Here is a 115,343-nt window from a genome sequence, read left to right as displayed (position 1 = left end):
AAAAGAACAAATCTCAGAGTCAATCCTGAACGCTGAACACATGAAGAATGTAGCTAAAGCAGAAAATGCGATTTATATGAAGACGACGTTGAATTAAATAAGTGAATTGGGAAAATCTTAATAAGATGTGGAAAAGATAGAGAAAGAATAATAAATGAATGAAAAATATGGGTATATCCACAAAGTTATCCACTTTATTGCAAGTTTTATCCACAATTTGTGGATAAAGCTTGTTTTGTTATTGGATGTTTACTATACTTTCTTTGTGGTCAAACACGCGAATTATAGGTGATTTTACCTGTAAATGTCGAGAAGTAGGAGTTGCTTTTTCTAATGGAAACAAAATTGTGGATTGTGGATAATGTTGGTGATATTGATACCATTTATCCACAGATAGAAGATGCTGCTAAGTTATTGCGTGAAAATCAGGTCATTGCATTCCCAACGGAGACGGTATATGGACTTGGTGCAAACGCAACCTCAAACATAGCGGTAAATAAGATTTTTGAAGCAAAAGGACGTCCAAGCGATAATCCTTTGATTGTACATATTTCTGAAAAAAAACAGTTACATGACATAGTGGAAGTTATCCCCAGTGTTGTGGATAAACTAGTCGAAAAATTCTGGCCAGGACCACTAACACTAATTTTGGATAAAAAAAATCACGGACAAACCTTGTCGAATAAAGTGACTGCAGAGTTATCAACAGTGGCAGTGAGGATGCCAGACCATCCGATTGCTCTAGCGTTGATCAAGAAAAGTGGTCTGCCAATTGCTGCGCCAAGTGCGAATACATCTGGGAAACCAAGTCCGACCCTAGCAAGGCATGTTCAACATGATCTGAATGGAAAAATCGCTGGAATCATTGATGGTGGTCCAACAGGTGTTGGGTTGGAATCCACAGTTCTGGATTGCACTGGGGATATCCCAGTTATTTTACGTCCAGGTGGGGTAACGAAGGAGCAACTTGAAGAAGTTTGTGGACAAGTGGATGTGGATAAAGCGTTATTAAAAGAAGATGAAGCGCCGAAATCACCGGGGATGAAATATACACACTACGCACCGAATGCTCCCCTTTCCATTGTGAAAGGAAACAGCGAATTTATCCAAGAGCTCGTTTCTTCCCAAAGGCAGCTCGGGAGAAAAGTTGGGGTCATGACGACGAGTGAAAATCAGGACAAGTATGATGCAGATCTCATTCTCACTTGTGGAAGCTTGAGCGACCTCGAAACTGTCGCAAATCAACTGTATGATACATTAAGGAAGTTTGATGAAGCAGGTGTTGATCTGATTTATAGTGAGGCTTTCCCAGAAGACGGGATTGGACAAGCCATTATGAATCGACTTCTGAAAGCAGCTGGTCATCAGGTGATTATAGAATAAAATTAACCGATGCCCTGAGTTCTCTTTTGAGGACTTGGGGTTTTTACGTTAGCTCATAAAAGTAGACGCGATTTCTGGTTGAACCGCCAGATGTCAAGGACATGGATTTGAGATAGTTTCTTGAAATGGAGGCAGAAGTAAGATTTAACATTTTGCGTAATTGTTGATTAGTTAATGTCTTTTGATTTGTTAAAAGTAAAAGCTCGCGGATGGTTCCCAAATGTGCTTCTTTAGATTGATAGCCACAGTGTAGACAGGTCCAATTCCCACGATGATGTTCCATCGGAATTTTATTGCATTGTGGACAATGAACACCTGTCAAAAGCTCGGACTCTAATAAATGATATGATTCTAGTAAATTGAGTTCTTTTGGAGAATGATGTTTGACCAGCAGTTTTGCTATGTGTTGTAGTTCCTTTTTTGTGAATATAGGTTCTTTAAAAGTGGATTGCAAATCTTTCACTTTTTCAATGAGATAGGTGTTTTTAATGATGTTTTTGGCAACGGAAGGGTCTGCGTGGATATGGGCGGATTGGTGGGTGATCACGACGATTGGTTCAATGGGAATTTGTTTTTTTATATTATATTGCTTGAGCCACTCAACCAGTTGGTGTCTTTGGCGTTTAGCTTGCAATAGTGGATCCTGAAAGATCTCTTCATTTTGATTAGCGGTACGAATTAATTGATGATGGATATGATCAAAATGTAGTTTCCCGGAAAGGTTTTTTACCTCGGCAATGATAAAGAAAAAAGGTGTAAGAATAAGCGTGTCAATCTGAAAGTAGTATTCTTTAAACTTCAAACGAAGGTGATGAATAATGAGGTAGTCTTCTGGCAGCAAAGCAAGATAATAGTCTAAAGATTGTTCGCCTTTATAACCTGAAACATATTTTGCAAGCTGATCAGTGATTTCTTTTCTCTTCACATGTCTAATGTCGATTCGTTTCAAAAGTGCCTCCAGACACTCGATCTCTAATGGAAAGCTGCGTTCTTTAATAATCATTATTTCACTCCTTTTCTTGGTTATTATTCAAGAAGGTTTAGTGTATTTCCTTTATTTAAAAGTGACGATATTATGAATACTGTTTGGAATGTTGAGGAAGAGTTCGATGTGAGTGGCTTGATGGATAAAGCATATTGAGTAATTCAACGAAAATAGGGGGGAATCCAACGGACCGGGGCGATAATCCGACGAAAGATGAGTATGATTCAACGGAAGAGCCTTCCTGGGTGAAGCATATTAATTAATTCAACGAAAATGGGGAGGAATCCAACGGACCGGGGCGATAATCCGACGAAAGAGAAGCATGATTCAACGGAAGAGCCTTCCTGGCTGAAGCATATTAATTAATTCAACGAAAATAGGGAGGAATCCAACGAACCAGAACGCTAATCCGACGAAAGAGAAGCATGATTCAACGGAAGAGCCTTCCTGGCACGAGCATATTAATTAATTCAACGAAAATGGAGAGGAATCCAACGAATCATGGCGCTAATCCGACGAAAGAGAAGCATGATTCAACGGAAGAGCCTTCCTGGATAAAGCATATTAAGTAATTCAACGAAAATGGGGAGGAATCCAACGAACCAGGGCGATAATCCGACGAAAGATGAGTATGATTCAACGGAAGGGTCCTTCCTGGATAAAGCATATTAAGTAATTCAACGAAAATAGGGAGGAATCCAACGACCCGGGGCGATAATCCGACGAAAGATGAGTATGATTCAACGGAAGAGCCTTCCTGGCATGAGCATATCAATTAATTCAACGAAAATGGAGAGGAATCCAACGAATCATGGCGATAATCCAACGAAAGATGAGTATGATTCAACGGAAGAGTCCTTCCTGGTAGAAGCATATTAAGTAATTCAACGAAAATGGGGAGGAATCCAACGAACCAGAACGCTAATCCGACGAAAGAGAAGCATGATTCAACGGAAGAGTCCTTCATGGATAAAGCATATTAAGTAATTCAACGAAAATGGGGAGGAATCCAACGACCCGGGGCGATAATCAGACGAAAGATGAGTATGATTCAACGGAAGAGCCTTCCTGGATAAAGCATATTAAGTAATTCAACGAAAATGGGGAGGAATCCAACGACCCGGGGCGATAATCCGACGAAAGATGAGTATGATTCAACGGAAGAGCCCTTCCTGGATAAAGCATATTAAGTAATTCAACGAAAATGGAGAGGAATCCAACGAATCATGGCGATAATCCAACGAAAGATGAATATGATTCAACGGAAGAGTCCTTCCTGGTTGAAGCATATTAAGTAATTCAACGAAATTGGGAAGGGACCCGTCCGAATATTCCCAACCTAATCTGCAAATCTACTCGATTCAATGTTCCTCACACAAATTTCTTCCACATTCATTCTTCTAAATCCGAGGGCTTGTGCATATGTTGAAATAGGCAAGTCCGAGGAGGTAGAAAATGAACATCGAAGCGTATTTAGGTGAAATCATCACATTATTTATCATGGCATTTGCCCTTGGAATGGACGCTTTTTCAGTTGGGCTTGGCATGGGATTAATGCGGCTTAGACTGAAACAGATTTTTTACATAGGAATTATCATAGGTGTGTTTCACATTTGGATGCCACTGCTAGGAATGGTGATTGGTCGATTTTTATCAGACCAGTTAGGGACCATTGCGACATACCTAGGCGGAATCTTGCTGCTTATCCTTGGAATACAAATGATTGTCTCTTCGTTTAAAGACGGGGATTCAAAGGTGCTTACTCCACACGGGGCAGGTCTGTATATCTTTGCGTTGGGTGTGAGTTTGGACAGCTTTTCCGTGGGGCTTAGCTTAGGGATTTATGGGGCGCGAACCTTTGTGACGATTCTGATGTTTGGAATTGTGAGTATGTTTTTAACATGGGCTGGATTGCTGCTTGGAAAACGTGTACAAGGCTGGTTTGGATCGTATAGCGAAGCGTTAGGTGGTAGTATTTTATTTGCATTTGGCATTAAGCTTATTTTTGCATTTTAAAAAAATAACGTAAAAGCAAACGAGTATAAAATCGCTAAGGTTTTATACTCGTTTTTCATGTGAAATGTTTAAAATTTTACGAAAAATGAACAAAGTGAAGAGGAAATGAATGTTAAAATATTGGAGGGGGATTGTATACAAAGAACTAGATAAAGGATGTGGATGAGAGTGAATTATCTTCTTAATTTTATTCTAGCAGTATGTTTGACTGGATTTTCTTATTTTCTGGGTAGTCTAATATTGAAAAATGGATTGTCTCTATGGCAAGCGCTCGTTATCGGCTTTTCTGTTGTTGCACTAGGTGCTTTGACAGAAGCGGTTGGAAGTCCGATGTGGTTAATCATATTCGTACCATTCCCAGTAGGGATGATTTTGCTGTACTTATTTCTGAATGTGGCTGTACCTCAATGGTTTCTGACATATCTGCTGACACTTGCGATCTACACGGTGATACATATAGCGATGAGTTATTTCTTTAAGTTCCATTCATTAATTCCAGCTTGGAAACTGATGAATTAACCAGCAATCCCCCAAGCTAAAAATAAAAAGAAAACAAAGACAAGAACCGTTCCGTTTAATAAAACTCCAATGATTCCTGCAACCCATCTCTTTGAAACAATTGCAAAAATGACACCAAGAATAGAAAGTGAACCTAGAATTCCAACACATAATAAAAGATCCGCGTTTGGCCCTCGTAAAATAAAAAACACTAAAACACATACCAAAGCCGTCAGAATGGATAAAGTTCCAAACTTATTCATTCAACATATCCTCCTTAAAAGTGATGTTAGCCAAAGTGTATCATAACCTACAATTTCTGGAAACAAAAACCAATTCCTTCTAGTGGTCCAATGGAGAGGTCACTTTTTTTCATCTCAATGTATCTAAAATTTGTTTTATAATAAAATAATATATTCTATATAGACGTTTGTTGGAGGAGATAAAATGAATTTATTGTTTGTGTGTACAGGGAATACGTGTCGCAGTCCGATGGCGGAGGCGATTTTCAGAAGTAAAAACATACCAGGGGTAAATGTTAAATCTGCGGGGGTTTATGCCGATAACTATAGTATGGCGTCCCTGAATACGGTTCAAGTACTAGCAGAAAAGGGGATTGCGATTCATCATCAATCACAGTCTTTATCAGAAGAGTTGATGAATTGGGCATCACTTGTATTAACGATGACAGCTGGACATAAGCAGCTTGTTCTAAACAATTTCCCTGCTGCCTCTCATAAGGTGTTTACGCTTACAGAGTATGCTGGGGAAAAACAAATTGGAGATGTGATTGACCCATTCGGAGGCTCTCTTGAAATATATAAAGAAACATATCACGAGTTAACAGATTTAATAGACAAGCTCAAGGTTAAGCTAGAACGTGATATGTCATAGTTAGGGGAGAACGTCTTTGAAGAAAGTAAGGGGAAACATTGGTTTACGATGGAAATTAGTTTTACTAGTAACTGTTTTAGCTATAGTTACATATTCAACGAGTGCTTTTTTTCTGTATGTGATTAGTGAGTTTGCGAAGGATTTCGTCTCAGAAACAACCTTTGCGATTGCAACGATTGTGGCGGGGATTTTTTGGTCAGGTGTATTAGCGTTTTTTGCTGCTGGAGTCGTGACTAAGCCATTACAGAGACTTGAGGCAGCTGTGAAAAAAGCGGCAGATGGTGATATTGGTGAGGATGTTATTTTACCAAAATCAAAGGATGAGGTTCGATCATTGGCGGTTGCATTTAATCAAATGCTTGCAAGCCTACGTTTGATCGTGACAAATATTGAAGAGAATGTAACACAAACAACGAGTAAAGTGGCTGAAATGAATGATGCCTCAAAGAACGCAACAAATCAGGCAGAGCTTATTTCGCAAACGATAGAGAGTATCTCAAAGGGAGCTGACCAATCGGCGGTCGCTGTTCAAGAAACGGCGGAGTCGGTCGATCATGTGATCAAGCTTGCTGAAGAGGTGCAAAACAAGGCGAATTTCTCCGCGGACCGCTCTGTGGCGATGGTTGAGTCGCTCAAGGAAAGTCAGGGTGCCATTGATTCGCTTATTACAGGATTGACGAAGCAGGTGGACAGCAGTCATGTGTCCCTCCAAGCTGTTAAGCGATTAGATGAGAATGCACAAAGGGTGAATGACATCATCACGCTTGTTGGTGATATCGCTCAGCAAACCAATTTACTTGCATTGAATGCGGCAATCGAAGCTGCTCGTGCTGGTGAACATGGAAAAGGCTTCGCCGTTGTTGCTGATGAAGTTCGTAAATTAGCAGACGGTAGCTCGCAAGCTGTACAGGATATTTCTACATTAATTGAAGAAATTCAAACAGAAGTCAGCAATGTTGTGGTCCAGATTACTGAACAAGTAGAAGTAGGTAATAGTGAAGCGAAAAATGGAGAAATCACAAATGCTGCGATTAAAACGATGACAGACTCTGTTCACGAAGTGGCAAATTCAGTTAAGCAAATCACTGAATTAGTTGACCATCAAATGGACAGTATTAAACAAACGGCGATTCAATCTCAAGAGGTAGCAGCAATTGCTGAAGAAACCTCGGCTGGAACAGAGGAAATGGCAGCCTCCACTGAGGAACAAGTGCAAGTAATTGAACACATATACACGTTGTCAAAGGAATTTACCCACCAAGCACAAGAACTTAAGAAAACGATCGAACAATTTAGATTATAAATTTCTTCATGAAGGACTTCCTGCGTATCATACAAGTGAAAAAAGTGGTATGATAACGGTAAACATATCATTTGTAACGGGGGTCTTCTTTGATGAAAGTGGCTATTGCTTCAGATCATGGTGGATTAAATATAAGAGAAGAAATTAAAAGCTTAATGACTGAAATGGGTATTGAATTTGATGATTTTGGCTGTGAGTGCAGTTCTTCGGTTGATTACCCAGATTATGCTGTGCCAGTAGCTGAGAAAGTGGCAGCAGGCGAGTATGATCGTGGCATCCTAATTTGCGGAACAGGCATCGGGATGAGTATTGCAGCAAACAAAGTAAGAGGGATTCGCTGTGCCCTTGTTCATGATACATTTAGTGCTCAGGCAACGCGCGAGCATAACGATACAAACATACTAACGATGGGTGAGAGAGTCATCGGTCCTGGACTGGCGCGTGAAATTGCAAGAGTATGGCTAACAACTGAATTCCAAGGCGGAAGACATGCAACCCGCATCAATAAAATTAAAGAGTACGAGGATCAGAATCAATAGGCAGGTGATAAGGATGTCAGCAGAAGTAAATGAGTGGAGAGGACAGCTAAAGACGGTCCTGTCTGATTTGAAAAAACAAACGACATTAACTAGTCATGAGGTTCTGGTCATCGGGTGCAGCACAAGTGAGGTCATTGGTGAAAAAATCGGAACCGCTGGTACACTTGATGTGGCACAAATGATGTTTGACGAGCTTCTAGCTTTTCAACAAGAGTCTGGAGTAGGTCTTGCATTCCAATGCTGTGAGCATCTTAACCGTGCCCTTATTGTTGAAAAAGAAACGGCTATTGCCAAAGGGTTAGAGATGGTCACGGTTGTTCCCGTTCGTACAGCTGGTGGAGCGATGGCAACATACGCCTACAACCATTTCAAACATCCGGTCGTCGTCGAATTTATCAAAGCTGACGCTGGCATTGATATTGGCGATACCTTCATTGGTATGCATCTCAAGCACGTCGCCGTTCCAATCCGAAGTACAGTGAAACAAATCGGACAAGCGCATGTCACGATGGCTAAGACTAGACCGAAGCTGATTGGTGGAGCGCGAGCTGTTTATACGGATGAAAAAGAAAATAATCAATGTTAACAATAACAAGTTCTTCATTTTTGAAATGAAGGACTTTTTTTATGGGTATATTAGTTTAAGTTTGTTACATTGCATCAATAGAATTATATCTAGCAGTCTGAATACACGTAGACTCCCATGGGAGGCTCACCAGACACCCCATAGGACGCGGAGTGTATTCAAACTGCGGGCTTTGTAAGCGACGATTTATACGAAAACAGCATTTTTATACAAAAGATAGGCTCTGAACATGTAACATTTAGGTAAAACAATCGTTATATTCATAGATGACAGAAGTGAGAGGGAGGTCAAGGGTGGATAACGGTCAACGAAATGAGAAGCTGGATGATATCTATCGTAGGTATGCAGAAAGCTTATACTACTATCTCCTCCGTTTATCTGGGTCTCCCACTGTGGCAGAGGAATTGGTGCAGGAAACCTTTTTTCGAGCCACGGTTTCACTCCATTTTTATAAGCATGAGGAAGTAAGGCCTTGGCTCTATAAGGTGGCACGGAATACCTATTTAGATGAATGGCGTAAAAGGAAGCGCTGGAACTGGGTACCTTTTTTTGAAAAGGAAGAAATGCATAGTCCATACGGTTTGCCACTTGAAGAAGCATTGAATCGAGAGACGGAGAGAGAATTAAAAGAGTTGCTTGATATATTGCCAGAAAATTATCGTACGATTATTTATTTGAGAGAATTTGCGGACTTCTCCTACCAGGAGATTCAGGAAACGATGGAATTGACCGAATCGCAGGTCAAGGTGACGCTTCATAGAGCGAGAAAACGGCTGCAACAGCTTTCAGGTGAAAGGAGAGAGTTCAATGACTGAATGGTCGAAGGATAAGGAAAAGAAGATCTTGTGGAAGTATCGCTTTCTTTTGACTGCTAGGATTGTAAGAGTTTTATTGATTATCGGAGGACTTTATTTCATTTATTCTTTGTTCTTAACGATTGGATATAGCCAAACAGATATTGGGTCAAAGCATAAATTTAATATGAACCTTGCAATTGACTGGACGCAAGGGGGATTGTACAGTGAGTATTTATCGCATCCTGATCCTGAGATCACACCCTTTTTCACACAGCATATCTCGCTGCCACTGTATCGAACGATAGGGAAAGACAAGGAACCGGTGGCAACATTGGACATAAGTAAGCGAGTATTCACTGCTTTTTCAAGTAAGCAATTAACATATCATCGGCTAACAGAGAACCAATGGTTTCACTTCTATCTACCCGAACATCCGAAAACGGGAGAAAAGCTTTATTTTAAAAATCAGGATGACGTATGGGATCCTTTAGAAAAGGTGCATGAGGGGACGGTTGCAGATTTAGCTTTTTCAACCGATCAATACTATGATCCGGAGGAACTATTAAAGATTTTAGGAAAATACGATCTTGATGTATTGTGGATGCCTTTGTATAGTGGGGAGTTAAAAGAAATTGAAGATGTGGGATACGGACTTGCGGGTGGTTCGTATTTGTCGGTTGAAACGCTCGGTCTTTCTCGAGGCAGGGAGCTTCTTGAGGGATATCATGCCTTTTCAGAGGTTATGATTAGGGAAGACAGCATCGCTGACATTGAAAAAATAATGCTCAAAAACATGGATGAATTAATTAAGAATGAGAGTAAAACCTATATTGAACAGTTTTTAGGACTACGTTATCTTGAGGAACGACATAGCTATTTAAAGGAAAATGGTTTCCAAGTATATGGTGCAGTTGTGACTGGCCCAGTGAAGGAACTATTAAAGCTAAAAGAGGAAGAAACGTTCCGAGGAGTACAGGTTGGCGAATTTGATTACTGGAATTGGGAAAAAACCGAATAATAAACATAACTATAGTCACTATTTTTCGGATTTCAAAAATTATACCTTTCTCTTCGAAATTGAAAGTGATAAAATGAGGGAGGATTTGATTTTTATAAAAATACTAGAGTCTTGACATGTGAAGGGGGATTCCAATGAAACATTTATCGCAACAAGATCCAGCAGTGTTTGGATCAATTCAAGATGAGTTAAAGAGACAAAGAACGAAAATCGAGCTTATTGCTTCTGAGAACTTCGTAAGTGAAGCAGTAATGGAAGCTCAAGGTTCAGTTTTAACGAACAAATATGCTGAAGGTTACCCAGGTCGTCGTTATTATGGTGGCTGTGAGCATGTTGACGTAGTTGAAGATATTGCTCGTGACCGTGCAAAGGAAATCTTCGGAGCAGAATACGTGAATGTTCAACCACATTCAGGTGCACAAGCAAACATGGCCGTTTATTTCACCATCTTAGAGCAAGGCGATACAGTGTTAGGGATGAATCTATCACACGGTGGACATTTAACTCACGGTAGCCCAGTAAACTTTAGTGGAATTCAATATAATTTCGTGGAGTACGGGGTTGACGAAGAGACACATACAATTAATTACGATGACGTTCTTGAAAAAGCTCGTACACATAAACCAAAGTTAATCGTAGCAGGTGCTAGTGCATATCCACGCGAAATCGACTTCAAACGATTCCGTGAAATTGCAGATGAAGTTGGCGCATATTTAATGGTTGATATGGCTCATATTGCAGGACTTGTTGCTGCAGGTCTTCATCCAAACCCAGTACCATACGCTGATTTCGTTACAACGACCACTCATAAAACATTACGTGGACCACGTGGTGGAATGATTTTATGCAAAGAAGAATTCGGTCGTAAAATTGATAAGTCCATTTTCCCTGGCATTCAAGGTGGACCATTAATGCATGTCATTGCTGCTAAAGCTGTGGCATTTGGTGAAGCTCTTCAGGACGATTTCAAGGTATATGCAGGAAATATTATTGCTAATGCAAAGCGTCTTGCTGCAGGTCTGAAAAAAGAAGGCTTAAAGCTAGTGTCTGACGGAACAGATAACCACCTATTACTAGTTGATGTGAAGGCAATTGGCTTAACAGGAAAAGTAGCTGAGCATGTTCTTGATGAAGTTGGCATCACAGTGAATAAAAACACAATTCCATTCGATACTGAAAGCCCATTTGTAACAAGCGGAATCCGTATCGGAACAGCGGCTGTCACATCTCGTGGATTCGCACTAGAGGACATGGATGAGATTGCATCAATCATCGCATTCACTCTAAAGAATCACGAAAGCGAAGCAAGCTTAAAAGAAGCAGCAGCACGTGTTGAAGCACTTACGGCGAAATTTGTTTTATATAAAGAACTTTAAAAAAAGAGAGCTAGACATCCGATTTGGAGTCTAGCTTTTTTATATATGCTGGTTTTTCACAATTGAAGAAGCTATCTAGCAGACTGAATACACGTAGACTCCTGCGGGATGCGTGGCCAGAGTGAGACCCCACAGGAGCGAAAGCGACGAGGAGGCTCGACACCCCGCCGGACGCGGAGTGTATTCAGGCTGCGGCATTACACGCAAATAACCTTTATTTTTTCATGAAAAATCGACAATTGTTAACAAAAACACACAAATATCCACGACTTTCTCTTGAATAAGCCTCTTTACTTCTGTAAAATCTATTGAAGTGAATAAAAAAGGAGAGATGTCTCAATGGGCAAAGTATACGTATTTGATCACCCACTAATTCAGCATAAGCTTACATACATAAGAGAAAAATCAACAGGAACGAAGGAATTCAGAGAATTAGTAGATGAAGTAGCTAGCTTAATGGCGTTTGAAATTACTCGCGATCTACCACTTGAAGAAGTAGAAATTGAAACACCTGTAGTGAAAGCAAAATCTAAAGTACTATCAGGGAAGAAGATCGGAATCATCCCAATTCTTCGTGCTGGTCTAGGAATGGTTGATGGTATTTTGAAATTAATCCCAGCGGCAAAGGTTGGACACGTTGGATTATATCGTGACCCAGAAACACTTCAGCCTGTTGAATATTATGTGAAGTTACCTTCTGATGTAGAAGAGCGTGATTTCATCGTAGTTGACCCAATGCTTGCAACAGGTGGATCCGCAGTTGAGGCCATCAACTCTCTCAAAAAGCGTGGCGCAAAAAACATTAAATTCATGTGCTTAATTGCTGCCCCTGAAGGAGTAGAAGTGGTAAAGCAAGAGCATCCGGACGTGGACATCTTTATCGCGGCATTAGATGAAAAGTTAAATGACCATGGTTACATCGTGCCAGGACTTGGTGACGCTGGAGACCGTTTGTTTGGAACAAAATAATCTTGGATTGGAGAAGATAACCTGTGGGTTATCTTCTTTATTTATGTGAGGATGCAGGGAAGGGGATTCCGTTGAATTAAATGTGATTTTCGTGGGATTCATTGGCTTGTTCGTCGGATAATCGCTCTGTTTCGGCGGATTCCACTTCGATTTCGTTGAATGAATTGATATGCTACATCCAGAAAGAGCCTTTCGTTGAATTCGACTCCACTTTCGTCGGATTATCGCTCTGTTTCGTTGGTTTTCACCTTGAGTTCGTTGAATGAATTGATATTCTCCAGAAAGGCCCAGCCTTTCGTTGAATCATACTCTTCTTTCGTTGGATTATCGCTCTGTTTCGGCGGATTCCACTTCGATTTCGTTGAATGAATTGATATGCTACATCCAGAAAGAGCCTTTCGTTGAATTCGACTCCACTTTCGTCGGATTATCGCCTTGTTTCGTTGGATTCCACTTCGATTTCGTTGAATTCCACTTCGATTCCGTTGAATGAATTGATATGCTACATCCAGCAAGAGCCTTTCGTTGAATTCGACTCCACTTTCGTCGGATTATCGCTCTGTTTCGTTGGATTCCACCTTGAGTTCGTTGAATGAATTTGCTTTTATCAGAACGGCATGGTCGTTCGTTGAATCATACTCTTCTTTCGTCGGATAATCGCTCTGTTTCGGCGGAATCGACTCTGATTTGGTTGAATGCATTTATATGCTACATCCAATAAGTACCTTTCATCAAATCTCCCCCTCATATTTTCAAGCTTTCGAGACAGACTACACATCAAGGGAGGCGATTTGTTGAGACAGACACTATTCATCGCACTAAGCATGATTCTACTTATAACAAGCACACATCTACCTGCTCATGCAGATACCCCGGTATTTCCAAACCGTCCTGAATTACCTACAGAATCAATGGATGAAATCATCACGTCAGTCATTGTGACGGAGGAGAGTAATCGAGATCGAATTGAAACAATCATTAAGGACAATCCTTCCTTAACTATTACACAAGAATACAAGTATGTTTTTCATGGCTTCTCAGTCAAAGGAAAGAGGGGCGACCTTCTGAAGCTAAAAGAAGAGCAGGGCATCCTCCACAGCTCTCCAGTCGCTACATATAAGGTGTCACTCGATCAAAGTGTCCCATTTATCGGTGGCGACGCAATTAGGGGCTATTTTGACGAGGAGGACAATCGTCTTACTGGCAAAGGGATCAAGGTTGGTGTCATTGATACAGGCATCGATTATACGCACCCAGACCTGCACGATAATTATCATGGCGGCTTTGATATTGTCGATGGGGATAATGATCCGATGGAGACAAAAGGCTCTGCGCATGATCAAACGCTACATGGTACACATGTCGCTGGGATTATCGCCGCCAATGGCAAGGTGAAGGGCGTGGCACCAGAAGCCGAGGTGATTGCCTACCGTGCGCTTGGTCCAGGCGGAATCGGTACCTCTGATCAAGTGATTGCAGCGATTGACAAAGCGATTGCAGATAAGGTCGATATTATTAACCTATCGCTAGGAAACAATGTCAATGGTCCAGACTGGCCAACCAGTTTAGCCCTGAATAAGGCAACTGAAAAAGGCATCGTTGCGGTTACTTCAAGTGGGAACTCAGGCCCTGACGTGTGGACAGTCGGTTCTCCAGGAACATCGACGAAAGCTATATCCGTTGGAGCTTCTACCCCTCCGTTAAAAATTCCATCGATCACGATAGGAATGGAGGACAAGGAAATCCCAATTACCGAAATGCAGGGATCCAAACCATGGTTACTCGATAAGCAACACGAATTAGTGGTGGCTGGCAAAGGAAATAAGAGTGACTTCAAACAAAATGTTAAAGATAAAATTGTTCTGATCGAACGAGGTACGATTACATTTTCCGAAAAAGCACTGAATGCCGAAGCCGCAGGGGCAAAGGGAGTCCTGATTTATAATAATGTAAAAGGCGAGTTTGCAGGTGCACTGGATGTTCAGCCTGAAATCCCGGTTGCTTCACTCACTAAAGAAGATGGCGACTGGCTGAAAAAGCAGTTGAAAAAGAAGAACACCATGATCAAAACGACTTACAATGACGTAATGGATACCATTGCATCATTTAGCTCGAGAGGTCCTGTCACAAATACATGGGAAATCAAGCCCGACGTAGTGGCTCCTGGAGTTGGAATCAATAGTACGATTCCAAATGGCTACACCGAGTTACAGGGGACAAGTATGGCAGCTCCCCATGTTGCTGGTGCATGTGCATTAATCAAGCAGGCTCACCCTGATTGGACACCTGAGCAAATAAAAGCATCGTTAATGAATACGGCCAAGCTACTAAAGGATGAAAAAGGCGATCTCTATAAGTCCTATGAACAAGGGGCTGGAAGAATCCAAGTGATTGAAGCGATGAATGCAGAAACATTGGTGTATCCAAGTACATTGACGTTTGGATTGTTTGAGCAAAAACATCATCGTACAAAGAAGAAGCTCACAATCACGGTCGATAATCAATCGGATCAGGAGAAGCATTACTCCTTTGAATTTCCTGAGCACATAGAAGGATTCCAATGGAAGCTCCCGACTCCGTTCAAGCTGAAGCCAAACGAAAAAAGAAAGATTACCCTATCGGTGGATATCACACCAACTGTGATTGGGGCTGGACTTCATAGCGGGCATCTTTTTTTAGACGATGGAAAAAAGAAGACACATATCCCGTACATGATTGTGATCGAGGAACCAGATTATCCTCGCGTCATGGCCTTTCAATTTGGGGCAAAAGAAGACAGGACACACTATCAATACCAATTGTATCTGCCAAGAGGAGCAGAGGAATATGGGATTGCCCTTTACGATCCTGACTCGTTACGATTTATTACCTTCTTGGATTGGAAGCGCGATGTGCCAAGAGGTTTAATTGAGAAGGAGATCTCAATCGAAGAATTAGGCCTGCATGGCGTGTATAAGGCGATTGTCTTTGCGAAAAAAGCGGGGAAAGAGGACACGATCGAATCTGACATATTAATTGACGATATTGGGGCAAATTAAGTCCTAATTTGTGAACAAAAACCGCCCTTCTGTGACATTTGTCTCTCGTGGGGCGGTTAATTGTGAACATTTTGTGAACACGACCAATAGGAAAACGCTATCAAAAGCTTTTTTAATATATATATAGTAGAAACCAAAACGTTGATTTAATAGGGTTATGGATATTCAATTTGGGGTTCAAATGTTATAATTGATTTGTGATTTTTTTAACAGTAAACACATTGACATTAAATGGTGCCTATTGTATGCTTACAAAGGGTATGATGATAAGGTTTTCAAGTGTTATATCTGGCTATTTAGTGACATTTTTGAAACTTCGTTTTCTACTTGAAAAAGGAGGCATGATTTATGCGTCCTAAAGCGAAACATCCCTTTCGAGCGATGGCATTAATGTCTGCCATTACATCACAATTAGTAGGTTCAATCTTAGTCGGAATTTTCCTTGGAAGATGGTTAGACCGGGAAATTGATACCGAACCACTTTTCTTAATTATCGGCCTTCTGTTGGGACTAGCAGCTGGTGTATACGCAACAATCCACTCTGTCCAAAAATTCAACAACTCAGGAGATTAAGCCATGCAGCAACAAGATAATGGAACGATGATAAAACGACATAGGAAATACTTGTTCTATTTAATCGCTGTGTTTCTTTTAGGCTGGGGATTTACTACATATGATACAGCATTCATGGGTTTGATTGTGGGAACCATTACAAGCTTCTATAATCACTTGCTTCTGTATCGAAAAGTGAACAAGTTTGGAGATACCGTTGTGAACGGCGGCAAGATGTATTCGTTAGGAACTGTTTCAAGGATGGCTGCGGCTGGACTAGCTGTCTTCATTTCTCTGAGATACCCTGAACATGTCAATGTTTACTTTGTAATACTGGGATTAATGACATCCTATATCGTCATTTTTATAGATTTTATGATTCAATCCAAACAACAAACAAATGTATAACGGGGAAGAGAGGTGATATAGTTGGAACATCATGCTCCTACGTTTGAATGGTTAGGCCTTACGTTTAATGCGTCTAATATTCTTATGACAATTATTGCTGCTACCATAGTGTTTTTAATTGCAGTTCTATTAACTCGAAACATTTCGTTGAAGCCTACAGCTGGCCAAAACGTAATGGAATGGATTATAGACTTCGTTAAGAATATCATTGGAAGTACAATGGATTGGAAAACTGGTAGTCTTTTCCTACCACTTGGGATCACACTTCTATTGTATGTGTTCGTCTCAAACATGCTAGGATTACCATTTGCCATTATCGTTGGTGAGGAACATAGCTTATGGTGGAAATCACCTACAGCCGATCCAGTTATCACACTAACATTAGCCGCGATGGTTGTAGCATTATCCCACTATTACGGTGTTAAGCTTCACGGACCAAAGGAATATGCGAAAGGTTTCTTTAAACCAATGAGCTTTTTATTCCCATTGAAGGTGATTGAGGAATTCTCAAACACTCTAACATTAGGTCTTCGTCTTTACGGTAACATCTTCGCAGGGGAGATTTTACTTGGCTTGTTAGCAGGACTAGCTGTTAACGGATATGAAACTGGAATTCTTTCTGGAATCCTAGGAACTCTAGCTTCCGTCATCCCAATGATGATTTGGCAAGCATTTAGTATTTTCGTTGGTTCAATTCAAGCATTTATTTTCACTATGTTAACGATGGTTTATATGGCGCACAAAGTGAGTCACGACCATTAATAATAAAATTTAAACAATATCTTAAAGATAATCTTAAGGAGGAATTTTATAATGGGTGCATTAGCAGCAGCAATTGCAATTGGTTTAGCAGCACTAGGTGCAGGTTTTGGTAACGGAATGATCGTAAGTCGTACAGTTGAGGGGATTGCTCGTCAACCTGAGCTTAAAGGTCCACTTCAAACAACAATGTTCATCGGGGTTGCACTAGTTGAGGCGATTCCTATCATCGCAGTAGTAGTAGCATTCATGGTTATGGGTCAAAACTAATTTTAGTTAGAGTCTAATCTTACAGGTATTATACTTGTTCATAAGGGATAGAACGAAATAAACGGGTTCAAGTGGCGAAGTCGTCTCAATTGAGAACCTTCGCCATTGTTTTACCTGAACTATTACTTTCTATAACTATTGATTTAAAAAATTTCAATAGGTAAGTACGTCGTTATTTATCTATGTTTATATGTCTTATTTATACACTTGTTCATGTATTTTGTTGAAAGGAGTGAGCGCTTTGTTATATGACGTTAATTTATTTGCCCTTGGAGCTGGAGCAGGGATTTTAAGTAATGTTAACTTAGGTGATATTATCGTTCAGTTAGCTGTCTTCTCATTACTACTTTTCTTATTAAGAAAGTTTGCCCTTGATAAAGTAATAGCAATGATGAAACAGCGTGAAGAACATATTGCTGGGGAAATAAACTCTGCTGAAAGAAGTCATCAGGAAGCAAAGCAGTTAATTGACCAACAACAGCAATTATTAAAAGAAGCTCGTGGTGAAGCACAGGAGTTAATCGACAGTGCAAAGAAAATTGCAGAAGAGCAAAAAGCTGCAATGCTGCAAGCTGCAAAAGAAGAGTCAGACCGCTTCAAGGAATCTGCTCGTAAAGAGATTATTCAAGAGAGAGAAAAAGCCGTTACTGCATTACGCGAACAGGTTGCTTCTTTATCTGTATTAATCGCTTCGAAGGTAATTGAGAAAGAACTAAGTGAGAAGGATCAAGAGAAGCTTATCAATGAATATATTCAAGAGGTAGGAGAAGAGCGATGAGCAATGGGGTCGTGGCAAAGCGATATGCGTTAGCTCTTTTTCAATTAGCAAAAGAACAACAAACTCTTGATCAAATTGAAGCTGAACTTCGAGTTGTAAAGCAAGTATTTACAACAAACAAAGAATTAATGGTGTTTTTAACAAGCCCAAAGATTCAAGCTGATACAAAGAAAGCTGCATTGAAGGAAGCATTTGCTTCTGCTTCAAACACAGTATTAAATACATTATTCTTACTTGTGGATCGTCACCGTACAACAGTGATTACTGAAGTCGTTGATCAATTCATTGAGCAAGCAAATGAAGAGCGTGGCGTGGCTGAAGCAAAGGTCTACTCAGTACGTCCATTAACAGATACTGAAAAAGCTGGAATCTCAGCGATGTTTGCTAAAAACATTGGCAAGGCCGCTTTACGTATCGAAAACATTGTAGACAAAAGCCTTATCGGTGGCGTGAAAATCCGCATCGGTAATCGTATATATGATGGTAGTGTGAATGGAAAGTTAGAGCGCTTAGAGCGTGATCTAATGACGAAAAGATTGTAGATAGGGGTGAACTTTCATGAGCATCAATGCTGAAGAAATTAGTGCGCTGATAAAAAAGCAAATAGAAAACTATCAATCAGAAGTTAAAGTGAGCGACGTTGGTACAGTTATTAGTGTTGGTGACGGTATCGCACGTGCTCATGGTCTTGACAACGTCATGGCCGGAGAACTTTTAGAATTCTCAAATGGTGTCATGGGTATGGCTCAGAACCTTGAGGAAAGTAACGTTGGTATCGTTATCCTTGGACCTTTCACAGAAATTCGTGAAGGAGACGAGGTTCGTCGTACTGGACGTATTATGGAAGTTCCAGTAGGGGAAGCGTTAATCGGACGTGTAGTTAACCCATTAGGACAGCCTGTTGACGGCTTAGGTCCAATTGAAACATCAAGTACTCGTCCAATCGAGAGCCCAGCTCCTGGTGTAATGGATCGTAAATCTGTACATGAGCCATTACAAACAGGGATTAAAGCGATCGATGCGTTAATTCCAATCGGACGTGGTCAACGTGAGTTAATCATCGGTGACCGTCAAACTGGTAAAACATCTGTAGCAATCGATACAATCCTTAACCAAAAGAATGAGGATATGATTTGTATCTACGTTGCAATCGGACAAAAAGAATCTACGGTTCGTGGAGTTGTAGAAACTCTTCGTAAAAATGGTGCATTAGATTACACAATTGTTGTAACTGCTTCTGCATCTCAACCAGCTCCATTACAATACCTTGCACCATATGCGGGTGTTACAATGGGTGAAGAGTTCATGTACAATGGCAAGCACGTATTAGTTATCTATGATGACTTAACAAAGCAAGCTGCTGCATACCGTGAGCTTTCTCTATTACTTCGTCGTCCTCCAGGTCGTGAAGCATATCCAGGGGATGTATTCTACTTACATTCACGCTTACTAGAGCGTGCTGCTAAGTTAAGTGATGCAAAAGGTGCTGGTTCATTAACAGCATTACCATTTATTGAAACTCAAGCAGGTGACGTATCTGCTTATATTCCAACAAACGTAATTTCGATTACAGATGGACAAATCTTCTTGCAATCTGACTTATTCTTCTCAGGGGTACGTCCAGCGGTTAACGCAGGTCTTTCAGTATCTCGTGTAGGTGGATCAGCTCAAATCAATGCAATGAAGAAGGTATCTGGAACATTACGTCTTGACTTAGCTTCATACCGTGAGCTTGAGGCATTCTCTCAATTCGGTTCTGACCTTGACAAAGCAACTCAAGCGAAGTTAAACCGTGGTGCTCGTACAGTTGAAGTTCTTAAGCAAGGCTTAAACAAGCCACTTGCTGTTGAAAAGCAAGTAGCTATTCTTTTCGCGTTAACTCGTGGATTCCTAGATGATATTCCATTGGAAGACATCGGCCGTTTCGAAGAAGGTTACCTAACATTCTTAGAGCACAACCGCAAAGAAGTACTAGATCACATCCGTACAACTGGAAAACTTCCAGAAGAAGGTGCGTTCGAATCAGCAATCGCTGACTTCAAGAAAACATTTGCTGTATCTGAATAATAGTAAAACGTACGTATTTATATAAAAGTTAAAGGCTGTTTTCTCAAAGTGTGTTGTCTAATAACAGCAGTCTGAATACACGGAGACTCCCGCGGGATACGTGGCCAAAGTGAGACCCCACAGGAGCAATGCGACGAGGAGGCTCACCAGTCACCCCGCAGGACGCGGAGTGTATTCAGGCTGCGGCATTTAAAACAACAATATATACGAAATCAGTCAAAATTAAAGAGCGACGACTGATGTTACGTCGCTCTCAAATACAGATCTTTTGACAAAAAGGTGGTGAGAACCTTTGGCATCATTAAGAGATATAAAATCGAGAATAACCTCTACGAAGAAAACCAGCCAAATTACGAAGGCGATGCAAATGGTTTCAGCGTCGAAATTAAACCGTGCTGAACAAAATGCAAAAGCATTCGTTCCTTATATGGAGAAAATTCAAGAGGTAGTAGCAAGCGTAGCAACTGGTAGCACAGATGTCACACATCCAATGCTATTAAAAAGACCAATCAAGAAAACTGGATATTTAGTTATTACGTCTGACCGTGGATTAGCTGGAGCGTATAACAGTAACGTTCTTCGTGCTGTATACAACACCATCCAATCACGTCATACAAATAAGAATGAATATGCAGTCATTGCGATTGGCCGAGTAGGTCGTGATTTCTTTAACAAACGTGGAATTCCCGTTGTTTCTCAAATTACAGGCTTAGCAGATCAGCCTGCATTTACAGAAATTAAAGATATCGCAAGTAACGCAGTAAGTATGTTTGCAGATGGATTATTTGATGAGCTTTATCTCTATTACAACCATTTCGTGAGTGCGATTCAACACGAAGTAACAGAGAAGAAACTTTTACCATTAACAGATCTTTCATCTGAAGGCAAAAAGCTTACTTCATACGAGTTTGAACCATCCCAAGAAGAAATCCTTGAGGTGCTTCTTCCTCAATATGCTGAAAGTCTCATCTATGGAGCACTTTTAGATGGAAAAGCAAGTGAACATGCTGCACGTATGACAGCGATGAAGAGTGCGACTGATAACGCGAAAGAGCTTATCGATTCACTTACATTGTCTTACAACCGTGCTCGTCAAGCTGCGATTACCCAAGAGATTACTGAAATCGTTGGTGGAGCTGCAGCTCTAGAATAGATTGAATCAAAAGGTTTTTAAATGCAAGCTAGGAGGGAAAACGATGACAAAAGGACGAGTTACCCAAGTAATGGGTCCTGTTGTAGACGTAACGTTTGACAGCGGACATCTTCCTGAAATATACAATGCTCTTGTGGTCGACTACAAATCAGGTGATGTTGATATTCAACTTACACTTGAAGTAGCGATTCACCTTGGTGATAACACAGTACGTACTGTTGCGATGTCATCAACGGATGGCCTTGTACGTGGAGTGGAAGTAGTAGATACAGGAAAAGCCATCTCAGTACCAGTAGGTGATGTAACTCTTGGACGTGTATTCAACGTTCTTGGAGATAACATTGACTTAGATGAAGAAATTCCAAGTGGAGTTCGCCGTGATCCAATTCACCGCGAAGCACCAACATTTGAACAGCTTTCAACAGAAGTTGAAATCCTTGAAACAGGGATCAAAGTAGTAGACCTTCTTGCACCATATATCAAAGGTGGAAAAATCGGTCTCTTCGGTGGTGCCGGTGTAGGTAAAACAGTTTTAATCCAGGAATTAATCAATAACATCGCACAAGAGCACGGCGGTATCTCAGTATTCGCAGGTGTTGGTGAGCGTACTCGTGAAGGAAATGACCTTTACCACGAGATGACTGATTCTGGCGTTATCAAGAAAACAGCAATGGTATTCGGACAAATGAACGAGCCACCTGGAGCACGTATGCGTGTTGCGCTTACGGGTCTTACAATGGCTGAATATTTCCGTGATGAGCAAGGACAAGACGTTCTATTCTTCATCGATAACATTTTCCGTTTCACTCAAGCAGGTTCTGAAGTATCAGCCCTACTTGGACGTATGCCATCTGCGGTAGGTTACCAACCAACTCTATCTTCTGAGATGGGTAAGCTACAAGAACGTATTACATCAACTAACGTAGGATCTGTAACATCGATTCAAGCGATTTACGTTCCTGCCGATGACTATACTGACCCAGCACCAGCAACAACTTTCGCTCACTTAGATGCAACCACAAACCTTGAGCGTAAGCTTTCTGAGATGGGTATCTATCCAGCGGTGGATCCATTAGCATCGACTTCTCGTGCATTAGCACCTGAAATCGTTGGTGAGGAGCACTACACTGTAGCACGTGATGTTCAACAAACATTACAACGTTACAAAGAATTACAAGATATTATCGCTATCCTTGGTATGGATGAGTTAACAGATGAAGACAAATTAGTCGTTCAACGTGCTCGTCGTGTCCAATTCTTCTTATCTCAGAACTTCCACGTAGCTGAACAGTTCACTGGTCAAAAAGGTTCTTATGTACCTGTTGCTGAAACTGTTAAAGGCTTCAAAGAAATTCTTGAAGGTAAATACGATCACCTTCCAGAGGATGCATTCCGTCTAGTAGGTCGTATTGAAGAAGTAGTTGAAGCTGCTAAGAATATGGGTGTTGAAGTTTAATAAAGGGACATAGGAGGGTACCAAATGAAGACAGTTAAAGTAAGTGTCGTTACTCCTGATGGCCCAGTTTATGAAGCTGACGTGGAAATGGTTGTAGCCAAAGCTCAAAGTGGTGAGCTAGGGGTCTTACCAGGACACATTCCAATGGTTGCTCCCCTTCAAATTGGGGCAGTCCGTTTAAAAAATGGAACCAACACTGAGCTTGTCGCTGTTAGTGGAGGCTTTCTAGAAGTTCGTCCTGATCAAGTGACGATTCTTGCACAAACTGCTGAAACTTCTGAGCAAATCGACATTCGTCGTGCAGAAGAAGCAAGGAAACGTGCAGAACAACGCTTACAGGCGAAACAAGACGATGTCGATTTTAGACGTGCGGAGCTTTCCTTAAAGCGTGCCATCAATCGTTTAAATGTAACTAGTAATAAATATTAATAATCAGGAAGAACCTAGAGATTTTAAATCTTTAGGTTCTTTTTTTTGTAGTAGGTGAGGTGGTGCGTTGGCTGGAGGAGCGGTATAGTGTCCTGATGAGGTAGTTCCGGAGTGAATGAGGAACCTAGAAGGGCTGTCTAGTGCCCTGATGAGGTAGTTCCGGAGTGAATGAGGAACCTAGAAGGGCTGTCTAGTGTCCTGATGAGGTAGTTCCGGAGTGAATGGGGAACCTAGAAGAGCAGTCTAGTGCCCTGATGAGGTAGTTTCATAGTGGATGAGGTACCTAGCGAAGCCATCCAGTGCCCCCATCAGCTAGTCCCAAAGTGAATGAGGTCACTAGATGAGCTGCCTAGTGCCCTGATGAGGTAGTTTCATAGTGGATGAGGTACCTAAAAGAGCAGTCTAGTGCCCCCATCAGCTAGTCCCAAAGTGAATGAGGAACCTAGAAGAGCTGCCTAGTGCCCTGATGAGGTAGTTCCGGAGTGGATGAGGTACCTAGCGAAGCCATCCAGTGCCCCCATCAGCTAGTCCCAAAGTGAATGAGGTCACTAGAAGAGCAGTCTAGTGCCCTGATGATGTAGTTTCATAGTGGATGAGGTACCTAGAGAAGCCCCAGTACCCCCATCAGCTAGTCTCAAAGTAAATGAGGTCACTAGAAGAGCAGTCTAGTGCCCTGATGAGGTAGTTTCATAGTGGATGAGGTACCTAGCGAAGCCATCCAGTGCCCCCATCAGCTAGTCCCAAAGTGAATGAGGTACCTAGAGAAGCTGCCTAGTGCCCTGATGAGGTAGTCCCAGAGCGAATGAGGTCACTAGAGGATCTACCTAAAGCCCCTCATCCATCTAAAAATTGCAAAATAAAGACATCAGAACATCCAGACTAAGAAAAGACAAAAGAAGTTATTTCAAAATAAATCTCCTGTGTAAATTTATGTAAGAATTTCTAACAGACTACATCAAAAATTCAGTAAATTATGTTACGATAAAAAATGAAGTTAGCACGAAATGAACAATTCAATCGTATTGATTAAATATCTAAATATTGTGAATACTTTTCTCCTACGATATTTCTCTAGCGTTTTTCATAGACATAGAGAGAGAGCACAAGATCTTGTTTCAAAGCTAGGAGAAGTAAGCAGAAGCACCACTCTAAGAAATTATTTTTTTAATCAAACAAATTATTTTTTAGGAGGGTTTAATCGCATGGCTGTCGAAGTGATAGCCAATAGTTGGAAATCATAGATTGAATAAAAAAGTTCAAGATATCGACACGATTATTGATAGTTGATATAATGAATACGGTTACAATAATTAATCAATCTATTCTATCTATTTAGAAAGTTTTTGTTTAATGGGGGATTTTTTTTAACGTATTGGAGGGGGTTGCATGGATCAGTTTTTGAATCAGTATACCAATAATTACCTAATTGTAGTTGTGTTTTTAAGCTTGGGTATTTTACTACCAATCATTGCCTTGACTGCAGGACGTTTGCTCCGACCAAATGCTCCGAATTTCATGAAGCAAACAACCTATGAGAGTGGGATTGAACCGTTTCATGATTCACGAATTCAGTTCAATGTTCGCTATTATATTTTTGCATTAATGTTTGTCATTTTTGATGTGGAAACAGTGTTCCTTTATCCATGGGCTGTTGCTTATGAGAAACTAGGAATCTTTGCTTTAATTGAGATGCTTATTTTCGTCGTGATGCTATTAATTGGTTTGATCTATGCTTGGAAAAAGAAGGTGCTGAAATGGACGTAAAGCTTGAAAATATATCAAAAGAAGAAATGGAAGAATTGAAGAATAGTGTATTTCTAACGACTTTAGAGCAAGTGAAGGCATGGGCTAGAAGTAATTCGTTATGGCCGATGACTTTTGGATTAGCCTGTTGTGCGATAGAGATGATGGGGGTTGGATCGTCTCATTATGACCTTGATCGATTTGGATCGTTCTTTCGTACATCGCCACGTCAATCTGATGTGATGATTGTGTCTGGGACGGTAACAAAGAAGATGGCACCAGTATTAAAGCGATTGTATGACCAAATGCCAGAACCTAAATGGGTGATTGCGATGGGCTCTTGTGCTACAGCTGGAGGACCTTATGTGAAATCGTATGCGGTTGTTAAGGGTGTGGATCAAATTGTTCCAGTTGATGTGTATATCCCAGGATGTCCACCAAACCCGGCAGCGCTTATATATGGAATGAATAAATTAAAGGAAAAAATTCGCTATGAAGCTAAAACAGGAAAGAAGGTGATTTAGCGTGAGCGAAGGCAAGGATTTAGAGCAGCAGAAACGTGAAGCGGCAGAGCGTGCAAAAGAGCTTGCCAAAAAGAAGTTAGCAGAAAGACAACAGCAAGCGTCTGAATCACCGAAAGAAGAAGATGACGCAAAAGAATTAGCGAAAAAGAAGGCTGCTGCAGCCGCGAAAGCCAAAGCCGCAGCACTGGCGAAGCAAAAAGCGAAGGCCGAGGCAGAATCGCAAGCTGAGGGCGCTACAGAAACTACTGATGATGCCAAGGAATTAGCGAAAAAGAAGGCTGCCGCAGCCGCAAAAGCGAAAGCCGCAGCACTAGCAAAGCAAAAAGCGAATGAAGCCGCAAGTGAATCAAATGAGCAACCGCTCGATGATAAAGAATTGGCCAAGAAAAAAGCTGCTGCAGCCGCAAAAGCAAAGGCTGCAGCACTAGCAAAGCAAAAGGCCAAAGAAGCCGAGGATGGATCAGACTCAGATGATGATGTGGCCAAGGCGAAGGCGAAAGCAGCAGCAGCTGCGAAAGCAAAGGCCGCAGCACTAGCGAAGCAAAAAGCGAAAGCGGCCGCTGGTGATGCGTCAGACTCAGATGATGATGTGGCCAAGGCGAAAGCAAAAGCGGTCGCAGCCGCAAAAGCAAAAGCAGCAGCTGCAGCAAAGGCGAAAGCCGCAGCGCTAGGTGATGCTGGTGGAGATGTAGATAAGGAAAAAGCAAAGGCAATCGCCATCGCAAAAGCAAAAGCGGCCGCAGCAGCAAAGTTAAAAGCAGCCAAAGCTGGTGGTGCTGAAGCAGCTGAGCCAGAGGAAGAGAAAAAGCCTTCTGTCAATCAGCCGTACCTTGATAAGTATGTGAAGGTGATTAAGGATCATCTTGGTGAAGAAGTACTAGAAGATGCCTATATCAATCCACTTTCAAAGGATGTACCGACATTAGTCGCGAAAAAAGATACATATTTTAAAGTTGCTCAGTTCTTACGTTATAACGAGCAACTGGGATTTGACTATTTATCAGAGCTACACGGGACAGACTTTGAAACACATATGGAAGTCTACGTTCATTTATTTTCATATAAAAATAGACAGTCTGTTGCGTTGAAGGTGAAGATTGACCGTGATGAGCCTGTGATTGATTCCATTCAACCTCTGTGGGAGGGTGCGAATTGGCCAGAGTGTGAAGCGTTTGATTTACTAGGAATTAAATTTACAAATCATCCGGATTTAAGACGGATTTTACTCCCAGAGGAATGGGTAGGACATCCGCTACGAAAAGATTATGAACCATATGATGTGGAGGTGTAACCGATGATACGTACAGAGGAAATGCTATTAAACGTTGGTCCACAGCATCCTAGTACCCATGGCGTGTTCCGACTTGTAATAAAAATAGATGGTGAGATCATAAAAGAAGCCACACCGGTCATCGGTTATCTTCACAGAGGAACAGAAAAGCTAGCTGAAAACTTGCAGTATACGCAAATCATTCCATATACTGACCGAATGGATTATCTATCTGCGATGACGAATAATTATGTGCTTTGTCACGCGGTAGAGACGATGACTGGCATAGAGGTGCCTGATCGAGCTGAGTACCTTCGCGTGCTCGCGATGGAGCTAGGAAGGGTCGCTAGCCATCTTGTATGGTGGGGAACGTATTTATTAGACCTTGGGGCGACAAGTCCTTTCCTATATGCATTCAGAGAGCGTGAAATGATTATTAATCTATTAAATGAACTTTCTGGAGCGAGATTAACGTTCAACTACATGCGTGTAGGTGGCGTGAAGTGGGATGCGCCAGAGGGCTGGATTGAGAAGGTGCGAGATTTCGTACCGTATATGAGAGAACAACTCAAAGGATATCATGAACTGGTGACAGGAAATGAAATCTTCTTACATCGTGTAAAAGGGGTTGGAACGTACACGAAGGAGGATGCGCTTGCTTATTCATTGAGTGGTGCAAACCTAAGATGTACGGGTGTGCAATGGGATCTTAGGAAGGATGAGCCTTATTCCATCTATGATCGCTTCGATTTTGATGTACCGGTATTTACTGGTGGAGATGCATGGGCGCGCTACCAAACTCGTATTGCAGAGCTAGAGCAATCACTTCGAATCATTGAGCAAGCCGTAGAGCAATTCCCTTCTGAAGGGGCAATTATGGCAAAAGTACCAAAGATTATCAAAGCACCAAAAGGAGAAGCATTTGTACGCATTGAGTCTCCACGTGGTGAAATTGGTTGCTATATTGCTAGTGATGGAAAAAAAGAGCCTTACAGAATGAAATTCCGTAGACCTTCTTTTTACAATCTACAAATTTTACCGAAGCTATTAAAGGGTGAAAATATGGCAAACCTCATTGCCATTTTAGGAGCGATTGATATTGTTCTTGGGGAGGTTGATGGCTAATGATTAACGATCTTTTACATTCAACTCCAAGCTGGACAAACGTGGGGATCTTCTTTGGATTAGCCACTGCTTTTCTTTTCATGGTGCTGGGGTTTGTCACTTATGCAATTCTAGCAGAGCGGAAGGTAATGGGGTTCATGCAAGGACGGATTGGTCCTAACCAAGTTGGAGGTCGCTGGGGCTTGCTTCAAACAGTCGCTGACGTATTAAAGCTTCTGCTGAAGGAAGACACGATTCCAAGGGTTGCCGACAAGCCGTTATTCATACTTGCACCTGTTATCGCGTTTGCGCCGGCCTTTATGGTGCTGGCCGTTATTCCGTTTACAGATGCGTTTCATTTTGCTGATATTGGTGTCGGATTATTATATTACATTGCAATTTCTGGACTCACAACTGTTGGGATTGTAACTGGTGGTTGGGCGTCAAATAACAAATATGCGTTATTAGGTGGAATGCGTGCCGCGGCACAGATGATTTCCTACGAAATACCGCTAGTTATGTCAGTGATTGGGGTTATTTTATTCACAGGAAGTTTGAATTTAGTAGATATTGTTAATGCACAAACAGATGTCTGGTACATCTTCTTACAGCCAATCGGATTCCTTGTTTTCTTAATTGCGTCGGTTGCTGAGTTAAATCGTGTACCGTTTGACTTACCTGAAGCTGAATCTGAACTAGTTGCTGGATTCCATGTCGAATACTCCGGATTTCGCTGGGCATTCTTCATGCTTGCAGAATACGTATACTTTTTCGCAATGGCATCACTGACAACCGTCCTATTCCTAGGTGGATGGCAGCCTGTCTTCTTCCTAGACTTCATTCCAGGAGCGGTATGGTTTGCCTTGAAATTCAGTGCAGTTGTCTTCTTGCTCATCTGGTTCAGGGTTACATTCCCACGTCTCAGAGCAGACCAACTAATGGAATTCGGCTGGAAAGTCCTACTACCAGTAGCACTAGCAAACATCTTCATCACTGCAATTGTGAAGGAATTGTTCTTTAGATAAAGAGTAGCAGTAGAGTCTAGTAGGCTGAATACACGTAGACTCCCGTGGGATTAGTGGCCAAAGTGAGACGTAAGCGACGAGGAGGCTCACCGGTCACCCCAATGGACGCGGAGTGTATTCAGACTGCGGGAGATTAAAAGCAACACTCCATACAAGTAAAAAAAAAGCGAACTGCCTGTAGCGAGTGGAAGTTGCACAATATATACAAAAGTTTCCTACCAAGCAATAAAGCAGAACAAACGAGTCTCAAAAAAACAAAGGGGTGACATGAGCATGCGAGGATTAGCAAAAGGTTTGAAATATACCCTAAACAACCTAACAAAGAAAAAGGTAACCTATGATTATCCAAATGAACCACTACCACTACCTGACAGGTTCCGAGGAATTCAGAAATTCTACCCGGAAAAATGCATCGTCTGTAACCAATGTGCCAATATTTGCCCAACAGACTGCATTCAACTGACAGGAAAGAAACACCCTGACCCAACGAAAAAAGGAAAAATCATTGATACCTATGATATAAACTTTGAAATTTGTATTCTATGTGACTTATGCACAGAGGTTTGTCCAACAGAAGCCATCATCATGTCGAATAACTTTGAACTAGCTGAATACAGCCGTGACGACTTATTTAAGAACCTTGAATGGTTAGATGAGAACGATACAAACTTACGAAAGGAGAATAAAGCGTGAGTTTGAGTGGAGAATTTATAGCCTTTGTCGTACTAGCGATCATTGCCATTGGTGGCGGTATCTTCATGATTAATCTAGAAAAAGTCGTTCACATGGTTGTTGCGTTAGTCTTTACATTTGTCAGTATTGCTGGAATATATGTCATGCTGCATGCGGAATTCATTGCAGCCGTACAAATTTTGATCTACTCTGGGGCGATCACGATCATCATGCTATTTGGGATCATGCTGACACGGCACAATGATACAAGTGAGCCGAAGATTAGCTTCTTCCGGAAATTCATCGTCCTTTCTGGCATCATGGTCTTCGGATTTGCTGTCTATATAGGCATCTACAACCTAGACTTTGGTCAACAGGAAAGCACCTTAGCCCAAAATAATACAGAGCAAATCGGAATTGAGCTGTATTCAAAATATGTCATTCCATTTGAGTTAACATCAGTCGTCTTATTAGTTGCTTTAATTGGTGCGATTGTTTTAGCAAAGAAAAATGATGAAGAGGAGGCGGAGAAGGAATGAGTAGTGTTCCATTATCAGCATACCTCACCGTCGCACTAATTCTCTTTTGCATTGGGCTCTATGGTGCCTTATCAAAACGGAATACAATCATTGTCTTAATCTCGATTGAATTGATGCTAAACGCCGTCAATATCAACCTAGTTGCATTCAGCAGATTTGGTTTCAATCCGAACATAACAGGTCAAATCTTTGCCCTATTCGCCATTGCCATCGCCGCTGCAGAAGTAGCCGTCGGTATTGCCATCCTCATCTCACTGTACCGTAACCGAAGAACGGTCAACATTGATGAAATGGATACGATGAAAAATTAAATACTGTTTGATATGAAACATACCTGTTTTCTCAAAGGCTGGTTTAGACATAACTATATTGAAAATTAAATTTCTAGCAGACTGAATACATGGAGACTCCCGTGGGATGCGTGACCAAAGTGAGACCCCACAGGAGCGAAAGCGACGAGGAGGCTCACCAGTCACCCCACAGGACGCGGAGTGTATTCAGGCTGCGGCATTCAAGGTAACAGTATAGCTAGAATAAAAAAGAAGGGGAATGTGATACGATGATGGAAAATGCATGGATCATACCGCTTTTTCCGCTAATCTCTTTTATAGTCCTTCTTATTTTTGGTAAACGACTCAAGCAATACAGTGCAGTCGTAGGTCTGCTTTTCGTATTAGGCTCATTCGTTTACTCCTTGTTGGTCCTATTTCAACGATTTAGCCAACCAACATTTAAAAATGAGAGTACTTGGTTAACCATAGGGGATGTTCAATTAACAGCGGGTTTTGAAATAAATCAACTAAATGCACTCATGCTAGTGATAGTATCGCTTGTCAGTTTTCTCGTTCATTTGTATTCAATCGGATATATGCATGGAGATGAACGATTTCATGTCTTTTATGCATATCTAGGATTATTTACATTTGCCATGCTAGGTTTAGTGATTTCACCAAACCTTTTACAAACCTACATATTTTGGGAGCTTGTCGGAGTAGGATCCTTCTTATTAATTGGATTTTACTTTTTCAAGGAAGAAGCACGTGCAGCTGCTAAAAAAGCATTTATCATGACTCGTATTGGTGATGTAGGGTTACTAATCGGAATGATTCTCCTTTTTTGGCAGGTTGGAAGCTTCGAGTATGATGAAATTTTCGCTGCGGTGGAAGCAGGGGCGATTTCATATGAAATGATTACATTAACAGCAATCTTAATTTTCGTTGGGGCGATTGGAAAATCAGGTCAGTTTCCACTTCATTCATGGTTACCAGATGCGATGGAAGGTCCAACACCAGTGTCTGCCTTAATTCATGCGGCAACAATGGTAGCTGCTGGGGTTTACTTAGTGGCAGCGACATTCCCGTTATTTGCAGCAAGTGAAGCAGCGTTAATGACGGTTGCCGTTGTCGGTGGATTTACGGCGATTTTTGCAGCAAGCATTGGTCTTGTTCAAAAGGATATCAAACGAGTACTAGCCTACTCAACGGTGAGCCAGCTCGGCTATATGATGCTTGCACTCGGTTCAGCAGGCTATGTGGCGGGAGTATTCCACCTTATGACACACGCATTCTTCAAAGCATTACTGTTCTTAGCAGCAGGAAGTGTCATACATGCTGTGCACAATCAAAACATCGAGAAGATGGGTGGATTGTGGAAAAAGTTAAAAATCACTGGTCCATTGTTCTTAATTGGAACCCTTGCAATCAGTGGGGTGCCACTGTTCTCAGGATTTTTCAGTAAGGAAGAAATCTTGATTGTAACATGGGCGCATGGAAATTATGGACTGTTCTGGATTGCAGTGATTGCTGCGTTCTTCACGGCGTTCTATATGTTCCGATTGTTCTTCATGGTGTTTGGCGGGGAGTACCGAGGGGATGGCGAGAACCGTGCTCATGAATCACCAGGTGTGATGACGGTACCGATGATGATTCTCGGAATCCTAGCGATTTTCGCAGGATACGTGAATACACCTTGGTTCGGAACATTCCTAGGAGACTGGTTAACAGAAGGGACCGAGGCGCTTGGCCATGGACATATCGATGGTCCACTGTGGATTATGATTGTCGCAACACTTGTGTCTGCAGCGGGAATTCTCTTAGCTTATCTCATGTATAGTAAAAAAACGATCTCACGCGATTGGCTTTCAAGCAGAGCGCCAATTGGATATAGCATCGTCTACCGTAAATATTATATTGATGAATTCTATCAGGGAACCATTGTCTACGCAACGAAGGTCTTTAGCTTATTCTTGAAATACATTGATGTCTTCTTGGTAGGAGGAATTGCTAAAGGGATTGCGTCATTCACAAGTGGCATTGGAAGAATTGGAGCTAAGGTTCAAACAGGTCAGGTTCAAGTATACGGATCGTTTGCATTTCTTGGCTTAGCGATCTTACTTGTCATCTTTGCAATAACAGGGGGGTACTTACGATGAATGAATCCTATATTTTATCATTATTAGTGTTCTCCCCAATCATTGGTATCGTGCTTTTAGCGTTTATCCCGAAAGCACAAGAACAAACGCTTAAGCTTGTTGGATTCTTGTCAACATTGCCAGCATTAGTACTCGCTTTTGTGCTGTATAGCTATTACCGAGGCGGTACAGATCTCACTAGCTTTTCGGAAAAAATAGGCTGGTTTGGCATCCTTGGGAAGGGTCAACCATTTTCGGTCGACTATGAACTAGGAATCAATGGATTCTCATTAGTCATGGTCCTTTTAACAGCGGTTCTTTCAACCCTTGCAGCGATTGCTTCCATTCATATTAAAAAAGAGTGGAAGGGCTATTTCATCCTATTTTTGTTCCTTGAAATTGGAATGCTAGGGGTCTTTTTAGCTGAGAATTTAGTGTTGTTCTTCTTATTCTTTGAAATTACGTTAGTAACGATGTTCTTCTTAATTGGGAAATGGGGCTATTTTGAAAAAGAAAAAGCAGCCTTCCGTTTTCTTATCTATAATGGAATCGGTTCTGCGATTTTGTTAATTGTCATTATGGTGATTTTCGCAAAAACAGGCACAACCAATATCCATGCGATCACAAGTATGATGGCAAGTCCGAGCGGGGCACTGCCAACAGGTGATCTCTCGAGTGGTCTAAAATATGGCTTGTTAATTGCATTATTAATTGCCTTCGGGATTAAGCTACCGATTTTCCCATTACATACGTGGATGCTACATGTCCACGTGCAGGCACCGCCGTCCATTGTCATGCTTCACTCTGGGGTGCTACTGAAAATTGGGGCATTCGGTTTCATCCGATTTGGCGTAGGCTTCTTCCCAGAAGAGTTCAGCAACATGGCGTGGTTGATTGCATTACTTGGGGTCATCAACCTTTTATATGGGGCATTCCTTGCCTTCATTCAAACAGATTTCAAAATGGTGCTCGCTTATTCTAGTATTTCCCATATGGGGATTGTTTTAATCGGGTTAGGTTCATTAAATGAAGCGGGAATTCAAGGTGCGATTTTCCAAGTCGTCTCTCACGGCTTAATCTCGGCTCTACTCTTCTTCTTAATTGGGGTTCTGTATGAGCGAGTAGGGACATCACAAATTGATAAGCTTGGTGGCCTTGCGAAGGTGATGCCATTAACATCAGGCTTCTTACTAGCCGGAGCAATGGCATCTTTAGGATTACCAGGGATGTCAGGATTCGTCAGTGAATTTATGGCCTTTCTAGGGCTGTTTAAAACAATGCCAGTCCTTGCCGCAGTTGGGGCAATTGGGATCATTATGACGGCTGTATACCTTTTAAGAGCAGTTCTAAATGTAACCTATGGAAAAACGAGTCCAACTTATGAAAAAGTATATGATATCACTAAAATTGAATTGGTTCCTGTCTTGATTTTGCTAGGCTTGATCGTGTTAATTGGTGTCTATCCGAATGTCCTGTCAGAACCACTTCAGCTTGTGTTAGAAAATATAGTACAAGGGACTAGGGGGTGAGCGAATGGATCTCGAAACGTTACTTAGCTATGAATGGGGAGCCATGGTACCAGAGTTTATTATCCTTGGAGTAGCCACCTTACTTTCTCTATTGGATTTATTTATGGGGCAGAACAGAAGCCGAAAGCCATTAGCTTGGATTGGAATCATCGGAATCGTCCTAGCCATCATTTCGTTAGTCAGTATGATTGGAAATGATGTGACGTCGATTTTATTTGATACCTTCAGACTTGACTCGTTTGCGATTGCCTTCAAGCTCATCCTGCTTGTTGGGTCAGCGATGGTGCTATTAATTGCAATGGAGTACGAGCCAAAGGAAGGGCTAAAAGGCTACCGCGGCGAGTTTTACTACTTGTTTTTAACTGGTCTCTTAGGGGCGATGATGATGGCATCAAGTGCCGACTTGATCACCATTTTCGTCGGACTAGAGCTATTGTCGATTTCATCCTATATTTTAGCAGGATTAAGAAAGCATAATCTTAAATCAAATGAAGCAGCAATGAAATATGTCATCAATGGAAGTATTGCAACAGCGATCCTGTTGTTCGGACTGAGCTATGTGTATGGACTAACTGGCACAACGAACATCCGTGAAATCCTAGGTATGCTTAGCCATTTACAAAATGGATCAGGCGTCTACATCGTGGGAATCGCATTGTTAATGGTTCTTGTCGGCTTATCATTCAAGCTTGCAACCGCACCATTTCATATGTGGGCACCAGATGTATACGAAGGAGCACCAACACCTGTTGCGGCATTCTTAAGTGTCGTTTCAAAAACAGCTGGATTCTTAATCTTAATCAGAGTGATCATCACAATGTTCATTAATGCGCCATCAGGCGATCCAGATTCACCGAGCTTAATCTATGATATGAAGAATTACTTTGCGGTCCTGGCAGTCATCACAATGATTGTCGGTAATACGGTTGCATTAAGGCAGCGTAATGTGAAACGCTTATTGGCCTATTCAAGTATTGCGCATGCAGGTTATTTAATGGTCGCATTTGCGACATTCTCATACTTCATGTTCAGTACCGTCTGGTTCTATCTAGTTGCATATCTATTTATGAATATCGGAGTATTCGCCATTCTTCAGGTGATTTCATCGAAATCAGGCTCAAGCGATATTAGCCAATTTGCTGGACTGTACCGAAGATCTCCAGCGGTTGCAATTTCCCTGGGAATTCTCATCTTATCTTTAGCTGGGATTCCAGGAACAGCCGGATTTATTGGGAAAATGAACATCTTCTTAGGTGCCTTTATGACAGACCCTGCACATTATGTACTAGCTGGGATCATGATAGCAGCAACAGTCGTGTCATACGTATACTATTTCGGCATCTTTACGCAAATGTTCTTCAGACCAGCAGCTGACGACAGCAAAGTGAAGCTCCCACTTGGAGTCCTCATCGTTGTCATTATCAGTGTCGTTGGCACCATTGCCTTTGGAATCTTCCCAGGGCTAGCGTTCGACTTCTTAAATCAAATTGATCACTTTGGTGACTTCATTCGTTAAGAAGACGGGCAACCGCCAATCGCTTCTCAAGGGGCTGGCGAATTGGGTGGCGAATTGGGACGGTTCTCAGTTTGCCTTCCTTTCACATTTGGGAGTGGGTGAATTGGGGACGGTTCTTAGTTTGCCTCCTTTCTCATTAGGGGGAACAATTTCACTGGACTAGGATATTGGTTTGAAAAGTGAAGTGAATATGGTTAAATAAAAAGGAAGGAGTATAGTGCTCCTTCTTTTATTTTGCGCATTTAGGAGTGAATCACATGTTAGCGGGTTTTGGATATCAAGCACTAATTAGTATTATTTCACATTTGATTTTTATCATTATTACATGGTGGGCGCTACAGAGTTTGAACATCGATAAGCTCATCAAAGCAAATCATGTTATCCAAGCAAGAGTCCTTCTGATCTTTCTTACGATTGCGATTGGCTCACTCGTAAGTAACTTCTTCTTAGATTACTTATTATGGTCACAGCAACTGCCTAGTTTGTTTTAATAATAGTTTTTTGTGGTGGCACTGTTCCAAAGGACAAAACAATCTCACTTGATCTAGTGTTTTGTCCAATAGGGCGACCCAAGCGGACAAAACAAGCAAGTGAAGCTAAGGTTATGTCCAGTGGAGCGGTGCAATAGGACAAAACAGAGGAATGCAACTAGTGTATTGTCCAATGGACTCACCCCAAAGGACAAAATAAGCAAGCACAGCCAATGTAATGTCCAATGGTGGGGGGTAAACGGACAAAATAGAGCGATACAACTAGTGTTTTGTCCAATAGACCCACCCCAAAGGACAAAACAAGCAAGCACAGCCATGGTTATGTCCAGTGGTGGGGTGTAATAGGACAAAACAGAGGAATGTAACTAGTGTTTTTTCCAATAGACCCACCCAAGCGGACAAAACAAGCAAGCACAGTCAAGGTTATGTCCAGTGGAGCTGTGTAATAGGACAAACCAGAGGAATGCAACTAGTGTTTTGTCCAATGGACTCACCCCAAAGGACAAAACAAGCAAGCACAGCCAAGGTTATGTCCAATGGAGCAGAGCAATAGGACAAACCAGTGCAATACAACTGGTGTTTTGTCCAATAGGCCCACCCAAAAGGACAAAATAAGCAAGCACAGCCAATGTTATGTCCAATGGTGGGGTGTAAACGGACAAAATAGAGCGATACAACTGGTGTTTTGTCCAATAGGCCCACCCCAAAGGACAAAACAGGCAAGCGCAGCCAATGTTATGTCCAATGGTGGGGTGTAATAGGACAAACCAGAGCGATACAACTAGTGTTTTGTCCCATAGACCCACCCAAGCGGACAAAATAAGCAAGCACAGCCAAGGTAATGTCCAATGGTGGGGTGTAATAAGACAAAACAGATCAATGCAACTGGTGTTTTGTCCCATAGCACCATCCCCGGCGATATACTTCACATAAAATTTACGAAAATTGGGCGTAGGTCGACCATAAAATAGAGGGTCGGCTTTTTTGGATGTCTTTTAAGCAAGCTTTCCGCGGAGTTTGTGATGAAGAGGGTATTCAGCGAGAGTATTCGACAAAATTCGGGTGGTGACAGGCACCACTAAAACCCCTTTTTTACCAAGTATGTCACTATGGAAAACTGGTAAAAATGTAAGTAAGGAAAAGGAATAACGAACAAGGTGGAATACAAAATTAGTATGTCAGTTATTCATTTATTTACTTTGGTAATTTTAGGCTATATCAATTTTTGCTTGAATCAAGTATGATAGCATTTGTTATATGTATTTTTTCACTAAATATGTAATTCCAAAGTCAGGCTTTATCCTCATTTACACACTCCAGACATGCATATTTAGTCATAATTACATCATGGAACAGTGTTTTAAATGACTACCCACAAAAAACAAGGTGGGTAATCGAATCCCTTTTTGGTATGAGAAATGAAAGACGGCGATTTTAAAAAACTTCCAATGATACAGAAGTTGACAAAATTCTTTGAAATCCAACAAATTTCCCTTTCTTAAACTGATAAACAGTGATAAGATTGAAAGTGTTTTGTATAATCTGACGGATTTTATAGAAGGAAACAACAACTAATGGAAAACAAACATTTCATATAGAGACATTTGACTCATGAATTGCATATACTGAGCAGTGTGAAGAGAAATCTTCTTGATCACCCTTAAGAAATGAATATACAAATCGCCATTAAATGAATGATTGGGCGCCCAACCTAATCTTAGAATTGGAACACCAATCATAATGAATGAATATGAATATAGAGAAAATGGACGCGGAGGGGAATACCTTGGAAAAAATCATCGTCCGTGGCGGTCGAAAGCTAAACGGTACTGTTAAGGTTGAAGGAGCAAAAAATGCCGTTTTGCCGGTTATCGCTGCATCCTTATTAGCGAGTGAAGGAAAAAGTATTATTAATGAAGTACCCACGCTCTCCGATGTATATACGATTAATGAAGTCTTGCGTTATTTAAATGCAGAGGTGTCATTTCAGAACAATCAAATCGTAGTAGATGCATCAAGAGAGTTAAAAACAGAAGCACCTTTTGAATATGTGCGAAAAATGAGAGCTTCGGTTCTTGTTATGGGATCACTCTTAGCGAGAAATGGTCATGCTCGTATTGCATTACCAGGTGGTTGTGCCATCGGATCTCGCCCAATTGACCAACATTTAAAAGGCTTTGAAGCAATGGGAGCCAAAGTTAAGGTTGGTAATGGATACATTGACGCTGAAGTTGATGGTAGACTTCGCGGTGCAAAGGTATACTTGGATTTCCCAAGTGTAGGTGCCACTGAAAATATTATGATGGCAGCAACATTAGCTGAAGGCACTACAATCTTAGAGAATGTTGCAAAGGAACCAGAAATCGTTGACTTAGCAAACTTCCTTAATGGAATGGGAGCAAAGGTCCGTGGTGCTGGAACTGGAACGATTCGTATTGAAGGTGTAGAAAAGCTGTATGGAACACAGCATAATATTATCCCTGACCGTATTGAAGCTGGAACATTTATGGTAGCAGCAGCAATCACAGGTGGTAATGTGTTAGTAAGGGGTGCTGTTCCTGAACATCTTAGTTCTTTAATTGCGAAAATGGAAGAAATGGGTGTTAAGTTTATCGAAGAGCAAGATGGCCTACGTGTTATCGGACCTGAGAATTTAAAGCCAATTGATATTAAAACGATGCCACATCCTGGTTTCCCAACGGATATGCAATCACAAATGATGGCATTATTACTTCGTGCAAAAGGCACAAGTATGATTACTGAAACTGTGTTTGAAAACCGATTCATGCATGTGGAAGAATTCCGCCGTATGAATGGTAACATCAAAATCGAAGGTCGCTCGGTCATCATCAATGGACCAACTGAGCTTCAAGGTGCAGAGGTTTCTGCAACAGATCTTCGTGCAGCTGCAGCATTAATTCTTTCAGGACTTGTCGCTGAAGGTTACACTCGTGTAACTGAGCTTAAGCATTTAGACCGTGGATATGTTGATTTCCACCTAAAGCTAGCATCATTAGGAGCTGACATTGAAAGAGTTACTGATGTCGTTAACAAAGAAACAGCTTCTGAAGAAATTAATGTAAATATGTAATCCATCAAAGAGCTAGAGATTTCACCATGAGTGATAATCTCTGGCTTTTTTTAATTTACTCAGGTCAGTTTACCGTTTGTTAATTTACACTATTTGTTGAAAAATCATACATTAAATGTAGAGGAGGAATGGTGTATGGGGATTTTTTCTGCGTTGTTTAAATCAACATGTTCTTTTTGTAAGAAAAAGAAATCAAATTTGACGTCATATAAAGATGATCACGGTGTAAAAATAAAAGTATGCCTACAATGTAAGGAATATGCAGAACGGCGTGCTTTTAGAAGAATTTAATTGTATCGGATGAATGAAACTTGTCATAAATGCTTGTCCAACTCCATATGATTGAATATGCAAGACTCGAAAGACGAGTCACTGTGCATGAAAAAACAGATGGAGGCTCGGTGTTCATGAAATCTTCTTTTAAACCAATCGTTGTCGTATTCTCTATTTTATTCGTTGTTACCTTAATCATCCCTACAATCGTGGTCATCCCGTTTTCCGAGAAATCTGGCGGAAAACTAGCAGAAGAGCACCAAACGAATCCAAGCGAAACGCAAATAGCGTCAGAGTCAAGTGTGGAGGTAGCCGTTCATCGTTCAAGCATTGATGAAATTGAAAATATTCCACTAGAAGAGTATGTGGTTGGGGTATTGGCTTCTGAGATGCCAGCAACGTTCGAATTAGAAGCGCTAAAGGCTCAAGCAATTGCAGCTAGAACTTATATTGTCAGGTATATGCTAAGCGGAAAAACCATTGGTGTACCAGAGGGTGCAATGGTCTCAGATACCGTCAATCATCAAGTATATAAAGGGAAAGAAGAGCTGAAAGAACAATGGGGTAAGGACTATGAGAAAAACTTGGAAAAAGTCACAGATGCTGTAAATGCAACTCGAGGTCAGGTTCTTACATACGATGGAGCACCAATCGATGCTTCATTCTTCTCAACAAGTAATGGATACACTGAGAATTCGGAGGACTATTGGGAAAGTGCTCTTCCGTATTTAAAAAGTGTTGAAAGTAAGTGGGATGAACAATCAGATAAATTCCATGAAAGAAAGGTAATAAGTGTCGCAGATTTTGAGCAACGATTAGGAATCAGTCTTGGCTCTGGGAATGAAGTAGGCACGGTGAAGGAAAGAACAGAAACCAATCGAGTCAAGACTGTCGAAGTGGGAGGCAAGTGCTTTAGCGGCCGAGAGATTCGAGAGGCTTTAGATTTAAAGTCAACGGATTTCTCATGGGATCGTAAAGGGAATGAAATTGTGATTACCACCAAAGGTAATGGTCACGGTGTCGGAATGAGCCAATATGGAGCTAACGGCATGGCCAAGGAAGGTAACAACTACGAAAAGATCCTTACGTACTATTATCAAGGTGTCGATATTGCCTCAGCAGATAAATTCTTAACTCAAATTACAGCAGCTAAGGAATAATGGATGTGTGTGGAGACTGGTCTTAGGGCCGGTCTTTTTTCTTTTAGGGAATGAACGCCCGAATGAAGTTTAAGGGTGCGCACAAAGTCACTCATCTCTCCACCAACCCCAAGGATTCATCTCAAATTTCAACAAAAAAAGAAGGAATATTCTGATAAAAACAGAAATAATATATAACTCAACTCAGGAAGGAGGACAATCAGAATGACTCAATTTGAATACAAGACTATTACCCTCAAGCCTGGGAAAGGGTTATTTAATATTGAGGTAAAGCCTGAGCAAATCGATGAAACGCTCAATCAGCTTGGTGAGGAAGGTTGGAAGCTCGTATCAAGCTACTCTGTTTCAACCAATGGCTTCACATCAGGCATCTATTACACCTTCATTCGTCCAACATCCACCGACACAATCCAATCATATACACTGTATTAACAATAAAAACTGCTCTTCTTTCCGGGCTTACTCAACCCCTTGGAAGAGTAGTTTTTATTTTGTAAAAACATTTTCCAGGAAGTAATTGACATAAAAACGAAAAGGATATATAGTTAGTTGCATAAGTAACTAACCACTTAAGTAGGTGACACGATGGATTCTAATTTAAAAGAAGATAAACCGATTTTTCAGCAAATTGCAGAGAAAGTTGAATCAAGCATCCTTGATGGTTCAATCCAAGAAGGCGATCGAGTACCTTCGACCAATGAATTTGCAAAGTACTATCAAATCAACCCAGCAACCGCAGCAAAGGGAATCAATCAGTTAGTTGACCAAGAAATACTCTACAAAAAGAGAGGGATTGGCATGTTTGTAGCTGAAGGGGCGAGAACGATTATATTGAACAAGCGCAAGAACGACTTTTACAAGGACTTTATTATTCCATTGAAGAGTGAGGCTGCAAAGCTAGGAATTTCAGTGGCGGATTTATCGAAATTGATAGAGCAGGAGGAAGAACAATGAGCATTGTCATTTCGGGTGTGACCAAGAAATATGCTGGAAAAACAGCGTTAAAGGACCTCAGCCTAACGCTTGAGGACGATAAAATTTACGGATTACTTGGCAGAAATGGTGCCGGAAAAACAACCTTAATGAAGCTAGTAGCCGGTCATGAACTGCCGACAAGTGGCCACATTACAATCGACGGAAAAAATCCATTTAATAACCGCGAGATTTTACAGGACATTTGTTTTATCAGCGAAAGTAATAATTTTAAAAAACGTCTTAAGATTAAAGAAGTCCTCAAAATTGCGTCTTTATTCTACCCAAAATGGTCGAATGAAACGGCGCTTAGGTTATTAGAGGTGTTTCAGTTAGATTTAAAAATGACGACAAAGGGGCTTTCTAAAGGGATGGAGTCGGCGCTTGGGATTATAATTGGCCTTTCGAGTCGCGCGCGCTTTACGATTTTTGATGAGCCATATATTGGACTTGATGCGTCTGCGAGATATAAATTCTATGACCTGCTGCTTGAAGAATTTGAAGAAGCACCGCGAACCTTCATCTTGTCGACTCACTTAATTGATGAGGTGAGTAATTTGTTTGAGGAGGTTGTGTTAATGCGTAGCGGCGAGCTGATGCTGCATGAGCCAGCTGAAGAAATGGTGGAGCGAAGTATGATTGTTACTGGGAAACGTGACACAGTGGATGCGTATATTTCTGGAAAAAATGTCATTCATGAGTCTACGCTTGCAGGAAGTAAAACGGTCATCCTCTATGGAGAGAAGCTCGACATCCGTGAAGCGAAGTCCCAGGGGCTTGAGGCGGAACGTTGTCATATTCAGCAATTAATGGTGCACCTAACCGAAGAGCAGGAGGGGAAGCTCTATGTCTAAACAATTCAAAGGGATTCTATATTATCTTACATTAGATTATCGCTTTAGCTTCATGATGTTTTGGTCAATTTTATTAGCAAGTATCACAGTGCTACTTATTATTACCATGTCACTTAACGATACACAAATTACGTTTTCTTCTGCTTTATCCATCTATATATACAGCGGAATTTCAGGATTTTTGCTGACGAAGGAAACATTCCCGTATTGTGTGAAGCTGGGGTCAACTCGAAATAATTATATACTTGGAACAATTTTCTTCAGTGTATTTTTAGCAATCACCATGTCTTTTGTTCATATGATTGCATTGTCTATCTTTGAGTTGGTGATTTCTCTTAATAATATTGAAAACATTTCAATCTTTTTAATGGTACAAAATGAAACATTCCTTTCGACATTGCTGGAGCAGTTCCTTGTGGATAGTGTGATCTGCTTTCTTGTTCTATCATTAGGATTCCTATTGGGGACAGCTTTCTATCGATTAGGAATGATTGGTGGGCTGTCGGGTGTGGCCATTCTGGCTATTATGATCATTCTGCCACAGGTGCGTACTTGGTTATTCGATACCTTCATTCAGTCAAGTGCTGGTAGCTTTCAATTAAACTATGTGGCACTCATCCTTTTAGCACTGATTGCCATGATTCCAAATTGGCTGCTATTAAAAAAAGCACCGACAACTCCAGGTGTCACAAGATAATGATATGGATTTTCCCCTGTTCAGAGATGGATGGGGGTTATTAATTGTTACAGGAGCTGGTATTAGTATGATGCAGGGGCAGAAGGTGCGAGTCGTGCCACAAGCTGTGGAATCTTGAATAATGAGGTCGCTAGAAGATCTGAGTAGTGTCCTCAAGCTGTTGAATTTTGAACAATGAGGTCACTGGAAGATCTGAGTAGTGTCCTCAAGCTGTGGAATCTTGAACAATGAGGTCACTGGAAGATCTGAGTAGTGCCCTCAAGCTGTTGAATCTTGAACAATGAGGTCACTGGAAGATCTGAGTAGTGTCCTCAACCACCGGAATCCGCACCAATGAGGTAACTAGAAGATCTAAGTAGTGCCCTCAACCATGGAAATCCGCACCAATGAGGTAACTAGACTCCCGAAGTAGTGCCCTCAAGCTGTGGAATCTCGCCCAATGAGGTAACTAGCCGCCCTCAAGAAAGTACCCCCAATCCCCAGAATCTCTACAAAGAGGACATCAGAACAACCGAGTACTATCCCAATCACCACACACCTCAATCATCAGGATACTAGCTTGCACACCCAACATCTAATAGAAGCGAAATTACCTTAACGCCCACGCACGAATCTACATTTTTTAAAAAGAATGAATAAAATTTCTTACGTTGTTAAAAAATAATCTAAAAAAATTTTTTCCAGATGTATATAATCTCTCGAATGTGTTCAGAATGATTGCTGAGGTGATGAACATGAGAGAGGAAGAAACTAAACGTACTTCTCCAAAATCAAATGTAAAACAATTTTTCAAGAAACGTTGGGTATTCCCAGCAATCTACTTAGCAAGTGCAGCAATTATTCTAACGGCGGTTTTATGGTTCCAGGGGAACAACGACCTTGCAGATTCTGATAAATTAGGATATGACGAGTCAGACCTGATTACATCAGAAAATGGTGGCGAAAGTGTTCCTGTTAACCAAGCGACGGAGAATTTTGTAATGCCTGTACTTAATGAAGATGTAGTAGAAATTCAAAAGCAATTCTATGACGTGAATGCGTCAGCAGAAGAGCAAGAAGCAGCTCTTGTTTTCTACAATAATACGTATTCAGAAAACAAAGGGATCGACATTGTAGCAAAAGACGGTAGTGTATTTGATGTAACGGCTTCTATGGGTGGAACAGTGACTAGATCTGAAAAGGATCCAACCTTAGGAAACGTTGTTGAAATCGAGCATGCTGAAGGTGTAATCACAGTGTACCAAGCATTATCTGATGTGAAGGTGAAGCAAGGTGATACCGTTGATCGTGGTCAAGTCATTGCGAAATCTGGTAAAAATCTATTAAACACAGAAGTTGATTCATATGTTCATTTTGAAATCCGTAATAACGGTGTGGCAGTGAATCCAATTGACTTCTTTGGTAAGCCACTGACTTCTCTTGAAGAGGAAGCTCCAGCTCAAGATAAGGAAGAGCCAGCTTCAGAAGAGGCTCCTGCTCAGGAAGAAGATGAGAGTGAAGCACCAGCACCAGCTAAGGATGAAGAAGAGCCAGCTGATGAAGAAGGCGCAGAAGGTGAAGAAGAGGAAGCTCCAGCTGACGATGAGAGTGGAGAAGATGCAATTGATTCTTCTGAAGCTACCATCGGAATGGCAAAGGCTTAATCTCTAGTAAAATTGACAATTTCACACATAATGAAGAGGTGGTCCATTGTGGGCCACCTCTTTTTGTACGGTTGTTATCAACCCGAGAAGAGTCAGTCTGCTAGCTTGGCAAACTAGTTTTCGCAGATTTGTGCTCATGGTTAATCTGCTCTTCTTTTGCTAGTGGCAGTCGGATTTCGACGGTGGTTCCGACGTTTTCTTCACTTTCGAACTGGATGGTTCCTTTATGGGCTTCGATAATTCGGAAGCTGACCATTAGGCCTAAGCCGGTTCCTTTTTCCTTCAAGGTATAGAACGGTTCGCCTAGCTTTGGAATGATTTCCTTCGGGATACCGCTACCATTATCGGTAATGCGAATCGTTAAGTGAGACTCTTCCACCTGATCAAGCTCAATGCCAAGCGTGCCACCATTTGGCATGGCCTCAAATGAGTTTTTGATGAGATTAATGAGCACCTGCTTCAGCTGATTCACATCACTGTATACGCTTGTGTTTGACGTGTGAAATGCAACATGCATGTCAACATTATTCATTAAAGCCTGTGGTCCAGCAAAGACACAGACGGAGTGAATCAAGTTCTTCAAATCATAGATTTCATACTTAATCGCCTGAGGCTTGGCGACAACCATAAATTCATTTGTGATTGATTCAAGTCGATCCAATTCTCCTAACATGATATTAATATAATTTTTGTTTGCTTGATTTGAAGTTGAATCTAGTAACTGTGTAAATCCTTTTAAAGCTGTAAGCGGATTCCGAATTTCGTGTGCAAGACCTGCAGCTAATTCACCAACAAGAGCGAGCTTTTCTGATTTTTGTAGGAGTGCTTCTGTCTGCTTTAATTGGGTAACATCTAAGCTAGAGCCAATCACTTCAAGCACATATCCCTTGCGCTTAACAGGTTTTAGTGTCACAATCAGGTTTCGCTTTTGGATGATAATATCAAAGGATACTTCCTCACCATTCCATGCACGCTTGAAGAATGGCAGACCGCGCTTAATCACCTCTGGACTAAAATAATGTTCAATATCCTTCCCTACCAAATTAGTGCCATTTGGCGAGATCACCTTGAGCAAATGCCCTTCACAAAGAGTGAATATAAAACGTGATTGTATTCTTTTAAACTTAAAAATAGTTCCCTGTTGAAGCTTTGCAGTTTCCTTCAATTCCTGTTGAGCAGATCTAATTCGTTCTTCGTCTTGAACCTGTTTGGTTATATCGCGCGTAATGATGACAGTATAAATGTTCTCTCCATAATCACTAGTAACAGGAAAAACGGTGTGCTTGAGATAATGTACTTGGTTCCCCTTTTTTTGAGCAATTATTTTGGATTCGGTCATTACATTTTGACGTATCATTTGAGCAATTGTTTTTTCAATTTTTGCCATATGCTCTGGAATGACTTCAGCAAGCGTTAAACCTAGTACCAGTTCCTTTGGCTGCTTGAAAATCCTTGAAAAGGTTTCATTCACTCGCACGATTTTTTTCTCATTATTTAAGATGATGATGCTATCAGCCGTATTAATAAAGACGGATTCAAGTAGTCCCTGAGTCAATTTGAGACTAGTTTCCACCTCGGATTTTTGCTTGAAGGAAAGCTCCATCTTCGAAAAATAAAAGTATTTGAAAATATAACCATAGCCGACTGCTTTACAAATATGGGAGATAATAATTTTGAAATCTAGCATACTGCTATAGGCAATAATCATGACTTCGCTTATGAATAAGAAGCTGAAGGCCAAAACTAGATCTAATTCAGATGCTGTTTTTGTTTTGAGATATCTTTTTGTCACAATAATAATTGATAGTAAAAGAATGGAACTAATCAGGTATTCAAAGCTGTCTTTTAGAACACTTGGCTGTCCATCGCTTAAAAGTGGTAGCTGGTCTTCAAATTTAATGACGATAAATGAGAGAAGGAGTGTGTAAATTAATGTGCCTGCCATAAATAGTTTTCGACTTTGAACAGGTGAGACTCGGTCCTTAAGAATGACGAGATAAAAAAACGAAAAGGTCGCTGTAAATCGAGCAAATATCCAGAACCATGATGTCTTTGCAATGGAAGCATCAGTGATAAAATGGGGCATTCCAGGGTATGACAACGTATGGAGTAAGTCGAGAAAACCAACGGCAAAAAACACGGATGGAATCCAAAGGGAACTCATCATTTTTGTATCATTATAAGCATGCCAGCCATAGGAGCTAATCGAAAAACAAACGAAAATGCTAAATAGCTCTAGAAAAGTGTGAAAGGATAAGTGATTCACGCCTTTGTATAAGTCGTGCAATGGAATATATAATAAGTTAATTAAGTAGACTATAAACAGTGCAAGAAATAAGTTAATGACCACTTTAGAAGATTTTCTTACATTCAGTTCATCCATAGTATGTACCCTTTCTCTGTATATTCGATAGCTGCAAAATTCGATGTTTAGAGTAATCATATCGGTTTGTAATTAAATTCGACATATCTTAATCAAGTCCTTTGAGATTTTTTAAAATATTTGTTGGAGTCGGTGCCAGGCACCGGAAGTGGGATCAATTGTGTCCCGGTGGGGTGAAACTTTTTTTCTTGTGATACGTATTTGAAAGTAAAAAGGAGGCTAGAGCATGGAGGATTTGTTGTTGGTAAGTTGGGAGCTGCTTTTGCCCATTGTAATTATTCAGTTCGTATTAATGCTGATTGCGCTCGTGGACATCATTAAGGCGAAGGAAACAAAGGGTCCAAAGGTGATGTGGGTACTGATTGTGGTGTTGATTAATTTATTCGGACCCATTGCCTATTTTATTTTTGGAAGGAAGAAATAAATGGCATTTATCACAGTCGAGAAGTTAACGAAGGATTTTGGCAAGAAAACGGTCGTAAGTGAGCTATCGTTTTCGATAAAAAAAGGAAGCTGTACTGCCCTATTAGGTCCAAATGGTGCTGGTAAAACAACGACATTAAAAATGCTCGCAGGGTTACTGAAGCCTTCAAAGGGACAGATTTCATTAAACGAACAAACATCTGGAGATTTACGTGAGGATGTTGGATTTCTTCCACAGTTTCCAGTGTTCTATTCGTGGATGACAGCGGAGGAATTCTTGATCTATGTTGGGCGTCTTTCGCATCTTTCAAAAAAGGAAGCGAAGGAACGGGCTAAGGAATTAATTGAGCTTGTTGGATTAACTGATGCTAGTGATCAGCGAATCGGCGGATTTTCAGGTGGGATGAAGCAGCGCCTGGGGATTGCTCAAGCGATGGTCCATCAACCGAAGCTGTTAATCTTAGATGAACCCGTGTCAGCTCTTGATCCAGTTGGAAGACGAGATGTCATTGACATGTTATCAGAGCTGAAAAAACAGACGACAATTCTTTTTTCTACGCATGTCTTAAGTGATGCTGAAGAAGTGTGTGATGAGATTATCATTATCCGAAAAGGTGAATTAGCGCTAGATTCGTCGATTAAGGACATGAGAACGAAGTATCAGCAAGATATTCTGAAGATTCGATTGAAGGAAACAAGTCCAGAGTGGATGGCTGAATTACGTGCATATGATTTTATCGAAGAAGTGAAGGATGAAAAGGGTTCAATTACCTTATATGTGTCAGATGTGGAACGTGCGAAGGTTCAGGTGCTACGAGATTTTGTAGAAAAGAACCTCCCAGTAACCTCGTTCTCGGTAGGGCAATCTTCACTAGAAGACGTATTTATCGAGGTGGTGAAGGAATGAAGCAGTGGTTTGTCTTATTTACAAAAGAATGGGTAGAAATGACACGCAATTATAAGCTTATTTGGATTCCTCTTGTCTTTATATTGTTCGGGATCATGCAGCCTGTGACTAGTTACTTTTTGCCGGAGATTTTGAAAAGTGCCGGAGGATTACCCGAAGGAGCTGTCAGTGAATTTCCGTTACCGTCACCAGCAGAAGTGATGGCACAGACGAATGCACAAATTAGCCAAATCGGATTTCTGATTTTGGCATTGGCCTTCATGGGAATAATCACGAGTGAGAGAGCTAGTGGTGTGCAGGATTTGATCTTGGTCAAACCGGTTTCTTTAGCTAGTTATGTGACCGCAAAATGGATGAGTGTGGTTGTTCTCGGTTTCACCTCTTACGTGTTAGGGATTCTTGCAGCCTATTATTATACGGTACAGTTAATTGGGGACATTGACTTTGGGTATGTTCTTAGTGGAATGTTCACGTACGCAGTCTGGTTGATCTTAGTCATTACCTTCCTGTTGTTCTATAGTACGTTTATGAAAAGCAGTGGCATGGTCGCGTTTTTAACCTTGGGAACGACGATGCTGTTGTCGCTAGCGACTTCGCTGCTTTCAAAATGGATGATGTGGAGCCCGGCACGTCTAGTCGTACACTCGGCATCACTATTTAATAATGGGGAGGCAGAGAAGTATTACGCGTTGTCCTTCACGGTGGCAATTGTTTTGATTGGTGTACTGATAAGTGCGGGTATTGTTGTTTTTAAGCGGACACGGAATGGGTAAAGCATGGATCGCCATTGCGGTGCCAGGCACTCGTAGGAGCAGAAATGATCCCACTTTGGGTGCCAGGCACCGATTGGGGTTAGAGCTTCAGTCCGGTGCGGCTCTTGAATCGTCTGAGTAAGATATGGCTTTCGACTCGAGTGATGCCTTCTAAGCTATAGAGCTCTTCATTGATAAAGGATTCGAGCTTGGCGAAATCCTCAACAAGTACGTGCATGTGGAGCGTGCTCGGTCCGGTCATTTGATAGCAGCTCGCAACTTGCGGATTGTTGGCCAAGGCTTCAGCTACAGCAACAAGAGAAGCGGGCTCACAATCAACCTCAAAGAAGGCAGAAACACCCTTCCCAATTTTTTCAGAATTAATGACTACCGAAAATTTCTCGATCACACCGTTGTCCATCAATTGGTTGACTCTCTCCCGAATCGAAACCCTCGAAAGATTCAATTCCTTTCCAATATCAACATAGGACATTCTGCCATTTTCCGTTAACAATTGTAATATTTTCTTATCCGTTTCATCAAGCCTCATTTACTCACCACTTCACTATGTAATCATGAAACTATCTTATCCTACTATGGGAAAAACAATCAAGAGGGTTTGTGTAGGGACTCTAGACCCCGAAAGATGTGAGAAGGAGTGGTTGAGGTAAGTGGAAGAGGAGGTTAGTGTCCTGAAAGAAGTGAGAAGGAGAGGATGAGGTACCTAGAGGAGTTGGCTAGTGCCCTGAAAACAATGCAGGGTACCAGATGAAGTACCTAGATGGGCTGACTAGAGCCCTGAAAGGAGTGCAAGGTACCAAATGAGGTACCTAGATTGGCTGACTAGAGCCCTGAAAGCAGTGCAGGGTGCCAGATGAGGTATCTAGAGGAGTTGGCTAGAGCCCTGAAAGCCTCAGAAAGTGCCAGATGAGGTACCTAGATTGGCTGACTAGAGCCCTGAAAGGAGTGCAAGGTACCAAATGAGGTACCTAGATTGGCTGACTAGAGCCCTGAAAGCAGTGCAAGGTACCAGATGAGGTATCTAGATTGGCTGACTAGAGCCCTGAAAACAGTGCAGGGTGCCAGATGAGGTATCTAGAGGAGTTGGCTAGAGCCCTGAAACAGTGCAGAGTACCAGATGAGGTATCTAGATGAGCTGACAAGAGCCCTGAAAGCCTCAGAAAGTGCCAGATGAGGTACCTAGATGGGCTTACTAGTGCTCTGAAAGCCACGAAAAGTACCTGATGAGTACCCCAGTAGAATTCACTAATGCTCCACCCCTCTCAAAACGTCAACATCCAGCCACCATCTAAATAATAACAATTTTTATTATCAGTATATTTACAATATTGTGTGGAAATTGCGTGTGAGTAGAGTTATAATTTACTAGACAGATTGTGGTTACGTTTGTTAGTTGTTTTCAATCTATTGGTTTACAAATGTATAAATACATAGTGTTAAAAATACAATGTGGAGGTATGGTCGATGAAGATGGATTATTTAAATCACCCTTATTCATCGCAGAGGATGACAACTTTTGCGAAGAATGGAATGGTGGCAACGTCACAGCCATTAGCGGCACAAGCCGGATTAGATATTATGAAAAAAGGTGGTAATGCGATTGATGCGGCGATTGCTACTGCGGCGGCACTCACTGTTGTTGAGCCAACTTCAAATGGAATTGGTGGAGATGCGTTTGCGATAGTGTGGGTAAATGGTGAATTGCATGGCCTAAATTCGAGTGGTCGTTCACCGAAGAACCTGTCAATTGAAGCGGTGAAGGAACGTGGGCATGAGACGATGCCGAAATTTGGCTTGGTTCCTGTGACGGTGCCTGGGATTCCAGGGGCATGGGCAGCTCTATCTAAGCGATTCGGAAAGCTACCATTAACTGAGGTGTTAAAGCCAGCGATTGAGTATGCAGAAAAAGGTTATCCTGTTTCACCAACGCTAGGGAAGTATTGGAAGAGAGCATACAGTGCTTACAAGCAACTATGCACAGGTCCAGAATTCCAGGGCTGGTTTGATACATTTGCACCAAATAATCAGCCACCTGAAATCGGTGAAATGTGGAGCTCAGAAGGTCATGCGAGCACCCTTCGTTCGATTGCGGAAACGAATGCAGAGAGCTTTTATCGTGGTGAATTAGCGGAGAAAATTGCGGCATTTTCAAAGGAGCATAATGGGTTTATTACGGCTGAGGATTTAGCAGCATTTGAGGCTGAGTGGGTGGAGCCAATCTCAGTGAAATACCGTGGATATGATGTGTGGGAGATTCCACCAAATGGTCAAGGACTAGTTGCATTGATGGCGTTGAATACATTAAACGGCATAGAGTTAACGGAGAAAGAATCGGTTGATACATACCATAAGCAGATTGAAGCGATGAAGCTAGCGTTTGCCGATGGGAAGAAATATATTACCGATCCTAAGGACATGTCGACGTCTGTGGAACAGCTTTTATCAGAGGAATTTGCAGCACAAAGACGCAGCTTAATTGGCGAAGATGCGCTGACGCCAGAGCCAGGAACACCGCCAAGTGGTGGAACAGTGTATTTAGCGACAGCTGATGGTGACGGAAATATGGTGTCATTTATTCAAAGTAACTACATGGGCTTTGGTTCTGGAATTGTTGTTCCGGGAACAGGAATCGCGCTGCAAAACCGTGGACATGATTTTTCACTTGATCCAACACATGAAAATGCATTAAAACCTGGTAAAAAGACATATCATACGATTATCCCAGGATTTTTAACAAAGGACGGAGAAGCAGTTGGGCCGTTTGGTGTCATGGGTGGATACATGCAGCCACAGGGTCACGCGCAGGTTGTCATGAATACAGTCGATTTCCATCTGAATCCGCAAGCAGCACTTGATGCGGCAAGATGGCAGTGGATTGAAGGGAAGAAAATTCAAGTCGAGCACAGCTTCCCGCAGCATATCGCACAAAGCTTAGCACGCAAAGGTCATCAGATTGAAGTGACAGTAGATAGTGGTGGCTACGGTCGCGGCCAAATCATTTGGAGAGATCCAAAAACAGGTGTATTATCTGGTGGAACAGAGTCAAGAACCGATGGATCAATAGCATCTTGGTAAAAAGCTCATAGTGACTGAGGACGTCCTCAGGAGAAAAGGATTGATAGGTTTGAAACAAGTACAACTATTTACTGCGTTTTTTAAAGTGGGAATGTTGGGGTATGGGGGAGGTCCGTCCTCCATTCCGCTTGTCCACAAAGAGGTTGTCGAGCGTTATGAATGGATGGATAATGATGAATTTGCTGATGTGCTGGCACTTGGAAACACCTTGCCAGGTCCGATTGCGACGAAAATGGCGGGATACATCGGTTACCGTGTTGGTGGTGTGCTGGGGATGATCAACGCAATTGTTGCATCGATCGTTCCTACCATTGTGCTTATGATTATCCTCCTCACATCGCTTGCGACATTCAAAGATTTAGCATGGGTTGGTGGGATGACAAAAGCCGTCGTACCCGTTGTTGGTGTGATGCTAGCGGTACTCACATGGCAATTTATTGACAATGCTAAAAAGGGATTAGGCTGGTTAAAAACAGTGATTTTCGGTGTAGTCAGCTTAATCTTATTGCAATTTTTAAATATTCATCCCGGTGTTTTAATTGCCGTGCTTTTGATCGCGGCACTTGCGCAAAAGGATAAGAAGGAAGAACCGGAGAAGAAAGGGGGAACTGCGTGATGATTTATTGGCAGCTCTTTCTTGCGTTCTTCATTCCAGGAATCATCGGTTATGGTGGGGGTCCAGCGTCCATCCCACTTGTTGAAAATGAAGTCGTGTCAAATTACGGCTGGCTAACGGTTAGCGAATTTAGTGAGGTGCTTGCATTAGGGAACGCACTTCCAGGTCCAATCGCAACAAAAATGGCGGGGTATATAGGCTTCCAAGAGGCTGGTGTACTTGGAGCAATCGTGGCTACCTTTGCCACTGTGGCACCGTCACTTATTCTAATGATTGGCCTATTAGGCATCCTCTACAAGTTCAAGGACTCACCAAAAGTGAAGCGCATGACCAACTACATTCGCCCAACCATTGGAGTCTTACTTGGAATTATGGCTTATAACTTCTTCGCAGAATCATATGTTAGCGCTGGGTTAGTCCAGACGATCATCTTGATTGTCGCGAGCTACCTTCTGATGGAAAAATGGAAGGTGCACCCGGCCTATGTCATTGTTGGGGCATTAGTATATGGAGCGGTATTTTTAGCTTAAAATAATAGGTCAGATTCCTGTTCGGGGGATCTGACCTGAATTCTATTAAAAAATAGTTTCTAGCAGGTTGAATACACGTAGACTCCTGCGGGATTTGCAGGAAGGATGAGACCCCACAGGCACGAGGAGGCTCATCACCTGCCCCGCCGGACGCGGAGTGTATTCAGGCTGCGGGTTTCATTGACGAAAATAGCTGAAAGAAAAGAAGGTGTCAAAAATGAAAACATTATTATTAACAGGATTTGTTCCCTTTTTGGACAACCCAATCAATCCAACGGAAGTAATTGTGAAGGCATTAGATGGACAGACTCTTGGCCATTATCAAGTGGTTAGTCGCGTGCTACCCGTAGATTTCTCTGAATCAGCGGTGAAACTGGAGCAGTACATGGATGAAGTTGAACCTGATGTCGTGATTTCATTAGGGCTAGCAGCAGGTCGCACGAAAATTACACCTGAACGAATTGCGATCAATTGTCGCGATGGGGCAGCTGATAATCAAGGGGTTAAGCTTCAGGATGCACCGATTGCTGAAGACGGACCAGCGGGCTATTTTTCAACCCTTCCAATCCGTGCTTTCGTAGATGCGTTAAATGAAGCAAACTATCCAGCAACGATTTCAAACACAGCAGGAACGTACCTTTGCAACAATGTGATGTATGCGGCTTTGCGTAAAATAGAGCGCGATGGTACCAAGATTCGTGCTGGATTTGTTCATATTCCAGCGTCACATGAATTAGCGGTTCAAAATCCGAAGCTACCAAGCTGGTCAAGCCGTGATTTGGAAGAAGCGATTGCCACTATTATTAAAGTACTAGATTGATATGATCCAATAAACAGGGAGGTTTTTTTATGACATTTTCAATTGTAGGATTTGATCCAAAGACAAATGAGTTAGGAATTGCGGTTCAATCAAAGTTTCTTGGAGTGGGCGCGGTTGTGCCCTGGGCGAAAGCTGGAGTAGGGGCGGTCGCAACGCAATCCTATGCGAATACGTCATACGGACCGAACGGATTAGAGCTCATGGCTGCGGGGAAAACGGCGCAGGAAACACTGGACCAACTTGTGACTGACGATAGTGACCGTGAATTCAGACAGGTAGGAATCGTGGATGCGAACGGAAATGCAGCAACCTTCACAGGCTCAAAATGCTATGACTGGGCAGGTGGAATCACAGGTGAACACTTTGCAGCACAAGGAAATATCCTTGTTGGCGAAGAAACCGTGTTAGCGATGGGCCGCACATTTGAACAAACTGAAGGAACATTAGCCGAGCGCCTCCTAAAAGCACTAGATGCTGGACAAGAAGCTGGGGGAGACAGCAGAGGGATGCAATCAGCAGCTCTCTTAGTGGTAAAAGATCAAGGCGGATACGCTGGCTTCAACGACCGCTTCATCGATGTCCGTGTAGACGATCATCCAGACCCAATCAAAGAATTGATTCGTGTCTATGAACTACAGCAGCTCTACTTTGCACCACCAAAACAAGAAAACATCGTAGAAATCACTGGTGCGATTCAAGCCGAGCTTAGCGAACAGCTCACGCGACTAGGCTATCTTAAAGAAACGAGTGAAGAAGCCCTATACCGAGCACTAACGACCTATATTCACACGGAAAACTTCGAGGCACGTGAACTAGAACAAGGCAAGCTAGATCTTGATATTCTAACATATATGAAAAAACAAGGATAATAACTGGTGCCAGGCATCCCGAGCGGGACAAAAGCGTTCCCACTTGCGGTGCCTGGCACCCTTTCTTTTGCAAGATTTGTAGAAAGATGGGGGAATTTTTTGTACAAAGGTGATTGACGAGTTGCTGCTATCACTGCATAATGAAATAAGATTATAGAATTTTATAAAAATTCAAAACGAGCGTGGCTCATCTTTTTTTATGTTCAATTGATAACGCTTTCACTTAAACAAGCCATCCATCTAATTAGAGGAGGTCCATCGACTTTGATTCCTTTTATCATCATCTTACTCATTGCAGGCGTCTGCCTTTTTCTAGCCTTGAAAAAGAAACGCCCCATCCTCCTGTTGTTGCCATTTCTAACCATCTTTTTGTATTTTGTTGTTGAAGTGATTTTGTTTCCAGCACCACTTCTTGAGACGATCAAATTTATATTTAGTTTGAGATAGTGGGACCCAATTTTTTAAGGAGGTGAGTACTTACCTAATGAAGCTTTAATACAAAACTGTCCAATTTCCCCATTCGCCAAAATATACTGTGGAGGTGGCCTGAGTTGAAGAAAATTGAGAAGAATATTGCGGATGCTTATTTTCGCGAGCGTACTAGAAATATCATTATCTATTTAATTATCTGGTTTGTCGTGTCATTTGGAGTTGTTTTTTTTGCTGAAGGTCTAAGTGATTTTTCAATTAATGGGTTTCCATTTCATTACTTTATGGGAGCACAGGGTGCAGTCGTGATCTTTATTGTGCTGCTGTTCATTAACGCAAAGGTGAGTGACAACATCGACCGCAAATACGGGATTGACGAAAGCAAGAATGAACAAATTAGCTCTGGTAAGGTGTTAGATCATTAATACCGCAATAAATGAATGAACATTCAATCACTTTAGTAAAAGGGGGATGAATATGGACACACAATTTTTGGTCTCATTTTCTATTATTTTAGCGACGTTTGCGTTGTACATCGGGATTGCAATTTATAATAAGGCGAAAGCAACATCAGATTTCTATGTAGCTAGTCGCGGGGTCCCACCGATTTTTAACGGAATGGCGATTGGGGCAGACTGGATGAGTGCTGCTTCGTTCATCGGGATGGCCGGAACAATCATGCTCCTTGGCTATGATGGACTCGCCTATATCATGGGATGGACCGGCGGTTACCTGCTATTAACCTTCCTTTTAGCACCACAGCTTAGAAAATATGGTCGCTACACGGTCCCAGAATTCATTGGCGACCGTTATAACAGCCACACGGCTCGGGTCATCGCAGCGATTTGTACGATCATTATAAGTTTCACTTACTCAATCGGACAGCTATCAGGGTCTGGAGTGGTTATCGGTCGTTTATTTGAAATCGATGCAAAGCTTGGAACGATGATCGGGGTTGTCCTGATTGCATTCTATGCAGCATTCGGAGGTATGAAGGGGATTACATGGACACAGGTAGCGCAATATATCATTTTAATTATCGCCTATCTAATCCCAGTTATATTCATGTCGCTTCAGATCACAAATAACCCAGCTCCATGGCTTTCGTATGGAAAAATTGTCGGGGAAATGGGTGAGCTAGACCGTCAACTAGGAATCTCGGAATACTTTGCTCCATTCACCAATGGGACGAAGTGGCAGTTCATGGCATTAATGTTCACATTAATGGCGGGGACAGCTGGACTTCCACACGTAATCGTTCGTTTCTACACGGTATCAACGATGAAGGCTGCACGTTGGTCAGGTGCATGGGCGCTATTATTCATCGGATTACTATACTTATCGGCACCAGCCTATGCTGCGTTTTCTCGTTTTATTTTAATGAAAAATGTGGTTGGACAAAAGATTTCAGAGCTACCAGAATGGACCGCAACCTGGGTCAATACAGGGAAGCTTGCAGTCGCTGATGCAAACGGTGATGGAATTTTACAATGGCAGGAGCTAACGATTTCAAATGACATCGTAGTTATGGCAACTCCAGAAATTGCAAACCTTGGCGTCTTTGTCATCGGGCTAGTTGCAGCTGGAGCGATGGCAGCCGCACTTTCAACAGCTGGTGGACTCATGCTTGCGATCTCGTCTTCATTTGCGCATGACATCTACTATCGCGTGTTAAGACCAAATGCATCTGAAAAAAATCGCTTAAGTATTGCACGTTGGACGATTGCTATTGCAACTTTACTAGCTGGTTTGATTGCACTGAACCCACCAGGGGCAATCACTCAAATTGTTGCCTGGGCATTCGCACTCGCATCCGGAACCTTCTTCCCAGCACTCTTACTCGGTGTTTGGTGGAAACGTTCAAATGCCAAAGGGGTAATGGCCGGATTGTTAGTCGGACTCGGCGTCACTCTAGCATATATCTTTGCTTCAAAATACGGTGGCTTCACGATTGCCGGAATCATTGACACAGGAGCAGGTGTGTTCGGAGCAATCGCAGCGATCATCACGAATGTGATTGTATCTCTAGCAACAGCAGCACCGTCTCAAGAAATTCAAGACGAAGTCGTCGACCTTCGCTACCCAGAGCAAATGACTTACAAGGATGGGGAAGTTTGGTTGAAGGATGAGAATCTGTAGTTAGATGTGAACTGTTTGGCTGGTGCCAGGCTCCGCCCCCGGGACAGATAATGTCCCGGATTTGGTGCCTGGCACCTTTTGTGGATTTGGCACATATTTCGTTGAATGAATCAGTATGATGTAAGGAGGTGGCGGGAGACAGGCGGAAGCAGTTGGTTGAATGGTTAAGGATTTTCGTTGGATTATGGCAAATGTTCGTTGAATTTCACTTGAGTTTCGTCGGATTCTGCTCAGATTTGGTTGAATGAATGGATATGCTACAGCCAATAAGAGCCTTTCGTTGAATGAAGTCACTTTTTCGTTGGAATATGGCCTTCGTTCGTGGGATTCCGCTTTGATTTGGTTGAATGAATATGCCTTTTCCAGAAAGGCATAGCCTTTCGTTGAATCTAGCTTAATTTTCGTTGGAATATAGCCTTCGTTCGTGGGATTCCACTTCGATTTCGTTGAATGAATTAATAAGCTTCAGCCATTGAGTGCCTTCCGTTGAATGAAGTCACTTTTTCGTTGGAATATGTCCTTCGTTCGTGGGATTCCGCTTCGATTTGGTTGAATGAATCAAAATGCTACAGCCAATAAGAGCCTTTCGTTGAATTCCGTTGCTTTTTCGTCGGAATATGCCCTTCGTTCGTGGGATTCTGCTTCGATTTCGTTGAATGAATATGCCTTTTCCAGAAAGGCATAGCCTTTCGTTGAATCTAACTTAATTTTCGTCGGAAAATGCCCTACGTTCGTGGGATTCTGCTTCGATTTCGTTGAATGAATATGCCTTTTCCAGAAAGGCATAGCCTTTCGTTGAATCTAGCTTAATTTTCGTTGGAATATAGCCTTCGTTCGTGGGATTCCACTCCGATTTCGTTGAATGAATTAATAAGCTTCAGCCATTAAGAGCCTTCCGTTGAATGAAGTCACTCTTTCATCGGAATCGGATCAAACTTCGTTGAATGATGCATAACCCGGGACAAAAGTGTTCCCACTAGCGGTGCCAGGCACCCATACCAACAAACACCATCAAAAACTAGAAGGTGAACTCATTGTTAACCATGGAACAACTATACGAGAAAGTTCGAAATCATCCATTCTTCACAAATATAGAGAAGGAGACAGCTCTTGAACTCCTTCATGGCTGTATGCAACAAACTTTTCAACACAAACAAGTAATCTTTGAAGCAAACAAGCAGCGAGAGGGTTTACTCTTGCTGCTTTCTGGTGTCGCAGAGGTCTATGTCGAAGCAACAAATGGCCGGCATGAGGTGCTTGAAGTCGTTCAGGCTGGGGAATTAATTGGATTTTCAAGCCTCGCTGACTTTTTAGGTATATCAGAGTGGAAGGAGTCAGAGCAAATGGTCGAGGTTCGCGCTACAGAGGAAGTACTAGCGATCCTGATTCCATTTACCATCCTCAAGAAGCGCTGGGACGACCAAGGAATCTACGACTATCTTCTAACCCAAGTCGCTGGAAGACTGAAGGATGTGTACAACTCACTGGCTGAACAAATCAAGCAATCTCGACAATATGGGGATTCCGACACAATGGTGATCAGAGTGCAAGACATGATGTCTACACCTGTCCTCACCGCCAGCCCAAGCACCCCGATCACTGAGGTTGCTAGGATGATGGGCAACGATCGGACAAGTTCTGTTCTCATCACCCATGACTCAATCCCAAGAGGAATCATCACCGAGCGTGACCTGGTCAATCGAGTTCTGGCAAAAGGACAGCCAGCAACCATCACCGCAGAAAAAATCATGACAAGCAAGCCGATCACGATTTCGCGATTTTCCTATTATTACGATGCGCTCTCAATCCTATTACAACATGGAATCAAGCATTTGCCAGTGATGGACGGTGACAAACTGGTAGGGATAGTGACTCTTTCAGACCTTCTACGAAAAAAGAACGAAAGCATGATGAAAACCATCCAAACGATAGAAACAGCAAGGGAGACGACCTTACCGAAAATCAAACCAGCTCTCTATGATGTGCTCGGAACCTTGATTAAAGGCAATGTACCAACTTTCCATTTACTCGACATCATGACACGGCTCAATGATCGAATTGTTCACCGCTGTATTGAGCTTGCGATTGATTCAATCGGAACTCCACCACCATGTCCATTTTGCTTCTATCAAATGGGGAGCAGTGGCCGAGCGGAGCAGGTATTACTAACAGATCAAGATCATTTCCTAGTCTATGAAAACATCAAATCGAATCTCTATTTCGAACAATTATCAAACGAAATTGTCCGTCTACTTGAACTGGCTGGTTATGAAAGATGTAAGGGCAGAATGATGTCGAATTACCCAAACTGGAGAGGCGATATATCCACTTGGAAGGAAAGAATCCACAGCTGGTCGATACAAGCCACCAATGAGAATCTATTACTTACCCAAAACTTCCTTTCATATCGAAAAATATATGGTGACCAACAACTCCATCAGGATTTTGAAAAGGGACTTACAGACCAATTAAAACGTGGTAAAATTTTACTGTATCGATTAACAGAACTTGAACGTGAACATCAAGTCCCAACACTAGAACAACCTCTCAGAGCCTTATTCAACCTCCAACGAAAACAGCTTGATATGAAAAAAGAAGTCCTGTTTCCAACGCATCATTGCCTTCAGATTCTAGCATTAAAGCATGGCATTCTATCAGGTACCCCACTCGAAAGAATAGATAGATTAATAGATTCAAAGGCTCTATCGACAACTTTTGGGGAGGATCTAAAACAATCCATTGAAGAATTACTTTCAATTTATATCAAACACCGTTGGAACCAGCACAAACAGAATCAACCATTAATATCCAAGCTACAACTCATCCACCTATCAACACGTGAAAAAGAAATACTCACCTCAGCTTTAAAACGAATAAGAGAACTACAACTATTCGCTGTTTCAACCTAGAAAGGAGAGGGTCCCTATTTTTTTCAAGAAACCAAGCCCATTTGGATTAGAGCATGACATCTCTTTAAATACACGAATTGAAGATGTGCAGTTCACGGTGTTTGATACGGAAGCAACGGGGTTCAACATTGCAACGACCGATCGTTTAATTGAAATTGCAGCCGTGCAAGTGCATGGACTTGAGGTACAAGAGCATGGGAAATTTCAGACATATGTGAACCCGAACCGACAAATTTCTCGGGAAATAACCAAGTTAACAAAAATTTCAGATAATTTAGTCGAAAATGCACCAACTTCGCTTGAAGCGATTGAGGCGTTCTTTAATCATGTGAATCAACTTGAAACCGTCTGTTTAGTTGGCCACTATGTATCGTTTGATATGCTTGTATTGAAGCATGAGCTTAGACGAAATAAATTGGGATTTAAAAAACAGCAAGCAATCGATACTCTCGATTTGATTGGATTCATTGCTCCGTCCTATGACATGCGTGACCTTCACAATTACGCAAGGGCATTCAATTCGAGAATGTATGAACGACATACGGCGATGGGAGATTCCCTGACGACGGCCTACTTATTTATCGAGCTACTCCAGCTTTTTAAACAAAGAGGTTATCAAACATGGGGTGAACTATTGCAGGAAACGGACAGTCAGATTCGGACCAGTTTATTCTAAGGAGGGGAGCATATGGAGATATTTATTATCGTCATACTCATTTCATTTGTCGCTGGACTCCTGCCAATCCTTTACTACCATAGAATGAAACCGAAGTGGTTCATCCCTATGTATTTTTTCATGAGCATGGGTGGCGTTTACTTAATAAGAATTTTGACCATCCCTCCAGATACGATTTCAGGAAACGGAAACATCGCGATCCTACTTCTTCCTATTGTCCTTTTTACGTACACAGGACTTCTATATCTTGTGTGGAAAGAAGTGAATCAATTGTTAAAAACGAAGAACAACCGATTCGTCTATTTATTCATTGGCGCTGCTACCCTAATACTGATCGTTTGCATTATAGAAGAAATTCAATTCACTCAAGAATTAATCACCCAACTTGGTGGTGGCCCAGATGTTCCCGATTCGAGAATATATAGATTTGGTTGGTTCAACCAATATACGAATACAATCTACGTGAATGCGTATACTTTTTTTATCGGCTTAACGACGTGTTTAACAATTGTTGGATTAAGAAATTTGAAAAAAAAGTAAATATATTTATATGACAACCAATTGTGATTTTTTTGAAACAAAATGAATGCCGACCCTACAAGGATAAGGGTTCACGCAAGGGTGTCCGGCACGATGTTTTGTACTATTTTTGAAAAAATTCAAATAAAACCCTTGTCCCTCTTGACTTTGTTAGCATAATCCCTCAACCAAGCTAATAAAATGTTACAAACCTAACAAAGAGAGTGTTTGAGGTGAGGGATCGTATATACATCTTCGAAGATTTAGCAATGCATCCTGCAAGAGCGATTATCTAAGATACTTATCGTTGAAGCATGAGCGAGTCTCATTTCACACTTCTCACATCCATATAGGGAGGGCGAGTAGTGTGCACGATTACATCAAAGAGCGTACTATCAAGATTGGAAAGTATATCGTGGAGACAAAGAAAACAGTTCGCGTGATTGCGAAGGAGTTTGGTGTTTCCAAAAGTACTGTCCACAAAGACTTAACTGAGAGACTTCCAGAAATTAATCCCGAACTAGCAAATGAAGTGAAAGAAATTCTCGATTATCATAAATCGATCCGCCATTTACGTGGGGGAGAAGCGACGAAATTGAAATATAAAAGAGAAGATGTAGAGGAGGAAATCGTAAAGCAATAGGTCTTTCGTATGCCTTTCTTGTCTGGTCGACAAAATTCCACATTATTTTTTTACAAAAACACCTATTATTTTTAAGATTATGATACAATATATAATTAGGAAAATAATGTGCATTGGCCAGAGAGATGCAAGGAGGAAAGTAACACGATGTTAGCTAGGGATATAGGAATTGATCTAGGGACCGCAAACGTGCTGATCCATGTAAAGGGAAAAGGAATTGTATTAAATGAACCGTCTGTTGTAGCAATTGACAGAAACAATGGGAGAGTACTTGCGGTCGGGGAAGAAGCGAGACGCATGGTTGGACGTACTCCTGGGAATATTGTTGCGATTCGACCATTAAAGGATGGCGTCATTGCAGATTTTGATGTAACAGAAGCAATGCTGAAACACTTTATTAACAAGCTAAATGTAAAAGGATTTTTATCAAAACCACGTATTTTGATTTGCTGTCCAACAAACATTACGTCTGTTGAGCAAAAAGCGATTCGTGAGGCTGCTGAAAAAAGTGGTGGGAAAAAAATCTTTTTAGAGGAAGAACCAAAGGTAGCTGCCATTGGTGCAGGCATGGATATCTTTCAACCAAGTGGAAATATGGTAGTAGATATAGGCGGTGGAACGACAGATGTTGCCGTGTTATCAATGGGCGATATTGTCACCGCCTCTTCTATTAAAATGGCAGGGGACAAGTTCGATGCTGAGATCCTAAGCTACATTAAAAGAGAGTACAAGCTATTGATCGGTGAAAGAACAGCTGAAGACATCAAAATCAAGGTAGCAACTGTATTCCCAGGCGCGCGTCAAGAGGAAATTGATATCCGCGGAAGAGATATGGTCACTGGCTTGCCAAGAACAATCACGGTGCGCTCGAACGAAATTGAAAAAGCATTACGTGAATCAGTGGCTGTTATTGTACAAGCTTCAAAAAGCGTGCTAGAACGTACACCACCTGAGCTGTCAGCTGACATCATTGACCGTGGAGTGATCTTAACAGGCGGCGGCGCACTGTTACACGGTATTGATCAACTACTTGCTGATGAGCTGAAAGTACCAGTTCTCATCGCAGAAAATCCAATGGAATGTGTAGCGATTGGTACAGGAATCATGCTAGAGAACCTAGATCGTATCTCAAACAGAAAATTAATTTAGCCTACAAGGACCTTGTCATCATAAGACTGGTCCTTATTTCCTAAGAATAGCGATATTAGCAAACATTACTACTTTTGTTCGTGAGGGCTTTCAACTACAATGGTAATAGGCGAAAATCCGCGTGATGTCCAAATGGCATCACGTGGGCTCGCGGGACTTAAGTGAAGCAATTATCAATATGAAAATTAATGCGCAGGATGAACCTGGGCATATAAAATAAGAGGTGGTACCGTTGCTAAGAGGTTTTTATACTGCAGCTTCAGGTATGCTCGCACAGCAGCGACGTACCGAAATGTTAACGAATAATATTGCAAATGCAAATACACCAGGATTCAAAGCTGACCAATCCTCATTAAAAGCCTTCCCTGAACTGCTTTTACAAAGAATGGAATCGAATAATGCCTCACTAGGTAGTAAGAGAACAACCTCAACGACTATTGGTAGCATGAATTCGGGCGTATACATGCAAGAAGCGATGCCATTATTTACACAAGGTGACATTCGTGAAACCGGAAGAAGCGTGGATATGGCGATCATTAATGGACAGATGCCAGAGGGTGGCTCGATTTTCTTTACCGTTGAAAATGCGGCTGGAGACCTTCGTTATACACGTAACGGGAACTTCACCCTTGATGGGGCAGGCTACCTTACGACAAATGAAGGCTACTATGTCCTAAATGAAAACGGCAATCGAATTCAACTCCAAGGTGAACAATTTACTGTGTCTCCAAACGGAGCCATTTTGGAAAATGGTGTCGAAGTGAACACATTAGGGCTTTCTTTTTCACAAAACTCTAATAATCTAGTAAAAGAAGGAAATGGATTATTCGCAGCAACTGAAAACGGTGAAATGGCATTCATAGGCAATGATCAAAACGTCAGCTTTGAAGTCAAGCAAGGGTACCTCGAGAGATCGAACGTCGATGTAGCTCAAGCGATGACAGACATGATGACAGCCTACCGCTCATTCGAAGCGAACCAAAAAATCCTTCAAGCTTATGACCAAAGCATGGAAAAAGCCGTAAACGAAATTGGTCGTCTGCGCTAATTTATCTAGACTGTTTTCTTAAGACATAAATATATTGAAAATGAGGTATAGCAGACTGAATACACTTAAGACTCCCGTGGGATGCGTGAGTCCCCGTGTATTCAGACTGCGGCTTCAACAGCAGCAACATTTTATGCGAAAATAATCTTAATTATAGATAGTCGAATGAACAAAAGGATTCCTCAGGAGGAAAAATCGTGAATCGTTCAATGATTACTGCAACAAATACAATGACACAGCTTCAGAAGCAATTGGACAATATCGGCCATAACCTAGCCAACATCAACACAAACGGCTACAAAAAGCGCGATGTCCAATTCAGTGAGCTCTTGTTCCAACAATTCAATAACAACCAATCTCAGGCAGATGCAGTTGGTCGTCTCACACCTGCTGGAATTAGACAGGGTGTAGGAGCGAAACTTGGACAAACTAGTCTTAACCTAACACAAGGATCGATTCAACAAACCGATCGTCCACTAGACCTTGCTTTTACAAAAGAAGGGCAGTTCCTACAAGTATTAGTTGAGGACAACGGCATCCAGGTTCCAAGCCTAACAAGAGACGGTGCACTGTATCTATCACCACTGAACAATGGCACAAATCAGGTTTCACTGGTTACTTCTGAAGGGCATCCGGTGTTGGACTCTGATGGTGAGCTAATTGTGTTCTTAGATCAATTCAAGGACCTTACGATTTCTACTGATGGCAGAATCACTGTGACCGGTCAGGATGGACAAACTCAGAACTTTGAATTATCTGTTGTACAGGTGAACAAGCCCCAGCTTCTCGAAGCAAAAGGAAATAACCTGTTTGGACTGCCGAATTTCGCGGCATTAGGCCTTGAGGAAAACGAAGTGATGATGCAACTAGTTGGACAAGCACGTGCTGAAATTGGGATCACACAAGGCGCACTTGAACAATCAAATGTTGATATGGCCAGTGAAATGTCAGAACTTATGCTCACTCAAAGATCATATCAATTCAATGCAAAATCAATCTCATTAGCAGATCAAATGATGGGGCTAGTGAATGGAATACGCTAAAGGTAAGGTGAACTCAGCAGTGACAAATGAACTCGATAATTCTCAAGTAAAAACTCGCGCTGATCATCGGAAACAGCGAAAAGAAGAAGAAACAAATATTGTAGAAGAAAAACCAGTTCGAATGAAACGACTTGTTCGTCTTCGCTTGATCCCAATCTGGCTACGTCTTCTCATTATTATAGGACTAATTGTCTTAAGTGCCGTAGTTGGAGTCATCGTCGGCTACAGTGTCATCGGTAACGGAGAACCAACAGAGGCACTCGACAAATCAACATGGCAGCATATTATTGACTTAGTGGTAAAAGATAAAGAATAACTAAAGCATGGTCAGTGGCCATGTTTTTTTTATTTGTCGTGTGCAATAAGGGGAGAATTTTCGCTTATTGGAAGAAGCAGTCGCTTGAGGAGGCGGAATAAGGGAAGAAATTCCGGTTAACAGTGCAAAACAAGGCAACATATGCTTCTTTTAGCAAAATAACCGAAAAATGTTCCGTTATTTTAAGGGAAATTGGTGTATTTTTGAATTTAAGGGGAAAATATTCGGTTATTTTACAAGGAAAGAGACGCGATAAGCCAATTTATTAAGATTGAGCATGGCAAATACGCCTCTCCGTCCCCGAAAAAGTCCGATTTCACAAATAATATGTTATGGTCGCTGTTTGTACTCCTTCTGCGTCCCATCACTGAAGCGAACCTCTAACTCAAACTTTTCAAAATCCTCACCTAAATTAAAGGCGCTCATCACTTCTGAAATCACTTCATCTTCTGTGGTCAGCTGATCAAAAGTTAGGTTTTCGAATATAGGTTGCAATGTCGCAAAAGCTTCATCGCCTTTTGACTGAGTATTTGTACGCTCATCTTTGATTTCAGCTTCCATTCCATTGCGTTCATTTTCATAATCAACATCATATTCTTGATTGCCACTATACTCTACGTCTAAATCAAAATGTGTGAAATTGAAAGCCTGATCTTCCGTTTGTGTCGTGTCTTCTTGGTTCGTCGTTGTATTTTGCTCGACCGGTGCATTTTCCGGCACATCAGTTACATTTTCATCATCACCATTACAGCCCGCAAGCAAACCACAAGACAATAAGACAGCCGTGAATAAAGTACGTTTCTTCATGTTAACACTCCTCTGTATTTTTACCTCATATTCTTCTCTCTAAATATTGTTTTATGTATGTTGAAAAATATGGCCAAAATAAGAGAAGCAATCGAAAATAGTTTGCATGTGCTCAACTTTTTAGTATGCTTAAAGAAACGAGCTATAACCAGGAGGTACTTTACATAATGTTAGATATTAATCAAATCAAAGAAATCATTCCACACCGCTATCCATTTTTATTAGTAGACCGTATTCTTGAGCTTGAAGAAGGCAAACGTGCTGTAGGGATTAAAAACGTGACGGCAAACGAGGAATTCTTCAACGGACATTTCCCCGAATTCCCAGTAATGCCAGGAGTTCTTATCGTTGAAGCACTGGCTCAAGTTGGTGCTGTTGCGATGCTAATCAAGGATGAGAATCGTGGTCGCCTTGCATTCTTCGCCGGCATTGATAACTGCCGCTTTAAGAGACAAGTTGTACCTGGTGACCAATTACGTCTCGAAGTCGAAATGACTCGTGTGCGTGGTGCAATGGGTAAAGGGAAAGCAACTGCAACGGTTGACGGTGAGCTGGTATGTGAAATGGAATTAATGTTTGCCCTTGGAGATAAAAAAGAATAAGCAGATAACTGTGTTGTGAGAGCTCTTTAAATAGGGCTCTTTTTTTGTTGTTCTTTTTTGAACGGAAATGAATAAATTGTATTATAATGTACATAATGTACAATATGTACATTATATGGAAATCACTATAATGAGGAGGAAAAGGAGTGATGATGATGCAAAATTTGTTATCCGCTACTCAAGTACGTGCAGATTTTAGTCAGTTTATTGATAATGTGGTTCATGTGAAGCCACAGGCTGTGAAACGAAATCGTGATGTATTCTGGTCCATCTCGCAAAAGGTTACAACAGAATTATTGGCAGGCTACAGTATTGTGGTGGAATATGAACAAGAAGAGGACGGAAGCTTTGCGGGTTCTTTGTTACCTTTGAACGATATTGTATGTTATGGCGCTACATTTGAAGCGATGATTGAAGATGCAGCCCAGCAATTAGTTGAATATGCACAAGATTATTATCAGGATTTTTCAAGATACTATCATTCTCCTAATCGAAAAGCACATTTACCCTATGTTCTTAATGTTTTATCTCAAGAGAACCTTGATGGAGTTAAAGCATTAATACGTGGCTAGCTGGAAGGATCTGCGGAAATTTTTAGTAAACGATGGCTATGTTTTAATAAGACATGGAAGAGACGACATTTACGAGAAGACATTGCCTAATGGTGAAATTAAAAGGGTAAGGGTATCAAAGGGAACTGGTGAGATCGGAAAAGGCCTATTTTCACGAATTTTAAAGCAGCAACTGGGTGTCGATAAAGAAGAGTTTAATGAGAGGCTTGGTAAAAAGAGCAAATAATTTGAGGAAGCTTGGACAGGAAATGGTTCAAGCTTATTTTTGTATTTTAATTTTTTTCTATAAAAATGAAATTTATTCAAAATGTTGGGTAACATAAGCAAAGACCTACATAATCTCAGGTCATTATTTTAAGTAATCATAGGAAAGGAGCGATTGTCATGAACAAAAAATGGCTTATTAAGCTTTCAGGTTCACTTCTAGCAGCAGCTTTAATTACAGGCTGTGCGGCTGATGACCAAGATCCGCCACCAGAAGAAACACCTGTTGATGACGTGACACCAGAAGAAGATGTGACTGATGACACTGGAACTGGTACGGGCACTGAAGACGGAACTGGTACAGGTACAGGAACTGAAGGTGGTACTGGGACTGGTACGGGCACAGAAGGTGGTACTGGAACAGGTACAGGAACTGAAGGTGGTACTGGAACAGGTACGGAAACAGGAACTGACACTGGTACAGGAACAGGAACTGGTGAGGAAACTCCAGAAGACGAAGAAAATCAATAAGCTTGAACAAGAGAGTCCCCTCAAATTTGGGGACTTTTGTTTGTATAATGGCTGATGGGGTGGGAAATTGGATTATGGATGGGTTTCGTTGAATTATGCACAAATATCGTCGGATTATCCCCAAGTTTGGTGGGAATCCAGCTGAACTTCGTTGAATAAATCAATATGCTAACATCCATGCAGAGCGTTTCGTTGGATTATACACAAGTATCGTCGGATTATCCCCAAGTTTGGTGGGAATCCAGCTGAACTTTGTTGAATAAATCAAAATGCTCACATCCATGCAGAGTGTTTCGTTGAATTGTGCACAAGTATCGTCGGATTATCCCCAAGTTTGGTGGGAATCCAGCTGAACTTCGTTGAATAAATCAAAATGCTAACATCCATGCAGAGCGTTTCGATGAATTGTGCACAAGTATCGTCGGATTATCCCCAAGTTTGGTGGGAATCCAGCTGAACTTCGTTGAATAAATCAATATAGCTAACATCCATGAAGAGCGTTTCGTTGAATTGTGCACAAGAATCGTCGGATTATCCTCAAGTTTGGTGGGAATCCAGCTGAACTTCGTTGAATAAATCAATTTGCTAACAACCATGCAGAGCGTTTCGATGAATTATGCACAAATATCGTCGGATTATCCCCAAGTTTGGTTGGAATCCACAAGAACTTCATCGAATAAACCAATATGCTAACATCCACCAAGAACATTATCCACAAAAAAAGTAGGACCCGACTACATTACGTCGAATCCACATTCCAAAACTACTTCACAGTTTTCAATTTCTTCCGTTCTTGATGCACAAGATGGTTAAATTGCTTCAGTAATTCTTCGCCCTGTAAGCCTTGTTGCAGGAGCTGAGCGAGAATGACCTCTGAATTGACAAATTTGGTCCGTGCAATTTTTGCATCAAATAGAACGCTTAAATGTTCGCTGAGTACATTAATCGACATAATGGTCGCGACGACGAATGCAGGCTCGTTCGATTCATCGGTAATCTTCACTCGAAGTTGGAGCTCTCTATTACTTGCTTTATAAGTGGTAAAAAGGTCTGTGTAGCTTTTATCAATAAATGCTTCGATAATCCAGCGTCTGTCGTTATCCTCTCGGTTAATGATCAGACCTTCTATTAAATCTACTTCGACAATTTCTTCTTCTGAAGGTGAATCAGGCAAAACACTGAGAGACACAAGTCTAAATGTCTTCAAAAAATACCCTCCCTGTTCGTTCTATCCTTTTAAAAAAATTATATCATAACGATGAATGAGAAAAAAATCGAATCATGGAAATAGTAGAGTCTATTTAAAAAAAAGGCTGTTTTCGTATATATTGTAGCTATTGATACCGCAGCCTGAATACACTCCGCATCCTGTGGGAGCCTACTAGTCCCACGGGAGTCCCCCGTGTATTCAGTCTGCTAGAAATCTATTCTAAATAAATTCACTCAAAAAACAACAAACTTTGAGAAAACAGCCTAAAAAAATAACTCACAATGTTGAAACTAGTGCTTTTTGCATGCCCCCTATAGGACGTTTGGCTCGAATGCTGGTGAAAATTGTATTTTTACCGATGATTCTGTATGAAAATGTAAAATAATCCATTTTACTGGATAAAAGTCATTCGTTATGATATCTATGTGAATTGATACACAAACTATTGAGAAAGGAGCTTGGACTAACGTTGATAAATCAAGTGATTTTGGTAGGCAGGTTGACTAGAGATCCAGAAATTCGCTACACCCAGGACGGTCAAGCGGTCGCAAATGTTACGCTGGCTGTAAGTAGAAATTATAAGAGCCAAGCAGGGGAGATTGAAGCAGACTTTGTCAATTGTACACTGTGGCGCAAAACCGCCGAAAACACGGCGAATTTCTGCAAAAAGGGGTCGATCATTGGTGTCACTGGTAGGATCCAGACTAGGAGCTATGATAACAATGGTCGCAGAGTGTATGTAACAGATGTGTTAGCGGAATCCGTCAAATTCATGGGTGGAAAGCCACGTGAATTAGTCGAGCAGTAAGGAGGAACAAATGATAGAGCAGGAAGTGAAATTAATTGATCAACGAATTGATAGACTTGCCATTGGGATTGGCCACCATCTTGAAACGCTGCTAAATCAGATAGACGAACGGCTGACCCAGTTGGAAATGAGCCATTCAAAACACTTTATCGAGATTGATTCGCAGGTAGAAGGTAAGGTGTATCAGCATTGCGATTAGCATAGTCTTCTCTTAAATCTTCATTTGAATAAAATCACCAGGTCTCCACACAACTAATTTACTCACATTGTATTTTTATAAAAGGCTGTTTTCGCATATATTGTTGCTTTGACTACCGCAGCCTGAATACACTCCGCGTCCTGTGGGGTAACCGGTGAGCCTCCTCGTCGCTAGCCCTCCTGCGGGGTCTCACTTAGGCTACGCATCCCACGGGAGTCTCCATGTATTCAGTCTGCTAGAAATCTACTTTCAATTAATTTATCTCAAAAAACAACAAACTTTGAGAAAACAGCCTATAAAAAATAATCCCGCGATCAACTCGCTTGTGAAATCTTATCAGATTAAGCTTGTCCCCATATCATTGCCTGATTCCAGACAACCGGTCAATTTCTTTTTGTAGTGAACCCATCCACTACGTAAGAGGTTTCCATCCCCAGTCTGAGAATTGGGCGTTTTTTTGTCCTTATGTATAAAACATAGTAACTGGAAGGAAGTTGGAAGAGTTGATGGTTAAATGAGGTAAAATCTGTTAAAATTTGAAAAAGAGGGGAGAGATATTCATGAGTAAAAAGCCAGCTGGATTTGGTATCAGGGTGTTAGCGGATTTCTTAGATTTTTTTATACTTAGTTTGCCTATTGCTTTGGCTTTTTATTGGATAAAAGGGGATTATTCATATGAGTGGGCTATGGGGTGGACTTGGCAAATTATTTATACCATATACATGACAGCCTTGCCTCTACTATGGAGTGGATATATTATTGGGAAACGTATGTTTAATATAAATATTAGACGGATGGATGAAGGAAAACTAACCTTTAAGAATATGTTTTTAAGAGAATTCATAGGGAAATTCCTACTTATGTATGTAACACTAGGAATCTCAAGTATTGTAAGTGTATTTATGCTTATCTTTCGAAAAGACAAGAGAACGATTCATGATCTAATTGCTCGTACATATGTTAGTTACGGTAAATAACTTCATCAAATAAAAAATGACAGCTGTGAAAATAGCCCACAGCTGTCAACGCGGAGTACAATCATCGGAGTAACCCTCCAACTACCACACTATTTCTTCATCCTAGCCTCCACCACAGCAAACAACTTCTGCCAAGCTTCAGCTTTATCCTTATGCTTCTCATTCACAACGTCTTTCTTCTTCCGTTCCTTCTTTGTCTGAACCATTTTCGCCATGACCATCACTCCTTATCCAAACAACTCTTATCTCAATGAGAGTAAATCCTTTAAATCATGATTAGAAAGCTCGGTAATCCAGCTTTCGCTTTGGATAATTTCGTCATTGAGGGCTTGTTTCTTCTCGAGCATTTCGTCAATTTTTTCCTCAAGCGTCCCTGTACTGATGAGCTTGTGAACATGGACAAAGCGTTTCTGTCCAATTCGGTAAGCACGGTCAGTCGCTTGATTTTCAACCGCCGGATTCCACCAACGGTCATAGTGAATGACATGGTTGGCTTCGGTCAGGTTCAACCCAGTTCCACCAGCCTTCAGCGACAGAATCAGGATATTGTACTTTCGATTCTGGAAGCTTGCAATCATCTCATCACGAGTATTCTTCGCGATACTTCCGTTCAGGAACATCACCTCTTCGCCGAACTGCTTTTCCAGCACCGATTTAATCATTTCACCCATTTGAATATACTGAGTGAAGATCAGGCAGCTTTCATCCTGCTCACGAATATGAGTCACCAAATCCATCAGCTTATCCATTTTATTCGAACGAGTCTCGATCTCGCTTGGACGATCCTCCTTTAAATAGAGAGCAGGGTGATTACAAACCTGCTTCAGCTTACTAAGCATTTTCAGAATAAGACCCTTGCGCTGCATCCCAGCCAGCTGTTCGACTTGCTCAAACGTGTCCTTCACAAGCTGCTCATACATTGACGCCTGCTCTACCGTCAGCGGACAATATTCCTTTTGCTCCTGCTTATCCGGTAAATTCAGTGCCACATCTTCATCCTTTTTCGTTCTTCTTAGTAAAAATGGCCGAATCAAGCGTTGCAGCTGACCAATCTTCTCCGTATCGCGATCCTTTTCAATAGGCGCCACATAGCGTTTTTGGAACTGACCTAAGCTACCTAAATAGCCTTCGTTGGTAAAATCAAAAATCGACCACAACTCCGTTAAGCGATTTTCCATCGGTGTTCCCGTTAACGCAATATGATGTGCACCGCTTAACCTTCGAATCGCACGTGATTGCTTCGTTTGCGCGTTTTTAATATTTTGCGCCTCATCTAAGCAAATCGTACCCCAATCATAGGCAGAAATCTCCTCATAATCCAAATGAGACAGCCCGTAAGACGTCAACACAACATCCGCATCTGACACCGAAATCGGGAAATCCTCACCCTTGCCGCGATTGGCTCCATAATGAAGATGCACCTTCAACGTCGGACCGAATTTCTCAAGCTCCTTTTGCCAGTTTCCAAGCACAGACGTTGGACAAATAATGAGGGAAGGCTTCGCACCTTGCTCCTTCACAGACAGGAAATAGGCAATCATTTGAATCGTTTTTCCAAGACCCATGTCATCTGCCAAACAAGCCCCAAACCCAAAGCGGCGTAAGAAGAGAAGCCAATCGACACCTTGCTGCTGGTAAGGACGTAACTCACCGGTGAAATCAGACGGGATTGCTGCAGGTGGAATTTCCTTAATCTCAGACAGCTGCTTCACCATTTTAGACAAATGACGGTTCAACTCAATCTCCACATGGGCAAACGGATTCTGTGAACCAGCCTCATCATCTGTGTCCGCGTCCTTCGGATCAAGCAGCTCCTGCTCTAACACATCACGGAAGCTAAGCCCTTCCTTGTTTGCCTTTGATAAAATCGACTGCACCTGCTTAATGAAGGCAGGGTCAAGCTTAATCCAGCGCCCACGAATGTTGACAAGTCTACGTTTCTGATCTACGAGACTCATAAATTCATCCTCAGAGAGATCAACTCCATTAGTGGAAAAACGCCAGTCAAAATCAATCAACGCATTTAATCCGACAAACGATTGACGTTTCGTAGCCGAGGTTGATTTCACTTTCGCCTTCACCGCCAATTGTGCATCCTTGATCGCTTGCCACCAAGACGGTAACTGGATTTCAACCCCAGCTTCAAGCAATAATTCACTGTCCTCTGTTAAAAATGACCAAGCCTGGAACTCAGAGATTTCGCTTACAACACCGCCATCCTCAGCCCGTAGCCAAGGGACAAGCGTTGTCCACACCTTTTGCTCACGTTCAATCTTCTCAACATGCTTACGCCAAGCAATCGGCAGCATATCTCCATACGCATAAATAATTTGTTCCTTCTCTTTATCACGCATCATTGTTTCAATCTGCCAAGGCTCATCATCTTGATCAGGTTCAATCAGGCGCAGCACAACATTAAATGGCGACATATCCTTGATCCAACCAATTTTCTCAAGCCAATCCGTTTCATTCGCCGCAATCAGCTGATTGCCAGCATTCTTAATCAACGGAAACTCGCGAAGAAGTTCACCCCATGCCTCACTCAAGACAGGATCTTGCTCAAACCAATCCTCTAACGCCGCCGTTAACCAATCCGCTGAAAAAAGATCAAGCTCCTCATCTTCAATCGTCCATCCAAACTCACCAAGAGCCCATTGCTCATAATCGGGAACAAAGGTCATCTCTTGGACCGCCTTATATAAGATTTCCGCTGTTTCCTGATACGTCCGACAATCCTCAGAATAGTTGAACTGAGCCAACGTATTGTTCGATTGATTCCCAAAGAATTCAAGCGCCTGCCATGGTGTTAAGTAGAACGCTTGGCGATAATACAACTGCTTCATCTCCACAAATGAGCCATAAAAGGATGATTTATGATGTGAGAAGAGAAGGGGACGTAGCTTCTTCTGGTCGATCTCGTCACCAGTCTCACTTTCTCCCCAAAGATAGCAGCCATTCATTTCATCCCACTGACATTCAATCGTGATCGTCCGTGTCACTAACATACATTCACCTTCTTTCCACTATACCTGTTGTGGGATCATATTCGCTCGAGCCAATTCCTGCTGGAACGCTCGTAGCCGTTTATGATTAAGTGCGAGCCTTTCAATGTACATCTCCCACACATCCAGCTGATTGATTTTACGATAAGAAGCACGCAGCTTTCGCAAATACTTCACCGCCTGCTTATAGCTAGCCCGATTCTTCTGCTCCAATGCATCCATCACTGCCTGGTGGTAGAAGGGGAGAAGGGCCTCGCGTTCATTATCCTCGATTTTCTTCAATGTCTGACGGTCACAATCGCCTGCACTATAGCCAACCAGAATTTGCAGATCGACCCAAGCACGGTAATCGTTCATATGTAACAAATGATGATCAAACTCCACATAACTATAAGGAAGCAATTTCTTCATCATTTCAATATATAAATCCGGATCATTCGCTTCACAATAGTCGGAAACTTCCTTTAAGAACGTTCTGGTAAAATGACGACATGCCTCAAACGAACCCAATGTCTGCACATAGGAATCAATATAGCGCGCCGCATACTTAACCCAATGACTCACACGTTTCCAATCATGATTATTACTCAACACATGAATCCACCAGAAGCTGTAACTCACATATGTACTATCCAAACGTGACAAATAATTAATCGCCTCTTGATCTCTTCGTTGTAAAAAAGCCAGATGAACAAGGGCTAGCAAATTCCCATCATGGTCATCACTATCCGTCGTCACAAGCAATTCTTCTTCTTCCTCAATCCATTTCTTGCGATTAAACAACACAGACCAAAGCGCCCGATAAATCGAAAATCGGTAAAATAAATAATGACCCTCACGAAGTAACGTCTCGCGAACCGCATCCATGCTCTCATGCAAAATGGTATCTAACGAAAACGGAAGAGATATCGCTCGTAAATGAAAAATCTCATCAACGACATCATCCATCACATTATGAAAGTGAGGACTCACCCACGTATCAAACTGAAACGGCTGCAGGTTCTGCTTATCCATCACCTCAAGCATCTTATTAATCGTGAAAATACCTGTGTGAATGGCAAACAATCGGTTCGTCTCTTTCACCTTCGGACCTTTTGCAGACACCTTTTGAAAGAAAGAATAATATAATGACGAGAAGAAATGGCGGTCACGCTCTGAATATTGTTCAAGAAACGATTCATACTCTCGTTTGAAAAACGCTTGCCAGCTAATCAGTGATAATTCCTCATACGGCTTATGTAAATCTCGTGCTTTCATGAGGGACGGAATGGCAAGCGGACTCGTTGGAATAATCTCCTCTTTCCACTCATCAAGCAACGCACCAATCCGAGCCACACTAGCATAAATGGAAAAAAACACCGCCATTTGATGGCGACAGAATTCCGTCGAAGGGCAGCTACATGTTGAGCCTTCGAAATCCTCTAAATTCAAGGTGACATCCACAGGAATGACATCCTGAACCCGTCCCCGCACCAATTCATTTGAAAATTGAACATTATAGACACTGCCTTGTCGATACAGGTTCAATCCCTTTTTAATCAAGGCTTGATCTGCCTCATTGTTGAATGAGAACCTCTTTTTTAACACGTCGGCATAACCAAGAACCAGTTCCTTTGATACCTCATGCTCTAGCATGACAGATCTCCACCTCCAGTGTGCGAATATTCAAATAGTTAATACTGAAAGAAATTCATCCTTTTATTATAACTCATTTAGAAAAGAAAATCGCTCCCCAATACAGCTAGTCAAGCAATAGACAAATTCCCTATGCAAATTTCTTTCAATTAACAGTCGCAAAAGGAGTTAGGCTTGCGTATACATAAGTAAAGGCTTTCTTTGAAAGATGCACACAAAAAAACATCTTTGTATTTCCATAAGAGGTGATTCGCATTGGACATGAAGAAAACGAACGTCCAAGGGCAGATTGATTTAGAGGAATTCAAGCAGGTGTTAATACGAGCCTATATGAAGGGTGAGAACCTTTCAAACATGGACGCGAAGCACATGATTGAAGAACTTGCAAAAACATTAAGAAATCCCAATAGACATTAGAAACATATGACCACCTCCTCGGGGCTCGTCAAACGAGAAGGTGGTGATAATGTGGGACAAGCATCATTCATACGACCACAAGATGAGCCAGTCCCCATTTTCCTTATCTTTAGTTACAAACACATCCTGATTCAAAGTGAAGGTACCGAACTTGCTTTTAAAAGTTTGCGTAATTGGCACACGATAGACATCATTAAGTGGATCACTCTCGCGTGACATTTTCCAAGACTTCAAGGACTTCACCTTACCAATCGTATATGAGAATGTGCTCACATCAAAATGCTGCATAAACACATGATTTCGATCCTGGATATAGCCTCTACGCGTGAATTTATCCTTCATCAGTGGATGAAACAAATCCCAGGCATTGCCGAAATCAGAATCCTGCTCAAGCTGGTAAAACCGGTCAACCACGCGCTTCGCTTGAGACTCAGGAGTGCTTCGAAACAACATGAACAAGACAACCACGACCACTAACACGAGCAAACCAATCATCACGAGTCCACTTGATGACCTACGCTTCCTGTATTTCATAAATGATGGCCCCCTAAGCTTGTATATAAAACATGGATATGCTGTGGGGAAGTTGTCCTATACATAGGATCGTAGTAATAAGGGCTATTTATTTAGTGTCTTCAGGCTGCGACTTTCCAAGTGACAATTAGCAACTATTATAGAAAAATGTCAAAAATAATTATAATTCAACTGACATGAAAAGACAGAACTCGCTTGCGTTGTCCTATATAATAGGGGCATAAAAACTTATCCCCAAAGGAGAGGATCTCTGATGACAGAGGAATCGAATAACTTTCTTGTTGGAATGATGTGGGGAACCACGCTTAGCATCCCATTGTGGATTGCGTTTTTAGGCTGGTTAAAGATTTTTTTAAATTTCTTTTTTTAGCTACAACTATTTGTAACCGTTTTCATTATAAACACTTTCTTCTGGTCGAACTGAGTCATGTGGCTTGGTCGGCCTTTTCATTTGTAAGATTAACTACTATAGGGTGGATAAATAGGATATAATTATTTACACTAAGAAGATATAGCAAGTGTTGGAGGTATGAGCTTGTACGGAAAATTATTTAAAAGAAGCATTCCAAATTTATTTACGCTTTGCAATTTATATGTTGGATTTTTATCAATCTTTTTTGCGGCAAAAGGGGATTTCAAGAATGCATCGATTCTAATCCTGATTGGGATGATGTTAGACAGTATGGATGGTCGTCTGGCGCGAATGTTGAATGCTCAGTCGGAGCTAGGGAAAGAATTAGATTCTCTCGCAGATGTTGTTACATTTGGTGTGGCACCAGCGGTTTTAGTGTATTATGTATCATTTTCAAATCATGGCATGGTCGGATTGTTGGTTGCCGGGATGTTCCCACTATTTGGTGCATTCAGGTTGGCCCGATTTAATGTGACGGCGAAAAACTCACAGCATTATTTCACAGGCATTCCCATCACAGCTGCCGGCGGTTTATTAACACTAATCGTGATGTTAAAACCATGGATTCCATCGATCGTAATCACGACATCCTTTGTCGTCTTGTCATTATTAATGGTAAGTAAAATCAAAATCCCAAGCTTCAAGGATGTTCCGATCCCGAAATACGGGACTATTATTACCATACTATTCGTACTACTGCTCTATTACGTTTACAGAAGCAGCGACTTCCCATATTTGATCTATTTCGCAGTCCCATTATATGTCTTATATTTTGGCTATCGATTTAGAAAAGGGAAGCAGAAGAAAAATTAAAAAAGGGTGGTGCCTGGCACCATCCTTTTTTTGCGTTAAAACAATTGAATTTTATCAAATGGATACATTCTCATAACCACTTCACCGACGATATTCTCGATCGGCACTGGTCCGATTTCGCGACTATCACTGCTGTAGTTCCGGTTGTCTCCCATCACAAAAATCGAGCCTTCTGGTACAACAATAGGTTCAAATGGAATGGTCATTTCTTCTTTAATGTAGTCCTCATCTAGTCGTTCATTATTTCTGTACACATAGCCATCCCTGAATTCTAAGGTATCACCAGGTTCACCGATGACACGTTTAATCCAAATATTTGTATTTCCATTACTTTCCTTATCCTTGTGAGCAAGCACCGCAATGATGGGGCTGTCCTTCAAATCATCAATCCAGCTTCGTCTCTCATCGACACGGCTATCAATAATGACCATGTCACCATATTTCGGCTTGTTTGCTAAAAGAAGGGCTCCCTTAATCACGACAACTCGATCACCCACTTGATTTGGATCATTTTCATTAAGTCCAGTCAACGTCGGCTCCATCGAGCTCCCACTTACCGAATATGGCTGCCCAATAAATACAGTCACCACAATCGATAACACCACAGCAATCACAATGGCTTTCACCCAAGAAAATAATTCTTTTATGATTTGTATAAGTTTCATGAATCCACTTCCTCCAAAGAATAGGTCAATTTTATCACAAATTTGTGCCTAATTCCCAAAAGGTCTTTGGATTGAAATAATTATTACATAGTTGTAATAAAGAAGTGGCAGAGATGGATATAATTAGGAGTGCTTGGAAAAGGTTATTAATGGATATATAGTATATGAATTTATTCAACGAAATCGAAGTGGAATCCAACGAAACAGGGGGATAATCCGACGAAAGAAGAGTATGATTCAACGAACGGCCCAACCGTTCTGACAAAAGCAAATTCATTCAACGAACTCAAGGTGAAATCCAACGAAACAGAACGATTATCCGACGAAAGTCGAGCTGAATTCAACGAAAGGCTCTTGATGGATGGAAGCATATCAATTCATTCAACGAAATCGAAGTGGAATCCAACGAAATAGAGCGATCATCCAACGAAAGAATAGCAAGATTCAACGAACGGCCCAGCCGTTCTGACAAAAGCAAATTCATTCAACGAAATCAAGGTAGAATCCGACGGAACAGAGCGATAATCCGCCGAAAGTGGAGTGGAATCCAACGAAAGAACAGCATCATTCAACAAATGCCGTCCTGCGGATCAAAAAAACCTGCCCCACAAAGGAGGGCAAGTTTGATTGTTACTTAATTAAGCTTAAAAAACGCACTAATGGATTTTTGCTACGATCTAGAATTTTTAATTCATCCATGGACAATTTATGTTCATTTTCAGAAATCCAATTTTTTAATTCTTTTTTATCTTTACAATGGGTATAGTATGTTTCGCCGCCTTTACCGGTTGCGTTCACAACAAATCTGCAAGTATTCCCCATAATGCCCACCTTTAATCTTTATAATTAGTTCCTTAGAGATTATAACAGGGATGATTCATGATTTCATTATCTTTTTTTGTCGAATTTGAGACATAAATTTATCAATATTTTCGTACAAATATGAAGGGTATTTATAAAATAACTATTTTAACAAAAAAAGGGATTTCTTGATTCGTGTTGAATGTATATAATGTCGATATATGCTATGAATGATATGACACGAACTGACAGGATGACATTTCACTTTCATGAGAGGAGACCGCTGATGAAAAACTTATTTTTATATAATTGGATGGTTCGACAGGAATGGTTTGACTGGTGCAAGCAATTTTCAAATGAAGAGCTGTTAGCAGAACGCAATGGTGGAATCGGAAATATACTTCACACCCTTCTCCATATCATCGTGGTGGAATATGATTGGATTCAAGATTTAAAAGGTGGGAGGATCGCCGAAATCAGAGCGAACGACTACAAAACGCTGGAGGATGTCATTGAATTACATAACAAATGGCATGAGGAAATTGAAGAATTTGTCATGGGCTGGCATGAAGACCTCGACAAAATCGAATTAATCTTAGAAGACGACAAATATACATACGGAGAAGTGCTGAATCATATCATCGTGCACGAAATCCATCATATCGGACAATTATCAATCTGGGCAAGAGAACTTGGCAAAGAACCAATAACTGCAAACTATATTCGTAGAGGATTACAATAAGAAAGCAACCAAGCACCATGTCTTGGTCGCTTTTTTAGTAGGATGTCAGGAGGCTACTATGTTGAAAACAAAAAAGGTCACACTACCAAATCTACAAATGAAAATGCAAGAAGAATCATTTGACCCACATTTCATCAAGGAACTTCACACCATCTTTCAAAAACAAGACCCGATCGAACTCGAGTCACGACTAGAAAACCTACACTATCGCCTCCCCACAGAGTTCGAGGATGAGGATACATGCATACGAATCTATCAATTATCGCAAGACTGGATTGAACAAGAAGTCACAAAGCTAGAGGATGAAACAGAGCTATCTTGGCAGGTTCAAGCAGAGGATCTCAAGGCAGATGATGAAAGGGTAAGAAAGACACAAGTAGTGATCAGACACCGACTTTCTGAAATCGTCTATGAACTCATTTAATAACGAAAGCTCCGAGCCAACAGAAGGACTCAGAGCTTTTCAGATGATTCATTTTGCTGATATCGTTTGGATGGATGCTTCAATTGCTTCGTCAGCCATCTATAGAAAAAGACGTGTGTGGTGAACACACTAAGATAGACGGGAAAAGAATATGAAATATGCCAATTGTCATATTGAAATACATTGAAATAAAGTGAGACCCATTCAAAGAAGGTACTCGCTCCCGCCCATGCGATGACATGGATCCAGGCAGAGATGCGATAAAACCGTTCAAATGAGTAGAAAAATAAATAACCATACAAAGGGTACACAATAAGATATAATACAGCATCGAATAAATCATATTTGGTTGTATCAAAACTGTCGTATATATCAAAGGGAGGAATAGCTAAAAAAACATCATAGAGTTGCCCAATAAAAGAGTTAATGAAGATAATAGGTAAAAATACATGGATTGGAAACAGTTTTTTTGTAAGAATGGAGATTAATAATAATCCTGAAATAACAATTAGAACAAAAATTTCATTTTCATCGAACTTCTTTGGCATGATGAGAATTTCCATATAAGACCCCTGCTCTCCTTAGCATTCTACGATAGCCACGAAGTAACCCCAAGTTTCCGAGGAATACGATAATCCAATAGATAAGAGTATGATACATCTTCACTTTATGTAGATCATAAAGTTCAATAACATTACCCATGTGAATCAGAAGAGTATGAAGCAGTAATGCCGCGACCATGATCAAGATTCTATTCATAGTGGAATGAGAGTTTATCAATAGAGAAAGAAAGAAAAGAGTTAACATCGGAAAAAGATAGATAAAATTCATGATGAAAGTGATTGCTGAAATATCATTTTCTGTGAACTTAATCCATTCAAGATTCGTAACCACAATGAACACAATCTGGTATGAAAGCATAGCATTTACAAGCCAATAAAAAATCACTTCAATAGGAAGCAATTTGCTTTTTAAATTAATGATTAAGAATAGCGTTGCCATCAAAAAACAAAGAAGAAAGACAATCATCGATATCACTTCCTTATCATGTCTATATGTTATAGTATCCTTTTTGATACTTTATTATTCTATAGGGATAGTGGGTGTTGCATGGGATGTAGGACAAATATGAAATGTGGGAAACTGTAAGAAGGATTATCAAGTTTCATGACGAATTTAGGGAAAGTAACTCGACAAAAGAGGTGGTAGACTGGTGATAATCACATTAGAAGCAAGCCAATTTCTACAGCAGCTGATGAAGAAGAGAAATAAATCAGGAGTGCGAATTGGCTATAATGAAAAAAGCACATGAGGATTATCGAAATTTAAATTAACTCTGGATGAGTTAAGGGATGAAGATAATCAGATGGAAGTGATGGGCTTACCGATTTATTATCAAGAGGATGTTGCAGATAAGCTACATCGGTTACAAATCATCTATGAGAATGGAAGATTGGGCTTGAGAGATACAGATAACGATCATAATCAAAAAAATACACAAAAAATGGTTTAAAGTTACGCAGGTTGGCAATAATGGTAATGTATTCCCCCTTTTCCTTTTTTGATGCTCCTTTTTGTAGGGAGCATTTTTTGTGTCGGAAAATGAGCGGGATAAGCGAAAAAACGTTTACATTCTTCATCAGATATTTATAATTAAGGATTGAAGGTTACTAAGGGGAGGGGATTAACATGCCTAGTTACGTGACCAGAATTGCAACGTTCGAATTACCAGTAACAGATATCGAAGAGTCGGTGAATTGGTATGCCAAAATGTTGAATTTAGTCGTACAGCACAAAACAGAGCACGATGCGATGCTAAGCTTTAACGCAAAAGGGATAGCCAGCATTTATCTTGTTCGAACTGATGACCCAAAGCGAATCCACTTTGAAAATACACAGACAAAAGTGATTCATAGTGTGATCGATTTCTACACGTACAATTTAGAAGGATTTCACAAATTCCTACAGGACAACGGAGTAGATGTAGGACCACTGAATGTACAAGGGGAATTTGGTGGATTTGGCTTCAAGGATCCAGATGGAAACCTGCTAAGTGCAACGAATATTGTTCAAATTGGGCAGGAATAGGGCTGATGAACTTATAGAGACATTGTTCTCTATATTTTTTTTGTAAAAAAAGAGACTGGAGTTTTAAGTTTTTTTAAAATTCTGTAAAATAATGTCGCTATGTTTTCCTTATTGTGGTAATATAGTCGCAAAGAGAGAAATAACTTTCATTAATCAGCTAAGAGTAATCCTTTTGAAGGATAGGGACTCAAAGCAATGTACTTAGGGTCCGGGGGGTCACTATGACGGCTATGCAACCTAATGGGAAATTGGGGATGATTAAATGAAGCTAAAAGCAATTGTTTGTTTCTTACGGAGAAAACACAAGTTTAGTTATTTCGACGACCGGTGTATGACATGTGGGAAGAGGAAGAGAAATCGAGCTGCTTAATTGTAGCTCTTTTTTTGGAGGGACAAGCTGAGAGTGGGTGGTGGTGCTGAATTTGAGAAACATAGGAAGATGCTCTTATATCAAGCTATTAGACCACCATTTAGAAATTAGCGGTAAAATTTTCGCTTATATCAGAAAATGGACCAATTTTCTTTAAAATAAGGGAATTATTTACCGTTAAATCCCCAAAATCATCAAAATTGACCCGGATTTAAGCAGTTAACGGAAAATACTTCCCTTAATTCGGCCCCTTAAGCTACCCAAAACCACAATAGCAGTAAAATCTCCGCTTAAAAATCTCCCGGACACAAAATAAGATGCCGATCAGGCCAGTGGACTCGCCGAATTTGTGAAATAAAGGAAGAAATTTTGCTTATAAATCCCATGATGAATGCCAAAGAGCCCCAGCCATCACCTCTCTTTAACAACCCGCCAATTATAATTCACCTCAGCTTTGACTGTTTTGTGCTTCATAAAGTAATTAGCCAAAATCTCAGTCATGTCAATTTGAATTTCACGCACAATCCTCTTATCCTTGAACATCGCGTATTCACCGCCGCCAGTAGCTCGGTAGTTATTCATGACGATATGATAGTGTTGCTTAGGATCAAGCGGTTGCCCATTTTTCGATAGCGACACAACACGCTGTCCAAACGGCTTTGATACGTTAATCGTATACTCTATTCCTTCCCACATATCATAATTATAATGCTGCGGCTTCGGGTCATAGAAAGAAGGATTGACCTCAATTTCACCCGAATCACCGATGATGAAATAAGACGCACTACGCTCTAATGCATCCTTCATATCTTGCCCAGTCACCTCTAACACGGTCAAGGTATTCGGATAAATGTAATTTGAGACGATATCACGCATTGAAACTTCAGTTGGAAGCCCTTTTGCTTGATTATTAAAAAGGGCGGTGTTAGAAATCTCCACATGAGCGGCATCCATCTGCACCTTATTAATGAACTCAATCAGCGGGTGCTCCTTCAAGCGAACTTGAAAAGCATCATCAATGATCATATCTCCATCAATCCGGCCAATCGTTTGATCCAACCAAGTTTGTGTGGCGTCCTCATAAGGCTGAATCATTGCAAGAATGGTTTCATCTGGCGCAAAGGGTTCGACATTCACAATCGCAGGCTTCTTACTCACACAGCTCCAGCCATCATCCGTTTTCTCAAGACGAACATCAACACGCCCAATATACGCACCATTGCAGCCAGGCTGAACAATCGTCACTCCATGAACGACGCCAGTAAGCAAACGATGCTGATGTCCAGTTAATAAGATATCGATTCCAGAAACTTCTTCACAGATTGCATACGCTTGATTTTCCCCAGACAACCTTTCCGTTGGCTCTCCTGTATCAAGGTCACACTCAAATCCCCCATGATAGGAAACAATCAACAAATCGGGCTTCTCATGCGTGCGGATATGCTTAACCCAAGCCTTAGCACACGTCAAACTGTCCTCGAACGTCAAATCCTTAATATGCTCAGACTTCTCCCAATTAGGAATATAATGCGTGGTTAACCCCAAAATGGCAACCTTGAAACCATCGGCAAAACTCTTAATCACATAAGGCTTGCCAAAATAAGGCTGATTCGTCTCACGGTCTAGGATATTCGCACTTAACCATGGGAACTCAGATTCAGAAACAGCCTTCTTCAACGTCTTCATACCATAATTAAATTCATGGTTGCCAATAACAGCAGCATCATAGTTCAAATGATTCAATGTTTGAGTGATTGGATTTGAAAGGGTATCTTGATTGCGGACATAATGATAAGTAAGCGGAGTTCCTTGGATGTTGTCCCCATTGTCTATTAAAATCGTATGCGCCTCAGTCTTGCGCACATTCTTGATATAGCTGGAAATTTTGGCTAGGCCAAGCGACTGCGGCTGATTCGTGCCGTAATGAATGGGACAAATATGACCATGCAAATCACTCGTTTCTAAAATCGTAATCGAAATGTCCTTCATCTATATCCTCCTAATAACGGACTCATTTATTTTCACTATATCACTAACTATATGATAAATAACAGTATTGTTTAAAAAATGGGTGGGGATCCCTACTTATCATTCCTCGAAAAATAAGTAAGATTCAACGAAAGGCCTGCCTTTCTGAAAAAGGCAATTTAATTCAGCGAAATCGGAGAGGAATCCCACGAACCAAGAGGATAATCCGACGAAAGTGAGCATGAATTCAACAAAAGGATCTTGATGGATGTAGCATATCCATTCATTCAACGAAATCAGAGTGGAATCCAACGAACCAGAGCGATCATCCGACGAAAGAAGAGTATGATTCAACGAACGGCCCTTGATGGATGTAGCATATCAAATAAATCAACGAAATCAAGGTGGAATCCAACGAACCAAGGGGATAATCCGACGAAAGAAGAGCCGAATTCAATGAAAGGATCTTGATGGATGAAGCATATCCATTCATTCAACGAAATCAGAGTGGAATCCAACGAACCAGAGCGATAATCCGACGAAGATCCAGCAAGATTCAACGAATGCCCCCGCCCAGCCCAAACAAAAAAAGACTGCTCGGAAAGCAAGTTTCCAAACAGCCTTATCATCATTAATTCAATTCAAGATTCGTTTTTAACTTAGTAATCACAGCTTGACGCTCTTCTTCTGGCACTACATAGTAGTAAATGCCGCCGATCATTTGGCCACTACCTTTGATCATTGATTGATCATTGTTGTGACGAGCACCAGCGTAATTAGCTTGAACAGACTGCATTTCTTTGAATGTCATATTCGTTGTGATATTCCCACCAGCTACTGCTAGAAGGTCATCAATTTTAGTAACAACCGCTGGTGATGCACCTTTATCAATAATGGCACGAATCACTTCACGCTGACGATCCTGACGTCCGAAGTCACTATCAATTTTACGAACACGTGAGAATTTAAGAGCTTTTTCACCATCTAAATTAAGGGGACCTTCATTGAAAGTGACACCCTCATATGTGAAAGTCTTTGTATTATTTACAGTTATTCCACCAAGTGTATCAACAATATCCTTGAAGCTTTCCATATTCACTTTGATATAGTAATCGATCGGAATATCTAGGAACTTTTCAACTGTTGCAAGAGTCATATCTGTCCCACCGAACGCATAAGAGTGGTTGATTTTGTCTTGAGTACCACGTCCAACAATTTCAACACGAGTATCACGTGGGATACTGAGCATATTCATTGAATTTGTGTTTGGATTTAACGTGATTACAATCAGTGAATCGGCACGACCTCTATCACCTGCACGCTCATCCACACCCATTAATAGGAACGAAATAGGATCTCCTTTACCTAAATCGAATTCCTTTTCACGCATGCTAGAAGGAGTACGTTCTTCATGCATCTTATCAACCGTTGTCGCTAAGTTTTGATATAAATAAAACCCATATCCAACAACAGCAAGAACAATCACACCAATGATACTAGCAGTAATCTTTAACCACTTTTTACCGCCTTTTTTCTTTTTGCGATCTGAACGATTCATGCACATCATCCTTTTATTTAATTTTTATTAAACTGCATCTCTAGTTATCTATTTTTAGTCTAACTCTATAGTAGACGTTTGATTCGACAAAAAGTTTCAATTACTAGTTCTTTCGACATGAAAAATCATCTGAACAAAAGTATCATATCATGTTTTTTCTATTTGTCTATAAAAATTTCATAACCAACTTTCCTTAATTCTGCAAATATAGTAAAATTTTAGTAGAATATACAAAAAATCGACAATTGGAGGGAATGCTATGAAGGAGAAGCTTCTATCGATTTTGCTCAAAATAGCGATTTATACAAGTATCATCCTATCGACAATTATTTTGTTTTTTAATGGATCGTTTGGGTATTTTATCTATATTTTGCGATTTGGGGAGGCAGAGGGGACGTATGCGTTCAGCACCATCGCCATTATAGGAGCTCTACTTGCACTCGTTCCGCTCTTCTTTCATAAAAAATCAGGCAAGTTCTATTATTATGTGTTATTGTGTACCAATTCATTTATCGTTTTTTACCCAATCATGATTGATACGGTGGCTACTTATGTGTTTCCGAAGGTGATTAAGTAGATCGGGGTTAAAATAAACACGCAGCCTGACTACACTCTGCTAATTATTTTACTAATTTCTTATGAAAAAAGGCCTCAACTCTCTTTGGAGAAATGAGGTCTTTTCGCTATCGTGCATTCGCCAATTTTTCAATCGCTTCCTCTTCAGTGGCAGCGAAATAAATATGGTTTCCATTGTTACATTCATACATGAAATCACTCAGTGCTTTGCTGGTATAGGTAGAAAAATCACCGACAATCGCAAACTTAATGCTGTAATTCATAAATTTCTGCAGGATGCCACCCGCAAGCTGTGTGCGTAGATTGAAAAAATCCTCTGCAATGGCTTCTTTATTTAATACAATTCGTGAACTACCAGTTTCACTGCTAATTGACATAATCAGATCCAAGGCACTTTGTTCATCTGTTAGTAAAATTGAATCAGAGTGAGCAATTGCAATTGTATGTCCGTTTGCTTCTACCTTTTTTAGATCCATCTTCAGCGCTCCATTCTCACTTCTTTATAGCGAGTATATCAACGTAATTCTTGTTTGGTCAACTTGTTCAAAAAATACACAAAACCCCGGCACATAGCCGAGGTCCTCATGTCCTATTCGTTAGATAACTTAAGCATATCCAACAATTTGAAGAATAAGCTCAACACAATCGCCACGATTGTAGCTAGTCCCATTCCTTTTAGTTCAACTGAACCAATTGAAATCGAGATATGGCTAATCCCAACAACTAACACGATACAAGTGAGAAGCAGGTTTTGTGATTTGCTGTAGTCGATTTTTGATTCAACTAGCATACGGATACCGCTTGCTGCGATGATTCCGAATAGTAGTAGTGAAATTCCGCCCATTACTGGTGCTGGAATCGAAGAAATCAAGGCTGCTAATTTACCGATGAATGATAGGATAACAGCGATGACTGCTGCAAGTCCGATAATCCAAGTTGAGTATACACGTGAAATCGCTAATACTCCGATGTTTTCACCATAAGTTGTGTTCGGTGTTGAACCGACGAAACTTGAGATGATGGTTGAAATCCCGTTACTCATCATTGAACGGTCAAGACCAGGATCTTTTGTTAAATCCTTTTTCACGATGTTTCCAGTAACGAATAAATGTCCGATATGCTCAGGAATTAATACTAGTGCTGCTGGTAAAATCGTTAAAATCGCCGTGAGATCAAATTTCATTTGGTAATACGTTGGCATTGAGAACCATGCTGCTTCTTTTACATTTGTGAAATCAACTAATCCGAAGAAGTATGCAACAACATAACCAGCGACAATCCCGATTAGAATCGGAATGATCTTCAAGAATCCACGAAGGGAAACCCAACAAATAATCGTAATTGCAAGTGTGATAAACGCAACCGCTGCTGTTTTAGGATCAATTGCCCAATCCGCAGGAGCACCAGCTGGCGCCACCCATCCAGTCATTTCAACCGCAACTGGAACTAACTCAAGACCAATAACTGCAACGATCGCACCCATTGCTGCAGGTGGGAAAATCACATCAATCCAGCCAGTGCCTGCCACACGAATAATCAACGAGACAAGCACGAGCACAATTCCGACTGCTAAGAATCCACCTAGCGCGTAATTGTAACCTCCGCCGCCAGCGTGCTGTCCGAGCACAACAAAGACGGGGGATAAGAAGGCGAAGCTTGAACCAAGATAAGCGGGAATTTTTCCTTTAGTAATTAAAATGTATAATAGCGTCCCTAAACCGTTCATTAATAAGATCGTAGCAGGGTCAACCTGGAATAATACAGGAACCAAAACCGTTGATCCAAACATTGCGAATAAATGCTGAAGACTTAACGGTAAGCTTTGTAAAAATGGTAATTTCTCATGTACTTGAATTTCTCTTTGAGCCATTTGTCTCTCTCCTTATAATTGTCGTATAAGTTAGGTTTCCCTTTTTTAAGTATAAAAAAAGCATCTCGCCACATGTATGGCAAGATGCTTTTTCCGTATTCTATGGTTAGGGACGCATCCCTAAGCACACAACACTACGCAGAAATCCTCTTCTGCAACACCTTGCCAGCCTCTCTGGACTGAATTAAAGGTAACCGTATTAACTTATCTGTTGTTATTATATAACGAATTTGGATAGTGTCAATAGATATCCGAAAAAAATGTCGAATAGAGTGGTTATCATTGTTTGTACTGTGGATATAGTGAGGTGGTTTGATTGGATCGATGAGTGAGCACCAACCAGGCGAAGCCGTTCGTTGAATTAATATGGACTTTCGTGGGATTGAGGCTTAATTTCGTGGGATTCCCCTCTGATTTCGTTGAATTACTTGATATGCACCATCCAGGAAGGGCCCTTCCGTTGAATCAAGCCGTCCTTTCGTTGGATTGAGGCACAGTTTCGTGGGATTCCCCTCTGATTTCGTTGAATAACTTGATATGCTGCATCCAGGAAGGGCCCTTCCGTTGAATCAAGCCGATCTTTCGTTGGATTGAGGCACAGTTTCGTGGGATTCCCCTCTGATTTCGTTGAATAACTTGATATGCTGCATCCAGGAAGGGCCCTTCCGTTGAATCAAGCCGTCCTTTCGTCGGATTGAGGCACAGTTTCGTGGGATTCCCCTCTGATTTCGTTGAATAACTTGATATGCTGCATCCAGGAAGGGCCCTTCCGTTGAATCAAGCCGATCTTTCGTTGGATTGAGGCACAGTTTCGTGGGATTCCCCTCTGATTTCGTTGAATTACTTGATATGCTGCATCCAGGAAAGGCCCTTCCGTTGAATCAAGCCGTCCTTTCGTGGGATTGAGGCACAGTTTCGTGGGATTCCCCTCTGATTTCGTTGAATTACTTGATATGCTGTATCCAGGAAAGGCCCTTCCGTTGAATCAAGCTGAACTTTCGTCGGATTGAGGCACAGTTTCGTGGGATTCCCCTCTGATTTCGTTGAATAACTTGATATGCTGCATCCAGGAAGGGCCCTTCCGTTGAATCAAGCCGATCTTTCGTTGGATTGAGGCACAGTTTCGTGGGATTCCCCTCTGATTTCGTTGAATTACTTGATATGCTGCATCCAGGAAGGGCCCTTCCGTTGAATCAAGCCGATCTTTCGTGGGATTGAGGCTTAATTTCGTGGGATTCCCCTCTGATTTCGTTGAATTACTTGATATGCTCCATCCAGGAAGGGCCCTTCCGTTGAATCAAGCCGATCTTTCGTGGGATTGAGGCTTAATTTCGTGGGATTCCCCTCTGATTTCGTTGAAATAATCAATATGCTCCATCCAGGAAGAGACCTTCCGTTGAATCAAGCCGATCTTTCGTGGGATTGAGGCACAGTTTCGTGGGATTCCCCTCTGATTTCGTTGAATAACTTGATATGCTGCATCCAGGAAGGGCCCTTCCGTTGAATCAAGCCGTCCTTTCGTTGGATTGAGGCACAGTTTCGTGGGATTCCCCTCTGATTTCGTTGAAATAAATAGCCCAGCATCAGCCAGGCGAAGCCGTTCATCATATAATCATGAACTTCACCGGAATACAGCGCATTCCTGCCGATGTTAAAGTCTCTATTACCAATTTCAACCATCCATCCATGGAAGTAATTCACCTAAAGTCCGTGCATAGGAAAATCGTTTAAGAGCACGATAATGATATAACTATAACATCTATGGAGGCTTAACATAATGACTCAACCAGAAGAACAATTACTCTTACCAGAAGTAGCAGAATCAGTATTAAGAGCACAACAAGCTGTGGAATTTGCTCAAGAGAACGACATTGAAGGATTATTAGAAGAAGCGGAACAAGCTGTCTTCCATGCACATCACCAAGTATCAAGCTATCAAACAGAGGATGCTCAAGAACTAAAGCAACTGGAAAAATTACAACAAGACGTGCAACAAGCATTCCAACAGCTACAAACTGAGAACCAACAATTACTACAAGCCCAACAACGTCTACAAACAGAAAGCCAGCACTTATATCAAGCACAAGAACAAGTGAAGCAAGAACAGCTTGACGTCCAAATCGCACAGGAAAAACTAAAACAAGCTCAAGCAGCTGCAATCGAATTCCAAGATCAACGTCATCAATAAGAAAGCGGCGATGGCCTTCACCAAAGTGGTGGAGGTCTTATGCTTGTCCATTAAACTAATGAACATTCTGTTAAGTTCCCGCCTCACAAAATGAAAACGCCCTCACTTTCCGTAGTCAACCATGCACCATTCCCTTATAATTAAGAGACAAATACAAACTATTGGGGGATCAACATGATAATCGATAAACTATCAAATGCACAGTTGTATGACGGGGTTCATCCTCGAATTCAAAAAGGTCTTCAATTTTTGCAAGAGAACGATTTGCACGCATTAGAGCCTGGAAAGTATGAAGTTGAAGGCGATGATGTGTTTGTCTTGATTCAAGAGTACGAAACCATCAGTGAGGAGCAAGGACGCTGGGAATCGCATCGTACATACACGGATATTCAATATATGATTCGTGGCCAGGAGCGCATGGGTTATGTGAATGTTCATGAATTGCTGGTAGCTGAAGAGCATCTGGATAAAGACTTGCTGTTCCTTGAAGGGAAGGGTGACCTACTTCGTGTCACTGAAGGAAGCTTCGCGATTTTTACACCTGAGGATGGGCATATGCCGATGATAAGTGTTCAAGAACCTCAAGTGGTAAAAAAGGCCGTTGTAAAAGTAAATTGCCGTAAATAAAACGAGGGGCACCCAGTCATTTCATAAGCTGGGTGCCCTTCGACATCTTCCTGCAATTCTCCTCACTTCTAGGGTATATCGGCCCAGACACTTTCACATAAAATTAAGGATATTGTCAAAACAATCAAACTATTACCTCATTAACATCATTTTCTTACTATTATATGATTGTTTGTACCGGCTTTCGGAATAATAGATTCATATTTTAGGAGGAATTCGATGTTTAAGAAACTAGCAGCATTCGCATTATCTGCCACTCTAGTGGGTGGACTAGCTTTCCCAAGTGTTGCAACAAATCAACAGGCGGAAACGTATAACCTGACACTTGCCGATTATGTAGGAGCAGCACCTGAATTGGCAGAGAAGGCAAAGGAGCACGGATTTGATTTATCCAAGGCAGATCCAGCTGAGAAAATCCATGAGCAAAAAAATAATGGAGCGAAATTCGAACAAGCTCCAGGAAATCTAGTTAATTATCAAAAACTAGAAGGCGATGTACCCGTTCTAGTCATTTTAGCGAAATATGCTGATGGCGATGAGCCAATCGGAGATTTAGAGGGACAAGTTCCTGCGAAATATTATGAGGATCTGATCTTCGGAACGGAGTACAATCCTTATGAATTAGAGTATTTCAAGCAATACGCGGAGCACGAGGGAATCAAGGCTCCAACGGATAAAACGATGCAAAATGTCTACAAAGAATCAAGCTATGGCGCGGTGAACCTGATTCGCAATGAAACGACTGAATTTGTCTGGGTAGAGCTACCAAAGGGTGCTTCATACTACTTAGACCAAGAAGGTACGTATGCTGAAAATGGGGAATATGTGCTTGGAAATGTGAATGGGGACGCTCGTACAGGTGAATTTATTAGAGACTTGTTACAAGCTGCAGACGATCAAGTGGATTTCTCCGCATATGCAGTGGACGGAGTCGTTCCAAATGTATTCGTCGTGCATGAGGGAACAGGGGCGGAATGGAGTCGTGACCCAGCACAATTCTGGTCTCATAAGTGGAATCTCTTAAGTGCGTTATACTATGGGAAATACTATGAAACAGGAATCCCAGCAGATCAATATGAAGGAATTTCTCAATCTGCATGGATAAACAAAACATATGCTGAGGATATGACGTATGATGGCGTTATTGTGAATGACTATAATATTCAACCAGCAATTGGCGGTAACGTGGCAGGCTTTAATGCAGCGACAGGTGGATATGATGAAGAATCTGTGACAGGACCATACCCAGCCCAAGCGGGAGTGTATGCCCATGAATTTGGCCATGCGATTGGGCTGCCTGATTTTTATGACACAGACTACACATCAGAAGGAGTAGGAAACTACTCAATGATGTCAGGTGGATCATGGATGAGTTATCCAAATGCATCAGCATACTCTGGGAACTCACCAACTAACTTTGACCCTTATTCAAAAATCTTTCTGGGCTGGCTTGACCCAATTGAAGTCACTCCTGAAGACGGTGTTCAAGTATTAACCTTAGATCCAGTCAATCGATCACAGGATGTTGTTAAAATGGAAGTGCCGGGCTCAAATGGTTCTGAGTATTTCTTATTTGAAAATATCCAACAAGAAGGATTTAATGAAGGCTTCATTCGCCAAGGGGAAAATGCACACGGATTAGTGGCATGGCATGTTGACGAAAATATCCTCGCACGTGGTGGACAACCAAACAATGCTGAGAACTGGATGAACAAGCGGTTCCAGTCTAATCAAACAGGTGACGTTAAGCATTATGGTCTATCTGTGCTCCAAGCAGATGGCAACTATGATTTAGAGAAGTACGTGAACCGTGGGGACGCAGGGGACTTCTTCAAGACAGGTGACAAAATCACACCAAACTCGAAAAATGTTCACACCGGATCATACTACTTCTGGAAGGGAATCAGCTCAACACCAGCAGATTCAGGCATCCACGTAACAGATATCAAGGAAAATGCAGATGGCTCGATTTCTGCAAAATTCTACTATAGTACAAATAATAAGAAGAAATAAATCACAGAAAACAAGCTGGATTTCAACGTCTAGCTTGTTTTTTTATGCCTATGTCCCTTTTTCCATCCTTACTCCTATAACTAGTGTGAAGGAGGTGATAGACATGGCAGAGCAATTCTTAACGAGCACCCAATTGCGCTTAGTGCTTGAGGTTGGTGTGAACGAGAAGGGTGAAATGAAGTATAAGAACAAGAACTACAACAACATCAAAACAACGGCTTCAGCAGAAGAGCTAGCAGTTGCAGCAGATGCGATTCTTGGCCTTCAATCCTTGAGAAAGGCAGGATTCGTCCGTAACGATTCATACGACTTGATCTAATCATGGGTCAGTTGAATACTTAGGAAAGGAGGGGATCTGACATGGCAAAGACATTAGAAATGAGCTTTGGTACAGTTGATGGGAAAATCGCAAAGCTTTCAATTGAAAATCCAATCGAACCAGTGGATCCAGCAGCAGTTGCAGTTGCAATGGATGCTATCATTGCAGCAAACGTGTTCTACTCAGCTGGTGGCGACTTCGCCGACAAGCGTGGTGCGCGCGTTGTAGAACGTAACGTATCAGACGTTGTCATCGGATAATTGATAATGCCTGTTCCACAGGATTTCCTGGGGGATGGGCTTTTTTGATGTGAAACACACGATAGACAAGTTATATTGTACAATCAATCAAGAATGCAAATACTACTAGGATGAACAGGAGGAAGAAAATGACCACAAAACCAAGAAGAATCATTTTAGATCTAGCGGTTACATTAGATGGTTTTATTGAAGGAAAGAATGGCGAAGTTGATTGGTGCATTATGGACCCTGAGATGGGATTTAATGAGTTCTTACACCAAATTGACACGATTTTGTATGGAAGAAAGAGCTATGATATATGGGGACAATTCACGCCAGAACAGGTAGAGTCTGACTCGGAAAAGGAAATGTGGAATTTAGTTCACAGCAAAGCGAAGTATGTGTTCTCCAGAACGCAACAAGCGACTGACAACAAAGCCATATACATAAATAATCATATTCTTGAAGAAGTCAATCAATTAAAGCAGCGGCCAGGCAAAGACATTTGGCTCTACGGCGGGGCAAGTCTTATTACCACCTTCATCAATTTAGGGCTAGTCGATGAATTCAGATTATCTGTTCACCCTGTGATTTTGGGAGCGGGAAAGCCAATGTTTGTCGATATCAATCAGAGGTTGAATCTACAATTGGTGAACACCAGAACGTTCTCTTCAGGAGTTGTGCAACTCACCTATCATTCGCATACTAACTAAGGCCTGTTCCTCGTGGACGGGCTTTTTACATAAAAAAACTCACACCAACCTCCGAATCACAAACACAATCAACCCCCAAATCGGCAATGAAAAACAGAGCCCAATCAAACAACCCTTCACAAAATTTCCATCCTCTTGCATCACTTTATCACGTCCTTCTCGAATCTACTCCTATTATGGACAGACCCACCAAACCATAAACCATGTCTGACAAGGGTTTCGAGCAATTTTTGATAAAATGTAAAAAATTTGAAGGGCAGATAAATAGAACGCAATCTTCACAGACATACTAAAAGAAAAAAGGGGGTGCACTATGTTTAATGGAGGTCTCAAACAACTACTCGTCATCAGCACAATTCTATCAAGTATATTCAGTTTGACGATCATCGTCCTAACTCTGTACCATCATATGAAAATTCAAGAACTAATAAGGAGTCATGACTAACTATACTCTAAGCAAATTGATACATAAAAAAAGCTTAGAGTACATGCAACTCTAAGCTTTTCCTTCTCTAAAAAAATTCCACTCCAGCATCAAATCGTTAACAAACCAAACATCCTAAACGGCCAAACCATCAACCCAACAACAACAAACAAAACCGCTTCCCCAATACATAACACAAAATACTTCGACTCCTTATCATCCTTCCACCAGAAATACGCTTCTATAAAGGAAGGAATGGCAAAGAAACAAATCATGAGCATGATCAAAGAAGAAGTCAGATTCGCTTCATGAAAGTAGGAGATATAAAGAAAGGCAAGTAGAAAAATCCCACCGATAATAAAATTAACTTTCTTATGAGTACTATTTACAAATTCCTTGTGATAAACCTCTTTTTTCACATGGAAGAGCTTTGTAAGTGTATACTGCATTAAATACTTCATTGAAAACAAAATAGCACAAAAAAGCAGGATAGTGAAAAGTGTCATTTAATAACTCCTTTTTGAAGAAGTTCTCGTTGTATTAGCAATCTTTTATTTCTTTACATATTAACATAAATTCCCTTTTTATGGGTGGTGAATTTGGTGGATTTGTGCCCATTTTACTACGCAGTTTGTTCCCAATCCTCACTTGAAAGTAGAGCTACTTCATATACCCCTCAACTAATTCAAAGCATCTTTCTTCTGTAAAATTGTTCAGGACAACCGTATATTCCAAATGCTCCATCGTTCCACCTTCGTATTTAAGAGAGGCCTCTTTAGCAGCTTGATCGCGGCGTTCGATCCATTCACGCTGTTCAATTCTAAGCTGCTCCATTTCTTCTGCAGGAAGCTGCTCCTTCAACACACCATAGATTTCATTCAACAATCCATCCCATACGTCAAACGCTTGACCTTCCGCATTCTTCATCGCGTATGTACTGCTATCAGTCGGATTCGCACGTAGCTCGTCCATTTCTTCCTTCGTTTCATTTAATTTCTTGAGATATTCATCCTTCAGGCTGGCTGTCTCAGTAGTTGGTGTGTTTTCTTCGTTGTCTTCATCTGTTTCATTCGTTTCGGTATCTGGGTGCTCGGTATCATTGTTGTCGGTAGTTTCTGTAGTGTCTGCATCAGTAGAATCATCAGTTGTGGGTTGAGTGGAATTTGTGGTCTCATTCTTGTTGTCTTCCGTAGCACTCGGCTCGTCCCCTGAACTTCCACAAGCTGCTAAAATAAGCAACATTAGAGCCACCATTCCTATTAAAAATTTGCGATTGTTTTTCATTTGAACACGACCTTTCTTCTAGTACATGTAGAATGAGTTTTCTATATTTTAACATATGACCTAATGGCAGTGTTGTTGGAGGTTCTATGGAAAAGCTAATGTCATAGATTGTGGCAACTATCTGATGGGAGTTTCTAGGCACTTTTTATATGTTGATTCAGTCTATTAATCCCCAGAAATATGCATGGATCAAGGAAGGGGTGGCAAAGAAACAAATCATTAACATGATGAGGGATGAAGTAAGACGTTCCCAATCAAATTCAAGTAAATCTATCCGTATCATTCAACCACTTCGTTTATATTATAACAGAACATATATTCTTGTTTCTAGTAGAAATCGAACGTATATTCCTATATACTGTGTATATAATAAGAACATACATTCTGTTCAATGGAGATGATTATGATGGTTGATTACAGCCAACTACCTAATCAAAAGATTTTATGTGTTGACATGAAATCCTTTTATGCAAGCTGTGCCGCAGTCATGATGGACTTAGATCCACTTGAATGCTATTTAGCGGTTGTTGGAGATACGGAACGCCAAGGAAGTGTTGTGTTGGCTGCCTCGCCGAAGCTTAAAAAGGAGTTTGGCATTAAGACAGGTTCCCGTTTATTTGAAATCCCCAACGACCCTAGGATCATTGTAGTAAATCCTAAAATGAAAACTTTTCTAAACATCTCAACAGAAATAACAAAATTGTTTAATCGATATGTCCCCAAGGATGATATCCATGTCTACAGTGTGGATGAGAGCTTTCTTCGGGTAGATGCTGTCGAAAAACTCTGGGGAGATGCGTTAACCGTAGCTAAAAAAATCAAGAACGATATTTATAGTGAATTTGGTCTCACCTGTACGATAGGGATTGGGCCTAATATGCTCATGTCAAAGCTGTGTTTAGACCTCGAAGCAAAGACAAAAGGAATAGCTGAATGGACATATGATGATGTTTCAACAAAACTCTGGCAGGTCTCTCCTTTATCTGACATGTGGGGAATCGGCAGCCGAACAGAAAGAACACTTAATCGCATGGGCATTAGAACAGTTGGCCAACTTGCGAACTACCCTTTAAATCTACTTGAAAAGAAATTTGGAGTCATGGGTAGTCAACTTTACTACCATGCCTGGGGTATAGACATGTCAGACATTCGTGCACCTATTCAGCAAACACAGATCAGCTTCGGAAAGAGTCAAATCCTTATGCGTGATTATCCAGATCCTGAAGAGGTGAAGCATGTCATATTAGAAATGTGTGAGGAAGTAGCAAGACGTTCCCGAAGTGCCCATAAAGCTGCAAGAACGATCAGCTTAGGTGTAGGTTACAGTAAAGACGAATATGGTGGTGGGTTTCATCGTTCAAAAACGATAGACATTCCGACGAATATCACAATGGAGATTTATAAAGTGTGTCTTGAATTATTTGAGAAGTTTTATGTGCAAAAAACCGTGAGACAGATTTCAATTGCCCTCTCCAATATGGTTGATGATGATTGCATGCAATTAGATTTGTTCTATGTGGAAAGAGAAAAGAAAAATAAACTCGGCTATGTAATGGACCAGATAAGAAACAAGTACGGCTCAGATGCGATCTTACGTGCTGTCTCTTATACCAATGCGGGAACCTCACGCCATCGTGGGAAACTTGTTGGTGGCCATAAAGGGTAAATCAAAGGAGGTATAATAAAATGATAAAAGACCGTGGAAAGATTAAATGGGGAGCTGCATTTATGTTGCCCGAAATGTCCTCAATACAAAGCAGAGTAGATTGGGATAACAAAAAAGTTGAAAAACCTTTACTGGATGAGGACCAACTAGACGAAATGAATCAAACGATTAATTATGCCGTGGAATACAACCTTGAGCAGACATATACGATCTATGACAATGGGGAATATAAACTACTAATGGGTAAGGTGCATGATATTGATGAAATAAATAAACATCTTCGTATTATCGATAAATTTGGAGAGTTACATGTGGTTAACTATGAAGATATAGTGAAGGTTCTTGTTGCTGAATAATCATCAACGGAATTGACGCTCTTTAGTTATTTGTAATTTAACACAGTCACCAATACAGTAAATTGGTGACTGAAGTACTAAACTACTTAGCTCAACTAACCTCACGAAATATTTTTAACCATCTTTGGTATTTTTCATTTTTTATATGTATTTTGTGCCAAGTACGCATTAACTAATTGTCATTTAATCTACTTCCGCATTCTTCATCGCGTATGTACTGCTATCAGTCGGATTCGCGCGTAGCTCGTCCATTTCTTCCTTTGTCTCATTTAATTTCTTGAGGTAATCACCTTTCAGGCTTGCTGTCTCAGTTGTGGGTTGAGTGGAATTTGTAGTCTCATTCTGGTTGTCTTCCGTAGCACTCGGCTCGTCCGCTGAACTTCCCCAAGCTGCTAAAATAAGCATCGACAGCGCTATCATCCCCATTAGAAATTTGCGTTTGTTTCTCATTTGTACACGAACTTTCTTCTATTTAAAGCATTCGGAACGAATATTCTATATTTTAACATATGAACTTATGGACAGTGTTGTTGGAGGTATTGTGGAAAGGCTAATGTCGTAGTTTGAGTCAACTGTGGGGAATGAATATCTAGTAGCAATCTTTAGGAGTACGTGGGTTGCAACCTATTAGTATAAATTGACTTTAGCTCAGCAATGGAATGATTTTTGGAGGGTGTATTCTTATATGTCAAAGAAGATACATTATCGTTCAGAAATTAAACTATAAGCTATTGAAATGAAAATAATGGATTTACTATCTCAGAAATTAGGGATAAAAAATGTCTCACAAATAAAGAAATGGATGCGTGGGAAAGCAAAGGTTGAAGCTATCGTTTTAATCAACCAGTTGGCAAACACTACAGCAACGGGAAGATCCAGAAGAACAGGACGAAACAGCAAGGTTAGATAGTAATGGTAAAAGAGTTTTCCAAAAAGATAATTTATTTTCCCGAAGCTTCCCTTATCCGCCATATACAGAATAACGATATGGAAGCGGTAGAGAGACAGGAATCAGTCTGTTAATGTTAGAAAAGTTCAAATTGTTTTTTTGAAAATATTTGGTTGACAATTGACTAATCCTTTTCGGGGGTGTATTTTTACATTTTGTGAAATTGAACACATCTCAAGTTGTGCTATAATAAGTAGTAATAAGATATTGAAATTAAACAAATTAATTATCTACTTAAGTGTTTATATAAATTCTACCAAATGAAAAAAAGGGTTAATATTTTTCTTAGGATACATTATAATATGGTAGTTATTAACTTTGGATGTGGAGCGTGAAATGTTGGTTTCCGGAAAATTACCCTCAAATTTATTAAAGATCTTTTTAACACTTTCTTTACTCTCTGGAATAATTGGTTATCTTTCTGCCTATTTTGATAATCCTATCCTTCGATTGTGGAAAGAAATTTATATAATTAGTTTATTTATCATATGTCTACTTATTGCGTTACCAAGAATTCATAAAGTGAATCTCTTGGTTATAAGCATGTCGGTTATTTTTTTCTGTTCAATGGCTACCTACAGTAGGCATGTAGATTTTGTTGTTCTTATGTATCAACTTAAGTTAGATTTAGTCTTAGTTTTATATTTCATTGTAGTATATACAACATATATGCTTCTACAATATGATGAGATTAATAGATTTACAAACCAACTTATAAAATTAGTTGTTTTTTTGTCTGCGGCGAATTCTATTACAACAATTTGGCAATCTATCTTTACCAACCAATACCTAAGTTTAGTTGGATTGAACTATGGCAATTGGGGGAACGATGCAGGAGTTAGAATTATTACAGTCTTAGGAGAATTACGTCCCCCGGGATTACAATTGGGTTTCGTTCCTACTGGGACACTAATGCTTCTTAGTTTTATAGTATTAATTGAGAGTCGTAAGTTACTAAATTTTAAAAAACTGCCTTTCTTAGTTTTAGGTTCATTGTTCATTTTAGGGATTTATTTTTCTACGTATAAAACAGCTTTATTTGGTTTAATATTGTATGTTTTTATAAAAATTATTGAGTTTCTTGTGAAAAAGAAAACATTCAATACACCACTTATTACAATTTTATCTTTAAGCGCACTTATGTTCTTTTTTGTATCAACCCACTTTATGACAGTGTATAAAGTGTTTGCGGAAATCCACCCTTATTATGCATATAATAGTATTTTAATACGAATTCAACTTCATTACGAAATCTTGGATACTTTAAATTCCTTAAAAGAATACCTGTTTGGAGTAGGAATGGGGGTAAATGGAACCTTTGGACTAGATAAATCGTTATATGGTTTAAATCCTGTTCCGACAGATAGTACTTATATATATTTAGTTAGCAATTATGGATATATCTTCACGTTTGTTTTTACTTTGATGTTAGTCGTGTTATTATATAAGTTAACTAATATATCTAGGTTTGATTTTTTTGGAGCAAAGTATATGATAATCTATGTATTGGCAATTGAATTTTTCTACAACAATGCTATTACTAGCTTTCCATCAAATATTCTAATCATAACTGCTACTACTTCTGCATTCATTTACCAAAAGGTATTATTAGAGTCTCAGATAAAAAATGAACATAATATTGAAAATACATGATAGAAAAGACTAGATTGTCAAGAATAAGTTTAGCTAATTATATCTTTTTAGAATTTAAACGCAATACAGAATTGAATAAGACTACAGCCACTGGATTGTAAATAATCGGTTTAATTGAATCTTCCTGTAGAAAAATATATCTAAGTTATTCAAAAACATATAAAAAATAAAAAAGTGAAATCGCACCATCGATTTCACTTTTTTATTTTTTATATGTATACAAGAGTCAAATAGGTCCCACCTATTATATCAGAAGAGACCTAGGTTATTATTTAAGTAACTTTTTAACGAAATACAATACCCTTGTAATGTTGTTGACCACGGAAGTATCCGGTCAAGGTTATCATTATCTGTCAAATCCAAATTGTAAAGCTGCTCAAATAGATAGTGAAGATAGAAATAAGGATTTAACGATTTGTCATGTTGTTTCCACGATACTGTAAATATTGTACTGGCCTCTTGCACCTTTTGGTGTAATACTAAACAGACATGCTATTCTTCCTATTACAACAGATTTAATGACCTTTGACTACGATTATTAACGATTTCTATTCACCCATCCTTTATAAAGGCCGCAAATTTATCCCGTTGTTTTGACATGATTCTTTAACTTAGGTTCAATTGTGAATAGTTGATTACAGAATTGTAGATTTTGGTCACAGTTACTGCTTTTTAAGTTCGAAGGTAGCTGTTTTAAGACATCTCGTTTTCATGATATGAACAGCCTATTAAGGTTGCGTTTTCTAATTTATATACCCAATATTGCTATCTCGAACTTTGGTATCTTGATAATCATATAGAATAATTGTAGATCTCTCGACACCAGTTTGATATAGCCGCATAGAATAGGGTTTCGGGCTGATCTACCAGGTTCTTAAAACTCTGTACACTGCTCAGAAAAGTACCAATCAGTTGTTCTTTTTCAATTCTTAAATCAAATCTATGCTAAGAGATACCTTACTAATATTTAATCTTTAGGAAATTACCATAATATAAATAAGTGACAAACTATGTGGGATTTACAATATAGAAGCCTTAGATGGCTGTTTCAACAGATATTAACTTTTTCTTTTTTTTGTTTGTGCAGGGTTCCCTACAATTAAACTTCCTTCTTCAGCTACTAATTTTGAAGGAACTACTGTTCCTAATCCGACAATGGAATTGGAAGGAATATTAGCACCAGGTGCAATTAAAACTGATGCACCAATATAAATATTTGACCCAATATAAACAGGCCTAGGAATAGTTCCTTTTCTAACTTCGTGAGACCAAATTTGAGTAGCCGCCCCAGCAATAATTACATCATTTCCAATATAAATACCTCCACCAGAATCAAATAAATGTCGACTTGTTATCCCACAGTTTTCGCCGACTATAAACGCGTTATCCCATTTTTCTTTTCCGTTAATAAATCTATTGTGATTCATCAAACTACTATTTTCGCCTATTTCAAATCTTTTTAATTGTTTAATTGTGTTAAAATGCCCAATTCTTACATTCCTTTTTAATATGACTTTTTCAGCATCGATAAAAGATAATCCAATCCTTACATTTTTTTCAATTTTCCAACCGTAAATGTATTTATATATAAATATTTTTATGGGATTAGGAAAAAAAATGATTAATAATAGACAAAACATTCTGATTTTCCTCATAAAAAACCACCTGTGTAATTTATTATAATATGTTAGTTTAGCATACAACGAATATAATTTCTATATGCATATAATTTTATATTTAAATCTGTAAAAAAACCACAATTTTTCACTAGCGTATCGTAAATAGTCTCGTAATTTTCATTTTATCATTTTTTTTCATTTATAGAGACTAGTTATTTGTACTGAACCCTAAAAGTTAGTCCAAAATATTTAAGTAATTAGTTGACTGGTATGAAGACGGTATTTCACCGGGCTCATGCCAGTCAATTTTGCTTTTATCCGTTATTTGTTATAGTAAAGAATATTATCAGTTACTGTATGTTTAAGCTCTACAAATGACTTATAAACTCTACGTAATACATTTCCTGTTTCATTAATCCGAAGAAATTTTCCATTTGTGAATTATCCAGTCAGTTTCCTTTTCGGGACATACTTTGAAATATGCCGCTATGTTCGTGGATGACCCTGGATTCTGTTTTAGTTGTCGAATCGGAATATTTACCCCTGAAGCACGGAGCTTATTTAGATAGGCATTCTCCGCACGTAGTAACACTATTTCTTTTGAAAGTTGTTGTTTTTTCGTCAATTTCTTCTCATTTTTATTCTTCTTTGATTCGTTGGACAATGATGGACGCCCCTTTAATTTGGCATTCCTCAATCAATTAAGAATCATAGGTGGTTCAAGTAATGCCAAATTTTCTAGCAACTTCTTCAAGGGATTCTCCTGTTCTTACCTTATAATTTAAGACATCTAATTTAAATTGAACAGGATAATTCGTAATTCCTTTTTTAAGAGCCAATCCCTGTTTACCAAATTGTTAGAAGGCACTGACCCATTTTCTTATATTGGTTTTACTTCGAATACCAAATTTAATAGCGAAGGAAGCATATCGACCTTCACCCGATAAGCGTCAACTACATTTTGCTTAAACTATTAATCATATTTGACCATGAAAAACACCCGGAATTTAGAATTGGTTCGTCTAACTTTTGGGGGGCAAATCAATTTTTGTAAGTCTCTTTTATGAATGAGTGCCCCGTTACCCATCATGATTCCTATAAAAAGACTGAGGATGTGATACCAATGGCAGAGTAATTCTTAACAAGCACCCAACTCCGCTTAGTTATCGAACTAGGGGTGAACGAAAAGGGTGAGATAAAGTATAAGAATTAGAACTACAACAACATCAAGACAACATCTTCTCCAGAAGAGCTTGCGGTTGTAGCGGATGCGAATCTTGACTTTCAATCCTTAAAGAAAGCGGGATTCGTTTGTAACGATTCATACGACTTGATTTAATCAAGGCTAAATCAAATCTTTAAGAAAGGAGGGATCCAACAGCAATGGACACAATCATCGCAGTAAACGTGTTTTATTCAGTTGGTGGAGAATTCAGTAACTAGCACGGCTTCCCCTTAGAAATACTTGAAGAGGATCTAAGTAAGCGGACTTTTTAAATCAATCAGAAAGGAGGGGACTTAGGTGGAAGAATGGATCCCATTTATTCAGGATATTGGTTTTCCAATCGTAATCACGTTCTACCTTCTACATCGAATCGAGACGAAGCTAGACACGCTAATTGATTCAATCCAAACACTCACTGAACACTTGGCGCCAGACCAATCGCATACGGTCAAGAAGACGGCAAAAGTCAACGGTTAATAGGCAACAATCAAAAATGGGCTTCCCACTCTAGGTCATACGTCTAATCGAATCCTTCACCCGTGACATATGTATATGGTGTAGTGACTAAATGGAGGTGAAAGAGAATATGCATTGTGGATATGGTTATGCAGCTCCTGTAGCAACTCCAGGAATGAACCCATTCGTGTTAATCGTTGTATTGTTCATCTTATTAATCATCGTTGGTGCTTCTTGGTTATAAGATAAAAAATAAATAAGACATCCTATCGTAGCTAACAGCGATAGGATGTCTTATTTTTATATGGACATTTTCGTACATATTGTTGATTATAAAGCCGCAGCCTGAATACACTCCGCGTCCTGTGGGGTGACTGGTGAGCCTCCTGCGGGGTCTCACTTTGGCCACGTATCCCACGGGAGTCTACGTGTATTCAGTCTGCTATACTTATGTCTTTAACACCAAACTTTGAGAAAAAATAGCCTATATTATTTCTCATAAAACTCAATCGGCAGCCCATCCGGATCTGCAAAAAACGTATACCGCTTATCAGTAATCTCATCCACCCGAATCGGTTCAACCTCAATACCCTTACCTCTCAACTCCTCAACAGCAGCATCAATATCATCCACTTCAAACGCCAAATGACGCAACCCAAGTGCTTCTGGATAAGAAGGACGAGCGGGACTGTTTGGGAAAGAAAACAATTCAATTTGATACTCGTCACCAACTGCCAAATCAAGCTTATAAGAATCTCGTTGCTCTCTGTATGTTTCCTTAATAATAACTAAACCTAATGTATGTACGTAAAATGCTTTTGAAACTTCATAGTTTGAACAGATAATAGCGACATGGTGGATTTTATTTAGGAACATGAAATCCCTCCTATATATAGTAGCTTTTATTTAATTGTATCAAAGAATTAGTTCATAAAAACGAAAAAAGATTCCTTTCGCTATCCAGGAATCTTTCGTCATGTCATTATAGACTATTCATTAAAACTGTTACTATTAACCCAACTGTAATTGGGATGATGGGAAGGGTAATATAAAACATGACTTTCTTCCTTTGTTTACGCAACATCATTTCTTCTGGTGTTAGCCATCCTTGGCTCATTCAAACTTCCTCCTCATTGGTCGATAACTGGCTGGCATGGTCAATGAATGACGGTAGCCCCTAAGTTTTGCGTCACCATCTTTAGATGATTTTGCCTTTTCGTGTGAGTAACGCTCTTTTAATTATCGACAAAACTAGAGTAAATGTAATGGGTCTTTGTCACTATTTTGTTGGAAATTGTCACATTTAATAAGAAATTGAGTTTTTACATAAAATTAATATTGAATTAACATGAAGAATTCGAAGCTTTACATTATAATGGGAAAAAAGGGGGAGTAGAGGATGAAGAAAGTTCGTAAAGCGATAATTCCGGCAGCAGGTCTTGGAACAAGGTTCCTCCCAGCTACGAAGGCAATGCCGAAGGAAATGCTACCGATTGTAGATAAGCCAACGATCCAATACATAGTAGAAGAAGCAATTGCTTCTGGAATTGAAGATATCATTATCGTAACAGGAAAAGGGAAGCGTGCGATCGAAGATCATTTCGACCATTCATTTGAATTAGAAGAGAACCTGATGATGAAAGGCAAAGTTGATTTGCTTGAAAAAGTTCGTAGCTCTTCTAATGTAGATATTCATTATATTCGACAAAAAGAGCCAAAGGGACTTGGACATGCTGTCTGGTGTGCACGTAACTTCATTGGTGACGAACCATTTGCGGTACTACTTGGAGATGATATTGTTCAAAATGATGTTCCTTGCTTAAAGCAGTTAATGGATGAGTACGAAGAAACACATTCGTCAGTAATTGGGGTAAAGACAGTTCCTGATGAAGAAACACATCGTTATGGAATTGTTGAACCAGCTAGCTCTAATGGAAGACGTTATCAAGTCAATAAATTAGTGGAAAAACCAGCACCGGGTACTGCTCCATCGAACTTGGCGATTATGGGACGTTATGTATTAAGACCGGAAATCTTCATGTTCCTTGAGCAGCAGCATGTAGGTGCAGGTGGAGAAATCCAGTTAACGGATGCTCTTCAGAAATTAAATGAAATTCAACGTGTATTCGCATACGACTTTGAAGGAAAGCGCTATGATGTTGGAGAGAAATTAGGATTTATTACGACAACCATCGAAATGGCTTTAAATCATGCGGATCTTAAAAATGATTTGTTAGATTTTATGACGAAGCTGGTTGAAGACCAAAAACGAGTAGACGATTTGAAATAAGATAAATGAAGAAGGTATATCCAAAATTCGGGTATACCTTCATTTATCTACATATTTCTTATAGATAGAAGTGGTCAAACCTAGTTTCTTCTATTATATATAACGCTTACATTTGGTGTCGACTTACACAAAATGTAAAAAGGAACAAAAAGGAATAAGGAAATTTGCCGTTTTATGTAGATATATAGTGCTACATTGTTTATAATGAGCAATGTAATTAATTAGGAAATTCGTTTGCAAGAATACTAACTATAGATATGTATGGAGGGTCAACATGGAAGAAACAATAAGCTTAAAGGAATTATTTCAGACGTTACGAAAGCGTCTATGGATGATTATCATTCTAACTGCTGTCACAACAGCTGTAAGTGGAATCGCTAGTTATCTATTAATCACACCGATTTATCAATCTTCTACACAAATTCTAGTAAACCAAAAGTCATCTGATCAAGCCTTCTTTAATCAAAATGATATAAGAACGAATCTAGATCTTATCAATACGTACAACGTAATTATTAAAAGTCCAGCCATTTTAGAGCTTGTAAAAGAGGAGTTAAATCTTGAAAGATCATATTCTGATCTGAACAATCAAATTACTGTCGGGGCGGAAGGAAACTCACAGGTTGTTAAAATCACCGTTGAAGATGAGGACCCGGCGATGGCAGCAGAAATTGCCAATACGACAGCTTCAGTCTTCCAACGTGAAATTCTCGATATTATGAATGTCGATGTTGTCAGTGTAACGATTTTAGCGCCAGCAGTAAATGGTGAAAATCCTTCACCAGTGAAACCACAACCAGTTCTTAACATGGCCATTGCGTTAGTAGTTGGCTTAATGATTGGTGTAGGGTTAGCGTTTCTACTTGAATACCTAGATAACACAATCAAGACAGAACAAGATATTGAGAAATTATTAGGTCTTCCTGTATTAGGCTCTATTGCAAGTATTGATTTAGCGGCTGAAGGGGTAGATTCTGGTAATCATACTAAATCTCGAACAGTAAGAGGTGAAGCAGTTGGCTCGTAAAAACAATCTTCGTAGAATGCAGGTTGCTGCACAAAATCGTAGTTTAATTTCAATGAAAAATCCGAAATCACCAATCTCTGAACAGTACCGTACGATTCGTACAAACATTGAATTCTCCGCTGTAGATGGTGAAATGAATAAAATCTTAGTCACTTCTTCTGGTCCTGGAGAAGGAAAATCTACAACGACAAATAATTTAGCGATTGTATTTGCACAACAGGGTAAGAAGGTATTATTAATTGATGCCGATTTAAGAAAACCAACAACACATTATTCATTCCGATTGGAAAATCATACAGGATTATCCAATGTCCTAACGAATAAATCAACTCTCGGTCAAGCTGTCCGTGAAACAGAGCAAGAAAATCTATATGTCTTAACGAGTGGACCAATACCTCCAAATCCGGCAGAATTATTAGGTTCGAAAATGATGACACATTTGCTTGAAGAAATCGGTCAATTATTTGATATGGTTATTATTGATACTCCGCCTGTACTGGCTGTTACAGATGCACTTGTATTAGGCAATAAGTGTGACGGGGTGGTCCTTGTGACAAGTAGTGGTAAGACGATTAATGAAGCAGCAGTAAAATCAAAAGAACTATTAGACAATGCTCAAGCGAAAATAGTGGGTGTTGTATTGAATAATAAGAAAATAGAGAACACTCAATATTATTATTATGGAGCAAACTAATTCACTATAAATTTCCAAATTATAGGTCGAATGGTATAAAAAAGTCATGATTCGACAAATTACACCCGTTTCATGACTTTTTATCCTATGATACTATTAATTTTGTATTCTTAATTGACAACAACAGACAAAATTTGTGAAAAAACGGACAGAAAATTATTTTGAGAAAATAATTATTTGGAAAGGGGGATCAAGATGATTGACATCCATTGTCATATTCTTCCGGGTGTAGACGACGGTGCGAAGGATTTAAATGAAAGCTTAGCCATGGCGAAGATGGCTGTTGAAGAAGGAATCACATCAATAATTGCAACACCTCACCATAATAGTGGCAAGTATGAAACAAATAAAGAACAAATCCTACAGGATGTTGCCGACTTAAACCGAGCGCTCGATCAACATCACATCCCACTAACCATCCTACCAGGCCAAGAGCCACGAATCTACGGAGAAATGTTAGAGGGATATCACACAGGACAGCTCCTTTCATTGAACAACACGGGAAAATACATCTTTGTCGAACTACCATCAAATCACGTGCCAAGATACACTGAGAAGCTATTGTTTGATATCCAGCTACAAGGACTCACACCCATTATCGTTCATCCAGAACGTAATTCAGAAATTATGGAGAACCCAGCTCTTCTATATAATCTAGTGAAAAAAGGTGCATGTACACAGGTGACTGCGGCGAGTTTAACTGGACACTTTGGGAAGAAGATTAAGAAGTTTTCGTATCAACTAATTGAATCTAATTTAACTCACTTTGTTGCTTCAGATGCTCATAATGTAACAAGTAGATGTTTTAAAATGAGCGAAGCATTGGAATTAATCGAAAAAGAGTTTGGGGTCGACTATGTCTATCTGTTTAATGAAAATGCAGAATACATGATAGATGGAAAAATGATTATGTTAGAATCTCCAAGTAAAATTAGGAGAAAGAAAATACTAGGGATATTTTAAATCTAGTGAAATGTCATGAAACTTTCATTATTTTGTCATTGGAGAAAGATACACTTAGACAAAGAATTCTCGAAAGTTGTCGAATAACCAAGAAAATAACTGTGAATATAAAAGATACTAGGTATCTGTAAATTTAATAGATAAATAATTTAGCTAAATTCGGAGGTAGTAAGATGAAGATCGCTGTAATTGGTACAGGATATGTTGGACTTGTAACTGGTGTTTGTTTATCTGATATAGGACATAACGTTACATGTATTGATATTGATGCAGAGAAAGTAAGTAAAATGCGCGAAGGTTTTTCACCTATTTATGAACCAGGATTAGAAGAATTAATGGTGAAGAACATTGAAAATGGTCGTTTACACTTCACAACTGAACATGCAGTTGGTTTCAAGGATGCAGATGCTATTTATATTGCAGTAGGAACTCCACAAAAAGAAGATGGGTCAGCGAATTTATCTTATATTGAGCAAGCTGCGAAAGATATTTCATTACATTTAACCAAGAATACTGTCGTTGTCACGAAAAGTACGGTTCCGTTAGGTACCAATGACCATATTAAAGAAGTGATAGTTAATCATTTAGTGAATGATGTACAAGTAGAAGTGGTATCGAATCCTGAATTCTTAAGAGAAGGATCCGCTGTGAAGGATACTTTCTATGGAGATCGTATTGTCATTGGAGCAAATAATGAACAAGCTGCTAATTTAATTGAAGAAATCAATAAACCTTTCGGAACACCAGTATATAAAACAGATATTCGTAGTGCTGAAATGATTAAGTATGCATCTAATGCTTTTCTAGCAACGAAGATTAGTTTTATTAATGAAATTGCAAATATCTGTGAAAAAGTTGGAGCAAATATTGAAGATGTTGCAGTCGGAATGGGACAAGATAGTCGAATTGGTAGTCAGTTCTTAAAGGCAGGTATTGGCTATGGCGGTTCTTGTTTTCCAAAAGATACGAATGCATTAGTTCAAATTGCTGGTAATCTTGAGCATGACTTTGAACTTCTGAAATCTGTTATTCGAGTGAATAACAAACAACAAAACTTACTAATTACGAAACTAGTAGAACGATTTGGTTCACTTGAGGGAATGAATGTTGCAGTACTTGGATTAGCATTTAAGCCAAATACTGATGATATGAGAGAAGCAGCATCAATTATTGTAATTAGGAAGCTTATTGAACTGGGTGCAAATGTTGTAGCTTATGATCCCATTGCGATAGAAAATGCAAAACAGTATCTTCCTGTAAATGTTACTTACGTTACGGAAGTAGATAGTGCTTTGATGGGTGCTAATGTGGCATTAATACTAACGGAATGGGAAGATGTTAAGAATATTGAATTAAACAAGGTTTCAAACTTAATGAATGAAGCAATTGTATTTGATGGGAGAAATTGTTTTGAACTAGAAGCGGTTAAATCTAGTGGAATAGAATACTATTCAATCGGTCGTCCGAATGTAAAAAAAGAATTAGTTTCAAAATAAGGGGGCACTTTTTTATGAAAAAAGTAAGGAAAGCAATTATTCCGGCAGCCGGTTTAGGCACAAGATTTTTACCAGCTACCAAAGCTATGCCAAAGGAAATGTTACCAATCGTTGATAAACCAACTATTCAATATATTGTAGAAGAAGCAATTGAATCTGGTATAGAAGACATTATTATTGTAACTGGTAAAGGTAAAAGGGCTATTGAGGATCATTTTGATAATTCCTTTGAATTAGAACAGAATTTATTTGAAAAAGAAAAGTTTGATTTATTAGAAAAGGTTCGTAAATCTTCAAATGTAGACATTCATTATATTCGTCAAAAAGAGCCAAAAGGACTAGGGCATGCAGTGTGGTGTGCTAGAAACTTTATAGGCAATGAACCATTTGCGGTCTTACTCGGAGATGATATTGTTCAAGCAGAAACACCATGCTTAAAGCAACTAATCAATGAATATGAAAATACATTATCATCTGTAATTGGTGTCCAGAACGTTTCTGAAGACCAAACCCATCGTTATGGGATTATTGATCCGTCTTCAAATCAAGGTAGACGATATCAGGTGAATAAATTTGTAGAAAAACCGAAGTTAGGGACAGCTCCTTCTAATTTGGCAATTATGGGTCGTTATGTATTAACTCCTGAGATTTTTATGTTTCTTGAACAACAACAAACTGGCGCTGGTGGAGAAATTCAATTGACAGATGCAATACAAAGTCTCAATGAAATTCAACGTGTTTTTGCATTTGATTTTGAAGGAAGTAGGTTTGATGTAGGGGAAAAGTTAGGATTTATCCAAACTACAATAGAATTCGCTTTACAACATGAAGAATTAAGAAAAGAACTCCTATCATTTATGGAAACAGTACTTATGAAGCAGCATGTAATAAACAAATAGAAAGGGGAGCAAAAAGTTGTCGGGTCTTGCTAATGATAGAGAAGAAATTGAATTATTAGATTTGCGCACTTTAGAGGAGAAGAGAATATACTTATTTTTGAAGAGAGTAATTGACCTTGTAGGTTCGATAGTTGGAATTCTTATAGTTAGTCCAATCTTAATTTTTGTTAGTTTATTAATTAAAATTGAAGATCCAAGTGGTCCAATTCTCTTTTCACAAACGAGAGTGGGTAAAAATGGGAAAGAATTCACGATGTACAAATTTCGTTCAATGGTAACTGATGCGGAGAAGAGAATAGAAGATCTTCTAAAATATAATGAAGTTAGTGGCGCCATGTTTAAAATGAAAGAAGATCCTAGAGTAACAAAAATAGGCAAATTTATTAGAAAGACTAGTATTGATGAATTGCCTCAATTGTGGAATGTATTAATAGGAGATATGAGCTTAGTAGGTCCAAGACCGCCGTTACCAAGAGAAGTACTTGAATATACAAAGTATGATTCACAACGCCTAATTGTTACTCCTGGATGCACTGGTTTCTGGCAGGTAAATGGTAGAAATTCTGTTGGCTTTAATGAAATGGTTGAATTGGATCTAGAGTACATTAGAAATAGATCAGTGTTTGTTGACATAAAGATATTATTCAAAACTGTTAAAGTCTTGTTTGGCTCAAAAGATGCATTTTAAATATAGGATAAATAATTTATATAAGAATAGTAGGTAAAATAATAATGACTCAAAAGAAAAGGTTAGTGAGTAACTTTATATCATTAGCTATATTACAGGGGACGAATTATATCCTTCCGTTAATTACCCTACCCTATTTAGTCAGGATTTTAGGGCCGGGAAATTATGGCCTAATAGCTTTTGCGCAAGCATTTATTCATTACTTTTTATTATTGACTGACTATGGTTTTAACTTAACAGCAACAAAACAGATTTCAATTAATAGGGATAATCAGAAAAAGGTATCTGAGATCCTGTCAAATGTTTTATTTATAAAGTTATTACTAATGATTTCTAGCTTCACCTTGTTATGTATACTTGTTTTTTCGATTGATAAGTTTAAAGAATATTGGCCAATTTACCTTCTTTCCTTTGGAATGGTACTCGGTAATGTATTATTCCCAATTTGGTTTTTTCAGGGTATGGAGAAAATGAAGTATATAAGTATATTAAATATAATTGCAAAACTAATTTCTACTGTTTCAATCTTTATTTTTGTAAATAGTAAATCTGATATTTATTTCGTACCATTATTAAATTCAATAGGGTTTGTCATAGTCGGTTTAGTATCTTTATTTTTAATATACAAACATTTTGATATAAGGTTTGAGAAACCTAAAGTAGAATTATTGAAGATTCAACTAATAGAAGGTTGGTATGTGTTTATTTCAACAATCTCGGTAAGTATATATACAGTAAGTAGTACTTTTATTCTTGGGATTTTTACGAATAATACAGTAGTAGGATATTATGCTTCTGGGGAAAAAATAGTAAAAGCTGTGCAGGGTCTGATTCAACCAGTTTCACAGACAGTCTATCCATATATAAATAAATTGGTATCTGAATCAAGAGTTAAGACCCTTATTTTTATTCGAAAGCTATTTGTGTTAGTGGGATCATTTACCTTTGTAATGTCGCTTTTCCTTTTTATTTTTGCTGAGAAATTAGTAAATTTGGTACTAGGAAATGACTTTGAGCCTTCAGTTATAGTGGTTAAGATATTAGCATTCTTACCTTTTATAGTTGGCTTAAGTAACGTTCTTGGAATACAGACAATGCTAACGTTTAATTATAAAAAAGCTTTTTCTAGAATAATAATTATATCTGGTGTAATTAATATTATTATTGCGATAACAATTGTTCCAATGTATGAACATATAGGAACTGCAATTTCTGTTACTATAGTAGAGTCAATTATAACAATTATGATGTTTATCTATTTACAAAATAAAGGAATAAAAATATTGGAGGTAAAAAATGTTTGATTATGTAATAGTTGGAGCTGGATTTGTAGGAAGTGTATTAGCTGAGAGAATAGCTTCTCAATTAAATAAAAAAGTTTTAATTATAGAAAAAAGAAATCATATTGGTGGAAATGCTTTCGATAGTTATAATGAACATGGGGTTTTGATTCATAACTATGGACCACATATATTTCATACAAGGTCCAAGGATGTCTGGAATTATTTGTCACAATTTACTGATTGGAGATTATACCAACATCATGTTTTGGGTCAAATTGATGGAAAGGAAGTTCCAATCCCTTTTAATATAAATACTTTATATGACGTATTTCCAAAATCAATGGCTCAAAGATTAGAAGAGAAACTAATTAATAACTTTGGTTATAATGTTAAAGTCCCAATTCTAAAACTTAAAGAAGTGCAAGACGAGGAC

The 115,343-nt window shown here is 40.2% G+C and carries 122 protein-coding genes, 1 pseudogene and 1 riboswitch (2 of these 124 cut by a window edge); of the genes and pseudogenes, 96 read left to right on the top strand and 27 right to left on the bottom strand.

All coding sequences use genetic code 11. The features are described 5' to 3' along the window. Positions 1-97: the 3' end of a GNAT family N-acetyltransferase gene (locus F7888_RS11045; protein WP_191779404.1), read on the top strand. Its footprint begins 350 nt before the window's first position; 97 of the gene's 447 nt are visible here — the last part of the coding sequence; its start codon lies off the left edge, out of view; its stop codon occupies positions 95-97. A 236-nt stretch (positions 98-333) separates the two neighbouring features. Continuing rightward, positions 334-1,383 carry an L-threonylcarbamoyladenylate synthase gene (locus tag F7888_RS11040; RefSeq protein ID WP_191779402.1) on the top strand — a complete coding sequence of 350 codons (1,050 nt, stop codon included), beginning with the start codon at positions 334-336 and terminating at the stop codon, positions 1,381-1,383. A 43-nt stretch (positions 1,384-1,426) separates the two neighbouring features. Here F7888_RS11040 and F7888_RS11035 read toward each other — a convergent pair whose 3' ends face one another. Next, positions 1,427-2,386, bottom strand: a complete 960-nt coding sequence (locus F7888_RS11035) for a nuclease-related domain-containing protein (protein ID WP_191779400.1) — start codon at positions 2,384-2,386, stop codon at positions 1,427-1,429. 1,437 nt (positions 2,387-3,823) lie between these two features. Here F7888_RS11035 and F7888_RS11030 point away from each other — a divergent pair. Further along, positions 3,824-4,384, top strand: coding sequence for a manganese efflux pump MntP (locus F7888_RS11030; RefSeq protein ID WP_191779399.1), 561 nt, complete (start codon positions 3,824-3,826; stop codon positions 4,382-4,384). A 168-nt stretch (positions 4,385-4,552) separates the two neighbouring features. Next, entirely contained in the window at positions 4,553-4,903 is a 351-nt protein-coding gene (locus F7888_RS11025) for a hypothetical protein (protein ID WP_191779397.1), read from the top strand. Here the strand turns inward: F7888_RS11025 and F7888_RS11020 are convergent. Next, the gene (locus F7888_RS11020; protein ID WP_191779395.1) at positions 4,900-5,145 is read right to left on the bottom strand and encodes a hypothetical protein; all 246 of its coding nucleotides are present in this window, start codon (positions 5,143-5,145) and stop codon (positions 4,900-4,902) included. The genes F7888_RS11025 and F7888_RS11020 overlap by 4 nt on opposite strands. A 184-nt stretch (positions 5,146-5,329) precedes the next feature. Here F7888_RS11020 and F7888_RS11015 point away from each other — a divergent pair, with 184 nt between their 5' ends. The 8 genes from F7888_RS11015 to upp all read left to right on the top strand — a co-directional run bounded on the left by F7888_RS11015 (position 5,330) and on the right by upp (position 12,364). Beyond that, entirely contained in the window at positions 5,330-5,776 is a 447-nt protein-coding gene (locus F7888_RS11015) for a low molecular weight protein arginine phosphatase (RefSeq protein ID WP_191779393.1), read from the top strand. Between the two features lie 16 nt (positions 5,777-5,792). Further along, positions 5,793-7,079: a methyl-accepting chemotaxis protein gene (locus tag F7888_RS11010; protein WP_191779391.1), complete on the top strand. Its 1,287-nt coding sequence runs from the start codon at positions 5,793-5,795 to the stop codon at positions 7,077-7,079. A gap of 92 nt (positions 7,080-7,171) precedes the next feature. After that, entirely contained in the window at positions 7,172-7,618 is a 447-nt protein-coding gene (rpiB, locus tag F7888_RS11005; RefSeq protein ID WP_191779389.1) for a ribose 5-phosphate isomerase B, read from the top strand. A 13-nt stretch (positions 7,619-7,631) separates the two neighbouring features. Further along, entirely contained in the window at positions 7,632-8,204 is a 573-nt protein-coding gene (locus tag F7888_RS11000) for a TIGR01440 family protein (protein ID WP_191779387.1), read from the top strand. A 293-nt stretch (positions 8,205-8,497) separates the two neighbouring features. Continuing rightward, positions 8,498-9,019 (top strand): sigma-70 family RNA polymerase sigma factor, encoded by a 522-nt coding sequence (locus tag F7888_RS10995; protein ID WP_318246265.1) that lies wholly within the window; start codon positions 8,498-8,500, stop codon positions 9,017-9,019. Then, complete coding sequence (locus F7888_RS10990; RefSeq protein ID WP_191779383.1) at positions 9,012-10,019, top strand: anti sigma factor C-terminal domain-containing protein; 1,008 nt, start codon at positions 9,012-9,014, stop codon at positions 10,017-10,019. The genes F7888_RS10995 and F7888_RS10990 overlap by 8 nt, the downstream gene beginning before the upstream one ends. 134 nt (positions 10,020-10,153) lie before the next feature. After that, positions 10,154-11,395: a serine hydroxymethyltransferase gene (gene glyA, locus F7888_RS10985; protein ID WP_191779381.1), complete on the top strand. Its 1,242-nt coding sequence runs from the start codon at positions 10,154-10,156 to the stop codon at positions 11,393-11,395. A gap of 339 nt (positions 11,396-11,734) precedes the next feature. Then, positions 11,735-12,364 carry a uracil phosphoribosyltransferase gene (upp, locus tag F7888_RS10980; protein ID WP_191779378.1) on the top strand — a complete coding sequence of 210 codons (630 nt, stop codon included), beginning with the start codon at positions 11,735-11,737 and terminating at the stop codon, positions 12,362-12,364. Positions 12,365-12,585: 221 nt separating this feature from the next. Here upp and F7888_RS10975 read toward each other — a convergent pair whose 3' ends face one another. Then, positions 12,586-12,879 (bottom strand): hypothetical protein, encoded by a 294-nt coding sequence (locus F7888_RS10975; RefSeq protein ID WP_191779376.1) that lies wholly within the window; start codon positions 12,877-12,879, stop codon positions 12,586-12,588. A gap of 279 nt (positions 12,880-13,158) precedes the next feature. Here F7888_RS10975 and F7888_RS10970 point away from each other — a divergent pair, with 279 nt between their 5' ends. From F7888_RS10970 to F7888_RS10825, 30 genes are all read left to right on the top strand, one after another. After that, the gene (locus tag F7888_RS10970; RefSeq protein ID WP_318246264.1) at positions 13,159-15,402 is read left to right on the top strand and encodes a S8 family serine peptidase; all 2,244 of its coding nucleotides are present in this window, start codon (positions 13,159-13,161) and stop codon (positions 15,400-15,402) included. Positions 15,403-15,750: 348 nt separating this feature from the next. Further along, positions 15,751-15,975, top strand: a complete 225-nt coding sequence (locus F7888_RS10965; RefSeq protein WP_191779374.1) for an AtpZ/AtpI family protein — start codon at positions 15,751-15,753, stop codon at positions 15,973-15,975. A gap of 3 nt (positions 15,976-15,978) precedes the next feature. Next, positions 15,979-16,362, top strand: a complete 384-nt coding sequence (locus F7888_RS10960; RefSeq protein WP_191779371.1) for an ATP synthase subunit I — start codon at positions 15,979-15,981, stop codon at positions 16,360-16,362. A 21-nt stretch (positions 16,363-16,383) separates the two neighbouring features. Further along, entirely contained in the window at positions 16,384-17,124 is a 741-nt protein-coding gene (gene atpB, locus F7888_RS10955) for a F0F1 ATP synthase subunit A (protein ID WP_191779368.1), read from the top strand. Between the two features lie 51 nt (positions 17,125-17,175). After that, a complete protein-coding gene (gene atpE / locus F7888_RS10950) occupies positions 17,176-17,391 on the top strand; it encodes a F0F1 ATP synthase subunit C (protein WP_191779366.1) in 216 nt (71 codons plus the stop codon). Positions 17,392-17,614: 223 nt separating this feature from the next. Beyond that, on the top strand, positions 17,615-18,169 hold the full coding sequence (atpF, locus tag F7888_RS10945) for a F0F1 ATP synthase subunit B (RefSeq protein WP_225228742.1): 555 nt from the start codon (positions 17,615-17,617) through the stop codon (positions 18,167-18,169). Next, positions 18,166-18,711: a F0F1 ATP synthase subunit delta gene (locus tag F7888_RS10940; protein WP_191779360.1), complete on the top strand. Its 546-nt coding sequence runs from the start codon at positions 18,166-18,168 to the stop codon at positions 18,709-18,711. The genes atpF and F7888_RS10940 overlap by 4 nt, the downstream gene beginning before the upstream one ends. Before the next feature lie 16 nt (positions 18,712-18,727). After that, positions 18,728-20,236, top strand: coding sequence for a F0F1 ATP synthase subunit alpha (atpA, locus tag F7888_RS10935; protein WP_191779358.1), 1,509 nt, complete (start codon positions 18,728-18,730; stop codon positions 20,234-20,236). A 292-nt stretch (positions 20,237-20,528) separates the two neighbouring features. After that, on the top strand, positions 20,529-21,389 hold the full coding sequence (locus F7888_RS10930; RefSeq protein WP_191779356.1) for a F0F1 ATP synthase subunit gamma: 861 nt from the start codon (positions 20,529-20,531) through the stop codon (positions 21,387-21,389). A gap of 43 nt (positions 21,390-21,432) precedes the next feature. After that, complete coding sequence (gene atpD / locus F7888_RS10925; protein ID WP_191779353.1) at positions 21,433-22,845, top strand: F0F1 ATP synthase subunit beta; 1,413 nt, start codon at positions 21,433-21,435, stop codon at positions 22,843-22,845. Positions 22,846-22,869: 24 nt separating this feature from the next. After that, positions 22,870-23,274, top strand: a complete 405-nt coding sequence (locus tag F7888_RS10920) for a F0F1 ATP synthase subunit epsilon (protein WP_191779350.1) — start codon at positions 22,870-22,872, stop codon at positions 23,272-23,274. Positions 23,275-24,660: 1,386 nt separating this feature from the next. Continuing rightward, on the top strand, positions 24,661-25,038 hold the full coding sequence (locus F7888_RS10915; protein ID WP_191779348.1) for an NADH-quinone oxidoreductase subunit A: 378 nt from the start codon (positions 24,661-24,663) through the stop codon (positions 25,036-25,038). Beyond that, on the top strand, positions 25,029-25,541 hold the full coding sequence (locus tag F7888_RS10910) for a NuoB/complex I 20 kDa subunit family protein (RefSeq protein ID WP_191779346.1): 513 nt from the start codon (positions 25,029-25,031) through the stop codon (positions 25,539-25,541). Before F7888_RS10915 ends, F7888_RS10910 begins: the two co-directional genes overlap by 10 nt. Before the next feature lies 1 nt (position 25,542). Beyond that, the gene (locus F7888_RS10905; RefSeq protein WP_191779344.1) at positions 25,543-26,832 is read left to right on the top strand and encodes an NADH-quinone oxidoreductase subunit C; all 1,290 of its coding nucleotides are present in this window, start codon (positions 25,543-25,545) and stop codon (positions 26,830-26,832) included. Between the two features lie 3 nt (positions 26,833-26,835). Beyond that, positions 26,836-27,936: an NADH-quinone oxidoreductase subunit D gene (locus F7888_RS10900; RefSeq protein ID WP_191779341.1), complete on the top strand. Its 1,101-nt coding sequence runs from the start codon at positions 26,836-26,838 to the stop codon at positions 27,934-27,936. Continuing rightward, positions 27,936-28,940, top strand: a complete 1,005-nt coding sequence (gene nuoH, locus F7888_RS10895) for an NADH-quinone oxidoreductase subunit NuoH (protein ID WP_191779339.1) — start codon at positions 27,936-27,938, stop codon at positions 28,938-28,940. Before F7888_RS10900 ends, nuoH begins: the two co-directional genes overlap by 1 nt. 273 nt (positions 28,941-29,213) lie before the next feature. Further along, on the top strand, positions 29,214-29,633 hold the full coding sequence (gene nuoI / locus F7888_RS10890; RefSeq protein ID WP_191779336.1) for an NADH-quinone oxidoreductase subunit NuoI: 420 nt from the start codon (positions 29,214-29,216) through the stop codon (positions 29,631-29,633). Next, positions 29,630-30,151, top strand: coding sequence for an NADH-quinone oxidoreductase subunit J (locus tag F7888_RS10885; protein ID WP_318246263.1), 522 nt, complete (start codon positions 29,630-29,632; stop codon positions 30,149-30,151). The genes nuoI and F7888_RS10885 overlap by 4 nt, the downstream gene beginning before the upstream one ends. Then, positions 30,148-30,462: an NADH-quinone oxidoreductase subunit NuoK gene (nuoK, locus tag F7888_RS10880; RefSeq protein ID WP_191779334.1), complete on the top strand. Its 315-nt coding sequence runs from the start codon at positions 30,148-30,150 to the stop codon at positions 30,460-30,462. Before F7888_RS10885 ends, nuoK begins: the two co-directional genes overlap by 4 nt. A gap of 248 nt (positions 30,463-30,710) precedes the next feature. Continuing rightward, positions 30,711-32,582: an NADH-quinone oxidoreductase subunit L gene (gene nuoL / locus F7888_RS10875; RefSeq protein ID WP_191779332.1), complete on the top strand. Its 1,872-nt coding sequence runs from the start codon at positions 30,711-30,713 to the stop codon at positions 32,580-32,582. Further along, positions 32,579-34,090 (top strand): NADH-quinone oxidoreductase subunit M, encoded by a 1,512-nt coding sequence (locus tag F7888_RS10870; protein ID WP_191779330.1) that lies wholly within the window; start codon positions 32,579-32,581, stop codon positions 34,088-34,090. The genes nuoL and F7888_RS10870 overlap by 4 nt, the downstream gene beginning before the upstream one ends. A gap of 4 nt (positions 34,091-34,094) precedes the next feature. Then, positions 34,095-35,606, top strand: a complete 1,512-nt coding sequence (gene nuoN, locus F7888_RS10865) for an NADH-quinone oxidoreductase subunit NuoN (protein ID WP_191779328.1) — start codon at positions 34,095-34,097, stop codon at positions 35,604-35,606. A 257-nt stretch (positions 35,607-35,863) separates the two neighbouring features. After that, positions 35,864-36,097, top strand: coding sequence for a DUF1146 family protein (locus F7888_RS10860; protein ID WP_191779326.1), 234 nt, complete (start codon positions 35,864-35,866; stop codon positions 36,095-36,097). A gap of 1,786 nt (positions 36,098-37,883) precedes the next feature. After that, the gene (murA, locus tag F7888_RS10855; RefSeq protein ID WP_191779324.1) at positions 37,884-39,188 is read left to right on the top strand and encodes a UDP-N-acetylglucosamine 1-carboxyvinyltransferase; all 1,305 of its coding nucleotides are present in this window, start codon (positions 37,884-37,886) and stop codon (positions 39,186-39,188) included. A gap of 407 nt (positions 39,189-39,595) precedes the next feature. Continuing rightward, entirely contained in the window at positions 39,596-40,621 is a 1,026-nt protein-coding gene (gene spoIID, locus F7888_RS10850; RefSeq protein ID WP_191779322.1) for a stage II sporulation protein D, read from the top strand. 204 nt (positions 40,622-40,825) lie between these two features. Continuing rightward, positions 40,826-41,053: a DUF4177 domain-containing protein gene (locus tag F7888_RS10845; RefSeq protein WP_191779319.1), complete on the top strand. Its 228-nt coding sequence runs from the start codon at positions 40,826-40,828 to the stop codon at positions 41,051-41,053. Between the two features lie 153 nt (positions 41,054-41,206). Then, positions 41,207-41,575, top strand: coding sequence for a GntR family transcriptional regulator (locus tag F7888_RS10840; RefSeq protein WP_191779317.1), 369 nt, complete (start codon positions 41,207-41,209; stop codon positions 41,573-41,575). Next, positions 41,572-42,447: an ABC transporter ATP-binding protein gene (locus F7888_RS10835; protein ID WP_191779315.1), complete on the top strand. Its 876-nt coding sequence runs from the start codon at positions 41,572-41,574 to the stop codon at positions 42,445-42,447. The genes F7888_RS10840 and F7888_RS10835 overlap by 4 nt, the downstream gene beginning before the upstream one ends. Beyond that, entirely contained in the window at positions 42,440-43,144 is a 705-nt protein-coding gene (locus F7888_RS10830) for a hypothetical protein (protein ID WP_191779313.1), read from the top strand. The genes F7888_RS10835 and F7888_RS10830 overlap by 8 nt, the downstream gene beginning before the upstream one ends. Positions 43,145-43,878: 734 nt before the next feature. Then, a complete protein-coding gene (locus tag F7888_RS10825; RefSeq protein ID WP_191779311.1) occupies positions 43,879-44,787 on the top strand; it encodes a M23 family metallopeptidase in 909 nt (302 codons plus the stop codon). 100 nt (positions 44,788-44,887) lie between these two features. Here F7888_RS10825 and F7888_RS10820 read toward each other — a convergent pair whose 3' ends face one another. Beyond that, positions 44,888-47,170, bottom strand: coding sequence for an MASE3 domain-containing protein (locus F7888_RS10820; RefSeq protein WP_191779309.1), 2,283 nt, complete (start codon positions 47,168-47,170; stop codon positions 44,888-44,890). 226 nt (positions 47,171-47,396) lie between these two features. On the opposite strand from F7888_RS10820, the gene F7888_RS10815 reads away from it, so the two are divergent. Genes F7888_RS10815 through F7888_RS10805 form a run of 3 tightly spaced genes read left to right on the top strand, consistent with a single transcriptional unit; the run spans position 47,397 to position 49,273 of the window. Beyond that, entirely contained in the window at positions 47,397-47,594 is a 198-nt protein-coding gene (locus F7888_RS10815; protein WP_191779307.1) for a PLD nuclease N-terminal domain-containing protein, read from the top strand. Beyond that, entirely contained in the window at positions 47,595-48,500 is a 906-nt protein-coding gene (locus tag F7888_RS10810; RefSeq protein ID WP_191779305.1) for an ABC transporter ATP-binding protein, read from the top strand. Then, on the top strand, positions 48,497-49,273 hold the full coding sequence (locus F7888_RS10805) for an ABC transporter permease (protein ID WP_191779302.1): 777 nt from the start codon (positions 48,497-48,499) through the stop codon (positions 49,271-49,273). The genes F7888_RS10810 and F7888_RS10805 overlap by 4 nt, the downstream gene beginning before the upstream one ends. Before the next feature lie 79 nt (positions 49,274-49,352). On the opposite strand, the gene F7888_RS10800 is transcribed toward F7888_RS10805, so the two are convergent. Beyond that, positions 49,353-49,802: an Lrp/AsnC family transcriptional regulator gene (locus tag F7888_RS10800; protein ID WP_191779300.1), complete on the bottom strand. Its 450-nt coding sequence runs from the start codon at positions 49,800-49,802 to the stop codon at positions 49,353-49,355. A gap of 941 nt (positions 49,803-50,743) precedes the next feature. Between F7888_RS10800 and F7888_RS10795 the strand changes: the two genes are divergently transcribed. The 16 genes from F7888_RS10795 (at position 50,744) to F7888_RS10720 (ending at position 66,054) form a co-directional block, all read left to right on the top strand. Beyond that, positions 50,744-52,348 carry a gamma-glutamyltransferase family protein gene (locus F7888_RS10795; RefSeq protein ID WP_191779437.1) on the top strand — a complete coding sequence of 535 codons (1,605 nt, stop codon included), beginning with the start codon at positions 50,744-50,746 and terminating at the stop codon, positions 52,346-52,348. A 49-nt stretch (positions 52,349-52,397) separates the two neighbouring features. Next, positions 52,398-52,964: a chromate transporter gene (locus tag F7888_RS10790; protein ID WP_191779298.1), complete on the top strand. Its 567-nt coding sequence runs from the start codon at positions 52,398-52,400 to the stop codon at positions 52,962-52,964. Further along, a complete protein-coding gene (locus F7888_RS10785; protein WP_191779295.1) occupies positions 52,964-53,494 on the top strand; it encodes a chromate transporter in 531 nt (176 codons plus the stop codon). The genes F7888_RS10790 and F7888_RS10785 overlap by 1 nt, the downstream gene beginning before the upstream one ends. 217 nt (positions 53,495-53,711) lie before the next feature. Then, positions 53,712-54,314: a pyroglutamyl-peptidase I gene (gene pcp / locus F7888_RS10780; RefSeq protein ID WP_191779293.1), complete on the top strand. Its 603-nt coding sequence runs from the start codon at positions 53,712-53,714 to the stop codon at positions 54,312-54,314. Positions 54,315-54,343: 29 nt separating this feature from the next. Next, positions 54,344-55,183, top strand: coding sequence for a DUF1028 domain-containing protein (locus tag F7888_RS10775; protein ID WP_191779291.1), 840 nt, complete (start codon positions 54,344-54,346; stop codon positions 55,181-55,183). A gap of 264 nt (positions 55,184-55,447) precedes the next feature. Further along, complete coding sequence (locus F7888_RS10770; protein WP_191779289.1) at positions 55,448-55,630, top strand: hypothetical protein; 183 nt, start codon at positions 55,448-55,450, stop codon at positions 55,628-55,630. Between the two features lie 104 nt (positions 55,631-55,734). Beyond that, positions 55,735-56,037, top strand: coding sequence for a DUF4212 domain-containing protein (locus F7888_RS10765; protein ID WP_191779287.1), 303 nt, complete (start codon positions 55,735-55,737; stop codon positions 56,035-56,037). Between the two features lie 52 nt (positions 56,038-56,089). Beyond that, the gene (locus F7888_RS10760) at positions 56,090-57,751 is read left to right on the top strand and encodes a sodium:solute symporter family protein (RefSeq protein WP_191779285.1); all 1,662 of its coding nucleotides are present in this window, start codon (positions 56,090-56,092) and stop codon (positions 57,749-57,751) included. Between the two features lie 1,043 nt (positions 57,752-58,794). Next, positions 58,795-60,660: a DUF294 nucleotidyltransferase-like domain-containing protein gene (locus F7888_RS10755; protein ID WP_191779435.1), complete on the top strand. Its 1,866-nt coding sequence runs from the start codon at positions 58,795-58,797 to the stop codon at positions 60,658-60,660. 16 nt (positions 60,661-60,676) lie between these two features. Then, positions 60,677-61,336 carry a 3'-5' exonuclease gene (locus F7888_RS10750; RefSeq protein ID WP_191779433.1) on the top strand — a complete coding sequence of 220 codons (660 nt, stop codon included), beginning with the start codon at positions 60,677-60,679 and terminating at the stop codon, positions 61,334-61,336. A 12-nt stretch (positions 61,337-61,348) separates the two neighbouring features. Then, complete coding sequence (locus tag F7888_RS10745; RefSeq protein ID WP_191779283.1) at positions 61,349-61,876, top strand: hypothetical protein; 528 nt, start codon at positions 61,349-61,351, stop codon at positions 61,874-61,876. Between the two features lie 346 nt (positions 61,877-62,222). Next, entirely contained in the window at positions 62,223-62,498 is a 276-nt protein-coding gene (gene spoIIID / locus F7888_RS10740) for a sporulation transcriptional regulator SpoIIID (protein ID WP_191779281.1), read from the top strand. A gap of 147 nt (positions 62,499-62,645) precedes the next feature. After that, positions 62,646-63,647 (top strand): rod shape-determining protein, encoded by a 1,002-nt coding sequence (gene mreB / locus F7888_RS10735; RefSeq protein WP_191779278.1) that lies wholly within the window; start codon positions 62,646-62,648, stop codon positions 63,645-63,647. A gap of 232 nt (positions 63,648-63,879) precedes the next feature. Continuing rightward, positions 63,880-64,695 (top strand): flagellar hook-basal body protein, encoded by an 816-nt coding sequence (locus tag F7888_RS10730; protein ID WP_191779276.1) that lies wholly within the window; start codon positions 63,880-63,882, stop codon positions 64,693-64,695. Between the two features lie 197 nt (positions 64,696-64,892). After that, positions 64,893-65,738: a flagellar hook-basal body protein gene (locus tag F7888_RS10725; protein WP_191779274.1), complete on the top strand. Its 846-nt coding sequence runs from the start codon at positions 64,893-64,895 to the stop codon at positions 65,736-65,738. Further along, positions 65,725-66,054: a DNA-directed RNA polymerase subunit beta gene (locus tag F7888_RS10720; protein WP_191779272.1), complete on the top strand. Its 330-nt coding sequence runs from the start codon at positions 65,725-65,727 to the stop codon at positions 66,052-66,054. Before F7888_RS10725 ends, F7888_RS10720 begins: the two co-directional genes overlap by 14 nt. Positions 66,055-66,384: 330 nt before the next feature. Here the strand turns inward: F7888_RS10720 and F7888_RS10715 are convergent, their stop codons facing one another. Further along, a complete protein-coding gene (locus F7888_RS10715) occupies positions 66,385-66,861 on the bottom strand; it encodes a YusW family protein (RefSeq protein ID WP_191779270.1) in 477 nt (158 codons plus the stop codon). Between the two features lie 167 nt (positions 66,862-67,028). Between F7888_RS10715 and fabZ the strand changes: the two genes are divergently transcribed. The 4 genes from fabZ to F7888_RS10695 all read left to right on the top strand — a co-directional run bounded on the left by fabZ (position 67,029) and on the right by F7888_RS10695 (position 68,770). Continuing rightward, positions 67,029-67,463 carry a 3-hydroxyacyl-ACP dehydratase FabZ gene (gene fabZ / locus F7888_RS10710; protein ID WP_191779431.1) on the top strand — a complete coding sequence of 145 codons (435 nt, stop codon included), beginning with the start codon at positions 67,029-67,031 and terminating at the stop codon, positions 67,461-67,463. 149 nt (positions 67,464-67,612) lie between these two features. Continuing rightward, on the top strand, positions 67,613-68,035 hold the full coding sequence (locus F7888_RS10705) for a hypothetical protein (RefSeq protein WP_191779430.1): 423 nt from the start codon (positions 67,613-67,615) through the stop codon (positions 68,033-68,035). Beyond that, a complete protein-coding gene (locus F7888_RS10700; RefSeq protein ID WP_191779268.1) occupies positions 68,028-68,261 on the top strand; it encodes a type II toxin-antitoxin system HicA family toxin in 234 nt (77 codons plus the stop codon). The genes F7888_RS10705 and F7888_RS10700 overlap by 8 nt, the downstream gene beginning before the upstream one ends. Before the next feature lie 158 nt (positions 68,262-68,419). Continuing rightward, a complete protein-coding gene (locus tag F7888_RS10695; RefSeq protein WP_191779266.1) occupies positions 68,420-68,770 on the top strand; it encodes a hypothetical protein in 351 nt (116 codons plus the stop codon). A 763-nt stretch (positions 68,771-69,533) separates the two neighbouring features. Here F7888_RS10695 and F7888_RS10690 read toward each other — a convergent pair. Further along, positions 69,534-69,977, bottom strand: coding sequence for a YwpF family protein (locus tag F7888_RS10690; RefSeq protein ID WP_191779264.1), 444 nt, complete (start codon positions 69,975-69,977; stop codon positions 69,534-69,536). 472 nt (positions 69,978-70,449) lie between these two features. Here F7888_RS10690 and ssb point away from each other — a divergent pair, with 472 nt between their 5' ends. The 3 genes from ssb (at position 70,450) to F7888_RS10675 (ending at position 71,964) form a co-directional block, all read left to right on the top strand. Then, on the top strand, positions 70,450-70,788 hold the full coding sequence (ssb, locus tag F7888_RS10685) for a single-stranded DNA-binding protein (RefSeq protein WP_191779428.1): 339 nt from the start codon (positions 70,450-70,452) through the stop codon (positions 70,786-70,788). Between the two features lie 10 nt (positions 70,789-70,798). Further along, a complete protein-coding gene (locus F7888_RS10680; protein ID WP_191779262.1) occupies positions 70,799-70,987 on the top strand; it encodes a hypothetical protein in 189 nt (62 codons plus the stop codon). Between the two features lie 560 nt (positions 70,988-71,547). Next, on the top strand, positions 71,548-71,964 hold the full coding sequence (locus F7888_RS10675; protein ID WP_191779260.1) for an RDD family protein: 417 nt from the start codon (positions 71,548-71,550) through the stop codon (positions 71,962-71,964). 89 nt (positions 71,965-72,053) lie between these two features. Here F7888_RS10675 and F7888_RS22825 read toward each other — a convergent pair whose 3' ends face one another. From F7888_RS22825 to F7888_RS10665, 3 genes are read right to left on the bottom strand one after another with little or no spacing between them, the layout of a single operon-like run. Beyond that, complete coding sequence (locus F7888_RS22825) at positions 72,054-72,179, bottom strand: hypothetical protein (RefSeq protein WP_263601190.1); 126 nt, start codon at positions 72,177-72,179, stop codon at positions 72,054-72,056. Positions 72,180-72,206: 27 nt separating this feature from the next. Then, positions 72,207-74,969, bottom strand: a complete 2,763-nt coding sequence (locus tag F7888_RS10670) for a DEAD/DEAH box helicase (RefSeq protein ID WP_191779258.1) — start codon at positions 74,967-74,969, stop codon at positions 72,207-72,209. 18 nt (positions 74,970-74,987) lie between these two features. Beyond that, complete coding sequence (locus tag F7888_RS10665; RefSeq protein WP_191779256.1) at positions 74,988-76,601, bottom strand: SWIM zinc finger family protein; 1,614 nt, start codon at positions 76,599-76,601, stop codon at positions 74,988-74,990. A 255-nt stretch (positions 76,602-76,856) separates the two neighbouring features. Between F7888_RS10665 and F7888_RS10660 the strand changes: the two genes are divergently transcribed. After that, positions 76,857-77,018 carry a hypothetical protein gene (locus F7888_RS10660; protein ID WP_191779443.1) on the top strand — a complete coding sequence of 54 codons (162 nt, stop codon included), beginning with the start codon at positions 76,857-76,859 and terminating at the stop codon, positions 77,016-77,018. Between the two features lie 63 nt (positions 77,019-77,081). Here F7888_RS10660 and F7888_RS10655 read toward each other — a convergent pair whose 3' ends face one another. Beyond that, positions 77,082-77,552: a hypothetical protein gene (locus F7888_RS10655; RefSeq protein ID WP_225228733.1), complete on the bottom strand. Its 471-nt coding sequence runs from the start codon at positions 77,550-77,552 to the stop codon at positions 77,082-77,084. Between the two features lie 535 nt (positions 77,553-78,087). On the opposite strand from F7888_RS10655, the gene pssA reads away from it, so the two are divergent. Continuing rightward, positions 78,088-78,777, top strand: coding sequence for a CDP-diacylglycerol--serine O-phosphatidyltransferase (pssA, locus tag F7888_RS10650; protein ID WP_412095994.1), 690 nt, complete (start codon positions 78,088-78,090; stop codon positions 78,775-78,777). Positions 78,778-78,812: 35 nt separating this feature from the next. On the opposite strand, the gene lepB is transcribed toward pssA, so the two are convergent. After that, positions 78,813-79,442 (bottom strand): signal peptidase I, encoded by a 630-nt coding sequence (gene lepB, locus F7888_RS10645; protein WP_191779251.1) that lies wholly within the window; start codon positions 79,440-79,442, stop codon positions 78,813-78,815. Positions 79,443-80,072: 630 nt separating this feature from the next. Next, on the bottom strand, positions 80,073-80,264 hold the full coding sequence (locus F7888_RS10640) for a hypothetical protein (RefSeq protein WP_191779249.1): 192 nt from the start codon (positions 80,262-80,264) through the stop codon (positions 80,073-80,075). A 265-nt stretch (positions 80,265-80,529) separates the two neighbouring features. Here F7888_RS10640 and F7888_RS10635 point away from each other — a divergent pair, with 265 nt between their 5' ends. Together F7888_RS10635 and F7888_RS10630 are read left to right on the top strand one after the other, a co-directional pair. Then, positions 80,530-80,985, top strand: a complete 456-nt coding sequence (locus tag F7888_RS10635; RefSeq protein WP_191779247.1) for a DinB family protein — start codon at positions 80,530-80,532, stop codon at positions 80,983-80,985. A 58-nt stretch (positions 80,986-81,043) separates the two neighbouring features. After that, a complete protein-coding gene (locus F7888_RS10630) occupies positions 81,044-81,409 on the top strand; it encodes a hypothetical protein (protein WP_191779245.1) in 366 nt (121 codons plus the stop codon). Between the two features lie 29 nt (positions 81,410-81,438). Here the strand turns inward: F7888_RS10630 and F7888_RS10625 are convergent, their stop codons facing one another. Both F7888_RS10625 and F7888_RS10620 read right to left on the bottom strand, forming a co-directional pair. Next, the gene (locus F7888_RS10625; protein ID WP_191779244.1) at positions 81,439-81,972 is read right to left on the bottom strand and encodes a hypothetical protein; all 534 of its coding nucleotides are present in this window, start codon (positions 81,970-81,972) and stop codon (positions 81,439-81,441) included. Continuing rightward, positions 81,938-82,438 carry a hypothetical protein gene (locus F7888_RS10620; RefSeq protein ID WP_191779242.1) on the bottom strand — a complete coding sequence of 167 codons (501 nt, stop codon included), beginning with the start codon at positions 82,436-82,438 and terminating at the stop codon, positions 81,938-81,940. The genes F7888_RS10625 and F7888_RS10620 overlap by 35 nt, the downstream gene beginning before the upstream one ends. 337 nt (positions 82,439-82,775) lie before the next feature. Between F7888_RS10620 and F7888_RS10615 the strand changes: the two genes are divergently transcribed. Then, positions 82,776-82,922, top strand: coding sequence for a hypothetical protein (locus F7888_RS10615; protein WP_191779240.1), 147 nt, complete (start codon positions 82,776-82,778; stop codon positions 82,920-82,922). Between the two features lie 176 nt (positions 82,923-83,098). Then, the gene (locus F7888_RS10610) at positions 83,099-83,497 is read left to right on the top strand and encodes a VOC family protein (protein WP_191779238.1); all 399 of its coding nucleotides are present in this window, start codon (positions 83,099-83,101) and stop codon (positions 83,495-83,497) included. A 781-nt stretch (positions 83,498-84,278) separates the two neighbouring features. On the opposite strand, the gene F7888_RS10605 is transcribed toward F7888_RS10610, so the two are convergent. Next, the gene (locus tag F7888_RS10605) at positions 84,279-85,856 is read right to left on the bottom strand and encodes a bifunctional metallophosphatase/5'-nucleotidase (RefSeq protein WP_191779236.1); all 1,578 of its coding nucleotides are present in this window, start codon (positions 85,854-85,856) and stop codon (positions 84,279-84,281) included. A gap of 243 nt (positions 85,857-86,099) precedes the next feature. Between F7888_RS10605 and F7888_RS10600 the strand changes: the two genes are divergently transcribed. After that, on the top strand, positions 86,100-86,306 hold the full coding sequence (locus F7888_RS10600; protein WP_191779234.1) for a hypothetical protein: 207 nt from the start codon (positions 86,100-86,102) through the stop codon (positions 86,304-86,306). A gap of 160 nt (positions 86,307-86,466) precedes the next feature. On the opposite strand, the gene F7888_RS10595 is transcribed toward F7888_RS10600, so the two are convergent. Beyond that, positions 86,467-87,393 carry an LCP family glycopolymer transferase gene (locus tag F7888_RS10595; protein WP_191779232.1) on the bottom strand — a complete coding sequence of 309 codons (927 nt, stop codon included), beginning with the start codon at positions 87,391-87,393 and terminating at the stop codon, positions 86,467-86,469. Between the two features lie 259 nt (positions 87,394-87,652). On the opposite strand from F7888_RS10595, the gene F7888_RS10590 reads away from it, so the two are divergent. Continuing rightward, entirely contained in the window at positions 87,653-87,970 is a 318-nt protein-coding gene (locus tag F7888_RS10590) for a hypothetical protein (protein ID WP_191779230.1), read from the top strand. 106 nt (positions 87,971-88,076) lie between these two features. On the opposite strand, the gene F7888_RS10585 is transcribed toward F7888_RS10590, so the two are convergent. Next, a complete protein-coding gene (locus tag F7888_RS10585; protein ID WP_191779228.1) occupies positions 88,077-88,445 on the bottom strand; it encodes a DUF4180 domain-containing protein in 369 nt (122 codons plus the stop codon). A 113-nt stretch (positions 88,446-88,558) separates the two neighbouring features. Continuing rightward, positions 88,559-89,839 carry a uracil permease gene (gene uraA / locus F7888_RS10580; protein ID WP_191779226.1) on the bottom strand — a complete coding sequence of 427 codons (1,281 nt, stop codon included), beginning with the start codon at positions 89,837-89,839 and terminating at the stop codon, positions 88,559-88,561. 1,777 nt (positions 89,840-91,616) lie between these two features. On the opposite strand from uraA, the gene F7888_RS10575 reads away from it, so the two are divergent. The 6 genes from F7888_RS10575 (at position 91,617) to F7888_RS10550 (ending at position 95,938) form a co-directional block, all read left to right on the top strand. Next, entirely contained in the window at positions 91,617-92,027 is a 411-nt protein-coding gene (locus F7888_RS10575) for a hypothetical protein (RefSeq protein ID WP_191779224.1), read from the top strand. 174 nt (positions 92,028-92,201) lie between these two features. After that, positions 92,202-92,654, top strand: coding sequence for a NanQ anomerase/TabA/YiaL family protein (locus F7888_RS10570; RefSeq protein ID WP_191779222.1), 453 nt, complete (start codon positions 92,202-92,204; stop codon positions 92,652-92,654). 219 nt (positions 92,655-92,873) lie between these two features. Beyond that, positions 92,874-94,667 (top strand): M6 family metalloprotease domain-containing protein, encoded by a 1,794-nt coding sequence (locus F7888_RS10565; RefSeq protein WP_191779220.1) that lies wholly within the window; start codon positions 92,874-92,876, stop codon positions 94,665-94,667. Positions 94,668-94,770: 103 nt separating this feature from the next. Then, positions 94,771-94,986 carry a DUF1659 domain-containing protein gene (locus tag F7888_RS10560; RefSeq protein ID WP_191779218.1) on the top strand — a complete coding sequence of 72 codons (216 nt, stop codon included), beginning with the start codon at positions 94,771-94,773 and terminating at the stop codon, positions 94,984-94,986. Between the two features lie 41 nt (positions 94,987-95,027). Continuing rightward, positions 95,028-95,246 (top strand): DUF2922 domain-containing protein, encoded by a 219-nt coding sequence (locus F7888_RS10555; RefSeq protein ID WP_191779216.1) that lies wholly within the window; start codon positions 95,028-95,030, stop codon positions 95,244-95,246. 128 nt (positions 95,247-95,374) lie between these two features. Beyond that, complete coding sequence (locus tag F7888_RS10550) at positions 95,375-95,938, top strand: dihydrofolate reductase family protein (protein WP_191779213.1); 564 nt, start codon at positions 95,375-95,377, stop codon at positions 95,936-95,938. A 534-nt stretch (positions 95,939-96,472) separates the two neighbouring features. Here F7888_RS10550 and F7888_RS10545 read toward each other — a convergent pair. Together F7888_RS10545 and F7888_RS10540 are read right to left on the bottom strand one after the other, a co-directional pair. Further along, positions 96,473-96,868 carry a DUF4181 domain-containing protein gene (locus F7888_RS10545; protein WP_191779211.1) on the bottom strand — a complete coding sequence of 132 codons (396 nt, stop codon included), beginning with the start codon at positions 96,866-96,868 and terminating at the stop codon, positions 96,473-96,475. A 154-nt stretch (positions 96,869-97,022) separates the two neighbouring features. Next, positions 97,023-97,604: a lysozyme inhibitor LprI family protein gene (locus F7888_RS10540; RefSeq protein WP_225228732.1), complete on the bottom strand. Its 582-nt coding sequence runs from the start codon at positions 97,602-97,604 to the stop codon at positions 97,023-97,025. Between the two features lie 448 nt (positions 97,605-98,052). Between F7888_RS10540 and F7888_RS10535 the strand changes: the two genes are divergently transcribed. Together F7888_RS10535 and F7888_RS10530 are read left to right on the top strand one after the other, a co-directional pair. Next, complete coding sequence (locus F7888_RS10535) at positions 98,053-99,312, top strand: Y-family DNA polymerase (RefSeq protein WP_191779424.1); 1,260 nt, start codon at positions 98,053-98,055, stop codon at positions 99,310-99,312. A gap of 20 nt (positions 99,313-99,332) precedes the next feature. Then, the gene (locus F7888_RS10530; protein WP_191779207.1) at positions 99,333-99,668 is read left to right on the top strand and encodes a YolD-like family protein; all 336 of its coding nucleotides are present in this window, start codon (positions 99,333-99,335) and stop codon (positions 99,666-99,668) included. Between the two features lie 183 nt (positions 99,669-99,851). Here the strand turns inward: F7888_RS10530 and F7888_RS10525 are convergent, their stop codons facing one another. After that, positions 99,852-100,088, bottom strand: a complete 237-nt coding sequence (locus tag F7888_RS10525; protein ID WP_225228731.1) for a hypothetical protein — start codon at positions 100,086-100,088, stop codon at positions 99,852-99,854. An 847-nt stretch (positions 100,089-100,935) separates the two neighbouring features. Here F7888_RS10525 and F7888_RS10520 point away from each other — a divergent pair. Further along, on the top strand, positions 100,936-102,270 hold the full coding sequence (locus tag F7888_RS10520; RefSeq protein ID WP_191779203.1) for a hypothetical protein: 1,335 nt from the start codon (positions 100,936-100,938) through the stop codon (positions 102,268-102,270). Between the two features lie 1,058 nt (positions 102,271-103,328). Here F7888_RS10520 and F7888_RS10515 read toward each other — a convergent pair. The 3 genes and pseudogenes from F7888_RS10515 to F7888_RS10510 all read right to left on the bottom strand — a co-directional run bounded on the left by F7888_RS10515 (position 103,329) and on the right by F7888_RS10510 (position 104,553). Beyond that, positions 103,329-103,925: an acyltransferase gene (locus F7888_RS10515; RefSeq protein ID WP_191779201.1), complete on the bottom strand. Its 597-nt coding sequence runs from the start codon at positions 103,923-103,925 to the stop codon at positions 103,329-103,331. A gap of 288 nt (positions 103,926-104,213) precedes the next feature. After that, positions 104,214-104,371 (bottom strand): annotated as a pseudogene (locus F7888_RS22565) (IS3 family transposase); the annotation flags it as partial. Further along, positions 104,302-104,553, bottom strand: coding sequence for a hypothetical protein (locus tag F7888_RS10510; protein ID WP_191779199.1), 252 nt, complete (start codon positions 104,551-104,553; stop codon positions 104,302-104,304). The pseudogene F7888_RS22565 and the gene F7888_RS10510, both read right to left, overlap by 70 nt. A gap of 858 nt (positions 104,554-105,411) precedes the next feature. Here F7888_RS10510 and F7888_RS10505 point away from each other — a divergent pair. Both F7888_RS10505 and F7888_RS22560 read left to right on the top strand, forming a co-directional pair. Beyond that, positions 105,412-105,591: a YvrJ family protein gene (locus F7888_RS10505; RefSeq protein WP_191779197.1), complete on the top strand. Its 180-nt coding sequence runs from the start codon at positions 105,412-105,414 to the stop codon at positions 105,589-105,591. 91 nt (positions 105,592-105,682) lie between these two features. Then, positions 105,683-105,814, top strand: coding sequence for a YjcZ family sporulation protein (locus tag F7888_RS22560; protein WP_225228730.1), 132 nt, complete (start codon positions 105,683-105,685; stop codon positions 105,812-105,814). A 245-nt stretch (positions 105,815-106,059) separates the two neighbouring features. Here the strand turns inward: F7888_RS22560 and gloA2 are convergent, their stop codons facing one another. Together gloA2 and F7888_RS22820 are read right to left on the bottom strand one after the other, a co-directional pair. Continuing rightward, the gene (gene gloA2, locus F7888_RS10495) at positions 106,060-106,446 is read right to left on the bottom strand and encodes an SMU1112c/YaeR family gloxylase I-like metalloprotein (RefSeq protein WP_191779195.1); all 387 of its coding nucleotides are present in this window, start codon (positions 106,444-106,446) and stop codon (positions 106,060-106,062) included. A gap of 106 nt (positions 106,447-106,552) precedes the next feature. Next, positions 106,553-106,687: a hypothetical protein gene (locus F7888_RS22820; RefSeq protein WP_263601189.1), complete on the bottom strand. Its 135-nt coding sequence runs from the start codon at positions 106,685-106,687 to the stop codon at positions 106,553-106,555. Between the two features lie 19 nt (positions 106,688-106,706). Then, positions 106,707-106,793: riboswitch (cyclic di-GMP riboswitch) on the bottom strand. Between the two features lie 176 nt (positions 106,794-106,969). On the opposite strand from F7888_RS22820, the gene galU (F7888_RS10490) reads away from it, so the two are divergent. The 9 genes from galU (F7888_RS10490) to glf form a co-directional block, all read left to right on the top strand. Then, positions 106,970-107,860, top strand: a complete 891-nt coding sequence (galU, locus tag F7888_RS10490) for a UTP--glucose-1-phosphate uridylyltransferase GalU (RefSeq protein ID WP_191779193.1) — start codon at positions 106,970-106,972, stop codon at positions 107,858-107,860. 274 nt (positions 107,861-108,134) lie between these two features. Further along, positions 108,135-108,887, top strand: coding sequence for a YveK family protein (locus tag F7888_RS10485; protein ID WP_191779191.1), 753 nt, complete (start codon positions 108,135-108,137; stop codon positions 108,885-108,887). Then, positions 108,877-109,581 carry a CpsD/CapB family tyrosine-protein kinase gene (locus tag F7888_RS10480; RefSeq protein WP_412095993.1) on the top strand — a complete coding sequence of 235 codons (705 nt, stop codon included), beginning with the start codon at positions 108,877-108,879 and terminating at the stop codon, positions 109,579-109,581. The genes F7888_RS10485 and F7888_RS10480 overlap by 11 nt, the downstream gene beginning before the upstream one ends. 195 nt (positions 109,582-109,776) lie before the next feature. After that, entirely contained in the window at positions 109,777-110,544 is a 768-nt protein-coding gene (locus tag F7888_RS10475) for a tyrosine-protein phosphatase (RefSeq protein ID WP_191779190.1), read from the top strand. Between the two features lie 173 nt (positions 110,545-110,717). Continuing rightward, positions 110,718-112,040 carry a UDP-glucose dehydrogenase family protein gene (locus tag F7888_RS10470; protein ID WP_191779187.1) on the top strand — a complete coding sequence of 441 codons (1,323 nt, stop codon included), beginning with the start codon at positions 110,718-110,720 and terminating at the stop codon, positions 112,038-112,040. Between the two features lie 14 nt (positions 112,041-112,054). After that, positions 112,055-112,939: a UTP--glucose-1-phosphate uridylyltransferase GalU gene (galU, locus tag F7888_RS10465; RefSeq protein ID WP_191779185.1), complete on the top strand. Its 885-nt coding sequence runs from the start codon at positions 112,055-112,057 to the stop codon at positions 112,937-112,939. Positions 112,940-112,985: 46 nt separating this feature from the next. Continuing rightward, on the top strand, positions 112,986-113,627 hold the full coding sequence (locus tag F7888_RS10460; RefSeq protein WP_318246266.1) for a sugar transferase: 642 nt from the start codon (positions 112,986-112,988) through the stop codon (positions 113,625-113,627). Between the two features lie 44 nt (positions 113,628-113,671). Beyond that, the gene (locus F7888_RS10455; protein ID WP_191779181.1) at positions 113,672-114,931 is read left to right on the top strand and encodes a flippase; all 1,260 of its coding nucleotides are present in this window, start codon (positions 113,672-113,674) and stop codon (positions 114,929-114,931) included. Continuing rightward, a protein-coding gene (gene glf, locus F7888_RS10450; protein WP_191779179.1) for a UDP-galactopyranose mutase crosses the window boundary here: on the top strand, positions 114,924-115,343 show its beginning. Its footprint extends 729 nt past the window's final position; the window shows 420 of its 1,149 coding nt (coding positions 1-420); it begins with the start codon at positions 114,924-114,926; the stop codon falls past the right edge of the window. The genes F7888_RS10455 and glf overlap by 8 nt, the downstream gene beginning before the upstream one ends.

The organism is Litchfieldia stipae, from assembly GCF_014837155.1.
In the GTDB taxonomy this organism is placed as follows: Bacteria; Bacillota; Bacilli; order Bacillales; family Bacillaceae_L; genus Litchfieldia.
Note: the sequence above shows the minus strand (reverse complement) of the source record. Positions and strands in the feature narration are given on the sequence as shown.

What these genes read in the sequence shown, in the direction of transcription:
- F7888_RS10570 (WP_191779222.1), top strand. Translation starts at nt 92,202, where the DNA reads ATGATAATCGATAAACTATCAAATGCACAGTTGTATGACGGGGTTCAT.
- F7888_RS11030 (WP_191779399.1), top strand. Translation starts at nt 3,824, where the DNA reads ATGAACATCGAAGCGTATTTAGGTGAAATCATCACATTATTTATCATG.
- F7888_RS10575 (WP_191779224.1), top strand. Translation starts at nt 91,617, where the DNA reads ATGACTCAACCAGAAGAACAATTACTCTTACCAGAAGTAGCAGAATCA.
- F7888_RS10545 (WP_191779211.1), bottom strand. Translation starts at nt 96,868, where the DNA reads ATGACACTTTTCACTATCCTGCTTTTTTGTGCTATTTTGTTTTCAATG.
- gloA2 (WP_191779195.1), bottom strand. Translation starts at nt 106,446, where the DNA reads ATGTTCCTAAATAAAATCCACCATGTCGCTATTATCTGTTCAAACTAT.
- nuoH (WP_191779339.1), top strand. Translation starts at nt 27,936, where the DNA reads ATGATTAACGATCTTTTACATTCAACTCCAAGCTGGACAAACGTGGGG.
- F7888_RS22560 (WP_225228730.1), top strand. Translation starts at nt 105,683, where the DNA reads ATGGAGGTGAAAGAGAATATGCATTGTGGATATGGTTATGCAGCTCCT.
- F7888_RS10720 (WP_191779272.1), top strand. Translation starts at nt 65,725, where the DNA reads ATGGAATACGCTAAAGGTAAGGTGAACTCAGCAGTGACAAATGAACTC.
- F7888_RS10585 (WP_191779228.1), bottom strand. Translation starts at nt 88,445, where the DNA reads ATGGATCTAAAAAAGGTAGAAGCAAACGGACATACAATTGCAATTGCT.
- F7888_RS10870 (WP_191779330.1), top strand. Translation starts at nt 32,579, where the DNA reads ATGAATGAATCCTATATTTTATCATTATTAGTGTTCTCCCCAATCATT.
- F7888_RS10805 (WP_191779302.1), top strand. Translation starts at nt 48,497, where the DNA reads ATGAAGCAGTGGTTTGTCTTATTTACAAAAGAATGGGTAGAAATGACA.
- pcp (WP_191779293.1), top strand. Translation starts at nt 53,712, where the DNA reads ATGAAAACATTATTATTAACAGGATTTGTTCCCTTTTTGGACAACCCA.
- F7888_RS10940 (WP_191779360.1), top strand. Translation starts at nt 18,166, where the DNA reads ATGAGCAATGGGGTCGTGGCAAAGCGATATGCGTTAGCTCTTTTTCAA.
- atpE (WP_191779366.1), top strand. Translation starts at nt 17,176, where the DNA reads ATGGGTGCATTAGCAGCAGCAATTGCAATTGGTTTAGCAGCACTAGGT.
- F7888_RS10845 (WP_191779319.1), top strand. Translation starts at nt 40,826, where the DNA reads ATGACTCAATTTGAATACAAGACTATTACCCTCAAGCCTGGGAAAGGG.
- F7888_RS10705 (WP_191779430.1), top strand. Translation starts at nt 67,613, where the DNA reads ATGATGATGCAAAATTTGTTATCCGCTACTCAAGTACGTGCAGATTTT.
- F7888_RS10590 (WP_191779230.1), top strand. Translation starts at nt 87,653, where the DNA reads ATGAAGGAGAAGCTTCTATCGATTTTGCTCAAAATAGCGATTTATACA.
- F7888_RS10680 (WP_191779262.1), top strand. Translation starts at nt 70,799, where the DNA reads ATGATAGAGCAGGAAGTGAAATTAATTGATCAACGAATTGATAGACTT.
- nuoK (WP_191779334.1), top strand. Translation starts at nt 30,148, where the DNA reads ATGAGTAGTGTTCCATTATCAGCATACCTCACCGTCGCACTAATTCTC.
- F7888_RS11035 (WP_191779400.1), bottom strand. Translation starts at nt 2,386, where the DNA reads ATGATTATTAAAGAACGCAGCTTTCCATTAGAGATCGAGTGTCTGGAG.
- spoIID (WP_191779322.1), top strand. Translation starts at nt 39,596, where the DNA reads ATGAAATCTTCTTTTAAACCAATCGTTGTCGTATTCTCTATTTTATTC.
- F7888_RS10665 (WP_191779256.1), bottom strand. Translation starts at nt 76,601, where the DNA reads ATGCTAGAGCATGAGGTATCAAAGGAACTGGTTCTTGGTTATGCCGAC.
- F7888_RS10615 (WP_191779240.1), top strand. Translation starts at nt 82,776, where the DNA reads ATGGAAGTGATGGGCTTACCGATTTATTATCAAGAGGATGTTGCAGAT.
- nuoI (WP_191779336.1), top strand. Translation starts at nt 29,214, where the DNA reads ATGCGAGGATTAGCAAAAGGTTTGAAATATACCCTAAACAACCTAACA.
- F7888_RS10785 (WP_191779295.1), top strand. Translation starts at nt 52,964, where the DNA reads ATGATTTATTGGCAGCTCTTTCTTGCGTTCTTCATTCCAGGAATCATC.
- F7888_RS10965 (WP_191779374.1), top strand. Translation starts at nt 15,751, where the DNA reads ATGCGTCCTAAAGCGAAACATCCCTTTCGAGCGATGGCATTAATGTCT.
- F7888_RS10540 (WP_225228732.1), bottom strand. Translation starts at nt 97,604, where the DNA reads ATGTTGCTTATTTTAGCAGCTTGTGGAAGTTCAGGGGACGAGCCGAGT.
- F7888_RS10595 (WP_191779232.1), bottom strand. Translation starts at nt 87,393, where the DNA reads ATGAATCGTTCAGATCGCAAAAAGAAAAAAGGCGGTAAAAAGTGGTTA.
- nuoL (WP_191779332.1), top strand. Translation starts at nt 30,711, where the DNA reads ATGATGGAAAATGCATGGATCATACCGCTTTTTCCGCTAATCTCTTTT.
- F7888_RS10760 (WP_191779285.1), top strand. Translation starts at nt 56,090, where the DNA reads ATGGACACACAATTTTTGGTCTCATTTTCTATTATTTTAGCGACGTTT.
- F7888_RS10630 (WP_191779245.1), top strand. Translation starts at nt 81,044, where the DNA reads ATGTTGAAAACAAAAAAGGTCACACTACCAAATCTACAAATGAAAATG.
- F7888_RS10715 (WP_191779270.1), bottom strand. Translation starts at nt 66,861, where the DNA reads ATGAAGAAACGTACTTTATTCACGGCTGTCTTATTGTCTTGTGGTTTG.
- F7888_RS10525 (WP_225228731.1), bottom strand. Translation starts at nt 100,088, where the DNA reads ATGATAGCGCTGTCGATGCTTATTTTAGCAGCTTGGGGAAGTTCAGCG.
- F7888_RS10530 (WP_191779207.1), top strand. Translation starts at nt 99,333, where the DNA reads ATGATAAAAGACCGTGGAAAGATTAAATGGGGAGCTGCATTTATGTTG.
- glyA (WP_191779381.1), top strand. Translation starts at nt 10,154, where the DNA reads ATGAAACATTTATCGCAACAAGATCCAGCAGTGTTTGGATCAATTCAA.
- F7888_RS10745 (WP_191779283.1), top strand. Translation starts at nt 61,349, where the DNA reads ATGGAGATATTTATTATCGTCATACTCATTTCATTTGTCGCTGGACTC.
- F7888_RS10550 (WP_191779213.1), top strand. Translation starts at nt 95,375, where the DNA reads ATGACCACAAAACCAAGAAGAATCATTTTAGATCTAGCGGTTACATTA.
- galU (WP_191779185.1), top strand. Translation starts at nt 112,055, where the DNA reads ATGAAAAAAGTAAGGAAAGCAATTATTCCGGCAGCCGGTTTAGGCACA.
- F7888_RS10915 (WP_191779348.1), top strand. Translation starts at nt 24,661, where the DNA reads ATGGATCAGTTTTTGAATCAGTATACCAATAATTACCTAATTGTAGTT.
- mreB (WP_191779278.1), top strand. Translation starts at nt 62,646, where the DNA reads ATGTTAGCTAGGGATATAGGAATTGATCTAGGGACCGCAAACGTGCTG.
- atpA (WP_191779358.1), top strand. Translation starts at nt 18,728, where the DNA reads ATGAGCATCAATGCTGAAGAAATTAGTGCGCTGATAAAAAAGCAAATA.
- F7888_RS10675 (WP_191779260.1), top strand. Translation starts at nt 71,548, where the DNA reads ATGAGTAAAAAGCCAGCTGGATTTGGTATCAGGGTGTTAGCGGATTTC.
- F7888_RS22825 (WP_263601190.1), bottom strand. Translation starts at nt 72,179, where the DNA reads ATGGCGAAAATGGTTCAGACAAAGAAGGAACGGAAGAAGAAAGACGTT.
- F7888_RS10815 (WP_191779307.1), top strand. Translation starts at nt 47,397, where the DNA reads ATGGAGGATTTGTTGTTGGTAAGTTGGGAGCTGCTTTTGCCCATTGTA.
- F7888_RS10635 (WP_191779247.1), top strand. Translation starts at nt 80,530, where the DNA reads ATGAAAAACTTATTTTTATATAATTGGATGGTTCGACAGGAATGGTTT.
- F7888_RS10990 (WP_191779383.1), top strand. Translation starts at nt 9,012, where the DNA reads ATGACTGAATGGTCGAAGGATAAGGAAAAGAAGATCTTGTGGAAGTAT.
- uraA (WP_191779226.1), bottom strand. Translation starts at nt 89,839, where the DNA reads ATGGCTCAAAGAGAAATTCAAGTACATGAGAAATTACCATTTTTACAA.
- F7888_RS10515 (WP_191779201.1), bottom strand. Translation starts at nt 103,925, where the DNA reads ATGAGGAAAATCAGAATGTTTTGTCTATTATTAATCATTTTTTTTCCT.
- F7888_RS10620 (WP_191779242.1), bottom strand. Translation starts at nt 82,438, where the DNA reads ATGATTGTCTTTCTTCTTTGTTTTTTGATGGCAACGCTATTCTTAATC.
- F7888_RS10610 (WP_191779238.1), top strand. Translation starts at nt 83,099, where the DNA reads ATGCCTAGTTACGTGACCAGAATTGCAACGTTCGAATTACCAGTAACA.
- F7888_RS10795 (WP_191779437.1), top strand. Translation starts at nt 50,744, where the DNA reads ATGGATTATTTAAATCACCCTTATTCATCGCAGAGGATGACAACTTTT.
- F7888_RS10625 (WP_191779244.1), bottom strand. Translation starts at nt 81,972, where the DNA reads ATGGAAATTCTCATCATGCCAAAGAAGTTCGATGAAAATGAAATTTTT.
- F7888_RS10475 (WP_191779190.1), top strand. Translation starts at nt 109,777, where the DNA reads ATGATTGACATCCATTGTCATATTCTTCCGGGTGTAGACGACGGTGCG.
- F7888_RS10605 (WP_191779236.1), bottom strand. Translation starts at nt 85,856, where the DNA reads ATGAAGGACATTTCGATTACGATTTTAGAAACGAGTGATTTGCATGGT.
- F7888_RS22820 (WP_263601189.1), bottom strand. Translation starts at nt 106,687, where the DNA reads ATGAGCCAAGGATGGCTAACACCAGAAGAAATGATGTTGCGTAAACAA.
- F7888_RS10670 (WP_191779258.1), bottom strand. Translation starts at nt 74,969, where the DNA reads ATGTTAGTGACACGGACGATCACGATTGAATGTCAGTGGGATGAAATG.
- F7888_RS10910 (WP_191779346.1), top strand. Translation starts at nt 25,029, where the DNA reads ATGGACGTAAAGCTTGAAAATATATCAAAAGAAGAAATGGAAGAATTG.
- F7888_RS11020 (WP_191779395.1), bottom strand. Translation starts at nt 5,145, where the DNA reads ATGAATAAGTTTGGAACTTTATCCATTCTGACGGCTTTGGTATGTGTT.
- F7888_RS11040 (WP_191779402.1), top strand. Translation starts at nt 334, where the DNA reads ATGGAAACAAAATTGTGGATTGTGGATAATGTTGGTGATATTGATACC.
- F7888_RS10860 (WP_191779326.1), top strand. Translation starts at nt 35,864, where the DNA reads ATGTTAGCGGGTTTTGGATATCAAGCACTAATTAGTATTATTTCACAT.
- F7888_RS10565 (WP_191779220.1), top strand. Translation starts at nt 92,874, where the DNA reads ATGTTTAAGAAACTAGCAGCATTCGCATTATCTGCCACTCTAGTGGGT.
- F7888_RS10900 (WP_191779341.1), top strand. Translation starts at nt 26,836, where the DNA reads ATGATACGTACAGAGGAAATGCTATTAAACGTTGGTCCACAGCATCCT.
- lepB (WP_191779251.1), bottom strand. Translation starts at nt 79,442, where the DNA reads ATGAAACTTATACAAATCATAAAAGAATTATTTTCTTGGGTGAAAGCC.
- F7888_RS10810 (WP_191779305.1), top strand. Translation starts at nt 47,595, where the DNA reads ATGGCATTTATCACAGTCGAGAAGTTAACGAAGGATTTTGGCAAGAAA.
- upp (WP_191779378.1), top strand. Translation starts at nt 11,735, where the DNA reads ATGGGCAAAGTATACGTATTTGATCACCCACTAATTCAGCATAAGCTT.
- F7888_RS10920 (WP_191779350.1), top strand. Translation starts at nt 22,870, where the DNA reads ATGAAGACAGTTAAAGTAAGTGTCGTTACTCCTGATGGCCCAGTTTAT.
- F7888_RS10535 (WP_191779424.1), top strand. Translation starts at nt 98,053, where the DNA reads ATGGTTGATTACAGCCAACTACCTAATCAAAAGATTTTATGTGTTGAC.
- galU (WP_191779193.1), top strand. Translation starts at nt 106,970, where the DNA reads ATGAAGAAAGTTCGTAAAGCGATAATTCCGGCAGCAGGTCTTGGAACA.
- F7888_RS10840 (WP_191779317.1), top strand. Translation starts at nt 41,207, where the DNA reads ATGGATTCTAATTTAAAAGAAGATAAACCGATTTTTCAGCAAATTGCA.
- F7888_RS11015 (WP_191779393.1), top strand. Translation starts at nt 5,330, where the DNA reads ATGAATTTATTGTTTGTGTGTACAGGGAATACGTGTCGCAGTCCGATG.
- F7888_RS10640 (WP_191779249.1), bottom strand. Translation starts at nt 80,264, where the DNA reads ATGGGGAATACTTGCAGATTTGTTGTGAACGCAACCGGTAAAGGCGGC.
- F7888_RS10825 (WP_191779311.1), top strand. Translation starts at nt 43,879, where the DNA reads ATGAGAGAGGAAGAAACTAAACGTACTTCTCCAAAATCAAATGTAAAA.
- atpD (WP_191779353.1), top strand. Translation starts at nt 21,433, where the DNA reads ATGACAAAAGGACGAGTTACCCAAGTAATGGGTCCTGTTGTAGACGTA.
- F7888_RS11000 (WP_191779387.1), top strand. Translation starts at nt 7,632, where the DNA reads ATGTCAGCAGAAGTAAATGAGTGGAGAGGACAGCTAAAGACGGTCCTG.
- F7888_RS10820 (WP_191779309.1), bottom strand. Translation starts at nt 47,170, where the DNA reads ATGGATGAACTGAATGTAAGAAAATCTTCTAAAGTGGTCATTAACTTA.
- F7888_RS10755 (WP_191779435.1), top strand. Translation starts at nt 58,795, where the DNA reads ATGGAACAACTATACGAGAAAGTTCGAAATCATCCATTCTTCACAAAT.
- F7888_RS10800 (WP_191779300.1), bottom strand. Translation starts at nt 49,802, where the DNA reads ATGAGGCTTGATGAAACGGATAAGAAAATATTACAATTGTTAACGGAA.
- F7888_RS10485 (WP_191779191.1), top strand. Translation starts at nt 108,135, where the DNA reads ATGGAAGAAACAATAAGCTTAAAGGAATTATTTCAGACGTTACGAAAG.
- fabZ (WP_191779431.1), top strand. Translation starts at nt 67,029, where the DNA reads ATGTTAGATATTAATCAAATCAAAGAAATCATTCCACACCGCTATCCA.
- nuoN (WP_191779328.1), top strand. Translation starts at nt 34,095, where the DNA reads ATGGATCTCGAAACGTTACTTAGCTATGAATGGGGAGCCATGGTACCA.
- F7888_RS10655 (WP_225228733.1), bottom strand. Translation starts at nt 77,552, where the DNA reads ATGAAATACAGGAAGCGTAGGTCATCAAGTGGACTCGTGATGATTGGT.
- F7888_RS10960 (WP_191779371.1), top strand. Translation starts at nt 15,979, where the DNA reads ATGCAGCAACAAGATAATGGAACGATGATAAAACGACATAGGAAATAC.
- rpiB (WP_191779389.1), top strand. Translation starts at nt 7,172, where the DNA reads ATGAAAGTGGCTATTGCTTCAGATCATGGTGGATTAAATATAAGAGAA.
- F7888_RS10455 (WP_191779181.1), top strand. Translation starts at nt 113,672, where the DNA reads ATGACTCAAAAGAAAAGGTTAGTGAGTAACTTTATATCATTAGCTATA.
- F7888_RS10695 (WP_191779266.1), top strand. Translation starts at nt 68,420, where the DNA reads ATGAACAAAAAATGGCTTATTAAGCTTTCAGGTTCACTTCTAGCAGCA.
- F7888_RS10835 (WP_191779315.1), top strand. Translation starts at nt 41,572, where the DNA reads ATGAGCATTGTCATTTCGGGTGTGACCAAGAAATATGCTGGAAAAACA.
- F7888_RS10555 (WP_191779216.1), top strand. Translation starts at nt 95,028, where the DNA reads ATGGCAAAGACATTAGAAATGAGCTTTGGTACAGTTGATGGGAAAATC.
- F7888_RS10600 (WP_191779234.1), top strand. Translation starts at nt 86,100, where the DNA reads ATGGATGTAGCATATCCATTCATTCAACGAAATCAGAGTGGAATCCAA.
- F7888_RS10775 (WP_191779291.1), top strand. Translation starts at nt 54,344, where the DNA reads ATGACATTTTCAATTGTAGGATTTGATCCAAAGACAAATGAGTTAGGA.
- F7888_RS10470 (WP_191779187.1), top strand. Translation starts at nt 110,718, where the DNA reads ATGAAGATCGCTGTAATTGGTACAGGATATGTTGGACTTGTAACTGGT.
- F7888_RS10830 (WP_191779313.1), top strand. Translation starts at nt 42,440, where the DNA reads ATGTCTAAACAATTCAAAGGGATTCTATATTATCTTACATTAGATTAT.
- F7888_RS10560 (WP_191779218.1), top strand. Translation starts at nt 94,771, where the DNA reads ATGGCAGAGCAATTCTTAACGAGCACCCAATTGCGCTTAGTGCTTGAG.